The 108,586-nt window shown below is 66.0% G+C and carries 98 protein-coding genes, 1 tRNA gene and 1 pseudogene (1 of these 100 cut by a window edge); 61 read left to right on the top strand and 39 right to left on the bottom strand.

The annotated features are described in order from the left end of the window. Position 1: 1 nt before the first annotated feature. The 3 genes from HTS88_RS04855 to HTS88_RS04845 all read right to left on the bottom strand — a co-directional run bounded on the left by HTS88_RS04855 (position 2) and on the right by HTS88_RS04845 (position 989). On the bottom strand, positions 2–421 hold the full coding sequence (locus HTS88_RS04855; RefSeq protein ID WP_174176026.1) for an NUDIX hydrolase: 420 nt from the start codon (positions 419–421) through the stop codon (positions 2–4). Continuing rightward, on the bottom strand, positions 418–915 hold the full coding sequence (locus HTS88_RS04850) for a DUF6314 family protein (protein WP_174176024.1): 498 nt from the start codon (positions 913–915) through the stop codon (positions 418–420). The genes HTS88_RS04855 and HTS88_RS04850 overlap by 4 nt, the downstream gene beginning before the upstream one ends. A 1-nt stretch (position 916) precedes the next feature. After that, positions 917–989: transfer RNA gene (locus HTS88_RS04845), tRNA-Arg, on the bottom strand. Positions 990–1,071: 82 nt separating this feature from the next. On the opposite strand from HTS88_RS04845, the gene HTS88_RS04840 reads away from it, so the two are divergent. Then, a complete protein-coding gene (locus tag HTS88_RS04840) occupies positions 1,072–1,827 on the top strand; it encodes a DUF998 domain-containing protein (protein ID WP_174176022.1) in 756 nt (251 codons plus the stop codon). Here HTS88_RS04840 and HTS88_RS04835 read toward each other — a convergent pair. Then, on the bottom strand, positions 1,820–2,449 hold the full coding sequence (locus HTS88_RS04835; protein WP_174176020.1) for a hypothetical protein: 630 nt from the start codon (positions 2,447–2,449) through the stop codon (positions 1,820–1,822). The two genes, HTS88_RS04840 and HTS88_RS04835, sit on opposite strands and share 8 nt — an antisense overlap. Before the next feature lie 32 nt (positions 2,450–2,481). Here HTS88_RS04835 and HTS88_RS04830 point away from each other — a divergent pair, with 32 nt between their 5' ends. The 6 genes from HTS88_RS04830 (at position 2,482) to sucD (ending at position 10,541) form a co-directional block, all read left to right on the top strand. Next, positions 2,482–3,312 (top strand): inositol monophosphatase family protein, encoded by an 831-nt coding sequence (locus tag HTS88_RS04830; protein ID WP_174176018.1) that lies wholly within the window; start codon positions 2,482–2,484, stop codon positions 3,310–3,312. Positions 3,313–3,535: 223 nt separating this feature from the next. After that, positions 3,536–6,082, top strand: a complete 2,547-nt coding sequence (gene pcrA / locus HTS88_RS04825) for a DNA helicase PcrA (RefSeq protein ID WP_400512904.1) — start codon at positions 3,536–3,538, stop codon at positions 6,080–6,082. A 117-nt stretch (positions 6,083–6,199) separates the two neighbouring features. Continuing rightward, on the top strand, positions 6,200–7,510 hold the full coding sequence (locus HTS88_RS04820) for a glycosyltransferase (RefSeq protein WP_174176013.1): 1,311 nt from the start codon (positions 6,200–6,202) through the stop codon (positions 7,508–7,510). Positions 7,511–7,528: 18 nt separating this feature from the next. Next, positions 7,529–8,215, top strand: a complete 687-nt coding sequence (locus tag HTS88_RS04815; protein ID WP_377086661.1) for a hypothetical protein — start codon at positions 7,529–7,531, stop codon at positions 8,213–8,215. A 242-nt stretch (positions 8,216–8,457) separates the two neighbouring features. Beyond that, positions 8,458–9,627: an ADP-forming succinate--CoA ligase subunit beta gene (gene sucC, locus HTS88_RS04810; RefSeq protein WP_174176011.1), complete on the top strand. Its 1,170-nt coding sequence runs from the start codon at positions 8,458–8,460 to the stop codon at positions 9,625–9,627. Positions 9,628–9,638: 11 nt separating this feature from the next. Beyond that, the gene (gene sucD / locus HTS88_RS04805; protein WP_157239019.1) at positions 9,639–10,541 is read left to right on the top strand and encodes a succinate--CoA ligase subunit alpha; all 903 of its coding nucleotides are present in this window, start codon (positions 9,639–9,641) and stop codon (positions 10,539–10,541) included. Between the two features lie 150 nt (positions 10,542–10,691). On the opposite strand, the gene HTS88_RS04800 is transcribed toward sucD, so the two are convergent. Both HTS88_RS04800 and HTS88_RS04795 read right to left on the bottom strand, forming a co-directional pair. Then, positions 10,692–11,174: an SRPBCC family protein gene (locus HTS88_RS04800; protein WP_174176009.1), complete on the bottom strand. Its 483-nt coding sequence runs from the start codon at positions 11,172–11,174 to the stop codon at positions 10,692–10,694. Further along, the gene (locus tag HTS88_RS04795; protein WP_174176007.1) at positions 11,171–11,533 is read right to left on the bottom strand and encodes an ArsR/SmtB family transcription factor; all 363 of its coding nucleotides are present in this window, start codon (positions 11,531–11,533) and stop codon (positions 11,171–11,173) included. Before HTS88_RS04795 ends, HTS88_RS04800 begins: the two co-directional genes overlap by 4 nt. Positions 11,534–11,682: 149 nt before the next feature. Between HTS88_RS04795 and HTS88_RS04790 the strand changes: the two genes are divergently transcribed. The 9 genes from HTS88_RS04790 (at position 11,683) to HTS88_RS04750 (ending at position 22,201) form a co-directional block, all read left to right on the top strand. Continuing rightward, positions 11,683–12,087, top strand: coding sequence for a tautomerase family protein (locus HTS88_RS04790; RefSeq protein WP_174176005.1), 405 nt, complete (start codon positions 11,683–11,685; stop codon positions 12,085–12,087). A 202-nt stretch (positions 12,088–12,289) separates the two neighbouring features. Then, on the top strand, positions 12,290–13,294 hold the full coding sequence (gene iolC, locus HTS88_RS04785; RefSeq protein ID WP_174176003.1) for a 5-dehydro-2-deoxygluconokinase: 1,005 nt from the start codon (positions 12,290–12,292) through the stop codon (positions 13,292–13,294). Next, complete coding sequence (locus tag HTS88_RS04780; RefSeq protein WP_174176001.1) at positions 13,291–14,241, top strand: Cgl0159 family (beta/alpha)8-fold protein; 951 nt, start codon at positions 13,291–13,293, stop codon at positions 14,239–14,241. The genes iolC and HTS88_RS04780 overlap by 4 nt, the downstream gene beginning before the upstream one ends. Positions 14,242–14,281: 40 nt before the next feature. Then, the gene (gene iolD, locus HTS88_RS04775; RefSeq protein WP_174176057.1) at positions 14,282–16,210 is read left to right on the top strand and encodes a 3D-(3,5/4)-trihydroxycyclohexane-1,2-dione acylhydrolase (decyclizing); all 1,929 of its coding nucleotides are present in this window, start codon (positions 14,282–14,284) and stop codon (positions 16,208–16,210) included. Positions 16,211–16,254: 44 nt separating this feature from the next. Further along, positions 16,255–17,766: a CoA-acylating methylmalonate-semialdehyde dehydrogenase gene (locus HTS88_RS04770; RefSeq protein WP_174175998.1), complete on the top strand. Its 1,512-nt coding sequence runs from the start codon at positions 16,255–16,257 to the stop codon at positions 17,764–17,766. Between the two features lie 21 nt (positions 17,767–17,787). Further along, complete coding sequence (locus HTS88_RS04765; RefSeq protein WP_174175995.1) at positions 17,788–18,699, top strand: sugar phosphate isomerase/epimerase family protein; 912 nt, start codon at positions 17,788–17,790, stop codon at positions 18,697–18,699. Positions 18,700–18,745: 46 nt separating this feature from the next. Then, positions 18,746–19,759 carry a Gfo/Idh/MocA family protein gene (locus HTS88_RS04760; RefSeq protein WP_174175993.1) on the top strand — a complete coding sequence of 338 codons (1,014 nt, stop codon included), beginning with the start codon at positions 18,746–18,748 and terminating at the stop codon, positions 19,757–19,759. A 100-nt stretch (positions 19,760–19,859) separates the two neighbouring features. Next, positions 19,860–20,732, top strand: coding sequence for a sugar phosphate isomerase/epimerase family protein (locus HTS88_RS04755; RefSeq protein WP_174175991.1), 873 nt, complete (start codon positions 19,860–19,862; stop codon positions 20,730–20,732). Positions 20,733–20,743: 11 nt separating this feature from the next. Continuing rightward, on the top strand, positions 20,744–22,201 hold the full coding sequence (locus tag HTS88_RS04750; protein ID WP_174175989.1) for a sugar porter family MFS transporter: 1,458 nt from the start codon (positions 20,744–20,746) through the stop codon (positions 22,199–22,201). Positions 22,202–22,430: 229 nt separating this feature from the next. Here HTS88_RS04750 and HTS88_RS04745 read toward each other — a convergent pair whose 3' ends face one another. Then, positions 22,431–23,450, bottom strand: coding sequence for a sugar phosphate isomerase/epimerase family protein (locus HTS88_RS04745; protein WP_174175987.1), 1,020 nt, complete (start codon positions 23,448–23,450; stop codon positions 22,431–22,433). Next, positions 23,447–24,625, bottom strand: a complete 1,179-nt coding sequence (locus HTS88_RS04740; RefSeq protein WP_174175985.1) for a Gfo/Idh/MocA family protein — start codon at positions 24,623–24,625, stop codon at positions 23,447–23,449. Before HTS88_RS04740 ends, HTS88_RS04745 begins: the two co-directional genes overlap by 4 nt. Before the next feature lie 154 nt (positions 24,626–24,779). Here HTS88_RS04740 and HTS88_RS04735 point away from each other — a divergent pair, with 154 nt between their 5' ends. The 7 genes from HTS88_RS04735 to HTS88_RS04705 all read left to right on the top strand — a co-directional run bounded on the left by HTS88_RS04735 (position 24,780) and on the right by HTS88_RS04705 (position 32,145). Then, positions 24,780–25,805: a LacI family DNA-binding transcriptional regulator gene (locus tag HTS88_RS04735; RefSeq protein WP_174175983.1), complete on the top strand. Its 1,026-nt coding sequence runs from the start codon at positions 24,780–24,782 to the stop codon at positions 25,803–25,805. Positions 25,806–25,938: 133 nt separating this feature from the next. Then, positions 25,939–26,937: a substrate-binding domain-containing protein gene (locus HTS88_RS04730; RefSeq protein ID WP_174175981.1), complete on the top strand. Its 999-nt coding sequence runs from the start codon at positions 25,939–25,941 to the stop codon at positions 26,935–26,937. A 52-nt stretch (positions 26,938–26,989) separates the two neighbouring features. After that, positions 26,990–28,039 carry an ABC transporter permease gene (locus tag HTS88_RS04725; RefSeq protein ID WP_174175979.1) on the top strand — a complete coding sequence of 350 codons (1,050 nt, stop codon included), beginning with the start codon at positions 26,990–26,992 and terminating at the stop codon, positions 28,037–28,039. Between the two features lie 11 nt (positions 28,040–28,050). Beyond that, positions 28,051–28,986: an ATP-binding cassette domain-containing protein gene (locus HTS88_RS04720; RefSeq protein WP_174175977.1), complete on the top strand. Its 936-nt coding sequence runs from the start codon at positions 28,051–28,053 to the stop codon at positions 28,984–28,986. Positions 28,987–29,072: 86 nt separating this feature from the next. Then, on the top strand, positions 29,073–30,068 hold the full coding sequence (locus tag HTS88_RS04715; RefSeq protein ID WP_174175975.1) for a Gfo/Idh/MocA family oxidoreductase: 996 nt from the start codon (positions 29,073–29,075) through the stop codon (positions 30,066–30,068). Continuing rightward, positions 30,068–31,117, top strand: a complete 1,050-nt coding sequence (locus HTS88_RS04710) for a Gfo/Idh/MocA family protein (RefSeq protein WP_246255981.1) — start codon at positions 30,068–30,070, stop codon at positions 31,115–31,117. The genes HTS88_RS04715 and HTS88_RS04710 overlap by 1 nt, the downstream gene beginning before the upstream one ends. Beyond that, on the top strand, positions 31,114–32,145 hold the full coding sequence (locus tag HTS88_RS04705; RefSeq protein WP_174175973.1) for a Gfo/Idh/MocA family protein: 1,032 nt from the start codon (positions 31,114–31,116) through the stop codon (positions 32,143–32,145). Before HTS88_RS04710 ends, HTS88_RS04705 begins: the two co-directional genes overlap by 4 nt. Before the next feature lie 248 nt (positions 32,146–32,393). Here the strand turns inward: HTS88_RS04705 and iolB are convergent, their stop codons facing one another. Both iolB and HTS88_RS04695 read right to left on the bottom strand, forming a co-directional pair. After that, a complete protein-coding gene (gene iolB, locus HTS88_RS04700; RefSeq protein WP_174175971.1) occupies positions 32,394–33,287 on the bottom strand; it encodes a 5-deoxy-glucuronate isomerase in 894 nt (297 codons plus the stop codon). An 18-nt stretch (positions 33,288–33,305) separates the two neighbouring features. Further along, positions 33,306–34,046, bottom strand: coding sequence for a GntR family transcriptional regulator (locus HTS88_RS04695; RefSeq protein WP_174175969.1), 741 nt, complete (start codon positions 34,044–34,046; stop codon positions 33,306–33,308). Between the two features lie 171 nt (positions 34,047–34,217). On the opposite strand from HTS88_RS04695, the gene HTS88_RS04690 reads away from it, so the two are divergent. After that, positions 34,218–35,357 (top strand): LOG family protein, encoded by a 1,140-nt coding sequence (locus HTS88_RS04690; RefSeq protein WP_174175967.1) that lies wholly within the window; start codon positions 34,218–34,220, stop codon positions 35,355–35,357. A gap of 20 nt (positions 35,358–35,377) precedes the next feature. Here the strand turns inward: HTS88_RS04690 and HTS88_RS04685 are convergent, their stop codons facing one another. Together HTS88_RS04685 and HTS88_RS04680 are read right to left on the bottom strand one after the other, a co-directional pair. Beyond that, positions 35,378–36,310, bottom strand: a complete 933-nt coding sequence (locus tag HTS88_RS04685) for a matrixin family metalloprotease (protein ID WP_174175965.1) — start codon at positions 36,308–36,310, stop codon at positions 35,378–35,380. After that, a complete protein-coding gene (locus HTS88_RS04680; RefSeq protein ID WP_246255997.1) occupies positions 36,310–37,449 on the bottom strand; it encodes a VIT1/CCC1 transporter family protein in 1,140 nt (379 codons plus the stop codon). Before HTS88_RS04680 ends, HTS88_RS04685 begins: the two co-directional genes overlap by 1 nt. A 277-nt stretch (positions 37,450–37,726) precedes the next feature. On the opposite strand from HTS88_RS04680, the gene HTS88_RS04675 reads away from it, so the two are divergent. Next, on the top strand, positions 37,727–37,954 hold the full coding sequence (locus tag HTS88_RS04675) for a hypothetical protein (protein ID WP_174175961.1): 228 nt from the start codon (positions 37,727–37,729) through the stop codon (positions 37,952–37,954). Between the two features lie 100 nt (positions 37,955–38,054). Here the strand turns inward: HTS88_RS04675 and HTS88_RS04670 are convergent, their stop codons facing one another. Beyond that, on the bottom strand, positions 38,055–39,572 hold the full coding sequence (locus tag HTS88_RS04670) for a sodium:solute symporter family protein (RefSeq protein WP_174175959.1): 1,518 nt from the start codon (positions 39,570–39,572) through the stop codon (positions 38,055–38,057). A gap of 268 nt (positions 39,573–39,840) precedes the next feature. Here HTS88_RS04670 and HTS88_RS04665 point away from each other — a divergent pair, with 268 nt between their 5' ends. Further along, positions 39,841–40,416: a helix-turn-helix domain-containing protein gene (locus HTS88_RS04665; protein ID WP_104186205.1), complete on the top strand. Its 576-nt coding sequence runs from the start codon at positions 39,841–39,843 to the stop codon at positions 40,414–40,416. Between the two features lie 132 nt (positions 40,417–40,548). Here HTS88_RS04665 and HTS88_RS04660 read toward each other — a convergent pair whose 3' ends face one another. Next, positions 40,549–40,929, bottom strand: a complete 381-nt coding sequence (locus HTS88_RS04660; RefSeq protein ID WP_246255979.1) for an endonuclease domain-containing protein — start codon at positions 40,927–40,929, stop codon at positions 40,549–40,551. A 275-nt stretch (positions 40,930–41,204) separates the two neighbouring features. Between HTS88_RS04660 and speB the strand changes: the two genes are divergently transcribed. The 10 genes and pseudogenes from speB to HTS88_RS04610 all read left to right on the top strand — a co-directional run bounded on the left by speB (position 41,205) and on the right by HTS88_RS04610 (position 54,508). Beyond that, positions 41,205–42,269: an agmatinase gene (speB, locus tag HTS88_RS04655; RefSeq protein ID WP_174175955.1), complete on the top strand. Its 1,065-nt coding sequence runs from the start codon at positions 41,205–41,207 to the stop codon at positions 42,267–42,269. Between the two features lie 4 nt (positions 42,270–42,273). After that, positions 42,274–43,992, top strand: coding sequence for a thiamine pyrophosphate-binding protein (locus tag HTS88_RS04650; RefSeq protein ID WP_217432200.1), 1,719 nt, complete (start codon positions 42,274–42,276; stop codon positions 43,990–43,992). A gap of 151 nt (positions 43,993–44,143) precedes the next feature. Next, complete coding sequence (locus HTS88_RS04645) at positions 44,144–44,617, top strand: MarR family winged helix-turn-helix transcriptional regulator (protein WP_066280320.1); 474 nt, start codon at positions 44,144–44,146, stop codon at positions 44,615–44,617. Between the two features lie 70 nt (positions 44,618–44,687). Next, positions 44,688–46,223: pseudogene (locus tag HTS88_RS04640) on the top strand (MFS transporter); the annotation flags it as partial. A 180-nt stretch (positions 46,224–46,403) separates the two neighbouring features. Continuing rightward, entirely contained in the window at positions 46,404–48,137 is a 1,734-nt protein-coding gene (locus tag HTS88_RS04635; RefSeq protein WP_174175953.1) for an ABC transporter ATP-binding protein, read from the top strand. After that, on the top strand, positions 48,134–50,209 hold the full coding sequence (locus HTS88_RS04630; protein ID WP_281358995.1) for an ABC transporter ATP-binding protein: 2,076 nt from the start codon (positions 48,134–48,136) through the stop codon (positions 50,207–50,209). Before HTS88_RS04635 ends, HTS88_RS04630 begins: the two co-directional genes overlap by 4 nt. A 38-nt stretch (positions 50,210–50,247) precedes the next feature. Beyond that, a complete protein-coding gene (locus HTS88_RS04625) occupies positions 50,248–50,664 on the top strand; it encodes an acyl-CoA thioesterase (RefSeq protein ID WP_174176047.1) in 417 nt (138 codons plus the stop codon). Positions 50,665–50,741: 77 nt separating this feature from the next. Next, positions 50,742–50,975: a PLDc N-terminal domain-containing protein gene (locus HTS88_RS04620; protein ID WP_104186210.1), complete on the top strand. Its 234-nt coding sequence runs from the start codon at positions 50,742–50,744 to the stop codon at positions 50,973–50,975. 70 nt (positions 50,976–51,045) lie between these two features. Next, a complete protein-coding gene (locus HTS88_RS04615) occupies positions 51,046–53,277 on the top strand; it encodes an McrB family protein (protein WP_174175951.1) in 2,232 nt (743 codons plus the stop codon). Next, positions 53,264–54,508 carry an McrC family protein gene (locus HTS88_RS04610; RefSeq protein ID WP_246255977.1) on the top strand — a complete coding sequence of 415 codons (1,245 nt, stop codon included), beginning with the start codon at positions 53,264–53,266 and terminating at the stop codon, positions 54,506–54,508. The genes HTS88_RS04615 and HTS88_RS04610 overlap by 14 nt, the downstream gene beginning before the upstream one ends. Here the strand turns inward: HTS88_RS04610 and HTS88_RS04605 are convergent. Next, positions 54,505–56,163, bottom strand: coding sequence for a sensor histidine kinase (locus tag HTS88_RS04605; protein WP_174176043.1), 1,659 nt, complete (start codon positions 56,161–56,163; stop codon positions 54,505–54,507). The genes HTS88_RS04610 and HTS88_RS04605 overlap by 4 nt on opposite strands. 93 nt (positions 56,164–56,256) lie before the next feature. On the opposite strand from HTS88_RS04605, the gene HTS88_RS04600 reads away from it, so the two are divergent. Next, the gene (locus HTS88_RS04600) at positions 56,257–57,027 is read left to right on the top strand and encodes a response regulator transcription factor (RefSeq protein ID WP_174175949.1); all 771 of its coding nucleotides are present in this window, start codon (positions 56,257–56,259) and stop codon (positions 57,025–57,027) included. Here the strand turns inward: HTS88_RS04600 and HTS88_RS04595 are convergent. The 5 genes from HTS88_RS04595 to bioB form a co-directional block, all read right to left on the bottom strand. Further along, complete coding sequence (locus HTS88_RS04595; protein WP_174175947.1) at positions 57,000–57,410, bottom strand: Hpt domain-containing protein; 411 nt, start codon at positions 57,408–57,410, stop codon at positions 57,000–57,002. The genes HTS88_RS04600 and HTS88_RS04595 overlap by 28 nt on opposite strands. Positions 57,411–57,779: 369 nt before the next feature. Then, a complete protein-coding gene (locus tag HTS88_RS04590; RefSeq protein WP_174175945.1) occupies positions 57,780–58,208 on the bottom strand; it encodes a very short patch repair endonuclease in 429 nt (142 codons plus the stop codon). A 19-nt stretch (positions 58,209–58,227) separates the two neighbouring features. Beyond that, positions 58,228–58,662, bottom strand: coding sequence for a pyridoxamine 5'-phosphate oxidase family protein (locus HTS88_RS04585; RefSeq protein WP_066273926.1), 435 nt, complete (start codon positions 58,660–58,662; stop codon positions 58,228–58,230). 56 nt (positions 58,663–58,718) lie between these two features. Further along, positions 58,719–59,000 (bottom strand): biotin synthase auxiliary protein BsaP, encoded by a 282-nt coding sequence (bsaP, locus tag HTS88_RS04580; protein ID WP_174175697.1) that lies wholly within the window; start codon positions 58,998–59,000, stop codon positions 58,719–58,721. After that, complete coding sequence (gene bioB / locus HTS88_RS04575; RefSeq protein WP_174175942.1) at positions 58,997–60,016, bottom strand: biotin synthase BioB; 1,020 nt, start codon at positions 60,014–60,016, stop codon at positions 58,997–58,999. The genes bsaP and bioB overlap by 4 nt, the downstream gene beginning before the upstream one ends. Before the next feature lie 211 nt (positions 60,017–60,227). On the opposite strand from bioB, the gene HTS88_RS04570 reads away from it, so the two are divergent. Next, on the top strand, positions 60,228–61,955 hold the full coding sequence (locus tag HTS88_RS04570) for a purine-cytosine permease family protein (protein ID WP_174175940.1): 1,728 nt from the start codon (positions 60,228–60,230) through the stop codon (positions 61,953–61,955). Positions 61,956–62,153: 198 nt separating this feature from the next. On the opposite strand, the gene HTS88_RS22125 is transcribed toward HTS88_RS04570, so the two are convergent. Continuing rightward, positions 62,154–62,312, bottom strand: coding sequence for a hypothetical protein (locus HTS88_RS22125; protein ID WP_246256003.1), 159 nt, complete (start codon positions 62,310–62,312; stop codon positions 62,154–62,156). 40 nt (positions 62,313–62,352) lie between these two features. Here HTS88_RS22125 and HTS88_RS04565 point away from each other — a divergent pair, with 40 nt between their 5' ends. The 3 genes from HTS88_RS04565 to HTS88_RS04555 all read left to right on the top strand — a co-directional run bounded on the left by HTS88_RS04565 (position 62,353) and on the right by HTS88_RS04555 (position 64,947). Beyond that, on the top strand, positions 62,353–62,826 hold the full coding sequence (locus HTS88_RS04565; protein ID WP_343044880.1) for a DUF6318 family protein: 474 nt from the start codon (positions 62,353–62,355) through the stop codon (positions 62,824–62,826). Between the two features lie 413 nt (positions 62,827–63,239). Further along, positions 63,240–63,752, top strand: a complete 513-nt coding sequence (locus HTS88_RS04560) for a hypothetical protein (RefSeq protein ID WP_246255974.1) — start codon at positions 63,240–63,242, stop codon at positions 63,750–63,752. A 124-nt stretch (positions 63,753–63,876) separates the two neighbouring features. After that, positions 63,877–64,947 (top strand): alkene reductase, encoded by a 1,071-nt coding sequence (locus HTS88_RS04555; protein ID WP_174175936.1) that lies wholly within the window; start codon positions 63,877–63,879, stop codon positions 64,945–64,947. A gap of 218 nt (positions 64,948–65,165) precedes the next feature. Here the strand turns inward: HTS88_RS04555 and HTS88_RS04550 are convergent, their stop codons facing one another. Beyond that, complete coding sequence (locus tag HTS88_RS04550; protein WP_104186219.1) at positions 65,166–65,483, bottom strand: hypothetical protein; 318 nt, start codon at positions 65,481–65,483, stop codon at positions 65,166–65,168. 135 nt (positions 65,484–65,618) lie between these two features. On the opposite strand from HTS88_RS04550, the gene HTS88_RS04545 reads away from it, so the two are divergent. Further along, complete coding sequence (locus tag HTS88_RS04545) at positions 65,619–68,030, top strand: helix-hairpin-helix domain-containing protein (RefSeq protein WP_174175934.1); 2,412 nt, start codon at positions 65,619–65,621, stop codon at positions 68,028–68,030. 15 nt (positions 68,031–68,045) lie between these two features. Here HTS88_RS04545 and HTS88_RS04540 read toward each other — a convergent pair whose 3' ends face one another. Continuing rightward, complete coding sequence (locus HTS88_RS04540; RefSeq protein WP_174175932.1) at positions 68,046–68,843, bottom strand: ZIP family metal transporter; 798 nt, start codon at positions 68,841–68,843, stop codon at positions 68,046–68,048. A 122-nt stretch (positions 68,844–68,965) separates the two neighbouring features. Between HTS88_RS04540 and HTS88_RS04535 the strand changes: the two genes are divergently transcribed. Next, positions 68,966–69,286: a hypothetical protein gene (locus HTS88_RS04535; protein ID WP_174175930.1), complete on the top strand. Its 321-nt coding sequence runs from the start codon at positions 68,966–68,968 to the stop codon at positions 69,284–69,286. 28 nt (positions 69,287–69,314) lie between these two features. Here the strand turns inward: HTS88_RS04535 and HTS88_RS04530 are convergent, their stop codons facing one another. Next, positions 69,315–70,076 carry a YqjF family protein gene (locus HTS88_RS04530; RefSeq protein WP_174175928.1) on the bottom strand — a complete coding sequence of 254 codons (762 nt, stop codon included), beginning with the start codon at positions 70,074–70,076 and terminating at the stop codon, positions 69,315–69,317. A 183-nt stretch (positions 70,077–70,259) separates the two neighbouring features. On the opposite strand from HTS88_RS04530, the gene HTS88_RS04525 reads away from it, so the two are divergent. The 9 genes from HTS88_RS04525 (at position 70,260) to HTS88_RS04485 (ending at position 78,793) form a co-directional block, all read left to right on the top strand. Beyond that, the gene (locus HTS88_RS04525; RefSeq protein WP_174175926.1) at positions 70,260–71,111 is read left to right on the top strand and encodes a glycosyltransferase family 2 protein; all 852 of its coding nucleotides are present in this window, start codon (positions 70,260–70,262) and stop codon (positions 71,109–71,111) included. 2 nt (positions 71,112–71,113) lie between these two features. Then, a complete protein-coding gene (locus tag HTS88_RS04520; RefSeq protein ID WP_174176038.1) occupies positions 71,114–72,109 on the top strand; it encodes a glycosyltransferase family 2 protein in 996 nt (331 codons plus the stop codon). 116 nt (positions 72,110–72,225) lie between these two features. After that, positions 72,226–73,317, top strand: a complete 1,092-nt coding sequence (locus tag HTS88_RS04515; RefSeq protein WP_174175924.1) for a hypothetical protein — start codon at positions 72,226–72,228, stop codon at positions 73,315–73,317. Between the two features lie 12 nt (positions 73,318–73,329). After that, positions 73,330–74,142: a glycosyltransferase family 2 protein gene (locus HTS88_RS04510; protein ID WP_174175922.1), complete on the top strand. Its 813-nt coding sequence runs from the start codon at positions 73,330–73,332 to the stop codon at positions 74,140–74,142. Beyond that, on the top strand, positions 74,139–75,422 hold the full coding sequence (locus HTS88_RS04505) for a polysaccharide biosynthesis protein (RefSeq protein ID WP_174175920.1): 1,284 nt from the start codon (positions 74,139–74,141) through the stop codon (positions 75,420–75,422). The genes HTS88_RS04510 and HTS88_RS04505 overlap by 4 nt, the downstream gene beginning before the upstream one ends. Further along, on the top strand, positions 75,419–77,197 hold the full coding sequence (locus HTS88_RS04500) for a glycosyltransferase (protein ID WP_174175918.1): 1,779 nt from the start codon (positions 75,419–75,421) through the stop codon (positions 77,195–77,197). The genes HTS88_RS04505 and HTS88_RS04500 overlap by 4 nt, the downstream gene beginning before the upstream one ends. A gap of 59 nt (positions 77,198–77,256) precedes the next feature. Continuing rightward, complete coding sequence (locus tag HTS88_RS04495; RefSeq protein ID WP_251423760.1) at positions 77,257–77,532, top strand: hypothetical protein; 276 nt, start codon at positions 77,257–77,259, stop codon at positions 77,530–77,532. After that, the gene (locus tag HTS88_RS04490; protein ID WP_174175914.1) at positions 77,529–77,744 is read left to right on the top strand and encodes a hypothetical protein; all 216 of its coding nucleotides are present in this window, start codon (positions 77,529–77,531) and stop codon (positions 77,742–77,744) included. Before HTS88_RS04495 ends, HTS88_RS04490 begins: the two co-directional genes overlap by 4 nt. Continuing rightward, positions 77,741–78,793, top strand: coding sequence for a metallophosphoesterase family protein (locus HTS88_RS04485; RefSeq protein ID WP_174175912.1), 1,053 nt, complete (start codon positions 77,741–77,743; stop codon positions 78,791–78,793). The genes HTS88_RS04490 and HTS88_RS04485 overlap by 4 nt, the downstream gene beginning before the upstream one ends. Before the next feature lie 53 nt (positions 78,794–78,846). On the opposite strand, the gene HTS88_RS04480 is transcribed toward HTS88_RS04485, so the two are convergent. Beyond that, positions 78,847–79,707, bottom strand: a complete 861-nt coding sequence (locus HTS88_RS04480) for an SDR family oxidoreductase (protein ID WP_174175910.1) — start codon at positions 79,705–79,707, stop codon at positions 78,847–78,849. A 3-nt stretch (positions 79,708–79,710) separates the two neighbouring features. Then, positions 79,711–80,631 (bottom strand): MSMEG_6728 family protein, encoded by a 921-nt coding sequence (locus HTS88_RS04475; protein WP_174175908.1) that lies wholly within the window; start codon positions 80,629–80,631, stop codon positions 79,711–79,713. Between the two features lie 156 nt (positions 80,632–80,787). On the opposite strand from HTS88_RS04475, the gene HTS88_RS04470 reads away from it, so the two are divergent. After that, positions 80,788–81,375, top strand: a complete 588-nt coding sequence (locus tag HTS88_RS04470) for a hypothetical protein (protein WP_174175906.1) — start codon at positions 80,788–80,790, stop codon at positions 81,373–81,375. 150 nt (positions 81,376–81,525) lie between these two features. Here the strand turns inward: HTS88_RS04470 and HTS88_RS04465 are convergent, their stop codons facing one another. Then, positions 81,526–82,176, bottom strand: coding sequence for a LysM peptidoglycan-binding domain-containing protein (locus HTS88_RS04465; protein WP_174175904.1), 651 nt, complete (start codon positions 82,174–82,176; stop codon positions 81,526–81,528). A 217-nt stretch (positions 82,177–82,393) separates the two neighbouring features. Continuing rightward, a complete protein-coding gene (locus tag HTS88_RS04460; RefSeq protein ID WP_174175902.1) occupies positions 82,394–84,925 on the bottom strand; it encodes an excinuclease ABC subunit UvrA in 2,532 nt (843 codons plus the stop codon). 48 nt (positions 84,926–84,973) lie between these two features. Here HTS88_RS04460 and HTS88_RS04455 point away from each other — a divergent pair, with 48 nt between their 5' ends. The 3 genes from HTS88_RS04455 (at position 84,974) to HTS88_RS04445 (ending at position 87,659) form a co-directional block, all read left to right on the top strand. Further along, complete coding sequence (locus tag HTS88_RS04455; RefSeq protein ID WP_174175900.1) at positions 84,974–86,038, top strand: adenosine deaminase; 1,065 nt, start codon at positions 84,974–84,976, stop codon at positions 86,036–86,038. Positions 86,039–86,292: 254 nt separating this feature from the next. Further along, positions 86,293–87,213, top strand: coding sequence for a pullulanase X25 domain-containing protein (locus HTS88_RS04450; RefSeq protein WP_174175898.1), 921 nt, complete (start codon positions 86,293–86,295; stop codon positions 87,211–87,213). Between the two features lie 110 nt (positions 87,214–87,323). Next, positions 87,324–87,659 (top strand): acylphosphatase, encoded by a 336-nt coding sequence (locus HTS88_RS04445; protein ID WP_174175896.1) that lies wholly within the window; start codon positions 87,324–87,326, stop codon positions 87,657–87,659. 13 nt (positions 87,660–87,672) lie between these two features. Here HTS88_RS04445 and HTS88_RS04440 read toward each other — a convergent pair whose 3' ends face one another. The 3 genes from HTS88_RS04440 to HTS88_RS04430 form a co-directional block, all read right to left on the bottom strand. Further along, positions 87,673–91,290 (bottom strand): TM0106 family RecB-like putative nuclease, encoded by a 3,618-nt coding sequence (locus tag HTS88_RS04440; RefSeq protein ID WP_174175894.1) that lies wholly within the window; start codon positions 91,288–91,290, stop codon positions 87,673–87,675. 175 nt (positions 91,291–91,465) lie between these two features. Continuing rightward, positions 91,466–92,665 (bottom strand): TerC family protein, encoded by a 1,200-nt coding sequence (locus HTS88_RS04435; protein WP_174175892.1) that lies wholly within the window; start codon positions 92,663–92,665, stop codon positions 91,466–91,468. Positions 92,666–92,706: 41 nt separating this feature from the next. Then, positions 92,707–94,380, bottom strand: a complete 1,674-nt coding sequence (locus HTS88_RS04430) for a RecQ family ATP-dependent DNA helicase (RefSeq protein ID WP_174176036.1) — start codon at positions 94,378–94,380, stop codon at positions 92,707–92,709. 222 nt (positions 94,381–94,602) lie between these two features. Here HTS88_RS04430 and HTS88_RS04425 point away from each other — a divergent pair, with 222 nt between their 5' ends. Beyond that, positions 94,603–96,921 carry an FdhF/YdeP family oxidoreductase gene (locus HTS88_RS04425; RefSeq protein WP_174175890.1) on the top strand — a complete coding sequence of 773 codons (2,319 nt, stop codon included), beginning with the start codon at positions 94,603–94,605 and terminating at the stop codon, positions 96,919–96,921. Positions 96,922–96,996: 75 nt separating this feature from the next. On the opposite strand, the gene HTS88_RS04420 is transcribed toward HTS88_RS04425, so the two are convergent. Continuing rightward, entirely contained in the window at positions 96,997–97,326 is a 330-nt protein-coding gene (locus tag HTS88_RS04420; protein ID WP_174175888.1) for a DUF6457 domain-containing protein, read from the bottom strand. Between the two features lie 326 nt (positions 97,327–97,652). Between HTS88_RS04420 and fdhA the strand changes: the two genes are divergently transcribed. The 4 genes from fdhA to HTS88_RS04400 all read left to right on the top strand — a co-directional run bounded on the left by fdhA (position 97,653) and on the right by HTS88_RS04400 (position 101,730). Then, positions 97,653–98,870, top strand: a complete 1,218-nt coding sequence (gene fdhA / locus HTS88_RS04415; protein WP_174175886.1) for a formaldehyde dehydrogenase, glutathione-independent — start codon at positions 97,653–97,655, stop codon at positions 98,868–98,870. 130 nt (positions 98,871–99,000) lie between these two features. Continuing rightward, the gene (locus tag HTS88_RS04410; RefSeq protein WP_174175884.1) at positions 99,001–99,351 is read left to right on the top strand and encodes a GNAT family N-acetyltransferase; all 351 of its coding nucleotides are present in this window, start codon (positions 99,001–99,003) and stop codon (positions 99,349–99,351) included. A 51-nt stretch (positions 99,352–99,402) separates the two neighbouring features. Further along, positions 99,403–100,320 carry a serine hydrolase gene (locus HTS88_RS04405; protein WP_174175882.1) on the top strand — a complete coding sequence of 306 codons (918 nt, stop codon included), beginning with the start codon at positions 99,403–99,405 and terminating at the stop codon, positions 100,318–100,320. Between the two features lie 48 nt (positions 100,321–100,368). Beyond that, the gene (locus tag HTS88_RS04400; RefSeq protein ID WP_343044879.1) at positions 100,369–101,730 is read left to right on the top strand and encodes an MFS transporter; all 1,362 of its coding nucleotides are present in this window, start codon (positions 100,369–100,371) and stop codon (positions 101,728–101,730) included. Positions 101,731–101,747: 17 nt separating this feature from the next. Here HTS88_RS04400 and HTS88_RS04395 read toward each other — a convergent pair whose 3' ends face one another. The 7 genes from HTS88_RS04395 to HTS88_RS04365 form a co-directional block, all read right to left on the bottom strand. Then, positions 101,748–102,500: an ArsR/SmtB family transcription factor gene (locus tag HTS88_RS04395; protein ID WP_174175878.1), complete on the bottom strand. Its 753-nt coding sequence runs from the start codon at positions 102,498–102,500 to the stop codon at positions 101,748–101,750. A 64-nt stretch (positions 102,501–102,564) separates the two neighbouring features. Beyond that, complete coding sequence (locus tag HTS88_RS04390) at positions 102,565–103,818, bottom strand: MFS transporter (protein ID WP_174175876.1); 1,254 nt, start codon at positions 103,816–103,818, stop codon at positions 102,565–102,567. A gap of 152 nt (positions 103,819–103,970) precedes the next feature. Beyond that, the gene (locus HTS88_RS04385; protein ID WP_174175874.1) at positions 103,971–105,245 is read right to left on the bottom strand and encodes an AGE family epimerase/isomerase; all 1,275 of its coding nucleotides are present in this window, start codon (positions 105,243–105,245) and stop codon (positions 103,971–103,973) included. Between the two features lie 37 nt (positions 105,246–105,282). Beyond that, on the bottom strand, positions 105,283–105,468 hold the full coding sequence (locus tag HTS88_RS04380) for a hypothetical protein (protein ID WP_174175872.1): 186 nt from the start codon (positions 105,466–105,468) through the stop codon (positions 105,283–105,285). Positions 105,469–105,515: 47 nt separating this feature from the next. Further along, complete coding sequence (locus HTS88_RS04375) at positions 105,516–106,259, bottom strand: sulfite exporter TauE/SafE family protein (RefSeq protein WP_174175870.1); 744 nt, start codon at positions 106,257–106,259, stop codon at positions 105,516–105,518. Continuing rightward, the gene (locus tag HTS88_RS04370) at positions 106,260–107,699 is read right to left on the bottom strand and encodes an NAD-dependent succinate-semialdehyde dehydrogenase (RefSeq protein WP_174175867.1); all 1,440 of its coding nucleotides are present in this window, start codon (positions 107,697–107,699) and stop codon (positions 106,260–106,262) included. 79 nt (positions 107,700–107,778) lie between these two features. Further along, a protein-coding gene (locus HTS88_RS04365) for a carbohydrate ABC transporter permease (RefSeq protein WP_174175866.1) crosses the window boundary here: on the bottom strand, positions 107,779–108,586 show its 3' portion. Its footprint extends 8 nt past the window's final position; the window shows 808 of its 816 coding nt (coding positions 9–816); the start codon falls outside the window, past its right edge — the gene reads right to left on this strand; the stop codon is at positions 107,779–107,781.

Raw genomic sequence — 108,586 nt, 5'->3', positions numbered from 1 at the left:
TCTAGGCCTGCCTGTCCGCGCTGCCGGACCTTGCCAGCTCCGGCAGGATATGGTCCGTCAGCAGCGGGGCAAGGTCGCGGGTGGGCTGCGAGCCCAGGGTCAGCCACCTGATCTCGGCGATTTCCGCGGAAGGGTGGGCCTCCCACACTCCGGGGGCCATAAAAACTGTTGCCTCAATGTCCGTGGCGGCCTCGTTCGCGGCATCGGCGATCCACACCCCCATCAGCTGGAGTTCCCGGGGGTCGAGGACGATGCCCACTTCTTCCGCGAGTTCACGTACGGCCGCCTGGACTGCTGTCTCCCCGGCCTCGGGCTTGCCGCCGGGATGCATGAACATGGCCGTGCCGCGTTTCCGCACGGTCAGGAGCCTGCCTGCCTTGTCGAAGACGCAGACGGCCGAGACCACAATGCGGTCCTTCATGCTGCGGGCCCCTGCCGGCGCACCAGGTGTGACGTCAGCAGCAGGTCCTTGCGGGGGCCCTGGACGTCCCACGTGTAGCTGAACCTGTCCAAGCCCCCATAGACGTAGGCAACGCGGTAGGTATCGGGATCGCACCAGTGACGGTCAAGGTTGGACTCCGGAGTAAAGCTCATCCGGTGGAACGGGCGGCCGTCAGGGAAGAACACGTCCAGGGCATCAGGGGACCCGGCAGGCCGCAGCAGGTACTCGCGGGAGGCGGGGCCCGTGAAGGAGGGCCAGCGCATGGTGCCTTCCTCACGGAAGGCCAGGCCGCCGTCGTCCGTGGGAATAAAATGCACGACGCCGGAGAAGGTTCCGCGGGTGCCATCCGCGCGGTCCAGCAGGTCCCGCTGGACGGTCCACTGCCCGGCGCTGGCAGCGTCCGCGTCGGGGCCTGGTGAGGTGGGGCCGAGGAGGTAGGCGCGGAGCGCGAACTCCGGGGGAGGAAAGTTCAAGTGCCCTCGATTGGAATCGAACCAACGACACCGGCTTTAGGAGAGCCGTGCTCTATCCACTGAGCTACGAGGGCTTGCGTCCGGCGGATCGGCAGGCCAGTCCGGCCGGACACGGATACAAGCATACAAGGTGCTGGGCCGTACTACGCTCAAGGCATGAGTTCAGCGCCGTCCGCCGCCATGCCTGCCACGTTAATTCCGGACACCGCGTCCACCCGCCAGTACATCGGCGCCTGGTCGGTGCTGAGCGTCCTGCAGTATTTTGCCGCGGAAGCGGCAGTGATCGGTGCCTGGGCGGGCCCCAGGCCCTATGACCTGCGGACGGGGTACATCAGCGACCTTGGCGCCCTGGACTGCGGCATCTTTGACGGCCGCGAGGTGTGTTCCCCATTGAACTGGCTGATGAACGCCTCATTCGTGGTCCAGGGGCTCGGCATGCTGCTGGGTGCCCTTTTGCTGAGCTCCGGGCTGCTTTGCGTCGCTGCCCGGGCGGATCTGCGGGTGCAGCCGCGGCGCAGGCCCTGGCTGGCGGCTGTCTGGGTCCGGATCCTGACCGGGACCGCGGGGGCCGGAACTGTGATCGTGGGACTGGTGCCCGAGGACGCAGGCTCCGGCTGGCACATCGTGGGCGCTGTGATGTACTTCCTCGCCGGGGCTGCCGCCCTGCTGGTCCTGGGCATCCTCTGGCTGCGGAAAACAAACTTCGCCTGGTTCATCCTGGTGTGCGGTGCCGTGTCCCTTGCCGCCCTGGGGACGGGCGGCCTGACGGGAATGGACGTTCCGGAGCCAGGCACGCTGGAACGGCTCATGGGTTATCCGGTCACCTTGGGCATGGCCACTGCAGGACTGGTCATTGCACGCCAGGTCCACCGCCACCGCAAGGAGATGCGGGCCCGGGCAGCCTTCAGATAGCCGCTTTGGGCTTGCGGGCGCCGAGGACAACGGCGGCAGCACCCGCCAGCAGGCTGAGGACCAAAAGGACCCAACCGGCCACGGTGAGCCCGGAGGCAAGGGCCACCTGGCCGGCGTCGGCAGTGCCGGCTGCGAGCACTCCGTCGATGGCGGCGTTGCCCCAAAGCCGGACCACAACGAACAGAAGCGGCAAGGACCAGAGCGCCCAGCGCAGGGCTTTCCGGGCCACGTTGGTGCCGATCAGCAGCAGCCACGTGAATCCGAAGATCAGCGGGAACAGGGTCCCCGCTGTTTTATGAACGTAATTAAGCTGGCCGCGCGCGTCATCGTCCATGACGGCCTGGAGCTGGCTGATGTAGGCCGCATCGAAGCCGCCGATGAGCGAGTCCGGCATGGCCAGGTCCGTGGAGAGGTCACGGAGCTGCTCCAGGGTCAGCAGATGCAGGTACCAGAAGAGGAACAGGCTGGCCACCACACCGGCGATCAGGATGAGGTTGCTGTTGTTCTGGGCTTTCTCCGGCGTTCGCGCAGTGGTTGGATTCACCACCGGCGGCAGATGGTGCTGCGGTACCGCCGCCTTGGAGCCGTGCTTCTTGATCCGCTGGGCAGGTGTTTTGGCCATGGCTTCATTATCGCGCCCCTTAAACTGAAGCCATGACCACTGGCCGGCACAGCGCTGTTGAACTTGACCCCTCGTTGGACGACTACCAGCTGGCAGCAGCCTTGGTCCGGGAAGCCGGGCAGCTGGCGCTGCTCATGCGGATGGCGGGCCTGCAGTCGCAGCAGAAGACCTCTATTTCAGACGTCGTGACCGCCGCTGACCACGCTGCAGAGGCCTATGTTCTGGAGCAGCTGCAGCGCTGCCGGCCACAGGACGGCATCCTGGGAGAGGAAGGCGCATCTGTACAGGGCAGCAGCGGCCGGACCTGGGTCATCGATCCGGTGGACGGCACGTACAACTTCCTGCACGGTTCCACCTACTGGTGCTCGGCCATCGCTTTGAAGGACCAGTCCGACGTGCTGCTTGGTGCCATCTTTCAGCCGGAGGAGGACAAGCTCTGGCTCGGTGGCCGCACGCATCCGGCCAGCCTGAACGGTGAACGGCTGACGGTTTTCCACGACAACAGGGGAGAGCGCAACGCAACCCCAGCGGCCCAGCTGGGGGCGGCAACCTACATCCACCCCAGCTGGCTGATGGATCCGCTGTGCGCCATGCCCTGGCACGCGGCGGCCACGTCGGCTGCCGCCCTGCGGATGCTCGGCTCCGGTTCGTGCGACCTTGGCCGGGTGGCGGACGGCCAACTGGGGTGCTGGTTCCAGCACAGCTGCCCGGAATGGGACTGGCTGCCCGGCAAGGCAATCGTCCGGGCTGCCGGCGGCGCCGTGGACACAGTGCGGGTCAACGGACTCGAATGGTTCATGGCGGGAGGGACGACGGCGGTGCGCGAGCTGCGTGCGGCCCTCGAATCCGGGTCCGTGGCATAGCCCACGCCCCAGGCCGCGGGGGCCCAGTGCATTGCTGACTGCCGCCGTCGTCATCGCTTCCATCCACCAAGCCTTTCAACCGAAGGACCTCATTGCATGCGCCCATCAGCGCTATGTGGATAAAGCAGCAGGACAGCCCAAAAGGGCAAGGAGCGGCGGCCCGTCATCCACAGCCTGGAAGTCCGCGTCGGTCCCACCGCCTAGACTTGTAGGCACCATGGATATGTTGTTTGACCCGTACTCTGACGGACCGTTCAAGGCTGCCTCCCCGGCAGCCGCCCGCACCAGGTCGCGCGCTGAAGGCGCCACGGCGGCCGGTCCCGGCGGTGCTGCGCCGTGGGAGAACCGGCAGGGCGCCGGGCTGTCCGGCGGCACACAGGGACCGCATGCGGATGGTCAGCACGCGGAGGCCCACGGCCACCGCCGGCCGGACGCAGGCCAGCTCCTGGAAGGGCTCAACCCGCAGCAGGAGGAGGCCGTTAAGCACGCCGGTTCCGCGCTGCTGATCGTAGCCGGCGCGGGTTCGGGCAAAACCCGTGTGCTCAGCAACAGGATCGCCTACCTGATCGCCACCGGGCGGGCCCATCATGGCGAGATCCTCGCCATCACCTTCACCAACAAGGCCGCTGCGGAAATGCGGGAACGCATTGAAGCGCTGGTGGGTGGGCGGGCCAAAATCATGTGGATCTCCACCTTCCACTCATCCTGCGTGCGGATCCTGCGCCAGGAAGCCGCGAATGTGGGGCTGAAATCGAACTTCTCCATCTACGACTCAGCCGACTCCCTCCGGTTGGTCACCCAGGTGTCCAAGGCCCTGGACCTGGACCCGAAGAAGTTTGCGCCCAAGGCCATCCAGCACAAGATCTCAGCCTTGAAGAACGAACTCATCGATGCTGACTCGTACTCCTCTGCCGCGAACTACAACGATCCTTTCGAACAGGCCGTGGCGGAGGTCTACAAGGGCTATACGCAGCGGCTGCGCCAGGCCAACGCCATGGATTTCGATGACCTGATAGCCGAAACCGTGTTCATGTTCCGGGCCTTCCCTGCCCTTGCGGACTCCTACCGCCGGCGGTTCAGGCATGTCCTGGTGGATGAGTACCAGGACACCAACCATGCCCAGTACGCCCTGGTCCGGGAGATCGTGGGCGAAGGGCCCGGCGCCTCCGAGCTGACGGTCGTGGGCGATTCGGACCAGTCCATCTACGCTTTCCGGGGCGCCGACATCCGCAACATCGTGGAGTTCGAAAAGGATTACCCCGAAGCACGGACCATCAAGCTGGAGCAGAACTACCGCTCCACGCAGAACATCCTCAGCGCAGCCAACTCGGTCATCTCACGGAACCCCAACCGTCCCGAGAAGCGGCTGTGGACCGCCGAGGGCAACGGCCACAAAATTATCGGCTACGTGGGCGAGAACGAGCACGACGAAGCCCAGTTCATTGCCAAGGAGATCGACCGGCTCCAGGATGAAGACAACCTCCGTCCGGGGGACGTCGCCATCTTCTACCGCACCAATGCACAGTCACGCTCCATCGAGGACGTGCTGGTCCGGGTGGGCCTGCCGTACAAGGTGGTGGGTGGCACGCGGTTTTACGAGCGCAAGGAAATCAAGGACGCCCTGGCCTACCTCCGCGTCCTGGTGAATCCGGACGACGACGTCAACCTGCGGCGGGTGCTCAACGAACCAAAACGGGGGATCGGCGACCGCGCCGAAGGTGCGGTGGCGGCACTGGCCCAGCGTGAGCGCATCTCGTTCATGGCAGCCGCCCGTCGGGCCGAGCAGGCCCCGGCGATGGCAACCCGATCCGTCAATGCCGTCCTTGGGTTTGTGAAGTTGCTGGATGACCTCGCGGAAGTGGCTGCGGGTTCCGGTGCCGCAGCAGCCCTTGAAGCCGTCCTGGAACAGACCGGCTACCTGGCCGCGCTTCGCTCCAGTACCGACCCCCAGGACGAGTCCCGGGTGGAGAACCTGGCGGAGCTCGTGGCCGTGGTGCGGGAGTACGAGCAGGAGAACCCCGAAGGGTCGCTGGGCGCGTTCCTGGAGCAGGTCTCGCTGGTGGCCGACGCCGACCAGATTCCTGACGCCCCCGGCGGGGACGCGGAAGACACAGCCGCAGCCGTGGCGGAGGCCAAACGGCTTGGCGTGGTCACGCTGATGACACTGCACACCGCCAAGGGACTCGAGTTCCCGGTGGTCTTCCTGACCGGGATGGAGCACGGACTGTTTCCGCACCAGCGGTCAGCCACTGACCCCAAGGAACTGGCGGAAGAACGCCGGCTTGCCTACGTTGGCCTGACGCGCGCCCGGAAACGCCTGTACGTCACCCGTTCCGAGGTCCGGAGCATGTGGGGCCAGAGCCAGTACAACCCCGCCAGCCAGTTCCTGGAGGAAATTCCCGCCGAGCTCCTGGAATGGAAGCGCGAAGGAACCAACAGGCAGTCGGGCGGGTGGGGCGGCGGGTCAATCGGTTCGAACCGCTACAGCGGATCCTTCTGGGGAGCCGGAACGGCCCGGGGCGCGGCTGCTGACTCGTCAGCCGGATTCAACGCGGACGTGCCCGCGGCCATTGCGAAGAACCGTGTGCAGCCGCAGAAAGAAATCGTGGCGGTCACCGTGGGGGACAAGGTCAACCACACGAGCTTCGGCAACGGTACCGTCCTCGCGCTTGAGGGGGCAGGGGACAAGACCGTGGCCAAGGTGAAGTTCGACGTCGGTGAGAAGCGTTTGCTGCTGCGCTACGCGCCGCTGACCAAGCTCGACGCCTAGCAGTTCACGGACAGCGACGGCGGGGGTCGGCAGGTACAACTCCTTGCCGGCACCGGCGCCCGGGACTAAGGTTCAGGAACCGTCCTGCTGCAGCGCAGGACCAGTCGGAGCACGGCCATGAAAATCCTGTTCGCCAGCCAGGCCATCGATGGGCACTTCAACCCCATGACGGGGGTGGCGGTCCGCCTCAAAGAACGCGGGCACAACGTCGCCTGGTACACCGGTCCCGTCTTCCGTGACAAGCTCCGGGACCTGGACATCCCGCTCCTTCCTTTCCAGCGGGCCATTGAGCACCGCGTGGATAACCTCTTCGAGCTGTACCCTGAACGCGCCGAGCTCAAAGGACCGCGGGCTATCGGGTTCGATGGTGAAAAGATCTTTGCCAGCAACGTCAGCAACTTCTTCGAGGACATCCGGGAACTGGAACAGGACTTTGCCTTCGACGTGGCCGTGGTGGACAGTTCCATGTTCATCCACCGCCTCGTGGCGAGCCTGATGGGCAAGCCGCTGGTGAACTTCGTGGCTATTCCCAACATGGAGAGCGACCCGCAGGTACCGCCGCTGTTCTTCGGCTTCAAGCCTGCCCGCAACCCGGTAGAGAGATCCATCCAGGCGGCGGCGGGCTTCCTGTCCGACAACGTCATCCTGCGGCCCGCCGGCCTGAGCTACCGCCGCCAGCTTGCTGCCTACGGGCAGGCCGCCCCCAGGCACGGACGTCTGACGGACGAGCCCTACCGCTCCTCAGCGGCCGTCATCCAGACCGGCCCGGAAGCCCTGGACTTCCCGCGGCGGCACCGGAACCCCGCGGTGCACTATGTGGGGGCACTCCTGCCGTACAGGCCCCCGGGACCGGCCGGGGCCGTGGCTGAACGTGACACCAAAGAAGCGGAACGCTGGCCGCAATACCCACGCACGTTGCTGGTGACCCAGGGAACCGTGGACAACGTGGACCAGGACAAGCTGATAGTCCCGGCGCTCGAGGCGGTCAAGGACATGGATGCGCTGGTGATTGTGGCCACCGGTGGCCGCGGGACGGAGGCCCTCAGCGCCCGCTACCCGCAGCCCAACATCGTGATCCGCGACTTCGTGGATTTCGCCAGGGTGCTGGATTTTACGGACGTGTTCATCACCAACGGCGGCTTCGGCGGGGTGCAGCTCAGCCTGTCCAAAGGAGTGCCAATGGTGGTGTCAGGGATCAACGAGGGCAAGAGTGACGTCAACGCCAGGGTGGAATTCGCCGGCGTGGGCATCAGCCTTAAAACGGAACGGCCCAAGCCACGGCGAATTGCCCAAGCAGTGCAGGAGATCCTCTCGAATGCTGCCTGGCGGACGCGGGCACAACAGATGCGTGACCACTTTGCCGCCGGGGATCCCGCCGCTGTTGCCGCCGCCGTCGTCGAAAAGGCAGCCGGCCTGGCACCAGACTGAGCGCCGCCATGAAGCATAATGGACCGCATGCGACGGACTGTACGGGGGATGCTCGCCGCCCTTTTCCTCCTGGCTGCAACAGGCTGCACCGTGACGGTGGAGGACCCTGGATACGTGGCACCGCCTCCACTGCCGCCGATTGAACAGTTGGAACAGGCGCCGCTCGTTGACCGGCAGGAATTTTCCCGCGGTGACGATGTCCTCTCCTTCATCACCGAGGACCGGACAGTGGCGTGTTCCCTGACGGCAGCCCGCGGGCCGCACATCAACCTTCCCTATGAGCAGAACAGCTTCAGCGAGAGCGACAACAACAAACTGGCCATTGTGCCGGTAGCCCACTGCGAACTGGCCGGATACCCGAAACCCGCCCCGGGCGACGTGGCGGATGACTGCGCGGGAACGAATCTCGGATACCTGGGCGGGGTGGCCCTGCTGACGCCGGACAAAGCAACGTACGGAGAGTGCCGGTCCGGCGTCACACAAATGGAAGCAACATACGGCCCCCGCGGCAACAAGGCCGGCCCGATCGCGGAATTGGCTGTGCTGGCTGACGGACAGAACCTCGAACGCAACGGACTTCGCTGTTCCGCCTACAACGGCGGCGTAGCCTGCGGAAACGTCTCGGCCGGCGTAGGGTTCTTTGTTTCGGAGAACCGTTACGAGCTGATTTCCAGCCCGCCGGAAAGTACCCCGCCGGCACCGTGAAGCCCTCAAAATCCGCGGAAATCCGCGGTTTTTCTACGTTCCATAGAATAGTGTCCTTACTCACATAAGGGGTACTCTGGGACGGCCCGGTCCTCCCAAAGGACTAGAGTTCCCAGTGGAGCATCACGCCGCGTGGCTCGTTTCCAACAGGCCGCCGGTGCGTGCAATTCCGCAGCCCGGTCATCGTCTTCGATGGTGTCCGACTGTACAGAAACTACTTCGACGTAGAAGGACACTAAACCGTGGACCTGTTTGAATACCAGGCGCGCGATATGTTCGAGGCGCACGGTGTACCCGTGCTTGCCGGCATCGTGGCGTACACCCCAGAAGAAGCAAAGGCAGCTGCCGAGAAGATCGGCGGCGTAACTGTCGTTAAGGCCCAGGTTAAGGCCGGTGGCCGCGGTAAGGCCGGCGGCGTCAAGGTTGCCAAGACCGCCGATGAGGCACTTGAGCACTCCACCAACATCCTGGGCATGGACATCAAGGGCCACACCGTTAATAAGGTGATGATTGCCCAGGGTGCGGACATCGCCGAGGAATACTACTTCTCCGTCCTGCTGGACCGGGCCAACCGCAACTACCTGGCCATGTGCTCGGTTGAAGGCGGCATGGAAATCGAACAGCTCGCCGTCGAACGCCCTGAGGCGCTGGCGAAGATCGCCATCGATCCCGCCGTGGGCATCGACCAGGCCAAGGCTGACGAGATTGTCGCAGCAGCCGGCTTCGCCGAGGAACTGCGCGGCAAAGTCGCCGCCGTGATCCTGAAGCTCTGGGATGTCTTCAAGAAGGAAGACGCCACCCTGGTGGAGGTCAACCCGCTGGTCAAGACCGGTGCCGGTGAGATCGTGGCCCTGGACGGCAAGGTCTCCCTGGACGAGAACGCCGACTTCCGCCACGCCAAGCACGCCCTCCTTGAGGACAAGGACGCTGCTGACCCGCTGGAGGCCAAGGCCAAGGCGCAGGACCTGAACTACGTCAAGCTGGACGGTGAAGTAGGGATCATCGGCAACGGTGCCGGCCTGGTCATGTCCACCCTCGACGTCGTTGCCTACGCAGGCGAAAACCATGGCAACGTCAAGCCCGCAAACTTCCTGGACATCGGCGGTGGAGCTTCCGCCGAGGTCATGGCCGCAGGCCTGGACGTCATCCTGGGCGACGAGCAGGTCAAGTCGGTATTCGTCAACGTCTTCGGTGGCATCACCGCGTGTGACGCCGTCGCCAAGGGCATCGTTGGTGCGCTGGCCGAGCTGGGCCACTCCGCGAACAAGCCGCTGGTAGTCCGCCTCGACGGCAACAACGTTGAGGAAGGCCGCCGCATCCTGGCCGAGGCCAACCACCCGCTGGTTACCCTGGCCGCAACCATGGACGAGGGCGCCGACAAGGCCGCCGAGCTCGCCAACGCAGCTAAGTAAAGGGACGCACCATGTCTATCTATCTGAACAAGGACTCCAAGGTCATCGTCCAGGGCATCACCGGCGGCGAAGGCACCAAGCACACCGCCCTGATGCTCAAGGCCGGCACCAACATCGTTGGCGGCGTCAACGCCCGCAAGGCCGGCACCACGGTCCTGCACGGCGATAAGGAAATCACTGTCTTCGGCACCGTCAAGGAAGCCATGGCGGAAACCGGCGCGGACGTCTCCATCGTCTTCGTGCCGCCGGCATTCACCAAGAGCGCCGTTGTTGAAGCCATCGAGGCCGGCATCGGCCTGGTCGTTGTCATCACCGAAGGTGTGCCGGTCCAGGACTCGGCCGAGTTCTGGGCACTGGCCCAGTCCAAGGTGGACGCCGACGGCAACCAGGTCACCCGCATCATCGGACCGAACTGCCCCGGCATCATCACCCCCGGTGAGGCGCTGGTTGGCATTACCCCGGCCAACATCACCGGCAAGGGCCCCATCGGCCTGGTCTCCAAGTCGGGCACCCTGACCTACCAGATGATGTACGAACTGCGCGACCTGGGCTTCTCCACCGCCATCGGCATCGGCGGCGACCCCATCATCGGCACCACCCACATCGACGCCCTCGCCGCGTTCGAGGCCGACCCCGAGACCAAGGCGATCGTCATGATCGGCGAAATCGGCGGTGACGCTGAAGAGCGCGCTGCCGACTTCATCAAGGCCAACGTCACCAAGCCGGTTGTCGGCTACGTGGCAGGCTTCACCGCTCCCGAAGGCAAGACCATGGGCCACGCCGGCGCCATCGTCTCCGGTTCCGCCGGAACCGCCCAGGCCAAGAAGGAAGCTCTGGAGGCCGCAGGCGTGAAGGTCGGCAAGACGCCGTCCGAGACCGCCAAGCTGCTGCGCGAAGTCTACGCAGCGCTCTAGTTCCAGTAAGAACCAACGCGGGGTCACTCCCGGCCCGATCCATCCCCTGGATTGGGCGCAGAGTGACCCCGCGTTGCTGTTTAACGTACGACGACGGGAGGTCACCTTTCCAAGCGAAAGGTGACCTCCCGTCGTCGTACTTTTTGCCTGTCAGACCTTGGCGCCGCTGAGGAGTTCGTCCAGCCGCTCATAGCCCTCGCTCATGCCGCCTTCCATTCCGGACTGCGCCATGCCGTCGCGGGCCTCCTGCGTGGGATAGACCGAATGTCCGCGGAGGCGGCACCGGCCATTGCCCAGGTCCTCGAACGTCATGAACTCCAGGCTGACGACGTCCGGATACCCGCCGAACTCGAAAGTCTGGATGGCGAAATCGTTCTCGCGGACCGTGTGGAAGATGCCTTTGAACTCATAGGGCACTCCTTCCGGCCCGGTGTGCAGGTAGCTGTAACTGCCGCCGGTCCGGAAGTCGTAGTGGTCGATGTCCATCTTGTAACCACGCGGACCCAACCACTGGACGAGAAGGTCCGGCTCCTTGTGGGCCCGGAACAGATCAGCGACAGGAAAATCGAACTCACGCTCGTAGTCGATGAAGGGGACTCCCTCAGGAACGCTGAGCTTCAAAGAATTGCTCACGATGACTCCTTTGTATCTGGGCCGCTGCCGGGTGCAGCGTTCGAGATCAGCACGGCATCGAGGCTGCGGAACTGCCCCTCGCGGACCAACCTGTACTGGTCGATCCATGCGGTGAGTGCCTCAAGCCGCGCGGGATTCAGGTGCACGGGCCGCCGCTGTGCTTCCCTGGTGCGGGTGACCAGTTCCGCCTGCTCGAGTACCTGGATGTGCTTCGAGACAGCCTGTTTGGAGATCTCGAAGGGTTCCGCCAATTCATTCACGGTGGCCGGTCCCCGGCTGAGCCGGGCGATGATGCTCCGCCGCACGGGATCGGCCAGGGCCATAAACGCCGAGTCCAAGGCTGCGCTTTCGGAGCCCATCAGAACCTTTCGTATTCAACCACATATTTTATCAACCAACTGGTTGTCTAAGAATATTCCGTCTGCTTCTGTTGCACAAGATGCTCGAAAGTCTTGCCGCCGTTCCAATAACTTTGTTAGTATGTCAGTACAAACTTAAAGGAGAGACAATGCCACTCGTTCGTATCGATGTAAACCAGGGCCGCAACCGGGGGGACCTTCAGAAACTGAGCCGCGGGATCCATGACGCGATCCTTGCCGAGTATGGCATTCCGGAGCGCGACTACTTCCACATCCTCACCGAGCACCCGGAGGGGCAGATTTTTGCGCAGGATGCCGGTCTTGGCTTTGAGCGGACCAAGGGGGTTGTGATGATCCAGATCTTCACCCAGGGCGGCCGGTCCCAGGATGCAAAGCAGCGCCTCTTCGCTGCCGTGGCCGGGAAGCTCGCTGAGGCGGGCATTGCCGGGGAGGATGTTTTCATCGGCTACGTGGAGAACACGGCCGGCGACTGGTCATTCGGCTTTGGCCGCGCCCAGTACGTCACCGGCGAGCTGGCCGTGCCCCGGAAGTAGGGCGTCGTTCAGGCGATGAAAGGCCGCAATGCGCGGCAAAACAGGCCTTATGGCACGTTGTAAACATGTCAGTACAAACCTTTGACAGGACATTAATTCTAGGGCAAAGTAGTGGATGTGACCCCGCTCATGGAGGGGCCAGCCAGTCACTGGAGCTCTAGCTGTTGAGGACAGAGTCCACATTAGAAAGGTCCGCGATACCGTGACCCACGAACTGCTCACGATCGGGCGCATCAGCGTTGATATCTACCCGAACGACATCGGGGTGGACCTGGAGGACGTGACGTCCTTCGGCAAGTACCTCGGCGGGTCACCGTCGAACGTTGCCGTAGCAGCCGCCCGGCATGGCCGCCGGACAGGCGTGATTACCCGCACCGGTGACGACGCTTTCGGCACGTACCTCCACCGGGAACTGAAGAAGTTCAGCGTTGACGACACGTATGTCACCCCGGTCAAGGAATGGCCAACGGCGGTGACGTTTTGTGCGATCAAGCCGGCCACGGACGAGTTCCCGCTCTACTTCTATGGGCGCTTTCCTACCGCCCCGGACCTGCAGATCAGGGCCGACGAACTTGACCTGGAGGCCATCCGCGAGGCGGGCATCTTCTGGTCCACTGTTACCGGGCTGTGCCAGGAACCCAGCCGAACAGCCCACATCAAGGCACACGAGGCACGTCCCCGGACCGGGTTGAAGGAAGGCCAGTTCACCATCCTGGATCTCGACTACCGGCCCATGTTCTGGGCATCTGAAGGGGAAGCGCGGGCTGAGGTGGCCAAGATCCTGCCGCACGTCACCGTCGCCATCGGCAACGACAAGGAATGCGCCGTGGCGGTAGGGGAGGGAACCCCCGATGAGCAGGCGGACCGCCTGCTGGCCGCCGGAGTCGAGATCGCCGTCGTCAAGCTTGGGCCCGAAGGCGTCATGGCGAAAACCCGCACGGAACGCGTAGTCTCCGCCCCCGTGCCGGTGCAAACCGTCAACGGCCTGGGAGCCGGCGATTCCTTCGGCGGTGCCTTCTGCCACGGACTGCTGTCCGGCTGGCCGCTGGCCCAGGTTCTGGACTACGCCAATGCCGCCGGCGCGATCGTCGCCTCCCGCCTTTCCTGCGCGGATGCCATGCCGACGCCGGATGAGGTCACCTCGCTGCTCGCGGAACGCGGCCGCCTGTTGCCTGGCCAGTTTGCCACCGAAGGAGCAGCACTGTGACCCTTACACCACTGGCCTCGAACAATGCGCTGGACGACGACCCGCGCCGCTATGCCCACCTGAGCACCATCCGGCTCGAGGACCCGGACGCTGTTGCCCGGGCAGCGAAGGCACGGCGCCGCCACCCTGGGCTGAAGTACGGCAGGCAGAACTTCATCGTCGCCGCCGACCACCCTGCCCGCGGCGCCCTGGCCGTGGGCAGTGACCCTGTGGCGATGGCAGACCGCCGCCGATTGCTGGACCGGCTCCAGATTGCCCTGGCAAATCCGGACGTGGATGGCGTGCTTGCGTCGCCGGACATCATGGATGACCTGCTCCTGCTGGGTGCGCTGGAAGGAAAACTGGTTTTCGGCTCAATGAACCGCGGCGGACTCGCCGGCCTGGTCAATGAAATCGATGACCGCTTCACCGGCCACACGGCAGCCGCCCTGGAAGCGCTGGGTGCCGACGGCGGAAAGATGCTGACCCGCATCTGCCTGGGGGACCCGGACACGGTGGCAACCTTGGAGGCTACTGCCAAGGCCATCGACTCCCTTGCCGAGCGCAAGCTCATTGCCATGGTGGAGCCCTTCCTTTCGGTCCGGGACAACGGCCGCGTACGGAATGACCTGTCCACGGACGCCGTCATCAAGTCCATCGCCATCGCCGAGGGCCTGGGATCCACCAGCGCCTACACCTGGATGAAGCTTCCCGTCGTGGCGGACATGGAGCGGGTCATGGCGGCCACCACCATGCCCACCGTCCTGCTGGGCGGGGATCCGGACAGCAGCCAGGACGAGGTTTTCGCCAGCTGGCAGGCAGCCCTTGCGTTGCCGGGAGTGCAGGGCCTCACTGTTGGCCGGACGCTCCTGTACCCGGCCGACGGCGATGTTGCCGGTGCCGTGGCCACGGCCGCCTCACTGCTGAACCACACCACCCCAAACCGAACCGAAGAAGTATCGGAGTAGCCTCCCCATGGGAACAACATCAGGAACTGCCACCCGCAGAATGACGGTCGCCCAGGCCGTGGTGGAATACCTTTCAAAGCAGTACACGGTGGACTCCATTGGCGGGGTTGAGTACCGTGAGCGGCTGATTCCGGGAACATTCGGCATCTTTGGGCACGGGAACGTGGCCGGCGTGGGCCAGGCCCTGAAGCAGTACCAGCAGCTGGACCCGGCCATCATGCCGTACTACCAGGGCCGGAACGAGCAGGCCCAGGCGCACCAGGCCGTGGGGTATGCCAGGCATACCCGCCGCCGCCAGACCTTCGCCATCAGCACCTCGATCGGCCCGGGGTCCTCCAACCTGCTGACCGGCGCCGCTCTGGCCACGACGAACCGGCTGCCGGTGCTGCTGCTGCCCAGCGACACCTTTGCCACCCGCGCCGCGGACCCGGTGCTGCAGCAGCTCGAACAGCCCTACGCCTACGACATCACCGTTAATGACGCCTTCCGGCCACTGTCCAGGTTCTTCGACCGTGTTTCCCGCCCGGAGCAGCTGTTCTCCGCGTTCCACCACGGCCTCCGTGTCCTGACGGATCCGGCGGAGACCGGCGCCGTGACCATCTCCCTGCCCCAGGACGTCCAGGCCGAGGCGTTTGATGTGCCCGAGGAGTTCCTGGCCGAGCGGGAGTGGCGGATCCGCCGCCCGGACGCGGACGACGACGACATCGCCCGCGCTGCCGCGGCCATCCGCTCTGCGAAGCGGCCGCTGATCATCGCCGGCGGCGGCGTCCTCTACGCCTACGCCAACGAGGAACTCGCGAAGTTCGTGGAGCTGACCGGAATCCCGGCGGGCAACACCCAGGCGGGCGTCGGCGTCCTGCCGTGGGACCACAAGTACTCCCTTGGCGCCATTGGCTCCACGGGCACGACGGCGGCCAACGCCATCGCCGCCGAAGCGGACCTGATCATTGGCATCGGCACGCGCTACGAGGACTTCACCACCGCCTCCCGGACCGCGTTCCAGAACCCGGACGTGAAGTTCATCAACATCAACGTCGCTGCGATCGATGCCTACAAGCACGGCACCGCGCTGCCGATCGTGGCGGACGCCCGCAAGGCCCTGGTCAAACTGAACCAGGCACTGGGCGGCTACCGCGTCGGAGCGGACCTCGAGCAGAAGATCGCGGCGGAGAAGAAGCGCTGGGACGCCACCGTGGACGAAGCCTTCGACACCCGCTCCACGCCGTTGCCTGCCCAGAACGAGATCATCGGTGCCACGTCCCGTGCCATGGACCCGGCCGACGTCGTTATTTGCGCGGCGGGTTCGCTCCCCGGAGACCTGCACAAGATGTGGCGGGTCCGTGACCCGTTCGGCTACCACGTGGAATACGCATATTCCTGCATGGGCTACGAGATTCCGGGCGGCCTCGGAGTCAAGCGCGCGGCGCTGGCTGAAGCCACCAACGGCGGAACCCAGCGCGACGTCGTCGTCATGGTGGGGGACGGCTCCTACCTGATGATGCACACCGAACTGGTCACCGCCGTCGCCGAACGGATCAAGCTGATCGTGGTCCTGATCCAGAACCACGGCTACGCCTCCATCGGATCCCTCTCCGAATCCCTGGGCTCGCAGCGGTTCGGCACCCAGTACCGCGCGCTGAACGAGGAACAGCACAGCTTCGACGAAGGCGACACCCTGCCCGTGGACCTGGCCCTGAACGCGGAATCCCTGGGCGTGAAGGTCATCCGGGTGGAACCGGGCGAGAAGGTCATTGCCGAACTCGAGCAGGCCATCCGCGACGCCAAGGCAGCGCCCGAACGCGGCGGCCCCATCCTGATCCACGTCGAATCAGACCCGCTGCTGGACGCGCCGTCCTCCGAATCCTGGTGGGACGTCCCCGTCTCCCAGGTTTCGGAGCTCGGCTCCACCCAGCAGGCCTACCAGGCCTACACCAGCCACAAAGCCCGCCAGCGCAAGCTGCTCGGCTGATTCCCTCGTCGACACCGAACGCTTTCAACTCAAGGAAGAGCCCCATGACTGTTACAACCGAGACCTCCACCATCAACCACTTCATCAACGGCGCCGAAAGCGCCGGCGAGGGTGACCGCACCACGAACGTCTACAACCCGGCCACCGGCGCCGTGTCCGCACAGCTGCGGCTGGCCAACCGGGCAGACCTGGACGCCACCGTCGCCGCTGCCCGCAAGGCCGCCGACACCTGGGGCGACATCTCCCTGGCCAAGCGCACCGCCGTGCTGTTCAAATTCCGCGAACTCGTCGCCTCCCACGTCGAGGAACTCGCCCAGCTGGTCACCGCCGAACACGGCAAGGTCCTCTCAGATGCCAAGGGTGAAATCGGCCGCGGCCTGGAAGTCATAGAGTACGCCTGCGGCATCCCCACCCTGCTCAAGGGCGACTACTCGGACCAGGTGTCCACGGGGATCGACGTCTTCAACTTCCGCGAACCCCTCGGTGTGGTCGCCGGTATCACCCCGTTCAACTTCCCGGTGATGGTCCCGCTCTGGATGGCACCGATGGCCATCGCCACCGGCAACGCCTTCATCCTCAAGCCCTCCGAACGCGACCCCTCCGCCTCCATGCTCCTGGCCAAACTCTGGAAGCAGGCCGGCCTGCCCGACGGCGTGTTCCAGGTCCTGCACGGCGACAAGGAAACCGTGGACGGTCTCCTGACCCACCCGGACGTGGACGGCATCTCCTTCGTCGGCTCCACCCCGATCGCCCAGTACGTGCACGAGACCGCCACCAAGCACGGCAAGCGCGTCCAGGCCCTGGGTGGGGCGAAGAACCACGCCATCGTGATGCCCGACGCTGACCTGGACAACGCCGCCGACCACCTCGCGGCCGCCGCCTTCGGCTCCGCCGGGGAACGCTGCATGGCCATCTCCGTCGCCGTCGCCGTCGGGGACGCCGCGGACCTGATCGTCAAGAAAGTCGAAGAACGCGCCCTGGCCGTCAAGGTCAACAACGGCACCGCCCCCGACGCCGAAATGGGCCCGGTCATCACCCCGGCCTCCAAGGAACGCATCGTACGGATCGTCACCGAAGCCGAAGCAGCCGGCGCCGCCATGGTGGTCGACGGCCGCGACCTCGTGGTCCCCGGCCACGAAGACGGCTTCTGGGTGGGCCCCACCGTGATCGACCACGTCAAGACCGAAATGACCGCCTACACCGAGGAAATCTTCGGCCCCGTGCTTGTGGTGGTCCGCGTCGACACCCTCGAGGACGGCATCAGGCTGATCAACGCCAACCCGTACGGCAACGGAACTGCGATCTTCACCTCCTCCGGCGCCCACGCCCGGAAATTCCAGCGCTCCGTCACGGTCGGCATGATCGGGATCAACGTGCCCCTGCCCGTCCCGGTGGCCTACCACTCCTTCGGCGGCTGGAAGGCATCGCTCTTCGGCGACAAGCACATCTACGGCCCCGAAGGCGTCTCCTTCTACACCCGCGGCAAAGTCATCACCTCCCGCTGGCCCGAACCCACCCACGCCTCCGGCGCCTCCTACAACTTCCCCTCCAACTAGCCAGAGAAAGACAACGCTGTCATGACTGAGAACAAGCTGATCATCGGCACGGCGCCGGACTCCTGGGGTGTCTGGTTCGCGGATGACCCCAAGCAGACGCCCTGGGAAAGGTTCCTCGATGAGGTTGCCGAGTCCGGTTACAAGTGGATTGAGCTGGGCCCCTACGGCTACCTGCCCACCGATCCCACGCGGCTGGCGGAAGAACTGAAGCAGCGCGACCTCCAGGTCACTGCAGGCACGGTGTTCACCGCCTTCCACCGCGGACTGGACCAGTGGGAATCCGCCTGGGAACCGGCGCGCAAAGTCGCCGAACTAACGGCCGCCATGGGCGGCGAGCACATCGTGGTCATCCCGGCCATGTGGCGCGATGACGTTACCGGCGAGGCGGTGGAGAGCGGCACCCTGACCGACAAGGCGTGGAGCGACCTTTTCGCCGGCCACAACCGACTGGGGAAGACCCTGCTGGAGGATTTCGGGCTCAAGCAGCAGTTCCATTCCCACGCTGACTCCCACGTCGGGGAGCAGGAAGACATCGAAACCCTCCTGGCCGCCACGGACCCGAAGTACCTGAACCTGTGCCTGGACACGGGCCACGCCGAATACTGCGGTGCCTCCAGCCTCGAGCTGATCAAGAACTACCCGGACAGGATCGGCTACCTGCATTTGAAGCAGATCAACCCGGAGATCCTCAAAAGGGTCAACGAGGAAAACATGACCTGGGCCGCCGCCAACCTGGCCGGCGTCATGACCGAGCCGCCGAACGGGCTTCCCGACCTGCGCGCCGTCATCGAAGCGGTGGAGGCCCTCAACCGGCCCATCTTCGGCATCGTGGAGCAGGACATGTACCCGGTAGCCTTCGATGTGCCCATGCCCATTGCCAAGCGCACCCGCAACTACCTGCTGTCCTGTGGTTCCCGAACCACTGTCAACTGACAACCACACTGCAGCATCCGCTAAGACCCCTGGAGGAACGAAAACAATGACTGAAGCACTCCGCGTCGCCGTCATCGGCGCCGGGCGCATGGGCGCCGACCACATCCAGCGCCTTAACACCCGAATCCACGGAGCCGAGGTTGCCGCCGTCGTGGACGTTGACCTGGCCCGCGCACAGGCGGCAGTTGAAGGCATTCCGGGCGCCGTGGCCCTTGCCGACGCCGAGGAAGCCCTCAACAACGGCGACGTCAACGCAGTACTCATCGCCACGCCGGGCTTCCTGCACGAGGACATCCTGCTGAAGGCCATCGCCAAGGACATCCCGATCCTGTGCGAGAAGCCGCTGACCCCCGATGCCGAGTCCTCCTGGAAGATCGTGGAGGCTGAGGTTGCGCTGGGGCACAAGCGCATCCAGGTGGGCTTCATGCGCCGCTTCGACGCCGAATACGCTGCCCTGGGCCAGATCATCGGCAACCACGAGCTGGGCGAACTGCTGATGCTGCACCACCAGCACCGCAACCCCACCACGCCGCCGGGCTTCACCAACGAGATGCTGATCAACGATTCCGTGGTCCACGAGTTCGATGCCATCCGGTTCTTCACCGGAGAGGAAATCACCAGCGTCCAGGTCCGCATGGGGAAGGCCACCAAGAACGCCCCGGCCGGCCAGCACGATCCCCAGCACGTCCTGTTGGAGACGGAATCAGGCGTCCTGGCCGACGTCGAAATCTATGTCAACGCCAAGTTCGGCTACGAAGTGGCCACCCAGGCCTCCTTCGAAGAGGGCATCGTCAACATCGGCGGCGACAAGGGCCTTTACACCCGCAGCGCCGGCCGCTGGGGCGGCAACGTCACCCCCGGGTTCGAAGAGCGCTTCGGCGCGGCGTACGACGTCGAAATCCAGTCCTGGGTGGACGCTGCACTGAAGGGCGAAATCGGCGGTCCCACCGCGTGGGACGGCTACGCCACCGCGGCCTGCTGCGAGGCCGGCGTCGAAGCCCAGAAGAGCGGCGAGAAGGTGGCCGTGAAGCTCGCCGCCAAGCCGGACCTTTACCGCTGACCCGCGGAGTTTTTGTCCAGATATGCCGACTTCCGGGCCTTCCAACCCTGCGTATCCGGACAAAAACTCCTCCTGACTGATCCACAATGGAGTGTTCCTCGTGAAAATCGCGCTTGACCCCACCCCGTTCCACCACAGCCACAGTCTGCTGGAGTTTCCCCGCGTGGCTGCAGATCTGGGTTACAAGTACCTGCAGCTGACGCCGCATGCAGACATGATCCCCTTCTACAACCATCCAAAGGCGGATGACGAACTCGTCACCAAAATGAACAAGGCGTGCAAGGATGCCGGCGTGGAAATCGCTTCCGTCCTTCCCGTGTTGCGCTGGTCCGGCCCGGACGAGGATGCTCGCGAAGCAGCTGTCCGCTACTGGAAGCGCGCCATCCAGATCACCGTGGATCTTGGCGTCGGCACAATGAACACCGAGTTCAGCGGCCGCCCCGAGAAGGCTGAAGAGTCCGAGCGGGCGTTCTACCGCTCCATGGAGGAACTGCTGCCGATCATTGAACGCGAAGGACTCGATGTCCTGATTGATCCGCACCCGGACGACTTCGTTGAAGACGGCCTGGCCGCCATCCGGGTCATCCGTGGCGTCAACTCTCCCAACATCGGCATGGTCTACGTCGCCTCGCACAGCTTCCACATGGGCAACAAGGCGCTGGAAATCATGCGGACAGCAGGGGACAAGCTCCGCCTGGTCCATGTGTCCGACTCGATGGACCACCATGCCTCCCACGGCCTGCGCTACATCACGAATCCGCCGGGCAATGCCGTGCGCGTGCACCAGCATCTGAAGATCGGCGACGGCGACGTGAACTGGGACGAGTTCTTCGGCGGCCTCAAGGAAATCGGCTTCCTGGACAAGGACAACACAGTGATGGTCTCCAGCGTGTTTGCCGAGGATGAGAAGGCCGAGGACGTCTCCCGGTACCAACTGGAGACCATGCAGAACTACATCGCCGCAACCAAGTAGGGGAGGCGCCGATGGAACTCAGCAAAGCAACCCTGGCAGCGGCCGATGCGGCGGGAACGCCGGACGCCGGTAAGGCCCCCGCACCGTCCCGGCCCTCCGATCCGAAGAAGTTCATGCGGAAGGTGGCCCTGTTCTCCACGTTCGGCGGCCTGCTGTTTGGCTACGATACCGGGGTCATCAACGGGGCACTGCCGTTCATGCAGCGGGACCTTGGCCTGACACCGCTGACAGAGGGGCTGGTCACCTCAACGCTGCTATTCGGTGCCGCATTTGGCGCCATCAGCGCCGGCCGCCTGTCCGACCGGTTCGGCAGGCGCAAAACCATCATGGGGCTGGCACTGATCTTCGTTGCCGCCACCATCTTCTGCACCCTTTCGCCAAGCACTGAGCTGCTGATAGCAGCCAGGACCCTGCTGGGCCTGGCCGTGGGCGGCGCCTCAGTCATCGTCCCCGTGTACCTCGCGGAAATGTCGCCGGCGGCACAGCGTGGCCGCATCGTCACGCAGAACGAACTGATGATCGTCACCGGTCAGTTCCTGGCGTTCACGTTCAACGCGGTGCTGGGCAACGCCTTCCCGGAAGAAGCGAACATCTGGCGCTGGATGCTCGTGATCGCCACGTTGCCGGCTGTGGTGCTGTGGTTCGGGATGCTGGTCCTGCCGGAAAGCCCGCGCTGGCTGGCGTCTGCCGGCCGGTTCGGTGCCGTCCTGGAAGTGCTGCGCTCCACCCGGGCTGCCGGGGACGTCTCCACGGAGTTCGACGAGGTGCGGCAGGCGGCCCGCGAGGACTACCAGTCCAAACTCGGAACGGTGAAGGACCTTACCGTTCCTTGGATCCGCAGGATCTTCGTCGTGGGTCTTGGCATGGCAGTCATCAACCAGATCAGCGGTGTCAACGCCATCATGTACTACGGGACGTCCATCCTGTCCTCGTCAGGATTTGGCGACCGGGGAGCCCTGATCGCCAACGTGCTCAATGGCATCACGTCCGTCGTTGCAGTGGTCGTCGGGATGTACCTGATGTCGCGTGTTCCCCGTAAACCAATGCTTATTGTGGGCCTTTGCGGCACGTCCTCATCCCTGCTGGCCATCGCGGTCATCTCCCTGGCCCTGCCGGAAAGCACCCTGCGCGGCTACCTGGTTCTGTTGTTCATGGTGACGTTCCTGGCGTCCATGCAGGGCTGCATCGGCACCGTGACCTGGCTGACGATGTCCGAGATTTTCCCGATGCACGTCCGTGGTGTCGCTATGGGTATCTGTGTGTTTGTCCTGTGGATGGTCAACTTCCTCATTGGCTTCTTCTTCCCGCAGATGGTCTCGTGGATCGGCGTGTCGGCGACCTTCCTCATCTTTGTGGCCTTGCAGCTCGGCGCTATCGTCTGGGTCAAGCGCGTGGTCCCGGAAACGAAGGACAAGTCCCTGGAGGAGCTTGAGCACCTGTTCAAGGAGCGTTCCAGCATCCACGCCTAAGAACAGTGAACACCGGAGGCGGAGCGCAGGCGCCCCACGGGAAACGCCCGACGCCGGCCGGCGCCGGGCGTTTCTCCGTCCAGGTTGACGGGGGTGCGGGAGCTCAACAACAGCGTTCCGCAGAGCGCTCTCGCCTCGGGTCACGGCGCCCGCTGTGGCAGACGGAAAGACAGCAGGAGGGGCGGCGCATGTGCGCCGCCCCTCCTGCTGTCTTGGGTGTCCCGCGTTATCAGGCGGTCAGGTTCAACGAAGCCGAGAGGGCTGCATCGGCGTCCTTCAACACTTTGGCGGCAACTTCCAGTCCTTCGATCCTGCCCAACGACACGTCCTCATGCTCGATATTGACCAGCATTTCCGGATCCACCTCGTGCAGAGCGCGGAGGAACTCAGTCCAAAAAGCGGTGTCGTGCCCGCGGCCAAGGGCCACGAAGTCCCAGGCGGAGTTCTTGGGCCACTCGTTGGCCCACTCGTCGCCGCCGAGGTTGGTGCGGTTCTCGTTCGGCGAAAGCCGGCGGAAACTGTTGTCCAGCACGCCGTGCAGCGCGGCGTTTTCCCTGTTCACGCGGACATCCTTTGCCGCGGCCTGGAACACAAGTGGGCCAAGCTCGCGGACCACGGCCACCGGATCCATTTGCTGCCAGAACAGATGGGAGGCATCAAGTTCCACGCCAACGTGCGTTGCGCCCGTGAGCTCGATGAGTTTGCGGACGTCGGCGGTGTTGAAGACGATGTTCTGGGGGTGCAGTTCAAGGGCCACCTTGACGTCGTGATCAGCAGCAAGGCGGTCCGTTTCCTTCCAGAACTTCGCTGCCACGCCCCACTGGTAGTCCAGCACATCCAGCGCAGCCGAGTTCCAGGCGTTGACCACCCAGTTGACGGTGCTGGCCCCCGGTTCGCCCCCGGGCAGGCCGGACATGGTAACAACCCGGTTCTGCCCCAGGCGGTGTGCCAGTCGGATGGAACGCCGGATGTCTTCGGCATGCTTCTCACCGATGTCGCGCTTAGGGTGCAGGGGGTTGCCGTTGCAGTTCAGGCCCGCAATTGAAACACCCGTGCCTTCGAAGATTGCCAGGTAGTCGTCCCGCGCGGCGTCGCTTTCCAGGATCTGGTCCATGGTGGGGACATGAACCGCGGGCAGGAAACCGCCCGTATTAATTTCGATGCCCGTCAGGCCGAGATCGGCGATGACTTTGAGTGCCTCGGGAAGGGGCCTGTCGTGCAGGATGGCGTTGTAGACACCAAGTTTCATAGCGTGATCTTCTTTCCATCGTTCAGGGCGGACTCGGTGACAGCGCCGAGCAGCTCCATGTTGCGGACACCCTCGTCGAAGGTGGCGCACCGGGGGAGGGACTCTGCCTCGCTGAGGCCTGCCACTTCTTCGAGGAAAGCACGCGCCTGGTAGCCGAACGCGTCATTCTGGCCGAAGCCAACCTCGGGGGCGTCCATGGCGAGGCCTCCGGCGATGTAGGGGTGCCCGGGGCCGAGAATGACCTGCCGGTAGCCGTTGTCGTTGCTGGAGCCCTCATTGAGGAACAGCTGGATTTCGGCCGGCCGGCGCTGGTCGAACTTGGCGGCGCCGTTTTCGCAGAACACTTCGAACTGCAAGCTGTTGGCGTGGCCGGCGGCAACGCGCGAGACTTCGAAGCTTCCCGCGCCGGTGGCGAATTCCGCATTGAATGCTGCGTAGTCGTCGTTCTCCACAGCCTCGAAGGTGTCGCTGACAGCGGCGTGATCGTGGCCCATCACGGCGGCGAGCGGCAACGGGCGTTTGTTGATAACCGTGCTGAGCTGCCCGCCAGAGACGGACTGGATGTCGCCGCAGAGGAATTCGGAGACGTAGGCCAGGTGGGATCCGACGTCGGCAAGCGCGCCTGAACCCGGACCCCCTTTGTACCGCCAGCTCATGGGAGCGGAGGGGCTGAATCCGTAGTCGGTCCAGTAACGGCCGCTGAAGTGCAGGACGTTGCCGAGCACCCCGGTCCGGATGAGGTCCCGAATGTAGGCGATGCCCGGCGTGCGGCGGAAGGTGAAGCCGATCCGCGCGATGCTGGACGAGTTGCGTGCGGCATCGGCCATCGCGCGGGCGTCTTCCATGGAATCGCTCAGGGGCTTTTCGCACAGCACGTGCTTTCCCGCGGCGAGCAGGCCCTCCACAACTTCACGGTGGAGGGAGTTGGCGATCACCACGCTGACCACATCGATGTCATCGGCCTCGGCAATTGCCTGCCACGAGGTGTCGTTACGCTCATAACCGAAGCGGCGGGCGGCCAAAGAACCGAATTCGGCGTTGACGTCGCCGATGGAAACCAGTCGTACTGGGGGTAGCACCGGGCTGTACAGGGCGGACGCCGTCCGGTAGGCGGCGGCGTGCGCCTTTCCGGCCATGCCTGCGCCGATAACGGCTACGCCAAGGCTTTCAGCCATTGATTTCTCCTTTGAAAATCAGCCGCGGCGGGAACGCCCTACGGCATTTTGTAGCGCTACAATTTTTACGCTGACCTTGAGCGTATCCATGTCTATATGTCCTGTCAATCAATCCTCAGGATATTCTCGACGCAGCGACGAAAGGCATTTTTTGATGACGCATGACCGCTCGAAAACCCGACGACCCACCATCTATGACGTGGCGAAGCAGGCGGGTGTTTCGCCGTCGCTGGTTTCTTTGGTCCTGCAGAACCCTGTGCGCGTGAGTGAGAAGCGGCGCGAAGCTGTGCAGGCAGCAATCTCTGAGCTTGGCTATCGGCCCAGCCGGGCCGCCACGGCGCTCGCCAGCACCCGGACGAAGAGTGTAGGCCTCGTGATCGACGACTACCGGAACCTGTGGTTCGTCGATCTGCTGCGCGGCATGGAATCCGTGCTGACGAAGGATGGCTACCATGTGCTGCTGGCCGATTCCAGGCCGGGTGAAAACCGCATCAGTGAGGCTGTCGACGGACTGCTTGCCATGCATATTGACGGGCTGGTCATCGCGGCGGAACCCAGTGAGTCCATGCTGTCCGGCGCCGGTGTTCCTACCGTGGTAGCCGGTTGGCGGAGCGGCGTGCCTGCCGGGGCGGACCTGATAACCAATGACGACGACGCCGGCGGTGCCATGGCTGCCGACCATCTGTTGGGCCTCGGCCATACCAGGATTGGACACCTGTCGGGATCCGGAGGTGCCGCCGCCCACCGAAGGGACGGCTTCACTGGCCGACTGCGGGGGGAGGGCATCGACGTACTCGTGGTTGGGGAGTCCGGAGGGACGTCGGAGGAGGACGGCTATGCGTCGGCAGGCTGGCTGCTGGACCACCACCCGGAGACTACGGCTATTTTCGCCGCCAACGACACCATGGCCCTTGGCGCCCTCGGGGCCATCAGGGAACGGGGGCTGGCTGTCCCATCGCAAATTTCCGTGGTCGGGTATGACAACTCCACGTTGGCCAAGTCCAGGTACTTGGAGCTGACTTCCGTCGACAACCGAAGCGACGTTGTCGGCGCTGATGCAGCGGCGGCCTTGCTGGAGCGGATGGGGAATGGTGCCACGGCGGGTTCCCGGAAACTTATCGAGCCGGTGTTGGTGATTCGCGGCACCACTGCTCCGCCGGCGGCAAATCCGGGCCAGTAACACAGGGCTTCGTTAAAACATCCTAATGTCAGGACAAACTCTTGACATTGGTGAGCCAAGTCACCATGATCTACATAGACAGAGCTCATGGGGCTGCAGAGTGGCAGCCCGGGGCCTGGGATCAAAGGAGATTATGGTGGCTACTATTTCTTGGCGTAAGGCGGCTCTGGTTGCGGCGGTAGTGCCGATGTTGGCGTTGAGCGCCTGTTCCAGCGGCGGCGGCCGTACCCCTGAGACAGGGACCGGGGGAGGTGGCGGCCAGGTTGCCACCACCGAGCGGATGAAGATAGCGCTGATTGCGCACGCCCCCGCTGGTGACACTTTCTGGGATACCGTCCGTAAGGGCGCAGAAGAAGCTGCAGCAAAGGACAATGTCGAACTGCTCTACACGTCAGATCCTGAGGCCGGCCGGCAGGCGCAGCTGATCGAGCAGGCGGTGGACCAGAAGGTGGACGGAATCGCGGTAACGCTGGCCACTCCCGACGCGCTGAAGAGTGCCCTCAAGAAGGCCTCTGATGCGGGAATCCCGATCGTCAGCTTTAACGCTGGCGAAGCGGCTTCTGCCCAGCTCGGGGCGTTCACCCACTTCGGCTCGAATGAGAAGCTCGCGGGCGAAGCAGTGGGTTCCAAACTCGCCGAGGGCGGCTACAAGCACCCGGTTTGCGTTATCCAGGCGCAGGGGCACGTAGGGCTCGAGGCCCGGTGCGCCGGTGTGAAGGCCAAAGTGCCGGGGACCGAAATCCTGTATGTCAACGGTGCAGACATGACGTCTGTTGAGTCGACAGCGACCGCAAAGCTCCAGGCTTCCGCTGATGCTGACGTCATCATCGGCCTCGGCGCACCCATCACGCTGACGCTCATGAAGTCAGTGTCTACGGCCGGAAGCTCGGCCAAGGTTGCCAGCTTCGACCTGAACAAGGAACTCGCACAGAAGGTTGCTGATGGCAGCGTACTGTTCACCGTGGACCAGCAGCCTTGGCTGCAGGGCTACGGCGCAGTGGATGCGCTGTGGCAGAACAAGCGGGGCGGCTTCAAGCTCGGTGGCGGACAGTCCGTCCTCACCGGTCCGGCAATCGTCGACCAGTCCAATGCAGCCGAAGTCCTGAAGTTCGCCGAACAGGGAATCCGCTAACAGCCCGCTTGGCGGGCCGGCCGGTGCCGGCCCGCCAGCAAGGAGAAACATCATGACCATCACCCAGACCAAGATCGCATCACCGGCGACCGATGAGCGCGTCGCCAAGCGCAATCCCCTGCAAAAGCTCCTCGGCCGGCCTGAGGTCGGTGCCCTGGTGGGCGCAATCGTCCTTTTTGTCTTCTTCGCGTTGGTGTCCCCGACGTTCACGCAGCCCAATGCGCTGGCGACCATTCTCTACGGCAGTTCCACAATCGGCATCATGGCCGTAGGGGTGTCGCTGCTGATGATCGGCGGTGAGTTCGACCTTTCCACAGGTGTTGCCGTGATTTCATCGGCGCTGACCGCGTCAATGTTCAGCTGGTACTTCAGCACGAATGTCTGGGTTGGGGTCCTCCTGGCTTTGCTGGTGTCCCTCGGTATCGGCTTCATCAACGGCTGGATCCTGATGAAGACCAAGCTGCCAAGCTTTATCGTCACCCTCGCAACCTTCCTGATGCTGACCGGCCTGAACCTGGGCCTCACTCGTTTGATCGGTGGCTCCGTCTCATCGCCGTCAATCTCCAACATGGATGGCTTCGATACGGCCCGCGGTGTCTTCGCCTCCGCGGTGAACATCGCCGGCATCGAAGTAAAAATTACGGTCTTCATCTGGATCGCTCTCGTCGCCGTAGCCACCTGGGTGCTGATGCGGACCCGCGTCGGTAACTGGATCTTTGCCGTGGGCGGGGACGAGAACGCGGCCCGCGCCGTCGGCGTGCCGGTCAAGGCCACCAAGATCGGCCTGTTTATGGGCGTGGGATTCTGTGGCTGGGTCCTCGGGATGCACAACCTCTTCGCCTTCGATACCGTGCAGTCCGGTGAAGGGGTGGGCAACGAGTTCCTCTACATCATCGCCGCGGTGATCGGCGGGTGCCTCCTGACAGGCGGCTACGGTTCTGCGATCGGCGGCGCGATTGGAGCCTTCATCTTCGGCATGGCCAACAAGGGCATCGTCTATGCGCAGTGGAACCCTGACTGGTTCAAGTTCTTCCTGGGCCTGATGCTGCTTCTCGCCACGATCGTCAACCTCATCGTCAAGCGCCGCGCGGAACTGAAGTAAGGGGCCGGAAAATGAACGCACATAAAATCGACCAGCAAACGCTGCTCAAGAACGAACGGGACCCCCTCACTCACACCCCCGTCCACCTGCTCTCCCTTGAGGGCGTGGGCAAGCATTACGGCAATATCATCGCCCTGAGCGACGTCACCATGGCCGTGGACAACGGCCGGGTCACCTGCGTCCTTGGCGACAATGGTGCAGGCAAGTCAACCTTGATCAAGATCATCGCGGGACTGCACCAGCATGACGCAGGGGTGTTGAACATCATGGGCGAGGAGCGGAAGTTCTCTTCTCCCCGTGATGCCTTGGATGCAGGCATTGCCACCGTGTACCAGGACCTCGCGGTGGTGCCCCTGATGCCGATTTGGCGTAACTTCTTCCTCGGCTCGGAACTGACCAGCGGTTTCGGCCCGTTCAAGAGCATGGACGTCGAGAAGATGAAGGACATTACCAAGAAGGAACTCGCGGACATGGGCATCGACCTCCGCGACGTGGAACAGCCCATCGGCCAGCTCTCCGGCGGTGAGCGCCAGTGCGTGGCCATTGCACGGGCCGTGTACTTCGGCGCCAAGGTCCTGATCCTGGACGAGCCGACGGCGGCGCTCGGCGTGAAGCAATCGGGCGTCGTTTTGCGCTACATCCTCCAGGCAAGGGACCGGGGACTCGGCGTCATCTTCATCACCCACAACCCGCACCATGCCTTCCCGGTAGGGGACCGGTTCCTTCTGCTCAAGCGTGGCAAGTCCATCGGCTACTACGACAAAAAAGACATCACCCTGGACGAGCTCACCGCCCAGATGGCCGGCGGCGCTGAACTTGCCGAACTTGCGCACGAACTCGAACAGCTCGGCGGCCACAGCGATGTGGTCAAGGAAGTGCAGGCAGAAGTCGCCGACGTCACCCACGGCGCAGAGACGCCGAAGGAAAGCGGCCCCCGGCACGCCTAGTACTGACCGGAACGGGGCCCCCGGAATGCCGGACGGGCCCCGCTCCACATCGCCCACAGACAACGAACAGCAGACAGGAAGAGAACATGCCGATCCGTGTGGGCGTCATCGGCGCCGGCGTCATGGGCGCAGACCACATCAGGAACCTGACCACCGCCGTCAACGGTGCAGAAGTCACCTTCGTGGCAGACCTCGACGCCGGACGGGCAGCGGCAGCTGCACCGCCGTCGGCCCGGACCACCACCGACCCTTCCGAGCTGATCAACTCCAGCGAGGTGGACGCCGTCGTCATCGCTTCCCATGACTCGACCCATGCGGGACTGGTGCTGGAATGCTTCGAAGCTATGACGCCCGTGCTCTGCGAGAAGCCCCTGGCCCCCACCATCCTGGAAAGCCTCGACGTGGTGGAGGCTGAGGCGGACATCCTTGCGGCAACAGGGGCCAGGCTGCTGTCGATGGGCTTCATGAGGCGGTTTGATCCCGGCTACACAGCACTCCGCGAAGCCACGCGGGTCCGCAGCAACGGCGAACCGCTGCTGGTGCACTGCACCAGCCGCACCGCAACTGCGGGACCCGGTGCCGGCTCGGAATCAGCCATCACCAATTCGGCCATCCACGAGTTCGACATCATTCCCTGGCTGCTGGGGACACCCATCACCGAAGTTTCATGGCAGGCGGGGCGCAGCTCCCGGCACAGCACCGGAGACCTTCAGGACCCGGCCTTGATGCTCCTCCGGACAGCCGACGGCACCCTTGCCACCCTCGAACTGTTCCTGAACGCGCAGTATGGCTACACCACCCGCTGCGAGGTGGTGTCCGAGAGCGGTACAGCTGCCCTCCCGGAACCCGCCGCGCTGCTGGTCCACCACGAGGGCCAGCAGCGGTCCGTCATCCCCGCTGACTGGCGCCCGCGCTTCGCCGACGCGTACCGCCTGCAGCTCCAGGCCTGGATCTCTGCCCTGGAACGCGGAGACACCCCGCCGCTCGCCACGGGGGAGGACGGCCTGCGGGCATCGCAGGTGGGCCAGGCAATGATCCGTTCACTGCACAGTGACGGATCCTTTACGAAAGTGATCTATTGATGGCTGCCGCCGTCCTGCCGGCATCACGCGTCCCCGATTCGAAGGACGCACCGTCGCTGCGGTGGGGCATCATGGGGCCGGGGTGGATTGCCGAGCGGTTCACGGAGTCGGTGCAGGCGCATTCGCGCCAGGTGATTGCCGCCGTCGGTTCCCGCTCGTTGTCCCGCTCCAAGGAATTTGCCGAAAAGTTTGGCGTGCCCGCCGCGTACGGAAGCTACGAGGAACTGGCATCTGCTCCTGATGTCGACATCGTTTATGTCACCACGCCGCACAATTTCCACCACAGCGCTGCCCTGCTCGCCCTCGAAGCAGGCAAACATGTCCTGGTCGAAAAACCCATCGGACTCAACGCGGAGCAGGCGCGGGACATCGCCGCGCGTGCCAGGTCCGCTGGCGTTTTCGCCACCGAAGCGATGTGGACGTTCTTCCTGCCGAAATTCGACATCATCCGGCAGATTCTCGAGGCCGGAACGCTGGGGACCGTAACCACCGTCGTGGCGGAGTACGGCGAGCACTTCAACCGCACCCACCGGATCTTCGATCCGGCACTTGCCGGAGGTCCGCTGCTGGACCTCGGAACCTACCCCTTGGCGCTCATCACCGAACTCCTGGGCGCCCCGGAGCGGATGCATGTCCTGGGACAGCCGCACGAATCCGGGGTCCACGCCCAACTCTCGGCCATCATGGGATTCGCGGGCGGGAGCCAGGCTGTCATGAACACGCAGCTGCACAATTTCACACCAACGGCTGCCACGATTGTCGGCTCCCAGGCGACCCTGACCATCGATGGGCCCTTCACTATGCCCGGCGGTTTTGACGTGCGTTTCCCCGACGGGACACAGCTGCGCCACAACGAACCCGCGGGCGGGCACTTCGAGGGTTTGCACTACGAAGCGGCCGCAGTTGCCCGTTGCATCGCTGCCGGTCGGACGGAAAGCCTCGAGCGCCCGCTGGACGCCTCCGTCCGCACCATGGAAGCAGCAGACGAAATCCGCCGCCACCTCGGCATCACTTTCCCTGGCGACGACAGAACAAAGGAAGAACTGTGAAGGACATAACTCTTGGATTGGTGGGCGTGGGCCGTATCGGCGCCATGCACGCGGACAACATCTCCATGCTCAACGGCGCATTCAAGGCTGAGGACATCAACGTCCGGCTCCGGCTGACGGACGTCGCCGAAGAACACGCCAGGGCCGTGGCTGCCAGGGTGGGCGCCGAGTTCCTGCCGTCCGTGGAAGCACTGCTCGCGTCGGGCCTGGACGGGCTGGTGATCGCCACCGGCACGGGCACCCATCCCGGCCTGATCAAGGCCGGCGTGGACGCCGGAATCCCGGTCTTCTGTGAAAAGCCGGTAGCCATGAACGTTGCGGAGGCCCTCCCGGTGCTTGACTACATCCGGGAGAGGAACGGCATGGTCCAGATCGGACACCAGCGCCGTTTCGACGCCGGCTACCTTGAAGCCAGGCGGGCTTACCGGGCCGGCGGACTGGGCTGGATCCACTCCCTGCGCGCAGTCACCTGCGACATGGCACCGCCGCCTGTCGAGTTCCTCGCGACCTCCGGCGGGCTTTTCCGGGACTGCTCGGTCCACGACTTCGACATTTTGCGCTGGCTGACCGGCCGCGAAATCGTCGAGGTCTATGCCAAGGGCTCGAACAACGGCGACCCGGCGATCGCCGACGTCGGTGACGTGGATACCGCGCTGGCGCTAGTCACTTTCGACGACGGGACGGTAGGCACAGTCTCGGCGACGCGGTACAACGGGGCTGGCCATGATGTGCGGCTGGAAATCCAGGGGTCCAGCCGGTCGCTTATGGTGGGGCTGGACGAGAAGACCGCCATGGCATCGGCCGAACCCGGAGTGGGCTTCCCCTCGGGCGGGCCGCACAGGACGTTTGCGGAGCGCTTCGACCAGGCCTATCGATCCGAGATGGCCGCCTTCGTTGAGTTTGTCCTCGGCCGGAGGGACAACCCTTGTACGCCTGAGGACGCTGTGGCCGCTTCCCGCGTGGCCGATGCTGCCCAGGAGTCCCTGGCCACCGGCCTTCCGGTGAAGGTGGCGCTGGCCCCGGCCTAAACGGCGGAGGGGTCGGAGGAGCGCCGGACCATCAGGGCAGGTGGGCAAAATGGCCGTAGGCAGGGTGGCTCCGGAAGCCAGGAATGCCTCCATGACAGCCCGCCCGCCGCGCTCCGTCACGTCGCTGTGCATCAGCATCGGCTCAAGGCCGAACTGCCTCATCGCGTGCAGGTGGCCTTCCCGGCGGGCCGTGTAGGGCAGCGGTCGAGGAAGAGGCTCCACTATGCCACCGCCCGTCCATGCCGGGGTCAGGCGCCGAACGGGAGCCGCGGATCGACGTCCTGGCCGTCCCAGGTCCGGCGCACCCAGCCATGGTGGGGGTCGTCGCTGATGAGCCATTCGCGCACGGGCCCGGGCCCGGCCATGACGTTCAGGTAGTAGAGGTCGTACCCTGGTGCGGCCATGGCAGGACCGTGCCAGCCATAGGGAACCAGGACAACGTCCCCGGTGCGGACCTCCGCAGAGACGTCGATGGGGCGCTCGTCCGAGGCGTAGACGCGCTGGTAGCCGATGGCGTCCGCGTCGTCGGGAGCGGCCGAGCCCTCCGCCACCCGCGTCTCGAAGTAGTAGATCTCCTCGAGGTGGGTCTCGCCGTCCTTCTCCTCGTCGTGCTTGTGCGGGGGATAGGAGGACCAGTTGCCGGCGGGGGTGAGGACCTCGCAGACGATGAACCGGTCAGCCTCCAGTGCGGCCGGTGTGCCAAAGTTGTGGACCTGGCGGGAGCAGTTGCCCGCGCCACGCAGCTCAACCGGGGTTTCGGCGGCGGTCACCAGGCGGGTGGGGTACGCGTCCTTCGCCGGCGCCGTGGCTACCGCTACCCTCCCGCCATCGGCCGAGCGGATGCTGACGGCGCGTCCTGTGCCGGAGTACAGAACGTCGCTGGGGCCGTGGAAGACGGAGGCGCGGCCGTCCAGTTGGTAGGCGGTGCCGTCGACCGTGACGGTGAAGGATCCATTAAGGGGCACCACGATGCGTTCCTCGTCTGCGGCGGGAAGGACGACGTCGGCCCCTGCGGCGAGCGTGGCAACTTTCAGCCCGGTGTGTGCCCAGCCGTCCACGGACAGTGCCGAGTCGGAGGTACCGATCGAGACGTCCCACGTGCCGTCGGTGGCGGTGCCCAGTGGGTAGACCCAGTTGGTCATGGAGGGTGGCTCCTTGCGTTAGCGCTGTACGAGTGTCATTTCAAAGCTGTAGGAATCCCCGCGGTAGACGTGGTGCCCGGTTTCCACGCGGCGGCCGGTGTCATCGGTGGCAGTACGCTCCATGGTCACCAGCGCGGATCCGGGCGCGGTCTCGAGGAGGGAGGCCTGGTAGTCGTTGGCCACCACGGCGCCGATGCGCTGGTTGGCGAGCCGGAAGTTGACGCCGCCGCGGCGCAGGATGGCATAGAGGCCTTCCGCGGACAGTGTGGCTTCATCCATTTCGGCGATGTCGTCACGGACCCAGTTCTCCATAAGCGCCAGGGGTTTGCCTGCCACTTTCCGCAGCCGGGTGAAGTGGTAGACCTTGGAGCCGGCCGGAAGCTGGAGGGTGGCCAGGGTGGCGTCGTCCGCCTCCACGTGGGCGAAGCTCAGGACGTCGGTGGTGGGCTTCTTGCCGTTGTTGGTGAGGTCGTCGTAGAGGCTGGAGAGCTCAAGCGGGCGGCGCACCTGGCTTGATACCACCTGGGTTCCGACGCCGCGTTTGCGCACCAGCAGCCCGGACCGGACCAGTTCATCCATGGCTTTGCGCATCGTGGGGCGGGAAAGGTTCAGCTGGGCGGCCAGGTCAATTTCGTTATCAAGCCGACTGCCGGGCTCCAGCACTCCGCTGAAGATTGCGGCCTCTATTCCCTGCACCACCTGGTGGTAGAGCGGGACGGGGGAGGAGCGGTCGATGCTGAGACCCAGGTTGTGCGCCACGGTACTTCCCTCATGTTCCTTGTCGCGGACGTTGTCGCCCGGGTGGGGCGCGAACGGCCGCTTTGCCGCTATATGTTCGCTTGATAGGACATACTTTTCTTCTTCTCCGATCCTAGCAGTCCGGCCATCCGGGTCAAGGGGAGCGGGGCCGCGTTGCTTTAGGTTTAGAGAGTGAACCTCTCCGGAAACGTGGGCCCCCACCCGCACAACCTTGAAGTGCAGGACCTGGACAGCTTCGACCGCCTGGTCAGCGCCGGTGCGGTGGACATGCGCGGCTGGCACGCGCAGTCCCTGGACCTGAGGGGGAGGACCGGCGCACTGCAGCGCCTGCACGTGGAGGGTGCCATCTTCCTGGGCTGCACCTTCGACGACGGGGTGGAGGACGTGCTGCGGCGGCGGGGAGCACTGATCTTCCCGCGGCTGGAGACGGTGCCCTTCAACCCCTACCGGGCCGATTTGTACTCACCCCAGGAGCTGTACGCCGGGCTGCCCGACGCCCCCTACGAAGCCCTTCCGGACGCCCGGATCTACCAGTGGAGCATCCAGCCAGGCATGCGGCACCGGCTGGACGCCACCCTGGCCTCAGCGCTGCACGACCACGCCATCGGCGACGCCCTGGACGATGTGACCCGGACAGGCCCGTTCCACGGCCGGGCCATGGTGGGTGTAATGGGCGGGCATGCCGCACAGCGCGGCAGCACCGAATTTGCCCAGGCCGCCCTGCTGGGCAGGCTCCTGGCGCAGGATGGGCACGTGGTGGCCACCGGCGGGGGACCGGGGGCCATGGAGGCGGCGAACCTCGGCGCGTACCTCAATGAAGTGGACGACGACGGCGTGCAGGCGGCGCTGGACATCCTCGCCTCCGTCCCCGGCTTCCGTCCCTCGGTGTCCGCGTGGGCGCGGGCGGCGGCAGCCGTCGTCGAACGCTTTCCCGGCGGTACGCCGTCGCTTGGGATCCCCACCTGGTTCTACGGGCACGAGCCGCCCAACTACTTCGCCACGCACATCGCAAAATACTTTGCCAATGCCATCCGGGAGGCGATCCTGCTGGAACTGTGCACGGGAGGGATCGTGTTCCTGCCCGGAGCTGCCGGCACCGTCCAGGAGATCTTCCAGGATGCGTGCGAAAACTACTACGGGGCGCGGGAGAAGGTGACGCCCATGGTGCTGGTGGGCCGGCACCACTGGGAACGCCAGTACCCGGCCTGGCCCATGCTGCAAAGCCTTGCGGCCGGCCGGCCGATGGAGGACCGGATTTTCCTGGTGGACACTGTCCAGGAGGCGGTGGAGGTGCTGCGGCTGTCCGCCTGAGCGGTGGGGCAGCCGGCCGGTCAGAGATCCTTCCGGCACTGCGCCTTGCTGAGCTCATAGAGCCCGTTGAGGTCCCCGGCGGACAGTCCCTCGGGGGTACCGATCTCGGGATACATCAGTTGGGTGGGGTCGTCCACATGGTCGAGGCCCATCACGTGGCTGAGCTCATGCAGGATCACGGCCCGTGCATACAGGTGGCCGTCCGGGTTCAGCAGTTCATCGGCGATTTGTGGCGCGTCCAGGTCCAGCCCGCCCGTGACGAAGGCCTTGGGGCCGTCGTCGTAACTGAAGTGGGTGCTGCCCCCGGTCCCGATCACCTTGCCCTTGAGCTGCGGAGCCACCTCCGGTGTTGTCCAGGCGATGAGCAGCGGCGCCCAGCGCTCGCCGTAGGCCCCGGGCTGGTACGGCGGGCGTTGGGGGGAGGGCTGCTCTGCGGTGGTGCCGTCGTAGATGAACCGGATGCCGGTGGCGGCGGAGATGGTGGCGATGGATTCCGTGACCAGCTGCTGCGAGCCGGCCGGTGCGAGCTCGTCATTGATGACGTAGTGCAGCGGCCGGCAGGGGGAATACCCCACCGGGCTGCCGTCCCCGTTGACGGCGAGGAAGCGGTAGGAATCGCTGCCCAGCGGCGGAGGGTCTGCGGCGGCCAGGGGAGCGTCCGACTCCTCCAGTCCCGGGGGAGGCGCGCCCAACCGGCCCTCGGCCTGGGGTACCTGGCCTGCTTCCCCCGCGCTGCCGGGGTCCTGCTGCCCGGCGGACTGCCCGTTTCCCGGGCCGATGCGGACGTTCAGCAACTCCTTGAAGCGCGGGTCATTGAGTGCCAGTGCTGCTCCGAACACAGCACCCGCGGTCAGCGCCGCGGTGAGCAGCAGCTCCACGACCCGGCGCACGCCCAGGCGGGCCTTGCTCCCCGCATGGCGCGACGGCGCGCGGCGCGGCGGCCTGTTCTCCACTAGCCCACAACTGTGCCGAAGGCCAGCCCCAGCAGGTAGGTGACGGCTGCCGCGCCTAGGCCAATGGCCAGCTGGCGGAGTCCACGCGTCAATGGCGACGTGCCGGAAAGAAGGCCCACCGTGGCGCCGGTGACCAGGAGGGCGAGGCCCACCAGAATGCCCGCCGTCACCAGGGCGGCGACGCCGGTCAGGCCAAACAGGAACGGCAGGATTGGAACGATCGCGCCGGAGGCAAAGAAGCAGAAGCTGGACAGGGCAGCGCCCCACGCGGTCCCCACGGCTTCATGCTGGTCCTCGACGTCGGGCAGTTCCGGCTGCAGCGACAGGCTGGGATCGCAGTCGCAGGGCAGCAGGCCCATACGTTCGGCCACCCGGTGCTCGGCTGCTTCCTGGGTCATGCCCCGGGCCAGGTACACCAGCAGCAGTTCGTTGTGTTCCAGGTCCAGTTTGGGGGCCGCCAGCAGGGTGACCTGGGTGGGGCGCGTTGCGGCCAGCAGTTCGCGCTGCGACCGGACTGAGATGAACTCCCCGGCGCCCATGGACATGGCTCCGGCCAGCAGCCCCGCGATTCCGCTGAGCAGCACCACACTGCTGGCGACACCGGACGCGGCCATGCCCATCACCAGCGACAGGTTGCTGACCAGGCCGTCATTCGCGCCGAACACGGCGGCCCGGAACGTGCCCGCCAGTCTGTTGCGTCCCCGGGTTGCCAGTCCGCGGACCACTTCCTCATGGATCTGCTCGTCCGCCGCCATCGCATCCGTGGCGTTGGGGTCCTTGGCGTAGGGGGAGCGGCCCTCTGCGCGCTGGGCCAGGGCCAGCACAAACACCGACCCGAAGTGGCGGGCCAGGAACCCCAGCATCCGGCTGCGCAGCGAGGCACGCCGGGGCTTGCCCGCACGCTCCCCCAGCAGTCCCAGCCAGTGTGCTTCATGGCGGCCCTCGGCTTCGGCCAGGGCCAGGAGGATGTCGCGCTCTTCGCCCTGGCGGTTCTGTGCCAGGTCCCGGTAGACGGCAGCTTCCGCCCGTTCGTCCGCGAGGTATTGCCGCCACCGCTTGACGTCCGACGGCGAGGGCTGGGCCTGCTGGCGTGCGCCGGCTTGGTCCTGGGGCGATGAGGATTGCGACGCTTGCGGCATGGCGTGGCGGTTGAACCTGGCGTGCTGAGACACGGAAACTCCTGGGCTGGATGGGGCATGGTGCGGCCCCATTGCAGTGCAAGCTTACTGCGAAAATCCGCGGATTTTTGGCCGGTTAGCCTCCTCCGGATATTTCGGTGTGCCTTAAACAAGGCGGGATCCCTGGGTCCCGCGGCACGCTATTGACCCCTCTGCAGTGCGGTGCTGTGATGAAGGTGTGGCGCGTCCAGCGCCCTCACTGAAAGAGCACGTCAGGCGAACAAACGGAGGTTCAATCATGAGCACCACCGGACAGCACCCGGACATGCCGCACCTGGATGCCGTAGAGGCGGATCCCGCCTATGACTACGCCGAGGATGCACCGGTAGTTGAGGACGACTGGGATACCGAGGACGAACTCCTGGACGAGGAAGAGCCGGTGGTCCAGGTGCCTCCCGTCGTGGTCGACGCCGAGGACCGCGTGGTCCCGCTGGATGACCCTGACGAGGTCCGCGAAACCGACTAGGAAACCGGGACACAACGACGGCGGCACCTCCCCTTCACCGGAAAGCGAAGGGGAGGTGCCGCCGTCGTGCGTTGCTCCTGTTGTCCTATCCTGCCGGGGCCTAGCGGGCAGCGGTGGGAAGGGGCGCTTCTTCTGCGGCCTGTCCTGCCACCCGGCGCTGCCAGTTGCGCATTACCTGCGGGTCGGTCGGTTTGCTCAGCAGGGAAACCGCAACGTAGACCAGGGCGGACGCCAGCAGGCCGTAGTAGATGGGCTCGTTCGCGTAGATGCCGTCCAGCGGCGCCTCGGCGTTGATTTCCAGGATAATCATGGTGCCCAGCGTCACCACGGAACCCACGGCCATGGATGCAGCCGCAGCGATGCCCGTACCGCGCTTCCAGACCAGGCCGCCGAGGATCGCCACGAGGAGGCCGCCCACCAGGATGTCGTAGGCAATGGTCAGGGCTGCCACCACGTCCTTGGTGATGATGGCGATGACGATGGCGATGATTCCCAGCGCGAGGACCCAGATGCGGTTGGCCTTGACGTCGTGCTCGGGGTTGTCCGAGTCGTCCGTGTTGATGTCCTTGCCGAACCAGCTGGCAACGAACGGCAGGACGTCGGCACGGGCCACGGTTGCGGCGGCGATGAGGGCGCCTGACGCGGTGGACATCATCGCTGCCACGGCTGCTGCCAGGACCAGCCCGCCGATGCCGACGGGAAGCAGCGTCTGGGCCACCTCCGCGTAGACGTCGTCCTTGACTGCGATGTCGACGCCGGCAAGGGCTACGCTCGCGGCCATGCCGATCAGGGCGCCGGCAACTCCGTAGAGGATGCAGTAGATGCCTGCGGTGGCGCCGCCCCAGCGTGCCACAGTGGGGGTCTTCGCCGTGAAGACGCGCTGCCAGATGTCCTGGCCGATCAGCAGGCCCAGGGTGTAGACAACGAAGTACGTGATGATCGTCTGGACGCCGATGCCGTCGATCTGGAAGAAACTCTCGTCCACCCGGCTGCGGATCCCCTCAAAGCCACCCGCCGCGTTGAGCGTGAAGGGCAGCATCAGGAAGAAGATGCCCACGGTCTTGATGATGAACTGCACCTGGTCGGCCAGGGTGATGGACCACATGCCGCCCACCGTCGAGTAGACCAGCACGATGGCTCCGCCGACGGCTATCGCAATCGGGCGCTCCCAGTCGAAGAGCACCACGAAGATGGTGGCGTAGGCGCCGGTGGATGTGGCACACAGCATGAGGGTGTAGGCGAGCATCACAATCCCGGAGGCCTCCGTGGCCCTGCTGCCGTAGCGCAGGGTAAGCATCTGGGAGACCGTATAGATCTTCAGCTTTTGGATGGTTCCGGCAAAGAGGAGGCTCAGCAGCAGGACGCCGGCGCCGATGGCCACCACCAGCCACATGCCGGAGATGCCGAATTTATAGCCGAGGCCCACACCGCCCACGGTGGAGGCGCCGCCCAGGACGACGGCGGCCATGGTCCCGGTATAGAGGAAGGGCCCAAGGCGGCGGCCGGCCACCAGGAAGTCGCTGTTGTTCTTGGTGCGGGACTTGCCCCACCAGCCGAAGGCCAGCATCGCGAGCAGGTACACCACCACGATGGCGATGTTGATGAAACTTGCATCCATGTTGGGCTCCTTGGAGCGTGTTGGCAGCGTGGCGCACGCCGGAGTGACGGTGGACCGGGCGCCGCTGCGGGATTTTGGGGAGTGAGAGGGGATTCTCGGCTATTGCTCTATAGGCAACAAGTGTTTCCAAAGCGTAGGCTGTGACGGTGATAACAGTCAAGACCGCGTTGGGCCACGGGCCACGCGTGCAATGAGGCGTCACAGAAGGGGCCGGCCACTAGTATTGCTCCAAAGTGGGGCCGGGCTGCCGGCCATGAAAGGTTCGTAGATGAAGGCACTGCCAGTTGAGCCGAGCAACGTTCCAGTGGCTATCGGCTCGAGGATCCGGGCCGCCCGGCAGTCGCAGCGGCTGACCATTGAGCAGGTTGCTGACGCGACGGGGCTGACCAAGGGATTCCTCAGCAGGGTGGAGCGCGACCTTACATCCCCGTCCGTGGCCTCCCTGGTCACGCTGTGCCAGGTCCTCTCGGTCTCGGTGGGAGACCTCTTTGCGGCGCCCGAGACGCACCTGACCAAGCGCAATGACGGGCCGCGGATCTCGCTGGGCGGCCAGGGCATCGTGGAGCGGCTCCTCACCGCCCGCTCGGAACGGCGCGTCCAGATCATCCAGGCCTGCATCGAACCGCACGGCCGCGGCGAATCCGAGCTCTACGCTGTGGACTGCGACGTTGACGTCCTGCATGTGATCAAGGGCAGTATCCGGTTGATCCTCACCAACGAGGAATACGACCTCAGTGCAGGGGACACCGTCACCTTTCCCGGCCGCGAGCCGCACACCTGGATCAACCCCACCGACAAGCCCGTCGAGGTTCTCTGGGTCCTGGTGCCGGCCGCCAGCCGCTGAGTTTCTGCCTGGTGGTCCCGGCCGCCCTGTGCGCTCCCGCCCGGTTGCCGGGCCGCGCTCCGCGGATTTGCGCTGCACCGCGCCCGGCCGGCCCTCGGCCACCGCAGGAAACTGGGCGGGAGCGTCCGCCGGTCAGCCTCGGGATGCCAGGGCAGCCCTGATCTCGGAGACAACCTGCTCTGGGTTGAACCAGATGTGCTCGGGCATGTATCGGAGAACGGCATAGCCGTTAACCGTGGAGGAATTGTTCCTGTCCCGGTCCCTGAGCATGTCGGCACGCTTGGAGTGGAACGCGTAGCCGTCGATCTCCACGATAAGGAAGCCGTTGAGGAGGAAGTCCACCCGTCCGATTCCGGGTAAGTGGACCTGCGCGTCAAAGTCGATGCCGTTCAACCGGAAAAGATGCTGGGCGTCCACTTCAACGATGGATTCGGCGCGGAGATCCAGGTCCCGGAGGGCCCGCAGTACCGGCGCGGACCGGTCCGCGCGGAGTTCCTGTTTCAGAAGCTCCAACGGCAGGCTGTAGAGACGGATGGCCGATGTCGCCAGGGCGGTTGACGCCGGCCGCGGAAGGCATCCCAGTGCGTGCAGCACGGCAGAGCGCCCCCGCCCGCGGGTTTGCGTAGTGCGGAAGGGGAGGGGCCCGGGGCAACTGGGGAGGAACGCTCATGGTCGGAGGGGCGAGGATAGTTCCCGGATCGGTCAGTAAACAAGTGATGCACATAGGGAAACCACCTGTATGATTGCAGTCACACCAGTCCCTCAACTCCTCGAAGGAGAGGCCTCCATTGGAAGAGCTGCGCATCGAAGCCAACGGCAACCTTGGCCCCATCGATTCATCCAGGATTCCCCGTTACGCGGGAGCCGCCACCTATGCCCGCCTTCCCCGCCTGGACCAGGTGGCCAAGGCCGACGTCACGGTGGTGGGTGTGCCTTTCGATTCCGGCGTCTCGTACCGCCCGGGGGCCCGCTTCGGTGCAAACCACGTCCGTGAAGCAAGCCGGCTCCTGCGCCCGTACAACCCGGCATGGGACGTCAGCCCCTTCGAGAACATCCAGGTAGCCGACGCCGGGGACATGGCCGTCAACCCCTTCAACATCAACGAGGCCATCGAAACCATCCAGCAGAACGCCCTGGACCTCACGGCAGGCGGCGGCAAGCTGGTGACCCTGGGCGGCGACCACACCATCGCCCTGCCGCTCCTCCGCGCCGCTGCCGAGCGTGCCGGCGGGCCCATCGCCATGCTGCACTTTGATGCGCACCTGGATACCTGGGACACCTACTTTGGAGCCGAGTACACGCACGGCACCCCGTTCCGCCGCGCCGTCGAGGAAGGCATCCTGGACACGGAAGCCATCAGCCACATCGGCACACGCGGCCCCCTCTACGGTAAAAAGGACCTCGACGACGACCATCGCTTTGGGTTCGGCATCGTCACCTCTGCCGATGTCTACTACCAGGGCGTCCTGGAAACGGTGGCGAAGGTCCGTGACCGGATCGGCAACCGCCCGCTGTACATCTCCGTTGACATCGACGTCCTGGACCCCGCCCACGCCCCGGGCACCGGCACTCCCGAGGCCGGCGGCATCACCAGCCGCGAGCTTCTGGAAATCATCCGCGGCTTCCGAGGCATGAACCTCGTGGGAGCGGACATCGTGGAGGTGGCCCCCGCCTACGACTATGCCGAGATCACCGGCGTGGCCGCCAGCCATGTCGCCTACGAACTGGTCACGCTGATGGCCGACAACGCCGTGGCAGGGGACCGCTTTGGAGCGGCCAACGGGTACGCCGCCCAGGCCCTGGGCCAGGAATCCCGCCGTCCGGCGGGGTTCGCACCGGCAGGCAAGGAGTAGCCGGATGGGCGACGTCACTGCGGATGGGGCGGCAGCACAGGCTGAAAAGAATCCGGGCGAGGGTGTGCGCAACGGCGGGGACCTCGTCGTCGAAACCCTTGAGGCGCTGGGCGCCAAGACCGTCTTTGGCATCCCCGGCCAGCATGCCCTGGGCCTCTTCGACGCCATGGGCCGCGGCAACCTGCAGTTCGTCTCTTCACGGGTGGAAAACAACAGTGCATTCGCCGCGGACGGGTATTCCCGCGCAACGGGCGAGGTGGGTGTCCTGTTCCTGTCCACCGGTCCCGGCGCGCTGACGTCCCTGGCCGGGCTGCAGGAAGCCTACGCCACGGGGGTTCCCATGGTTGTGGTGGCCAGCCAGATCCCGCTCGAGGGCCTGGGGGCCAGGCGCAAGGGCATGCTGCACCAGCTCGATGACCAGAAGGCGTCCGCGGCCAACGTCACCAAGAGCCAGCGGCTGATCCAGCACGCCTCCGGCATCCCCTCTGCCATCCAGGACGCCTGGACCGAGGCGATCTCCTCGCCCCAGGGTCCGGTCTGGCTGGAGATTCCGCAGAACGTCCTGCTCGATCCCATCATGGTGCCCCCGGTGGAGGATGCGCTCGCCGAGGCGGCGGACAATCCACCCCGGGTGGAGCTGGTCCGGGAAGCCGTGAAGTGGCTGCAGTCCGCGGAACGTCCGGCCATCATCGCCGGCGGCGGCACGCGGCGGGGCCGGGCCGAAAAGTCCCTGCTCTCGATTGCCGAGAAGCTTCGTGCTCCCGTGATCTGCACTCCGGGCGGGAACGGTGCCTTTCCCTGGAGCCATGAGCTCTCGCTGCAGTCCTGGATCGAGGACCGCTACATGACCGACCTGCTGGAGGACGCGGATGTCCTGGTGGTGATCGGATCATCCCTGGGCGAGGTTACCTCCAACTACTTCACGTTTGAGCCCCGCGGCCGGATTATCCAGATCGACGCCGAACCGAGGGTCCTGGAGTCCAACCGTCCCGGGCTGGGCATCCGGGCAGACGCAGGCCAGGCGCTCGCCGCCCTTGATGAAGCCCTGGACGCCGGGGCGGGCCGGACAATGCCGATCTGGCACGGAAAACCGCCCGAGGAGCTGGTCAGGGAATCCCTGGCGAAGGTCCGCGCACGCCTGGAGTCGCAGGACCTGTCCAAGGAACTGAAGTTCATGGCGGACATCCGCGAGGCGGTGCCGGCGGACATGCAGACCTTCTGGGACATGACCATCGCGGCCTACTGGGGCTGGAGCTGCTGGGACGCCCGCGAGGGCCAGTTCCATTCAGCCCAGGGCGCCGGCGGGCTGGGCTTCGGGTTCCCGGCAGCCATCGGCGCGGCCGTGGGACTCGAAACTGTTGGCAGGCCCTCCGGCTCTGCCCGGGTACTCGCAGTGTCCGGTGACGGATCCTCGATGTACTCCATCTCCGAACTTGCCACCGCGAGGCAGCACAACGTTCCTGTCACCTGGCTGATTGTGGACGACGGCGGCTACGGCATCCTCCGCGAATACATGGTGGGCGCATTCGGCAAAGCCACGGCCACCGAATTGGCCCGCCCGGACTTCGTCAAACTTGCCGAGGCGTTCGGTGTGCCTGCCGTCAAGGTGGCGCCGGAGGGCGTGGGGGACGCGCTGAGGGCAGGATTCGCCGCTGACGGGCCGAACGTCGTCGTGGTGGAAACCCTGCTGAAGATGTTTGCGCCCACGCACCTGGCGGAATGACCGCCTGCTCCTCCACACCCGGACGCCCCAAAGGCCCCAGCTCGCATTGAGCTGGGGCCTTTTGCGTGCCCCGCCGTGAGCGTTTAGTTTCCCAAAGCAACGAGTTTAAGATATGGTTGCTTCAGGCAAACAACTGAGGAGCCCTTCAACCATGGCAGTAGCGCCGGATACGGCAGCGGATCTTGTGTACCAAATCTTTGATCTCCAGCGGGCGGTGCGGTGCATCGCCACGGCCAGCGTGCGCGGGCAGGACACAGGTGTGGCGCTCCAGGGCGTGCTGCGCTTCGTGGGGGAGGGGGAGGCCAGGGCCACGCGCCTCGCTGAGCGGCTGGGAGTCAGCGCGCCGGTGCTCAGCCGGCACATCGCGGACCTGGAGGAGCATGGGCTGGTGGTCCGCAGGCAGGACCCGGACGACGGCCGTGCCCAGCTGGTTGCCCTGACGCCCCTGGGGGCGGAGAAACTCCGCCACATCGAGGACCAGCGGACGGCGGTCCTGCAGGACTACCTGCGCGACTGGAGCGAGGAAGACGCCGGTAACACGGCCAGGATCCTGCACAAGCTCACCGAATCACTCAAACAATCAGCCCGGGCAACGGCGGCCGGCACCATCACAACCACCGCTTAGGAGCAGACCTATGGCAAGAACTGCCGCCCCCGCCACATCAGCCGGCGCCCCAGCAGGCACTCCGCCCGAGATGTCCCACCGCCAGATCATGGAAGCCCTCACCGGTCTCCTTGCCGCCTTCTTCACGGCGATCCTCAGCAGCACCATCGTGGCCAACGCGCTGCCCACCATCATGTCCGACCTGCACGGCACGCAGACCGACTTCGCCTGGGTCATCACCGCCGCGCTGCTGGCCAACGCCGCCACCACCCCCATCTGGGGCAAACTCGCCGACCTCTACAACAAGAAGGTCCTGGTCCAGCTCAGCATCATCATCTTCGTGGCCGGCTCCGTTATGGCCGGCCTGTCCCAAACCATCCCGCTGCTGCTGGGTGCCCGCGTGATCCAGGGCGTGGCCATGGGCGGACTCACTGCCCTGTCCCAGGCCATCATCGGCACCATGATCCCGCCGCGGAACCGCGGGAAATACTCCGGCTACATGGGAGCGGTCATGGCAGTCGGCACCGCCGGCGGACCGCTGCTGGGCGGCTTCATCGTAGACAGCCCGCTCGGCTGGCGCTGGACCTTCTTCGTCTGCGTGCCGCTCGCCGTCGTCGCCCTCATCCTGCTGCAGGTCACCCTCAAGATCAGCCACGTGCGCCGACCCGCCAAGATTGACTGGCTGGGCTCCATCCTGCTGACCTCCGGCGTGAGCCTCCTGCTGATCTGGGTCTCGTTCGCCGGCAATCCCGCCTACTACGACTGGATTTCGTGGCAGACCGCCGTCATGGTGGGCGGCGGAATCCTCCTGCTGGCCCTGCTGGTGCTGGTGGAATCCAAGGTGGAGCAGCCCATCATCCCGCTCAAGATCATCTCCGAACGCACCACGGCGCTGGCCATCCTCGCCTCCGTGGCCGTGGGCGTGGCAATGTTCGGGTCCTCCACCTTCCTGGGGCAGTACTTCCAGGTGGCGCGCGGTGCCAGCCCCACGGAAGCCGGGCTCCTGACCCTTCCGATGATCGCCGGAAACCTGGTCGGTTCAGTGGTCTCCGGACAGCTGATCAGCCGGACGGGCAAGTGGAAGGGCTACCTGATCGCCGGCTCCATCCTGCTGATCGGCGGGCTGGGACTGTCCGGAACCCTGGACCACACCACCGAACTCTGGCACGCAGGGGCCTTCACCGCAGTGCTGGGCCTCGGCCTGGGCATGCTGATGCAGAACCTTGTCCTGGCCGTGCAGAACACTGTCCGGGCGTCAGACATCGGCACGGCAAGTGCCTCGGTTGCCTTCTTCCGGTCCGTGGGCGGCGCCATCGGTGTCTCCGTCCTGGGCGCCATCCTGGCCAACCGGGTGAGCGAGCTGGCCACGCAGGGCTTGGCAACCGCAGGCATCCCCGTTGAGGGAGGCGCGGCCGGTGCCAGCATGGACCTGGCGCACATGCCGGAACCTGTCCGCGACATCATGCGGGCTGCCTATGGTGACGCCACGGCGGAGGTGTTCCTGATCTCGGCTGCCGTGGCCGTCGTGGCGCTGGTGTCCGTGCTGTTTATCAAGGAGAAGCCCCTCCGGCGCACGGTGGACATCCAGCCGGGTGCCGGGGATAAGGGCACGACGGCGGAGCTCGCCACGGCAGGCAGGTGACCCTGAGGGGTACTCCCCGCGGATGATCTTTCCCGGGGCCTGTTTCACCACGGGAAGGAGTTTCGTAGAGTGGGAAGGCTGAGGATGTCGGCCCCGGCTGCTACTACTTAAGCCTCCTACTCTTTGCGAACCCATCATCAAACTCATCACTAAGGACACGTGGGCATGCTCCTCACCCTCATACGGCGGTTTTCCAGGCCGTATAGGCCGTTTATCGCGGCCGTCATTGTGTTCCAGCTGGCGTCCACCATCGCGGCGCTATACCTGCCCAGCCTGAACGCCCAGATCATCGACCAGGGGGTCTCCCGCGGGGACACCGACTTCATCTGGCGGACGGGTGCGGTGATGCTGGCGGTGGCGTTCATCCAGGTGGGCACCGCCATTGCGGGTGTCTACTTCGGCTCGAAGACCGCCATGGCCATGGGCCGCGACCTGCGCCGCGGGGTGTTCCGCAAGGTCACCAGCTTCTCTGCCATGGACGTCAATGCCTTTGGTGCCCCGACGCTCATCACCCGCGGCACCAACGACGTCCAGCAGGTCCAGATGCTTGTGCTGATGGGGCTGAACTTCATGGTGGCAACGCCCATCATGTGCATCGGCGGCATCATCATGGCGCTGCGCGAGGACCTCAACCTGTCCTGGCTGGTGTGGGTGTCGGTGCCCCTCCTCACCGTGGTGGTTGGATACCTGGTGGTCCGGCTCATGCCGCTGTTCCGGTCCATGCAGAAAAAGATCGACCGCATCAACGCCGTCCTGCGCGAGCAGATCATCGGCATCCGGGTGGTCCGCGCCTTCGTCCGGGAACCGTATGAAACGCAGCGGTTTGGCGGAGCGAACAAGGAACTGACGGATGTCTCGCTGAAGATCGGCGCCCTGTTTGTCCTGATGTTCCCTGCCATCGGCATGATCCTCCACCTGTCCACCGCGGCCGTGCTGTGGTTTGGCGGGCAGCGCGTGGACTCAGGCGAGATGCAGGTGGGCGCCCTGACCGCCTTCCTGCAGTACCTGCTCCAAATCCTGATGGCCGTCATGATGGGCACCTTCATGGCCATGATGATCCCGCGCGCGTCAGTCTGCGCGGACCGTATAGGCGAGCTGCTCGACGTCGAGCCCTCCATCCACGATCCGGAACACCCGGAGGTGCCGGGCACGCTGGCCGGCGTGGTGGAGTACCGGAACGTCACCTTCGCCTACCCTGGCGCTGAGTCGCCGGTACTGAGCAACATCAGCTTCACGGCGCAGCCCGGCCAGACCATCGCGATCATCGGTTCCACAGGCTCGGGGAAAACCTCCCTCCTGTCCCTCCTGCCGCGGCTTTACGACCCCGCCGAGGGGGAGGTGCTGCTGGACGGGGTCCCGGTCAGCAGGATGGACCGGGCCGACATCACCCGGCGGGTGGCCCTGGTGCCCCAGCGGCCCTACCTCTTCTCCGGCACCATCGAGCACAACATGAGGTTCGGAAAAACCGATGCCACGGACCAGGAACTGTGGGAAGCGCTGCAGGTGGCGCAGGGCGACGAGTTCGTCCGTGCCAAGAAAAACGGCCTCGGATCCCGCATCTCCCAGGGCGGGACCAACGTCTCCGGCGGCCAGCGCCAGCGCCTCTGCATCGCCCGGGCACTCGTGAGCAGGCCCCGCGTGTACCTCTTCGACGATTCGTTCTCCGCACTGGACGTGGCCACCGATGCCCGGCTCCGGGCCGCGCTGAAAGGCATCACCGCAGACGCCACCGTGATCATCGTGGCGCAGCGGATCTCCACCATCACCGAGGCGGACCAGATCCTGGTGCTGGACAACGGACGCATCGTGGACCGCGGTACGCACCAGGAACTCCTGGAAACCTCGCCCACCTACCAGGAAATCGTTGAATCCCAGCTGAGCGTGGAGGAGATGGCATGAGCGCCCGCAGGAAGGACTCCACCGAGATCAGCGAAACATCAGCTGCCCAGGACGCCCCCGACGCGGAGCTGGTGGAGGGATCCGTCGAGGACGACGACTTCGTGGAGGAGGAATTCAAGCCCTCCGAGGCCGACGGAGACATGTTCGGCGGGATGCCCGCCAAGAAGGCCCAGCACTTCTGGCCCTCCGCCAAGCGGCTCATGGGGCTGCTGAAGCCTGAGGCCCTGGGCATTTACGTGGTGGTGGGCATGGTGGTGATCGCCGTGGTCCTGAACGTCATCGCCCCCAAGATCCTGGGCCAGGCCATGGACGTCATCTTTGCCGGAGTGGTGGGAAAGCAGCTTCCGGCCGGCGGCAGCAAGGAACAGTTCGTGGACGGTCTGCGCCAGCAGGGCCAGGACAACTTTGCAGACATGGTTTCCCGGATGGAACTGGTGCCGGGCACCGGCATCAACTTCGACAAGCTCAGCATGCTCATTGCAGTGGTCCTGCTGATGTACTTCGTGGCCAATATCTTCCTCTGGCTGCAGGGCTACGTGCTGAACCGCATCGTGATGAAGGTGATCCGGCGGCTCCGCGATGACACCGAACGGAAGCTGAACCGCCTCCCGCTCAACTACTTCGACACCCGCCAGCGCGGCGACGTGCTGTCCCGGGTAACGAACGACGTCGACAACATCCAGCAGGCGCTCCAGCAGGCCTTCGCCCAGCTCATCAACTCGTTGCTGACCGTCGTCGGCATCGTGGTGATGATGTTCATCGTGTCCTGGCAGCTGGCCCTGATAGCGCTGGTTGCCCTTCCCCTCTCGGGGGTGGCAGCGGGCATGATCGGCGTGCGCAGCCAGAAGCTCTTTGCCGCCCAGTGGAAGAACACGGGCGCGCTGAACGGGCAGATCGAGGAATCCTTCTCGGGGCATGACCTGGTGCGGGTGTTCGGCCGCGACGCGGACATGCTGGAACGGTTCGAGGAACGCAACGAGGAACTGTACAAGGCCAGCTTCGGGGCGCAGTTCGTCTCCGGCATCATTTTCCCGGTCATGCAGTTCGTCTCCTACCTCAGCTACGTGGGCATCGCCGTGGTGGGCGGCTTGCGGGTGGCTTCCGGGTCCATGTCCCTGGGCGACGCCACCGCATTCATCCAGTACTCCCGCGAGTTCACGCAGCCGCTGGGCCAGATGGCCGGCATGGCAAACATGCTGCAGTCCGGCGTGGCCTCCGCTGAACGGGTCTTCGAGTTCCTCGACGCCGATGAGCAGGATGAGGAAACCGCCACCGAGCACCTCCCGGCCAGGACTGACGGGCACGTTGACTTCAACAGCGTCACCTTCAGCTACACGGAGGACAAGAAGCTGATCGAGGACCTGTCCTTCACCGCCGAACCGGGAAACACCGTGGCCATCGTGGGGCCGACCGGCGCCGGAAAGACCACCCTGGTCAACCTGGTCATGAGGTTCTATGAGCTCAATGCCGGCTCCATCATGCTGGACGGCGTGGACATCACCCACCTCAGCCGCTCCGAGCTCCGCTCCAAGGTGGGCATGGTGCTGCAGGATGCCTGGCTGTTCGGCGGGTCCATCTACGACAACATCCGCTACGGCAACCTTGAAGCCACGGAGGATCAGGTGATGGCGGCCGCCAAGGCCACTTTCGTGGACCGCTTCGTGAGGGCCCTGCCGGAGGGCTACAACACGGTCATCGACGAGGAAGGCAACAACGTCAGCGCCGGCGAAAAACAGCTGATCACCATCGCCCGGGCCTTCGTGGCGAATCCCTCGCTGCTGATCCTCGACGAGGCCACCAGTTCCGTTGACACGCGCACCGAGCTGCTGGTGCAGAAGGCCATGGCCGCGCTCCGCACGGACCGCACCAGCTTTGTGATTGCCCACAGGCTCTCAACGATCCGCGACGCCGACACCATCCTGGTGATGGAGAACGGCAGGATCGTGGAGCAGGGGAACCACAAGGTCCTCCTCGCTGCACGGGGCGCGTACTACCGCCTGTACATGTCCCAGTTCGCCGGGGCGGATGCAGGGGACGTCCCGGTGGACGATTCGACGGCGGTGCACAGTTGAGCACCAACGGAAGCCAGCGGATCGAGGTCCTTGTCCCCATGCGCTGGGGAGACATGGACGCTTACGGGCACATCAACAACGTCCAGATTGTCCGGATGCTTGAGGAGGCCCGCATCGCGGCCTTCGGCCCGCCCCGCGGTGCCGGCGCGCCCGGAATTGATCCGCATGTCTCGCTGTTCAATGACGTCCCGGAAGGCACCATGGCTTTGGTGGTGGACCACAAGATCCGGTACGTCAGGACCCTCGAGTACCGGAACGTGCCGGCCGTGGTGCAGGTGTGGATTGGCGCCGTCAAAGGGGCCAGCTTCGATATCCACTACCTCATCCAGGACCCCGTCACCCTGGAGGACTGCGTCAGGGCGAGCAGCCACCTGGCATTCGTGGACGAGGCCACGGGCCGCGTGCAGCGGCTGACGCCTGAACAGAAGGAACGCCTGGCGCCTTTCACGGCGTGACGCGGATGCGCCGGCACACGCCCCGTTGCGCGGGAGCAGCAAGCATCGGAAACTGAGAACCTATACAAGGAGCAAACATGGCCCAGAAAAAGACCTGGAAAGAAATGTCCCCGTCAGCAAAGGCCGGCACCATCCTGGTGGCCATCGCGCAGGTGTCCCTGCTGGTGGCGGCGCAGCGGGACATTTCGAAGCGGCCCGCGGCGCTCATCAATGGCCCCAAGGCCGCATGGCGGGCAGCATCCTTCATCAACTTCATCGGCCCCGTGGGCTACTTCACCTTCGGCCGGAAGCGTCCCGGCGCAGGCAAGTAGCGGCACCGGAGCTGCCGGGGGCGTACGACCTTTAAGGGCCCGTCCAGCTTGACCCTGTAAATTTGGAGGCATGACCCCCGCCTCCCCTGCTGCCATGACCCGCGCCCTCGGCATCTCACGGGAGATCGAGGACGCGGCCTGGTTTGTGCTGGGCCCGGGGCTGCTGGGGAAGCCGTCGGCCCTGGATGGCCGGACCCTGACGTGGACGTCGGAGGCTGCGGCCGAGCTCCTGGAGCGGCTGGAGCGGGGCACGCCGGACCCCAAGGCCCCCATGATGACCAACCTCCGGCGGAACCTTGAGGGTGCGTCCCGGGAAGCGAAGCAGCTGGCCGTCGAACTGCTGTTCCTGCAGTCGCTGCCCCTGGCGCACGAGGTGAAGTCGCTGAAGGTCAAGCGTGCCCGCGTCGCAGAGGCCGCGTCCTGGCTGGAGCCTCCGCTGGAGCTGCCGGGTGAGCTCTACCAGGGAATGACGGACCACGGCGTGATCAGGGACCGGACGGCGGAGTTCAACTGGACCATCTGGGACCACCTGAAGTGGCTGTGCCGGTTCGTGCAGCACGTGGACCGGCAGCCGCCGGCGGTTATCACCGGTGCGCTGCAGGATCCGCTAAACTTCCATCGGCTGGCGGCGGGAACGCCGGACGACCAGCCGGCCATCCGCCGGAGCATCGAATTCCTGTCCTGGCCGAGCTACTTCGAGCCCGTGGTGGCCGATGTGGAGCGGCAGGAAATCCGGGACGCCTTTGCCTCCCTGGTGGGCGGCGCCATGGGGGACGCCGAAGAGGACATCACGGCCGATATCCACCGCATCCGCCTGCACCTCGACGAGCAGGCCGGGCAGCGCATCGACTGGTACTCGCGCCAGCTGGTCAGCCAGTGGCGCAAGGTGGGCGACCCCGGGCACCGGGCGTGGCTGCTGCGGACCCACGGCGACAACACCGAACTGCTCACCGCCTGGCAGGACGAGGAGAAGGTGACGCTCGACGTCGAGCACCTCCGGCTGCTGGACCCGGGGGTCACCGCCGGGCTGGTCCAGCATGCGGTGGACGAGGACTACAAGCACCTTGGCTATGTGGAACGCGAGGATACCAAGACGGCGGTCTTTGCCTTCCTGACCGTCATGAAACCAGGTGACCTGGTCCTGTACCAGCATGCCGGCGCCGTGCGGCTGGGCGGGGTGCTGGGCGAACCCGACTGCAACGACGACAACCGGCGGCTGCGCCGGAAGGTCCGCTGGTTTGACGAGGGGCATGCCGCGGCGAGCCTGCCCCGGCACGTCCAGCGCCAGCTTGCCACCGCGGGCATCGTGGTGGACGTGACGCGCGTGATGCCGGCACTGCAGGCTCTCCTGCCGGCCGAGGCAGAAACCGAGCCCGACGGCGATGCTGAAGCGGCCGCCGTCGTCCACGCTGGCCAGGAGGGATTCCGTCCCCTCACGCGCGCGTTCGCAGACTCGCTGCACATGGAACTGGAGCCGCTCCAGGAGATCGCCGAACTGCTGGAGGAGAACCGGCAGCTGGTCCTGTACGGCCCGCCGGGCACCGGCAAAACCTACCTGGCGAAGCACCTCGCGGCCGAGCTGGCGGATGACACCACCGACGAGCGGGTCAAACTGGTCCAGTTCCACCCGTCCTACGCCTACGAGGACTTCTTCGAGGGCTACCGGCCGGACAAGACGGATGAAGGCCAGGTGTCCTTCAAACTCGTCGCCGGACCGCTCCGCCGGCTCGCGGAGGAAGCCGCCAAACCGGGTAACGAGAACAAGCCGTACTTCCTGATCATTGACGAGATGAACCGCGCCAACCTGGCCAAGGTATTTGGCGAACTGTACTTCCTGCTGGAATACCGGGACGACAGGATCTACCTGCAGTACAGCCCCAACGAGCCGTTCACCCTGCCGGACAACCTGTACATCATCGGCACCATGAACACCGCGGACCGCTCCATCGCGATGATGGACGCGGCGATCCGGCGCCGTTTCTCCTTCATCGAGCTGCACCCCCAGACCGAGCCGGTGAAGGGCTCGCTGTGGCGGTTCCTGCAGGCACAGCAGCTTGACACCACGCCGGCGCTGCTGCTCGACGCCCTCAACAGTGCCATCGACGAGTGGGACCGTGACCTGATGATCGGTCCGTCCTACTTCATGAAGCTGGCCGCGCAGAGCCCCGCGGGACTGCGCCGGATCTGGAAGTACGAGCTGATGCCGTTGCTGGAGGAGCACTACCACGGCCAGCTCACCAGGGCCCAGCTCCAAGAGCGCTTCGGGCTGGACCAGCTGCTGGAACGCCTTGCCCGGCGCTGACCCCGGCGTTGACCCCCGCGCCCCGATCCGGCACCTGGTGCTGGATGAGCTGTCCCGCGGCATCGTTGAGCGGCTCGATCCGGCCAGCGCCTCCTTCCTGAACTCCACCGGGCTGGCGAAAGCTTCCCCGATGGGACTTGGGCTGTACCGGATCGAGCCTGTGGGCAAAGTGGGTTCGGTACGGACTCCCACCGTCCAGCTGGACGTCCGGCCCAAGGACCGGCTGGGCCTGGGCCGGCTGCTGTTCCTGCTCAGCTACGCCAGGGACCAGGGGTTCCGCCCGGATGCGGTGTCCGCGGTGGAGGACCGGGACCTGTGGAGCGCCCTGGCCGAATCGCTGGCGCAGCTGGCCGAACAAGCCTTGGGCCGCGGGGTCCTGCAGGGCTACCTCACCGTGGACGAGTCGCTCCGGACGGTCAAGGGCCGCATCCGGATATCCGACCAGATTTCCCGGCGTCCCGGCATGCTGGTGCCCCTGGAAGTGTCCTACGACGAGTTCACCGAGGACATCGCAGAGAACCGCATCCTGCGTGCGGCTCTGGAGCGGATGGGGCAGGTGCCGCGGGTGCAGCCGGAGGTGCTGAGCCGGCTGCGCCAGCTCAAGGGAAAGCTCGACGCCGTCACGCGCCTTCCAGCCGGGGCGCCGCTGCCGCGGTGGAAAGCAAACCGCATGAACCTCCGCTACCACGCGGTACTGCGCCTGGCTGAGCTGATCCTGCGCAATGCCTCCGCCGAGGCCGGGAAGGGAACCCAGCAGACCGCCTCCTTTGTGGTGGACATGGCCCAGGTGTTTGGGGATTTTGTGGGCACCGCGCTGCGTGAGGCGATGGCTGCCTACCCCGGGGAACTCCGGCTCCAGTTCAGCACCCTCCTGAGCGAGGCAGTGAACGACGCGGACAGGCTCTCGGTGCGGCCGGACGCTGTCCACCTGCTGGGCGGACGGCCCGTGGCGGTGTACAACGCCAAATACAGGGCGGCCACTGATCCCGGCGCTTCCCTGACCGCAGACCATTACCAGATGCTGGGGCACTGCACGGCACTGGCTGTGCCCACAGCCTGGCTTGTGTACGCCGGCGCCGGCGAGGTAAAGCTCCGCCGCATCCTCAACACGGACATCGACATTGTGGAATTTCCGCTGGACTTGTCCCGGCCGCCGTCGGACATCCTTGCCTCAGTGCGGGAGCTCGCACGGCAATCATGGGGAGAAGTAGTCCCCGCCCGCCCCGACTAGACCGGAACCCGGAACGTGAAGGTTGTCCCTTCGCCCAGGGCGCTGTCCACCTCGATGGTCCCGCCGTGGGCCTCAACGATCGCCTTGCTGATCGGCAGGCCCAGCCCCACCCCGGGGATGGCTGTCCGGCGGACACTGCTGGCCCGGAAGAACTTGGCGAAAACCTCAGACGCATCTTCCGGGCTCAGGCCCATGCCGGTATCGGTGACCCGGCAGGCCACGTGCCCGTCCTCCTGCGCGAGCGAGACCATCACACTGCCGCCGTCGGGGGAGTACTTGATGGCGTTGGACACCAGGTTGTCCAGCACCTGCGCGATTCTGGGCCCGTCCACGTGGGCCTCCAGCCGGTCCGGGGTGTCAGCCTCAAGCGCCACTCCCGAAGCCGCCGCGCGTGGGATGGCGGAGGAAACGCTGGAGCGCACCAGTTCTGCCACGTCCACGGCCTGGGGCGTCACGATCAGCTGGCCGTTCCGGCTGGACAGCAGGTCCGACACCAGCGTGAGGAGCCGTTCGGAGTTCCGGCGGATGATGTCCAGCATGTCGCGCTGGCTGTCCTCCGGCTCTTCGGCGAGCAGGATTTCAACGTAGCCCAGGATCGAGGTCAGCGGCGTCCGGAATTCGTGCGAGACGCTGGAGACGAAATCATCCTTGGCCGTCAGGGCGTTCACGAGGTCCGTCACATCGCTGAAGACAATCACGGAACCGGCAAACGCGCCGTCGTTGTCCTTCATGGCCCGCGCGGTGGTCACGAAGGCGCGCTGGTCGCGGCCGGAGCCCAGCCACACAAGGTAATCGGTGAAGGTTTCCCCGAGGACGGCGCGGCGGACCGGCCGCTCCTCAACGGGAACCAGCGTCACGCGGTCCGGCCCGAAGACCAGCAGCTGGGACTCGTTCGGATCCGCAATGTCCTTGGGCCGGGCGAGCTCGTGGTTGACCCGCTGCCTTCTGTTCATCAGGACGTCGTGCCCGTCCGCATCGACTGCAAGGACTCCCAGATGGACGGTGTCCAGGATGGTGTTCAGGAGCGCCCCCTGGCGCTGGCTGGTGCGCAGGTTGTCCTGCAGCTGGGCGTCCTTCTCCTCAAGAGCGCGCTGCTGCCGCGTCATGCTGAGCGTCAACACGCTGACGGACACACCGATGCCGAGCATCATGACCGGAAGGAGCAGGGACCGCGCCAGGTCCTGGGGCGTCGGGTTCCCCTTCAGCAGCAGTGGGACCCAGATGATGGCAAGCGGGGCCAGGAAGGACAGCCACAGGGACGTCCGGGGGTAGTACCCGGACGCGCACAGCCAGATCACCGGGAACACGGCCAGCAGGCTGATTCCGGTGAGGCTTTCCTGGCCGCCTCCCTCCCGGCCCACGGCTATGGAGACAAAATCCAGCAGCGGAATGATCAGGAAACTCGTGTACGGCAGCCGGTCCCACGGGACCAGGTAGCAGAGGGCCATGATCACCAGCTGGGACACCAGGAAGGCCACGAACAGCGGGTTGTCCATAGTGACGGGGAAGAACGCCCACACCAGGAATGCCGTGAGGAGAGTTGTCACGAACAGCGGCATCTGGCTCAACGCCACCCGGTCCGTCAGCCGGTACTCGTGGAAGGGCCGCCGGAAAAACCTCAGCTTGCCCGAGGACCAGGCCACGGGGTGGTCCATGGCACGGAACTTGCGGGGCGGAGTGTGTGAGGCCATGCCAGCAGGATATCGGCAGCCAGCTATACTTCAGACGTTGGCTGCTGAGGGGGCGCTATGAGTGATGCACGAGTGGGACTGGTCATCGAGGATGACCACGACATCCGGGAACTGGTACGCACCGTGCTGTCCCAGGCCGGGTTCGACGTAAGCGTGGCCAGCAGCGGGGCAGAAGGTGTCCTCGTGGCCAAGACCCTCAACCCTGACGTCATCACCCTGGACCTCGGCCTGCCGGACATCGACGGTTTTGAGGTGTCCCGCCAGATCCGCGAATTTTCGGACGCGTACATTGTGATGCTCACGGCCCGCACCGAGGAGCTGGACACCCTGATCGGGCTGGAGTCCGGAGCTGACGACTACCTCACCAAACCGTTCCGCCCCAGGGAGCTCCGCGCCCGCATCGCCGCGATGATGCGCCGCCCCCGTTCTGTCGCCGATCCTTCTGAAGCCATGCCAGGAGATGCCGCAGCCGACAGCGGAGCCGTCCACCCTGAGCGGGGGAACTTCAGCCACAACGGGCTGGAGCTGAGCTACGCGTCCAGGACCGTGGTTGTTGACGGCAAGGAAATGAACCTGACCCGCACGGAGTTCGAACTCCTGCATGCCCTCCTGGAAGCGGGCCGGACGGTCCGGACCAAGTCCGACCTGGTGCGCCGGCTGCGGGACGAGGATTACGACGTCGGCAGCTACATTAGCGAGGCGGACGAACGGTCCGTCGAGGTCCACATGGGCAACCTCCGCAAGAAGCTGGGCGACTCACCGCAGAAGCCGCGCTGGCTCCAGACTGTCCGCGGCGTTGGTTACCGCCTGGCTCCGGGCGAGCACTGAGACTGCAGGCGGTGCATGGTCTGCCGGCTGCACAGGTTGATGGGCCGGAGGAATGCGGCGGCCAGCTGCGGCAGGACGACTGCCACATCCGAGTGGCGGGCCTCGTTGCGGAGCTCGCCCTCCAGGTCCATGGCCAGGCCGGCCAGCCGCTCGGCGCCCACCATCTGGCTGGAGGTTTTCAGGCTGAGGACTGCGTCCACTGAACCCTCCAGGTCTCCCGTGGTCAGCGCCAGCCGGAGGCGTCCAATCCGGTGCGGCAGGTACTCGATGAAGTTCCCCACGAAGACCCTGCAGTACCCCTCTTCTTCTTCCAGTTCCTCCCTCAACCGGTCGAGAACCGACTGGTCCACCAAGGGCCGGGGGGCATCATCTGCGGCGCTCATGACGGTCCTTTCGGCGGGAACAGTCCCTTCCTGGAAGGGGGCGGTTATGTGGGGCATTTGTTTCACTTCAGGTTAGGGGCGTTGCTTTCGCGCGACGGGTTTTGGAAACAGAATTGTGGGTTTCTTGATGAGACTGCGGGTTTACCCCTAATCCGTGGGCCCATAGTTTTCTCCCTTGATTTTCCGCACCGTTCCAACAGTGGGAGCGGTTGCAGCGGGGCCAGGAATTTCTGTTGTGATTGCCGTGATTTGAACCCATCCATCTTTCCGGCCGGCACTCAAGAACCGCGGCGGGAATGCCGAAAGATTCGCTCAAGATGCCTTAAAAGCGGCGAATCCTCATTGGGGCAGGCACGCAGGAGCGGCGATTCAGCGGCCGGTCTCCAGGAACCGCACCAGCTCTGATTCCAGCGCGGAGCTGTCCTTGAGTTCGCATTCCCACACGGTGAGCACCTGCCAGCCGGCGTCCTCCAGCAGGCGGCGTTGGCGGGCGTCCCGTTCGCGGGTCCGGCTGCGCTTGGCAGCCCAGAATTCGGCGTTGGCCTGGGGCGCGTGCAGGCCCACGCGGCAGTCATGGAAGTGCCAGAAGCAGCCGTTGACGAAGATTACTTTGCGGCGGCCGGCGAACACCAGGTCCGGGTTGCCGGGCAGGCGGGTGGCGCCGGCTTTTCCGTGCAGCCGGTAGCGGTATCCCTTGGCATGGAGGAGCCTGCGCACCAGCAGTTCCGGCTTGGTGTTCTTGCCCCGGATCCGGGACATGTTCCAGCTGCGCCGCTCGGGAGTGAGCTTGTCCGCCATGCCTTCAGTCTAGGAGCTCCTAGATTTCGCGTTCCGGCTGTTCTCCGAATTCGAAGTGGCGGCCGCTGACGGAGGTGGGCTCAATTTCCACGTAGAAGTCCTTCAGGGTGGGCACCCAGGTCTTCAGTCCGAGCTCCTCCACTGCTGCCAGTTCCGCGGAGTTGCTGAGGACGCGGGCTTTTCCCCGCAGCACCACGGACCAGGCTTCCTCCGAGAGGATGCCGTCCGTTTCGAACAGAACAGTGGAGTTGATGGTCAACTGGGCCAGCTTGTTGCCCGGAGCCGTCCGGAGATAGATTTTCCGGTTGGCCGTGACGTAGTTCACCGGGAAGATGTCCGGCTCTCCCGCGACGGACACCACCAGCCTTCCGTGCTTGGTGCCCTCCAGCAGACGCCAGGACTGCTCGTCGTCGAGTTCCAGTACGGGTTGTCCATCCACATGTTCAAACATCATGAAGCCATTCTTCTACGTTATGTAGAAACGCGCCAGAGGGTTTGGTGAACTTTGGGTCAGGAGGCGGTGGTTCCATGGCGTGAGCAGGTGGCCGTCCAGGCGTGGGGTGACACCTGGACCTTGAGGCGGCGTCCGCACTGGCCGCAATAGCGCGGCGGTTCCAGCTGAAGCCGCGCAGCGCACTCCTGGTGAGGGGCGGCCGCCACCTGCCCATCGCCCGTCTGGAGGACGTTCGACGGCGGTGCGCTCCCGCCGTCGAACGTTTCCTTCGGATACAACTCGCCGCAGTGGCCGCAGAAGCTCCCGATGATTGAGCTGGTTGAGCGGGTGGGGATCATAGGGTCTTCTGGAGTTCCTTGATGGGCATGTTGAGGTCCACCAGCAGGTTGAGGTCGGCGGCGGCGGGACGGCCCAGGGTGGTGAGGTAGTTGCCGACGATGACCGCGTTGATCCCGCCCAGCAGCCCCTCGCGGGTACCGAGATCGCCGAGGGTGAGCTCCCGGCCGCCGGCGTACCGGAGGACGGTGCGGGGCATGGCCAGCCGGAACGCGGCGATGGCGCGGAGGGCGTCCTTGCCGTCCATCAGTTCCTGGTTTTCCAGCGGCGTGCCGGGCCTCGGGTTGAGGAAGTTCAGCGGCACTTCGTGCGGTTCCAGGGCAGCCAGCTGCGCGGCCAGCTCTGCACGCTGTTCGAGTGATTCGCCCATGCCGATCAGCGCCCCGCAGCACAGTTCCATGCCGGCGTCCTTGACCATGGCGCAGGTCTCCAGCCGCTCCTCGTAGCTGTGGGTGGTGACAACCTGGGGGAAGTAGCTCCGCGCCGTCTCGAGGTTGTGGTTGTAGCGGTGCACTCCCCACGAGGCGAGCTGGTCAACCTGGCGGCGGGTGAGCATGCCCAGGGAACAGGCGATGTTGATGTCCACTTCCTCATTGATGCGGTCGATGGCGAACTTGATCTGGTTCATGAGTTTGATGTCGGGTCCGCGGACGGCGGCGACGATGCAGAATTCGGTGGCTCCGGTGACGGCCGTTTCCTTGGCGGCCTTGACCAGTTCCGGGATGTCCAGCCAGACGCCGCGGACGGGGGAGTCAAAGAGGCCTGACTGGCTGCAGAAGTGGCAGTCCTCGGGGCAGCCGCCGGTTTTGATGGAGATGATCCCTTCAACCTCCACGTCCTCCCCGCAGTGCTTGAGGCGGACCTGGTGGGCAAGCTCCAGCGCGGCGGGGACTGCGGGGTCGGGGAGGCGCAGAACCTCCAGCAGTTGCGCTTCCGCGAGGCCGATTCCACCCTCCAGGACCTGCTGCCGGGCCGTCTCCAGGATTGGGTATTCCGTGGTGCGGGAAATGGTTGTCATCGCCGTCCTTGCTTTCGGTTGTGATCTCCTTTCCGACAGTAATTCCGGCAGATGCGGCCGGTTTTGTGGAAGGCCAACAATGGGCGGTAACTGCTTTTGTTTACAGCAGCAGTCAAGGCTTAACGCCGCCGAAACAAGCCCGTGACCGGGCTGTCGTTCGTGCCGGATAGCGTCGCATCAGATCCCTTAGACACGAAAGCGACGCAATTCCATGAGCAATGACAAAGAGACAACGCAGCTGCTGGACCCGCCGGCACAGCCTGGTGCCGCCGTCGTCGGAAGCGCTCAAGCGGCCCCGGCGGCGGGCAACGCCGCAGCGCTGAACGCCACCAAGGAAAGCCTGGAGGACTATACGCTCCGCTTCGCACCACGCTCCTACCGCAAGTGGAGCGCGGGGGTGGTGGCAACCAGTGCGCTGGGCGGCATCGCCTATCTGGCGGACTTCTCCATCGGCGCGAACATCGGGATCGCCTATGGGACGGTCAACGCCATCTTCGGCATCCTGGTTGCCGCCGTCATCATCTTCGCCACCGGCTTTCCGCTGGCGTATTACGCGGCGCGGTACAACATCGATCTTGACCTCATCACCCGCGGCTCCGGCTTCGGCTACTACGGGTCGGTGGTCACCAACGTCATCTTCGCGACGTTCACCTTCATCTTCTTCGCCCTGGAAGGCTCCATCATGGCGCAGGGCCTGGAAGTGGGCCTGGGCATTCCGCAGTGGCTGGGGTACGCAGCCTCCACGGTGATCATCATTCCGCTGGTGATCTACGGGATGAACACCCTGGCCAAGCTGCAGGTGTGGACCACCCCACTGTGGCTGCTGCTGATGGTGGTGCCGGTGGGATACCTGCTGGTCTCGCACCCGGAAAGCATCAACACCTTTTTTGCGTACACGGGCGAATCGGGCGACGGCGGCCCCAACCTTGCGTCGGTGATGCTGGCAGCGGGTGTCTGCCTGTCCCTGATGGCGCAGATTGCCGAACAGATCGACTACCTCCGGTTCATGCCGCCGCGCACCGAAGCCAACAAGGGGGCGTGGTGGCGGGCGGTCATCCTGGCCGGACCCGGCTGGGTGATCTTCGGCGCGATCAAGCAGATCGTGGGCCTGTTCATCGCCATCTACCTCATCGCAACCCTGGACCCGGCGGCGTCTGCCACGGCGAATGAGCCGGTGCACCAGTTCCTGGGCGTCTACCGGGAGATGATGCCGGCCTGGCTGGCGATGACGCTGGCCGTGGTGCTGGTGGTCATCTCGCAGATCAAGATCAACGTCACCAACGCGTATTCGGGTTCGCTGGCCTGGACCAACAGCTTCACCCGCATCACCAAGACCTATCCGGGACGCATGGTGTTCGTGGTGGTCAACCTGGCCATTGCCCTGGTCCTGATGGAAGCCAACATGTTCGACTTCCTCAACACGATCCTGGGCTTCTATGCCAACTGCGCCATGGCCTGGGTTGTCACGGTGGCGTCCGATATCGCCATCAACAAATACCTGCTGAAGATTTCCCCCAAGGTTCCCGAATTCCGGCGGGGCATGCTGTATGCCGTGAACCCGGTGGGCTTTGTGTCGATGCTCGCCTCCGCTGGAATTTCGATTGCCGTGTTCTTTGGTGCCTTTGGCTCCGCGATCCAGCCGTTCTCGCCGATCTTCGCGGTGGGCCTTGCCCTGGTCCTTCCGCCGGTGCTGGCGCTGGCCACCCGCGGACGGTACTACCTCCGCCGCACCGACGACGGCATCGACCTGCCGATGTTCGACGCCGACGGGAACCCCAGCGACGCCAAGCTCCTCTGCCACGTCACGGGGATTGAATTTGAGCGTCCGGACATGGTGCGGTCGGCGAAGGACGCGCCCAACGGCGGCCCGCAGTATGTCTCGTCGCTCGCCTTGTCCACGGACAAGACAGGGGAGTTGGTGTTGCCTCCGCAAAAGTAGCTTCGCCTGGTCACGGGAAAGGGCTTTGAGGGAAGGGAGCCGGCGCATTCATGCGCCGGCTCCCTTTATGACGTCTTTCAGGGCTTCTGTGGTGATAAACCATTGGCGGTAGCTGTGGATAAGTTTGATGGGTGAAATGTGACCTGGGCTACCCTTAAGTCATTGTCCGGAGTTAGCCGTCTTGAAACTACTGGGGGATTAGCGGCCCATGACATCAATCAACGTCTCCACGCCTTGGGGAATCCGGTCAGCTGCTGCCGGTGCTGCTGTTGCTGCGGCACTCATGCTGGCCGGCTGCGCGGGTGGAGCCCCCGCAGATCCCGGTGCCGTGTCCTCCACGCCGACGGGTTCGGCCACGTCCAGCCCTCCGTCCAGCCCGACCCCGACACCCACCGCCGTGTACAAGCCGGCCGACGCGTCCGGTCCCGCCCAAAACGTCCCCGTCCCGGTGCTGCCCGAGGTCGCGAAGACGGAGACGAAGGAGGGGGCAGAAGCCTTCGCGAAGTACTGGTTCAGTGTGCTGAGTTATTCGTACGAAACTGGGGACGTCGCTACCTTCGAGAGCATCGAGCCACCGGCCTGTGCGGCGTGCCAAAAAGTTAAAGAAGTGATCGTCAACTGGAACTCAGAAGGACGATGGCTTGTAGGCGGAAAACTCACCACACCTGTTGCGGACACAACATTTGAGAAGGACGAAGCGGGAAACTACAAGGTCGCTGTTCAAGTTCGTCAGGAGCCCTTGTCTTACATGCGTGCTGACGGAACCATAGCTCGGACTGACCCGCCGATGCCTGATCAAGGTAATCTCCTTGTCCTCGCTTACAAGAACGGCGCTTGGTCAGTGACTGAGCTCGGAAGCATAGTCGGCTAGCAGTGGGTGGTTATCGTCCGCTCAGTACCTTCCTCGTTGCGGCGGTCTTAATTGCCCTTTTTGCCTACCCGTCGAGTGCAGAAGACGCGAGCGATCCTGAGTTCGGTGGGGAATGGAACCCCGGCCTGCAATTCAATGGATATGCGTGGGACGCTGGGATCAAGGATTTCGTACGAGCTGATCCATCCCTCCCATATACCGACCCGAATGAGTACAAGTACGAACTCCAGTGCCACCTCGGTGGGGGAGACTTTGATACTCCTTGCCTTGCCCGCCAGTTGGAGTGCAAGGATGGGCCCGACGGTGAAGAGGGCATTCCCGTCACCTGGCTTTCCCGGCCCCGAGGTGTGCCCGGCGCTGTTTGGGCTCATCACTCCGGCCCCACGTGCCTTTTCGACGCCAGGCCCGAGGACTTGCTGCCCAGGATCGCAGCTGACATCCAGCGGGAGTTCCAGAGCCTGCCGGTCAATGCTGGAACAGTGGTGGCACAACCCAGCCCGCACACGTTGCGGGGTGCTGAGACCAACTTCTACGCGGAGGCAGCCGAGCAGCAGTTCGACGTCACCATGTTCGGGCAGCAGGTGCACATCGTGGCCACCCCATTCCAGTACACGTGGAACTACGGCGACGGGACCGTGTTCGGACCCCAGCCTTCCATGGGCGGGCCGCTACCCCAGGACCGGTGGGGCGAAAAGACCCGGACAAGCCACGCCTACGGGGCTACCGGTGACTTCCAGGTGGAGGTGACCACCACCTTCCAGGGAACCTACTCGGTCAATGCCGGGCCGCCCCTGCCGATTCCCGGCCAGGGCCAGTTCAGCGCTCCTCCGCAAACCATCAGTGCGTGGCGCTCGCTGACGCGCAACTACGCTGACGACTGCAACGCCAACCCCCAGGGCCAGGGCTGCCCCGGGGCTGCAAGGTAGGCGGCGGCCGAAGGCCCCGGAGCCCGCCGTCCACCTGCTGTGATTCCCATCGCAACAGGAATAGTTGCTGCAGAATCCCGGTTGGCCAAGGCAGTACGTCTTCAGCCTTCGAAAGGAACCGCGCATGCTGTTTTCCCCCCTCAGCCTCGGCGAACTTGAGCTTCCCAACCGCCTGGTCATGGCACCCTTGACGAGGCTCCGCGCAGGTGAGGCAGGGGTCCCCGGTCCGCTTGTCGTAGAGCATTACCGCCAGCGCGCGTCCCTGGGCCTCATCGTCAGCGAAGGAACGTTCCCGACCCCGGTTGGCCGCTCCTACGCCGGCCAGCCCGGCATCGTCACCGAGGAACAGGTTGCCGGCTGGAAGAAGGTCACCGACGCCGTCCACGCCGAAGGCGGCCGCATGTTCGCCCAGATCATGCACGGCGGACGGGTATCGCATCCTGACATCACCGGCGGACTCGAGCTGGTGGCCCCCAGCGCCGTCGCCATTGACGGCATCGTCCGCACCCCGCAGGGGAAGCAGCCCTACCCGGTGCCGCATGCCCTGACCACGGACGAACTCCCCATGGTGATCCAGGAATTCGTCAACGCGTCACTCAATGCCATCGAGGCCGGATTCGACGGCGTGGAGCTGCACTCGGCCAACGGGTACCTGCTGCACGAATTCCTGGCCCCGAACTCCAACGTGCGGGACGACAGCTACGGCGGCTCACCCGAGAACCGTGCCCGGTTCGTCATCGAAACGGTCAACGCGGTGGTGGCAGCCGTGGGCGCCAACCGCGTCGGCATCCGCATCTCCCCGGAGCACAACGTGCAGGGCATCGCCGAGACCGACGCCGCTGACGTCCGCGCCACCTACGAGGTGCTGGTGGACAGCATCGCCCCGCTCAACCTCGCCTACCTGAGCATCCTGCACCACGAGCCCGCGGGTGACCTGGTCCAGGACCTCCGGGTCCGTTTCGGCGGGACCTTCCTGGTCAACACCGGCTTTGGCGTGATCACCACCCGAGACGAGGCAGCAGCCCTGGTGGACGACGGACATGCCGACGCCGTAGTGGTGGGCCGCCCCGCCATCGCCAACCCGGACCTCGCCCGCCGCTGGAAGGAAAGCCTTCCCCTCAACGAGCCGGACCCCTCCACGTTCTACGCGGACGGCGCGGAGGGCTACACGGACTACCCCGCCTACCAGAACTAGGACGGAAATTAACGACGGCGGCGGCACCCGGCCTGGGTGCCGCCGTCGTTGGCTGCGCGGTGTGCTGTCCCGGCAGCGGGCGCCGCAGGCCATCCGACGGCCTTTGGCTCAAACTCTGGAGATTTGGCCCGCCGGGTCCTCCAGGATGCCGGCGGTGATCAGATCGTACTCCAGCGAATGGACTTTTACTAGGGCCATACTTGGGCTGCTTTAACCCGCTACAGCAGCGCCTCCCTGCCGGTTCCCTCTTTCATCACAAGCCTGCCGTCCTCGATCGAAACCAGCACGCTCTTCGGCCTGCCGCTCACCTTGGTGATGGCCTTCAGGCCGCGGTTCGTCACCTCCACACCCACCTGCGCGCCTTTTGCCGGCAGCTCAACGGACACCTCGTTGGCGATGCCAAGGATCGGATTGGTGGAGACCCCAATATCCCGCCGCGCCTGCTTCCCGTTAACCGTCACGGTGATGTTTGCCTCGTCGAACCCCTCCTGAAAAATGATAAGCAGTTCCCTCATGGTGGCCTCTTCCTCGAGCATTGGGTGCCTGTGACGGCACCTCAACTACAGCACTTTGCCGGCGGCAGCGGAATACCCTTGCCCGGAACAACCTGGGTGGAGCGGACTCGCGCCCCAGCAGTGGAGCCGCGCAATCCGGTAAGGCAAGATGTTCTGGTGACTCAACTGCCGCAGGCCCCTTCCGCCCCGTCCGCCTCCCCGATAACGGACGATGCCATCCATACCCAGATCGCCACCGAGCTGGGCGTCAAAGCATGGCAGGTGAAGGCAGCCGTTGAACTGCTCGACGGCGGATCCACCGTGCCGTTCGTCGCCCGCTACCGCAAGGAAGCCACCGGGACGCTGGACGACACCCAGCTCCGTGAGCTCGACGAACGGCTCCGCTACCTCCGCGAACTTGCCGACCGCCGTCGTGCCGTCCTGGAAGCGATTGACGCACAGGGCCAGCTGACGCCGGAGCTGAAGAAGGCCATCCTCGCGGCGGACACCAAGTCCCGGCTGGAGGACATCTACCTACCCTTCAAGTCCAAGCGGCGGACCAAGGCGCAGATCGCGCGGGAAGCCGGCCTTGAACCCCTGGCAGACTCCCTGCTTAAGCGGCCGGACCTGGACCCGGAACGCGAAGCCGGCAAGTACCTCAACCCCGAACACGCCGTCACCGACGCCGCAGCGGCTCTCGCCGGGGCACGCTCCATCCTGGTGGAGCGGGTGGCCCAGGATCCGGACCTGGCCGCTGACCTGCGGGAGCGCCTGTGGGCGCAGGGCCGCATGGTCTCACGCGTGAAGAAGGGGAAGGAAAGCGACGGCCAGAAGTTCGCTGACTACTTCGAGTTCGCCCAGGCGCCTGCGGGCATGCCGTCCCACCGGGTCCTCGCGCTGCTGCGCGGGGAAAAGGACGGCGTCCTCGAGCTGGACCTTGCCGAGGCAGATCCACAGGACGACGCCGCCCTTGCCGCCGCACGCACGCGCTACGAGTCAGCGGTGGCCAGGTGCCTCGGGGTCGCCGACAGGGGACGTCCCGCCGACTCCTGGTTGATCCAGACCGCGCAGGTGGCGTGGCGTTCCCGCCTGCTGTCCCGGCTGACGGCCGACCTTCGCGGCAGGATGTTCGCCGCCGCGGAGGACGAAGCCGTCCGCGTTTTCGCGGCGAACCTCCGGGACGTCCTCCTGGCCGCCCCCGCAGGGAACCGGGCAACCCTCGGCCTGGATCCGGGGCTCCGGACCGGCGTCAAAGTGGCCGTGGTGGACGGCACCGGCAAGGTCGTGGCCACCGACACCGTGTACCCGCACGCCCCGTTGCGGAAGTGGGACGAAGCACTGGCCACGCTGGTCCGGCTGGCGCGGCAGCACGCCGTCGAACTTGTGGCCATCGGTAACGGCACGGCGTCCCGGGAAACCGACAAGCTCGCCGCCGAACTGATCAAGCGGCTGCCGGAGGTGGACCGCAAACCCCAGAAGCTGGTGGTCTCGGAAGCGGGCGCCTCCGTGTATTCCGCCTCGGCACTGGCTGCGGCGGAGCTGCCGGGCATGGACGTGTCGCTGCGCGGTGCAGTGTCCATTGCACGCCGCCTCCAGGACCCCCTCGCCGAGTTGGTGAAGATCGATCCGAAATCCATTGGCGTGGGCCAGTACCAGCACGACGTGACAGCCTCGAAGCTGGACCGCAGCCTGGACGCGGTGGTGGAGGACTGCGTGAACGCCGTGGGCGTGGACGTCAACACCGCCTCGCCCGCGCTGCTCAGCCGCGTGGCCGGCGTCGGACCCTTGCTGAGCGAAAACATCGTGGCCTACCGGAACGAACACGGGCCCTTCGCCAGGCGCACTGACCTGAAGAAGGTGCCGCGGCTGGGTGCGAAGGCGTTCGAGCAGTGCGCGGGCTTCCTCCGGATCACCGGGGGAGCGGAGCCGCTGGACGCCTCCAGCGTCCATCCCGAGTCCTATGCGGTAGCCCGGAAGATCCGGGCGGCAGCGGGGTCGGCTCCGGCCTCCTCCCTGGACCCCCGTGACTTCGTGGACGAGACGTTCGGCCTGCCCACGGTGCAGGACATCCTCTCCGAGCTGGACAAACCGGGACGGGACCCGCGTCCCGCGTTTGCGGCCGCAACCTTCTCAGACGGGATTGAGAAGATTTCCGACCTCAAACCAGGGATGGTGCTGGAAGGAACCGTGACGAACGTTGCGGCGTTCGGCGCGTTCGTGGATGTGGGCGTCCACCAGGACGGACTGGTGCACGTGTCCGCCATGGCGAACCGCTTCGTCTCCGATCCGCGGGAAGTGGTGAAGTCCGGCCAGGTGGTCCGCGTCAAAGTGCTGGAGGCCGACCCGGACCGGAAGCGGATCTCCCTGACACTGCGGCTCGACGACGAACCCGCTGCCGGACGCGCGGGCACAGGGCGCGCCGGCGGCAACCCGCAGAACCCGGGCCGCGGCAGGGAGCAGGGTGGCGGCCCGGCCCGAAAGGCGCCCTCGCCCGGGCGTTCCCCTGCGGCTCCCGCGCCTGCGAAGAAGGAAGCTCCCCTCAACACAGCCATGGCAGAGGCGCTGCGGAAGGCCGGCCTGGGCAAGTAGCTGTTTTGTGGGGGCTCAGGCGAGCGACAGGACGAACGCGAGGACAAAGCCCGCCGCAGTGCTGAGGGCCACCGCGGGGCCGCCGTGTTCGTAGGCTTCCGGCATCAGGGTGTCCGCCAGGGAAGCGATCACAGCCCCGGCGGCAAAGGCCAGCGGTATAGATATTGCTTCCGGATCAGTCCCGGACAGGGGCCCGGCGCCGAGCACGACGGCGATGACCAGCAGGGCGGCACAGGCCACCCACAGCCCGATAATGCTGCCGGCCGACCGGCCCTGGCTCCGCATGGAGGCTGAACCCACGAGCGCTTCAGGAAAGTTGGAGACAAAGATTGCGGCCAGCAGCGCCAGACCGCCTGTTCCTTCGCCCAGGGAGATGCCAAGGGCCAGGTTTTCCGGGACGCCGTCCAGGGTGACGGCGGCCAGCAGGGCCAGGCCGGCCGCTCCGCTTGTGGACGCTGAGGTGGGGCGCTTGTCGCTTGCCGCTGTGTCAGTGTCGAGCTTGGCGCTGCCCTGGACCTCGTCAGCCGCCTTGGCGCGCTGCAGGTCTCCGGCCTGCGCCCACCGGTCCAGCAAAGCGCTCAGGACCGTGAATACCACTGCGCCCAGCATCAGGCCAAGGGCGGCGCGGATAATGCCGCCGTGTTCGTAGGCGTCCTCGAACAGTTCGAAAGCGAGGGCGGTGATGAGGGCGCCGGCGGCGAAGGCCAGGAGCATGGCCAGCAGCCGCTTGGGAAGTTCGAACCGGACGCCGATGAAGGCACCCAGAACCAGGGCACTGGATGCTATGACGCCAAACCACAGCGACATCATCATCCGGCAAGTATAGGAGCGCCCGCTTGACGTGGGAAGACGCCGCGTTGGCTCCTGTTGGCCCCTGCGAACCCCTCTGTGCGGGTGGGCTTTCGGCGCCGGGGGGATTCTGCAAAGGTGGTTTCATGACGTATTTCCTGGAGTACACGATTCCTGCGGCAGCCGAAGACACCGGGTTCGATTTTCCCCACGACGAGATCAACCCCGGCACCACCATCCCGTTGTCCGAGACCGGTGCTGAGACCGTGCACACCACGGAGCTGCCGGCCAGGACCGGCATCCTCGGAGCCACCGTTCCGGAGGCGAAACTTGAAGCTGAGCAGCTGATCCTCCACAGCCGCGCCTCTGAAGGGTCCCTCTTCTTTGACCCGTCCAACTCCCTCCAGGCCGGGGTTGGAACGCTCGTTGCCACATTCAGCGAAGGCCGGGGCTGGCAGGACGCCTGACTTCCCGGCCCTGGCTTTGCTCCCCGCCTTAGCCGTGAGCGCCGGTCACAACCCTCGGCCAGCCGAACTGGGTCCGCACCCCGGGGGAGTAGAGGACCGATTCCGGCGGGCCGCCCACCTCGATGCCGGCGGAGCTGATGAGGCCATCGTGAAGCTCGTGGACATCGGCCTTGTGTAGCGCCCAGGGTTCATGGGTGTTGGGGATGTGGATGGTCCGCCCGTGGAACCTGCTGTGCAGTCCGAACCGTGCTGTGACGTGGATGGACAGGGGGTCGCCAGCAACCGAGCGCGGGTCCGGAATGACGCTGAAGCGGCTGGATGCGCCTCTCCGGAAGCGGCTGACGGAGTAGCCGCTGGGGCCGCCGCCCTCGTCTCCAGGCGGTGTTCCCCAGGACCGGATGCGGGACCACACATAAGGTATCCCCGCTTGCCGGGCAGCCAGGACAACGGGAAGCCGGTTCGCATCAAGGCTCAGGAACACCACGCCCCTGGTTCCGTCCGGCTCCCGCGAGTAGAGCCGGACGTTGACCTCGTTGAAGCTGCCCAGGTACGGAATTCCGGGGCCGCGCCCTATCCCGGCGTCCTTCATGCGGAAGCCGATGAGGCCCACCCAGGAAGAGCCGTCGAAAACGTCCGGCTCCACCCCCGGCGGCATGAACCGGGCCGCGGATGATTCCGGAATCCGCCAATGCAGGAAAACTGCGTCAAGCCAGCGCTGGTCCATGATGGTCGGCAGGGGCAGGTCAGGCGGATCGGGCCAAAGGGCAGCGGCGCCCAAGCGTTGTTCCATGGCCAAAATTCCCTACGTAGGACGCGATATTAATGTGAGTACACATTACTGGTGTCTACCTTGCGGGCCGACCCTATGCTCAACCTACCCGGGGCCTGGGAAGGAACCAAGGCCCGGTGATCGCTCCTGCAGTGGGGCGTCCAGAGGTCGGAGTTCTCCGAGTGCAGTGAAGTGGTGAGGCGTTTGTCCATTTCCACCCAGCCCCCAAATTCTTTCTCCAAGCCTTCGGCAGCGCCGGAGGGAGCATCCATCAGCGTCGTCATCCCCACCCTGAACGAGGCCCAAAACATCCCCTGGGTCCTTCGGCGCATGCCGTTGTACGTGGACGAGGTGGTGATTGTTGACGGCCGTTCCACGGACAACACCGTTGGGGTGGCCCAAGCGCTGCGCAAGGACATCGTGGTGGTGAACGAGCTGCGCAAAGGCAAAGGCGTAGCGCTGCGGTCAGGGTTTGCCGCAGCCACAGGCGACATCATCGTCATGCTGGACGCTGACGGAAGCATGGATCCCAGGGAAATCGGCTGGTTCGTTTCTCCACTCCAGCACGACTACGACTTCGTCAAAGGCTCCCGGTACGTCACGGGAGGGGGGTCTGAGGACCTGACGTGGCTGCGGCGCACAGGAAACCGTGCGCTGACCGGGCTGGCCAATGCGGTCCTGCACAGCAACTACTCTGATCTTTGCTACGGCTACATCGCCTTCCGGCGTGAGTGCCTGGAAGTCCTGCAGCTCGAATCCGACGGGTTCGAGATCGAGACCGAGCTGATCGTCAGGGCCGCCAAGGCCGGCCTCCGGATAGCAGAGGTCCCCAGCCTGGAGTTGAACCGCATCTCCGGGGCGTCAAACCTCCAGACGTTCCGGGACGGGTGGCGGGTACTGGGGACGATGGCCCACGAGTGCCTCCTCTGGGAGGCCCCCACTGCCGGTGCGCGCCCCGAGGCGCTGCGCCGCGTGAAGTACGCCTACGCCAACGTGAGCTTCCCGCGGACGCCCACCGATCCGATGAGTGTCCTCCCTGCCATAAGCGTGGCGTGACCATGTCGCATGTTGTGTTCCCCACGGTCACCGTGATCATCTGCGCGTACACGGCCGAACGCTGGGTGTGGCTGCTGGACGTCATCGATTCGCTCCGGTTGCAGACCTGGGCACCCAACGAAGTCTTCGTGGTTGTTGACCACAACGAGGAACTCTTCGAACAACTATCCAGGACCGTCGATGACGTCACCGTCGTCAGGAACACCGGCCCCCGTGGACTTTCCGGGGCACGCAACACGGGCGTGGGCCTGGCGGATTCAGACGTCGTCGCCTTCCTCGATGATGATGCAGAGGCTGCGCCCGACTGGCTGGAACGCCTGATCACCTTGTACGACGATCCCGAGGTTCTCGCAGTAGGCGGCCGGGTGGAACCTGTCTGGGAGGCGGGCCGGCCCGGCTACTTTGCTGAGGAGCTGGACTGGATCGTTGGCTGCAGCCACCGGGGCTTGCCGCGGGTCGCAACCGAGGTCAGGAACGTCATTGGTGCCAACATGTCGTTCCGGCTTGATGTCATCAGGACGGTGGGCGGTTTCAACCTCACCCTGGGCCGGCGCGGCTCCATCCCGTTGGGCTGTGAGGAAACCGAGATCTGCATTCGGTCGAAGATGGGGGCCCCCGGGTGCCGCATTGTTTATGAGCCGGCAGCGCTGGTGCGCCACCATGTACCCGCCAGCAGGGGAACGGTCCGTTACATGCTTTCGAGGTCCTGGTCGGAAGGTATCTCCAAGGCCCAGGTCAGCCACATCGTAGGGCACAAACGCGCGTTGGGCCCCGAGCGCAGGTACGTCCGCAGAATCCTGCCCCGGGCCATCTTTGCGGGGATGAGGGACTGGAGCCGTGGCGATCCGGCCGGCCTTGGCCGCGCGGCCGCTGTGGTGGCGGTCGTGGCCTTTACTTCCGCAGGCTACTTCCGGGGACGCCATCTTGCGCACTTTCCCGGACGCCCCCTGGACCCGCCGGTCCTTGCCGGGGTCAGCCAGTGGCGGGAGGTGCAGTGAACGTCGCCACCGGCCCACCCGGGGCCACCTGCTTCCGCTACGCCACCGCGGACACCGTGGACACGGCCGGCGCCGTCCACATCATCTGACCGACACCACCCAGACAGGGGACGACAATGCGCACATCGCAGACCAACGCACTGCACTTCGATATCCACGGCCGCGTCACGATCCGCGTTGACGCCAAGGCGCCGGCAGCCCACCAGCTCCGGAGCATGCTGGCCTGTTTCGCCACAGACGCCGAGCGGCCGGCCGACATTGTCGTCGATGACCAGCCGGAGCCGATGCCTGATGCCGGCCTGCTCGAGCACGAGCTTGCTTACACGGAAGACAGCGTCCGCTTCAATGCCGACAGGGTCCAGGTGGTGAGGGACGGAGAACAGTGGCGCATCCACGGCGCGGGCGAGCTGCTGACCTCCGTGGTACCCGTCCTGGACGCCGCCATGATCGGCCGGGGAGCCGCCATGATCCACGCGGCAACGATGGCTTACCGGGGCCAGGCCATCGCGCTTCCTGCCGCCGGGGGAACCGGCAAAACGAGCACCGCCGCCAAGTTGATGCGCCGCGACGGGTGGTCCTTTATGGGCGACGACTGGGCCTTCCTCGCCGAGGACGCCACGCTGCTTGGCTACGCAAAGCCGATGTTCATCAAACCCCATCACCGGGCCATCTACCCGCACCTGTTCGAAGGTGTCCGGAAGCCCCTCGTGCCGTCGCAGCTCTCGCAGGGCGTCGGCCGGCTCACCACGATCGTGCACCCGTATGTCATCCGTTATCCGCGCCTTGCCGACTTCTCCCGCCGGTGGTCGCCGGAGCACCGCATGGTGACGGCGGAGACCGCGTTCCCAGGACGGAAAGTCACCACCTCGGCCCCCCTTGCGGCCGCCGTGTACGTCGAGCGCTTCGAGGGCTCACGGACCCGGATTGTCGAACGGACGGCCGACTGGATGGTCGACCGCATGATCGGCAACTTCCATATCGAGATGGCGGGTTTCTCGCAACAGGTTGTGACCGGCCTGGCGGCCACGTCCGTTGTCCCGTGGCGGGAGCACTTCGCGGCCAAAGGGGTCGTGCTGAGCAAGGCACTCGACGGACGGCCGTGCCACCTGCTGCAGGTACCCTCGGCGTACACGGCAGACGAGGCATCGGACGACATTGTCCGGCATCTGGAACAGCTCCTGCCGTCGGTCCTCGACGAGCAGGACTAGGGGGCGGACACCGTGGATCACAGTCCTGCCGAGGTCACCGCGGTTGTCCCTGCCCGGAACGCGGAGCACATGCTGCCCCGGTGCCTGGAGGCCCTGCGCCAGTCGGGGGTCGCCGAGATCATCGTCGTGGACGGACGCTCCACGGACGCCACCGTCGCCATCGCCCGCGCGGCCGGCGCCCGGGTGGTCAGTGACGAGGGCCGCGGCCTGCCGTGGGCTCGAACTCTTGGTGTGCGGAACAGCGGCACCCGTTGGGTCCTGCTGGTCGACTCCGACGTGGTGTTCGGGCCCACGGGGGTCGCCGACCTGCTCAAGGAGCTGCTGGAGGGCGGCTATGACGCGCTCCAGGCCGGGTTGGAGAGTGTGGGCGGACCGGGATATTGGGGACAGGCGCTCGCACACCACCATCGGACCGGGCGCAGCCGCAACTGGTTCGGGCTCGTCGCCACGCTCGTTGACCGGGAACTGATGCTGGGTGTGGGTTTCGACGACTCGTTCAAGTCGGGTGAGGACATCGAGCTGCGCTGGCGGATGCGGGACTCTGGCCTGCGGACGGCTGTGTCGCAGCGTGTGATGGTGGAACACCGCTTCGCCGCAGACGACTTCGACTTCGCGCTGGACCAGTTCCTCATGGACGGAACCGGCCTGGGAAAGATGATCCGCAAGCACGGCTGGCGCGGTGCGAGGCTTGCGCTGCTGCCCGCCGCAGCGGCAGTCCGGGGCAGCGCCTTGAGCCTTGCCGCGGGCCAGCCGCGGTGGCTGCGCTACTACGTTGCCTTCTGCTGGTACAACTATGCAGGCCTGGCGCGGGGTCTCGCGTCGTGAGGGCCGGGCGGGGGACAGCTGAGACGAACGCCTCAACCGTCCGGCACTCCGCCCTGCGCAGCTCGCTCGGCCTCGTCATCGCAAAAGCCGCCCAGACAGGCGCAGGTTTCGCTTTTTGGGTCGTGGCCGCCCGTGCCACGTCCGACCGTGAAGTCGGGCTCACCATGGCCGCGGTCTCGGCGGTGATGCTCTGCACGCAGCTCGCGGTGCTGGGTGCAGGGTCCGCCGTGATCGTCTCGGTGGGGCGCGGAGAGCCGCCCGCGCGGGTGCTGGACGCCGCATTCGCCATCGTGGGGGTGGCCGGCACGGGGCTGGCCCTTGGCTACCTTGTGCTGCAGGCGGCCGTGACGCCGGACACGGCGTCCCTGTCGGTTCTCTTCTGGCTCACGTTCCTCGTTGCTGCCGTCACCGGCACCTTGGTCATCGTGCTGGACCAGGCGCTCGTGGCGCTGGGACGCGGTGCCAGCGCGGCCCCAAGGTACGCGTTGGGCGGCGGGGTGGCACTCGGGGCCGCAGGGCTCGTGGCCTGGCGGGCGCACGGCGCCTCCGCCGACGTGCTGATGGCCTGCTGGACGCTCGGAACCACCGTGGCGTGCGTTGTGGGAGCCGTCCAGCTGCGAAGACTGGTCGGCTACCGGCCGAGGCCCACCTTGCGGGCGGCGCGAGGCCGTTCACTGCTGGCACTGGGCCTGCCGAACCAGATCCTGACGCTCACCGAACGTGCCCCCGGGCTGTTGCTGCCGCTCCTGCTCGCGCACCTGGTGTCGCCGGAGGCCGCTGCCTACTGGTATCCCGCCTGGATGATGGCCTGGGCCGCCTACACCGCTCCCATGCTGATGGGCATCGTCCAGTTTTCCGAAGGTGTCCGCGAGCCGGACCGCCTGGTAGCCACCACCTGGGCGAGCCTCCGGTGGTCGCTCGCCGTAGGGGGCCTGGCCGCCGTCGTCCTGGTGGTCTTTGCCCGCCCGCTGCTCGGCCTGATGGGCGAGCGCTACGCCGACTCGTCCGCGGATGCCCTGCGGCTGTTGGCTGCCGGACTGCTGGCCTACGCCGTGCTGCAGGCCTACAACGCCGTGTGCAGGGCCCGCGGCCGGTACGCCGAGGCGATCATTGTCGGCATGACCCTTGGAACCGCGCTCTGCGCCGCGGCCCTGCTGGCCGCCGGGAGTGGAGCCAGCGCCATGGCGCTGGCGTGGCTGGTGGTGCTGTCCACCGGTGCAGCGGCGGCCGGCATCCGGCTGGTCGCCGTCCTCCGGCGAGTCAAACAGGACGCAGGATGACCAGGACGCTTGATGCCCCCAGCCGCACCGGGCGTCGCTGGAAGCCCCGCGACGTGGGATGCGCTGTGGCGGGCGCCGCATCGCTGGCTCTCGCCGCGGGAGCCGCGTCCACCGTGGCGGTGCCCGTTGACAGCGACCTTGGGCTCCTCGCCGTGCTGCCCTACCCGTTCTGGGTGGGGGTCGTGCTCCTCAACGTCGCCTTCGCCGTCGCGCTGCGGGGTGACGACGCGGGCCCGGCACGGCGCCCGGTCATGCTCTGGCTCATCGCGGTGCTTGTGCTCATGCTCTTCGGGACCGCAGCCTTCGTAACGGACATCCCGCGGGGGGAGGTCGCTTTCCGACACCTCGGCATCGCCGACGCCCTTTCCACGACGCAGGGGATCAACCCTGACATTGACGCCTACTTCAACTGGCCGGGCTTCTTCGCCCTCCTGGCGACCATCCTGGGGGCGACCGGCCTCGACCCGGTCGCCGTTGCCCTGTGGGCACCGGTTTTCAACATGAGTCTGTGGCTCGCTGCCATGGGCGTGCTGACACGTTATCTGACGCGCGATCCGCGGCGTCGGTGGCTGGCGCTTTGGCTCTTCTGCCTCGGCAACTGGCAGGACCAGGACTACCTGTCGCCCCAGGCCTTCGGCTTCTTCCTGTACCTTGTCGTCATCGCACTGCTCGTCGGGCCCCTGGCCGCACGGACCCCGGTCTTCGCAGGCTTCAAACGTACGGCCCTGGAATGGTGGTGGAGGGAGCGATCGCCCGCTGAGCCGCGGCAGGCCCACCGGGTAAGCGCCATCGCGGTGGTCATCCTGCTCGTCGCTGTCATCTGCGCGAGCCACCAACTGACGCCGTTCATGCTGCTCATCGCCATGATCGCACTCACCCTGAGCGGACGTGTCTGGCCGAGCCGACTGCCCCTGATCACCGCTGTCCTGTTGTCACTCTGGCTCGTCTACCCCGCCAGTGCATACCTCGTGGGGCACCCGCCCCTCGAGGACGCTGGCCTGCTGGCCGCGGCCGAGGCGAACGTCGTCGACCGCGTGAGCGGAACCGCCGGACACCTGGTCGTGGTCCAGGTCCGGATGGCCCTCACCGTTGTACTGTGGCTGCTCGCCGCAGCGGGAGCCCTGCGCGACTGGCGCAGGGGGCGTCTGGACATCCGTGTGGTCCTCCTGGCGGTCAGCCCACTGGTGCTCTTCCCCGCGCAGGCCTACGGCGGGGAGATGCTCATCCGGGTCTCGTTGTTCGCGCTGCCCTTTGTCGCGGTCCAGGCCTGCTCGGTCCTGCTTCCCAGGCATCGCGGCTGGCGGCCCTCCGCCGGCGCCGCGGCCGGGCTTGCCCTGACCTGCTCCATGCTGGCCCTGCTGACCGTGACGGGGCGCTTCGGGAACGCCCAGTATGACGTCTTCACCGACGGCGAGATGGCCGCCGTCGCCGCCGCGCAGCGCCTGGCGCCCCCAGGCTCCGCAATCATCTCGGCCGCCCACCCGACGCCGTGGCGCAGCGATTCCTACCTTGAGCACAAATACCGGACGATCGACGAACTGTGCCAAACGGACTTGTCAGCGGAGGTGTGCGGCCCCCTCGTCTACAACTACGCCCGGCACAACCCTGCCGGTGCGGTCCTGCTGCTCACGCGCTCGTCAGAGGCTAGCCTTGTGCTCCAGGGCGCCACCAGCGAGCGCGGCTTCGCCGAACTGGAGGACTGGCTGGGAGCACAGAACGGCGTGGAATTCGTCTTCGGCAACGACGACGCACGCGCGTACCGGGTGGCGCCATGAGCGGCAGCGTCAGCCGGTTCACGCTGGCGCTCGGTCTTGCGGCGGTGGTTCTGTCGCTGGTGACACTTGTCGGGCTGCCGACACCGCTGCAGGCCGTGACGGCGACGGCCGTCCTGGTCCTGTTGCCGGGGCAGGCCCTGGCGCGGCTTACGCCGGTGACCGACGCCGCGCTCGGCGCCCTGCTCGTCCTGGCGCTCGGACTCGCCACGCTCACGGCGGTATCCACGGCGATGTTCTACCTTGCTGTGTGGTCGTGGCAGGCGTGCGTCGTCACCATGGGCGCCATCACCGTCCTCGCCTGCCTGGCCCGCGCGCGGACGGAGGCGTCATCATGATCGATGTGGTGATCGACCTGGCGGGCCTGCTCGGGGCCGCAGCATTGCTTTTCACCCTTGTCGCGCTTGAGGTCGGGCGCACCCAGCCGGGCACCGGGCAGCCCGCCCGTCCCAGGATCTTCGGCCGGACAGTGGGCCCCAGGGTGGTCGCCGCCATGTGGGTGGTGTACGTGATCCTGTTCCTTCCACGCGTGCTGGGACTGCTTGTATGAGCGGCGCAGCGCGGTGGCGGCTCCTCAGCGACCTCCACCTGGATGTGACGGACCAGGACCCCCGGTATCCCGGCAGGGTGCTGGCCGGGTTCCTGCGGCGCGAGGTGCCCGCGGCTCCCGGTCCGCAGCAGAACGTCGCGTTCGTCGGCGACACGTTCGAGCTGACCGGCTGCAGCGGTGACGGAAGCGTGGCCCGGCTTGAGGCCATCCGCGCCCGCCATCCCGGCACGTTCGAGGCGCTGCAGGAGTGTGCCGCACGCGGCGTGCAGCTGCATTTCGTGTGCGGCAACCACGACGTTGAGCTGGCCCGCCCCTCGGTGGCCGCACGCCTGGCGGCCCTGCTGTCACCGGCCGAGCCCGCGCGTGTCCAGGTGCACCCGTGGTTCCTGCATGTCCCCGGCGTGCTGGTGGCCGAGCATGGACACCAGCACCACGCACTGCACCGGATACCCGACATTCTCCGCACTGCGGTCAATGGCACCGACGGGCTGGATCTTCCCCCGCTCGCCGCCTGGAACGCCGATCAGTCGAGGTCACGCCTGGGACGTGCCGGGGCGGTGGCCCAGGCCTGCCTGGCGTCCGAGCGTGCGGAACGCCGCGTGCGGGAGCCCGCCTACGCAGAGCTGTTGCAGGCCGAGTCGTTCCGGCTGGGGCTCGACGGGGTTGCCGTCCGGGACCTGGCGCGCCTGTCCCGTTTCCGGACCGTGTCGGCGCTTCCGAGGGCCGCGACCCGCATGGCGCTCGCGGCTGCCGGGCGGAGTGCCGCCGTCGGGAAGCCTCCTGCCTCGGCGGTCCGGGTGGCACGTACCCTTGAGGCGCACGGTTCCGGGGTGGCCTGGTACATCTCGGGCCACACCCACCGGGCCCTGGAGTCGGCGCTCGGGTCCCGCCCTACCCGGTACGTCAACACCGGCACGTGGTGTTCTGACGTCCGCGGCCGCGGGCCCGACCAGTCCGACCGCCGGGTGTTCCCGTTTGCCGTGGTGGACGTCGCCCCTGGCGGCGGCACCAGCGGCGGCCTGCGGTACTGGCGTCCCGACGCCGGCTGAGCAGCGCCAGCGCCGGCTGCAGCAATGCGCCGGCGCCCGCTGCCGGGCGGAAGCTAGGGGTGGCGAACCCCGGTGCCGGCGAGGACGGCCCGGTAGCCCTCACGGAATGAAGGATAGGTGAACGCGAATCCGGTGCTGCGCAGGAGCCTGTTGCGGCAGCGCTTGTTGCCGCCCCGCGCCGGCCCGGCATCACCCGCCGGGGGTTCGGGGAGGCCCATCTCCGTGGCGAGGAAGCGCAGTACCGTACCGAGATCGGCGGGATCGTTGTCCACGCCAAGATAGGTCGGTGCCAGGCCTGCGGCCATCGTGGCGAGGTGGACGATGGCAGCAGCGGCGTCGTCCCGGTGGATGCGGTTGGTGTACCGGATATCCCCGGGAACAACGGCGGAACCGCTGCGGACCTGGTCGATTAACCTGGTCCGTCCCGGTCCATAGATGCCGCCCAGCCGGAGGGACGTTGCCGTGGTGTCCGTGCCCCTGAACCGGTCCCGGATGAGCTGCTCGGCTTCCAGCAGGACCCGTCCGGAGTACCCGCCCGGCGCAGTCGGGGTGTCTTCGTCCACCCAGCCGCCCCCGGCATCGCCGTAGACGGCCGTGGAGGAAACAAAGAGCACCCGGCCCGGCTGCACACCGTCGCGTTCCAGGGCGTCGAGGACGTGGGCGGATCCATCCACATAGGCTGCGCGGTAGGCGTCCTCGGAGGGCGAATCGGCAGCGACGGCTATGACGACGGCGGTGGTGTCGGCGGGAACCGGCGGCAGTCCGGGTGCGCCCAGGTCAGCCGCGACACCTTCGATGGCGGCCGGCAGTTTCGAGGGGGAGCGGCGCCAGCCAACCACGCGGTGGCCCAGGGTGTGGAACCGCAGCCCGGCTTCGGTACCGAGGTCGCCACAGCCGGCGAGGAGGATGGTCATGGGTTACGGTGCCTCCACCGGGAAGAACACGCGCGGGTCCTGGAGGAGCGCCGGGTAGGTGAACGCAGAACGGTCGATGACTTCGGTGACCGTGAAGTTCCTGCCGAACCTGCCGTCCTCCAGCGTGATGGGCCGGCCGACGACCTGCCCCACCGCGAACTTCGCACCGTGCTCGAACGGGACGGCAACGGGCGTCTTTCCGGGAAGCGTGGAGAAGGCCTCCTCCTGCGCCAGCCGCTTGCGGGTGGGCTTCTTCACCAGCTGCTTGGGCGGTGCCTTGCGTGACTGGCGGGACGGGCGCCGGGACCCGTCTTCGACGAACACGGGGGAGTAGTCCCCGTCCGCGCCCGGCGCATCAGCGGCGGCAGCGGGGCTCCCGTTCACCGGTGGAAGGGCCACGGTATCCAGCGTCTGGGGATCGACGTCGTCGTGCGGGGACCTCAGGATCCACAGGATCTCACCCTCGGGCTCCTGTGGCAGGAACTCGTGCCGCGGCTCGGGCCAGACGTAATCCATCTCCGGTATCGCATCCGCGAAGACCGGGGTGTAGAACCTGGGTTCCTTGCGGACCAGCTTGGAGCGGTGGCTCAGGTGGAAATCCGGGTCGCCAAGCCACGGCGGCATGGGGATCTTCGCCGCATAGTCCGGGTGGGCTGCCTGCGGCGCGAACTCCGCAATGTTGGCGCGGGTGTTGTCCGGGTGCCCGCGCCTGGTCCACTCGTCAACCATTGCCAGCCCGTACATGGTGAGGGCAGGCACGTACCCCATCCACATCCGGATGGCCGGGTGGGTCTGCCATCCGTAGCCGGGAATCACCAAGGCACGCAGGGTCTGCAGCGCCTCGACCCGCTGCTTGCCCAGCCTGGCGGTGTCCAGGGCAGCGGCGCTCTGCCGGAAATCAGGGTACGGGAGGAAGGTTTGCATCCCTTCAGTCTGACGGCACCTGGCGGATGTGCCAATTGCAGTGCCACGGACCACATGTACACGGCCAGGATGTTCACATAGTGGACCTATGCATACGACGGTGCTCTCCACCCACTAAGATCACCCCAACCACCCCAGCGTTTTGGAAGCTCCCTCATGACATCAACACCTGAAAAAACCACCGCAACCACCCCCGCCCTGCCCCGCTACGGGCAGATGCTGGGCCCGGAAGCAAAGGGCATCCTCGTCCTTGACGAGTTCACCATTGATCCCGCCGCCGCCCGCAAGGAACAGCACCGCTTCCGCGACGGCATGGCCGCGGTCGCCCTCACAATGCGCCGCATCGCCGCGCTCCGCATTGTGATCGCCATCGTGGCCATTGGAAACCTGCCGCTGTTCCTGCTCTCGAGCGGGTGGTGGATCTACGGCGTTTCGCTCACCCTTGTGGTTGCCGTCCACGCCGCCGTCACCTGGCTGAACCGGCACGAGCCGCGGCTGAAGCAGCGCTCTGCACTGGAGCTGCACAAGCACCGCGAAAGCAGCGCGAATTACCGCAAGGTCCGCGACGCCGTGAAGTACATGATCGATACCCCCGCAAGGATGAACGAGCACCTCTACCTTGAGCTGCTCGCTGCCAAGCGCGTCGCCCTCAACCTCGCCCACGGCACAGTCGCCCTGCTGGACACCAGCGACGATTCAGCCTGGAAGGTGCGGATCGTCCGGGAACTCCCCGCCGCCGCATAGCGCCCCGTCCGGGCTGCGGCTCTACAAGCGTTAAAGAACGACGCCGGCACATCCCCTCGTGGGGGTGTGCCGGCGTCGTATTTGGTCAACGGAATTTGTCTATCGCCGACCTGATCTTGGTGCCCCGAAGGGCAGCTGCCTCAACAGCCACTAGGCCGGAAGCTGGATGACCTGTCCCTCGAACACAACGTTGGGGTCCGCAATGGTGTCAAGGTTGGCGTCGGCAAGATGCTGCCAGCCGCCCTCGATCCCCAGCTTCTCCGCCACGATGCTCAACGTGTCGCCGGCCTGCAGCGTGTAGGTCTCTCCGCTCAGGGCCACGGCCGTCACGTGCTTTGCAACCGGGGCTGCCTGCTCGGCGGGCACGCTCTGCTGCACCGGTGCGGCCTGCGCCGGAGCCGCCTGCACTGGTGCGCTCTGGACCGGAACGGACTGCGGCGCTACGCCGGTGCCGCTGCCGCTCAGGCCCAGCTGGGCGGAGCAGGAGGGCCAGGCGCCCCAGCCCTGCGAGGCCTGGACCTGCTCGGCTACGGCGATCTGCTGCTCGCGGCTGGCGTCAGCGGCGGAACCCGTGCCGCCGTAGGCAGCCCAGGTGGTGGGGCTGAACTGCAGGCCGCCGGAGTAGCCGTTGCCGGTGTTGATGGACCAGTTGCCGCCGCTCTCGCACTGTGCCAGCGCATCCCACGTGGAGGTGCTGGTGGTGGCGTTTGCCGCCGTGGCTGAGAGGGCCAGTCCTGCCGCGGAGATGGCGGCTACGGTGGCTCCGCGGCGTGCGGCAGTGCGGAATTTGGTGTTTTTCATGATGGGTGATGCTCCTGAAGGCCACCTGCGCTGCTTCCGTCCCCGGAGATCATCGCGCCACTGCCCGCCCCTGACGAATAGAGGTCATTTCGGTAGCTGCCTGCTGGGCAGTTGTGGTGAAGGCAGCACCGGGCATTCATGGGGCCCGCCAGCAGCGGGCATGCTTTTCACGCTAGGACATTGCACCGGCGTTATCAAATCGAGATGTTTCTGGGCGTTAGCTGGTGGTTCCCTGACCGAGGGCGGTTGCGAGGTACGCGGCGGTGCGGCTTTCGGTGGAACGGGCGACCGCGGCAGGCGTCCCGGTTGCCATGATCAGGCCGCCTTTGTCCCCTCCTGACGGGCCGAGGTCAATGACCCAGTCGGCGCCGGCAACCACGGCCATGTCGTGTTCAACAACCACCACCGAGTTGCCGGCGTCCACCAAGCCATGGAGCTGGGCCATCAGGAGCTGCACATCGGCGGGGTGCAGGCCGGTAGTGGGCTCATCCAGGAGGTAGAGGCTGTGCCCGCGCTGTGCCCTTTGCAGCTCCGTGGCCAGCTTGATGCGCTGCGCTTCCCCGCCCGAGAGCTCTGTGGCCGGCTGTCCCAGCCGCAGGTAGCCCAGGCCGACATCCCGCAGGCTCTTGAGGCTCCTGGCCGCGGCGGGCACGGCGGCCAGGAACCCGGATGCGGCGTCCACGGTCATGGCCAGGACCTCGGCGATGTTCTGGCCGTGGTACTGCACCTCTAGGGTCTCAGGGTTGTAGCGGGACCCGGCGCACTCCGGGCACGGGCCGTAGCTGCCGGGCAGGAAAAGCAGTTCGACGGCGACAAACCCCTCGCCCTGGCAGGTTTCGCAGCGCCCGCCCGCCACGTTGAAGGAAAACCGACCGGCGCCGAAGCCGCGGGCCCTGGCCTGCTCCGTGGCGGCAAATTCCTTCCGGACGGCGTCGAACAGCCCGGTATAGGTGGCCAGGTTTGACCGCGGGGTCCGGCCGATGGGCTTCTGGTCCACCGTCACCAGGCGGTCAATGCGGTGGCCGCCCAGGACGCTTCCCAGCTCCAGGGGCTCCGCGGAGCCGTCCTGTTCCACGGGGGTCCTGAGCCCGGAGCCGACAGCCTCGCCCAGGACCTTGCTCACCAGCGTGGACTTGCCGGAGCCTGACACCCCCGTGACAGCCGTCAGCACGCCCAGGGGGAACTCGGCATCCAGCCCGCGCAGGTTGTGCCGGGTGATGTCCTTCAGCTCCAGCCATTCCTCCGGTTCCCTGGCCCCGCCGTCACGGTAACCGCCGCCCGGGACGGATGCGCCGTCGTCGAACAGGAACGGCCTGGTGACGGATTCCTCAACCGCGGCGAGGCCGTCAACCGGCCCGCTGTAGAGCACCTCGCCGCCGCCTTCGCCGGCGCGGGGGCCCACGTCGACCAGCCAGTCCGCCCTGCGGACCACATCCATGTTGTGCTCCACCACGAACACCGAGTTGCCGGAGGACTTCAGCTGCTCCAGCACCTCCAGCAGCGGCTCGGCGTCCGCCGGATGAAGCCCGGCGGACGGCTCATCCAGCACGTAGATCACCCCGAACAGGCCGGAGCGCAGCTGGGTGGCAATCCTGAGCCGCTGCATCTCGCCCGGCGACAGGGTGGGGGTGGCCCGGCCGAGCGCCAGGTAGCCTAGCCCGAGGTCCAGCAGGACCGTGATGCGCTGCAGCAGGTCCCGGGTGATGGCCACCGCCACCTCATTGGACTCTCCGGAAAGCTGCGTGCGGGAGGCCGTGCCGGCGTCGTCCAATACCGCGGTGGGCCGGACAACCTCGGCGAGTTCCACCATGGGGAGCCCGTTGAGTTCCGCGATGGTCCTGCCCGCAAACGTGACGGCCAGGGCCTCGGGCACCAGCCCCGTCCCGGAGCAGCGGGGGCACGGCCCGGACTCCATGTAGGCCAGTACGCGGTCACGCATGGAGGCGCTTTGCGAATCGGCCAGCGTATGGAGGACATAGCTCCTGGCGCTCCAGAACCGCCCCTTGTAGGGCTTGGCCACGCGGTCGCGCTGCGGTGTTACTTCCACCACGGGCTGTTCCTCGGTGAAGAGGATCCAGTCACGGTGTTTTTTGGGCAGCTTGCGCCACGGCACGTCGACGTCGTAGCCCAGGTGGGTGAGGATGTCCCGCAGGTTCTTCCCCTGCCAGGCGCCCGGCCAGGCAGCGATGGCGCCGTCCCGGATGCTCAGGGACGGATCCGGGACCAGCGAGGACTCTGTCACGGTGTGCGCGACGCCCAGGCCGTGGCATTCCCGGCAGGCGCCGGCAGCGGTGTTGGGGGAGAAGGCATCCGAGTCCAGCTGCGTGCTGCCGGCAGGGTACGTGCCCGCCCGCGAGAACAGCATGCGCAGGGAGTTGGAGAGCGTGGTGACGGTTCCCACGGTGGACCGGCTGCTGGGAGCGCCGCGGCGCTGTTGAAGGGCGACGGCGGGCGGAAGCCCGCTGATCATCTCCACCTTGGGGTTGTGCCCCTGCTGGATCAGGCGGCGGGCGTACGGGGCGACTGATTCGAAGTAGCGCCGCTGGGCCTCGGCATAGATGGTACCGAACGCCAAGGAGGACTTGCCGGACCCGGAGACGCCCGTGAACGCCACGATCGCATCGCGGGGGACGTCCACATCCACGTTGCGAAGATTGTTTTCGCGGGCTCCCCGAACCCGGACAAAGCCGTCGGTGGCGGGGGCCGGAACCGGGTACTGCAGGTCATCAGCGTGCTTAGCGTTCTGCATTGGTCCGACTCTAGTGGTGATTCCGGCGCGGGGCATTATCCTGACCCGATGGATAACCTTGCCGGCGGCACTGCCGTGCCCGAAACAGAATTGGACGCAGCAGAGCTGGAAGTCCCCGCCAGGATCCTTCCGGTGGCCGAGCTGCACCTGCACATTGAGGGAACCCTCCAGCCGGAGCTGATCTTCGCGCTCGCGGAGCGGAACGGCATCGCGCTCCCGTATGCAGGCCTCGACGAGCTCCGGGAAAGGTACGAGTTCACGGACCTGCAGTCATTCCTCGACCTGTACTACGCCAACATGGCCGTGCTGCAGACGGAGCAGGACTTCGCCGACATGACCCGCGCCTACCTTGAGCGGGCCGCTGCCGGAGGGGTGCGGCATGCCGAGATCATGATGGACCCGCAGGCGCACCTCTCGCGGGGCATCCCGCTGGAAACGTGCGTCAACGGAGTTGCGTCCGTCCTGGCCACCTCGCAGGAGGAGTTCGGGATCTCCACGTTGCTGATCGCGGCCTTCCTGCGGGACCTCTCCGAGGAATCCGCGCTGGAGGTCCTGGACGGCCTGCTGGCCATGAACGCTCCGATTGCTGCCATCGGTTTGGATTCTGCCGAGGTGGGGAACCCGCCGTCCAAGTTCGAGCGGCTCTATGCAAAAGCCCGCGAGGCAGGGCTGCGGCTGACCGCCCACGCGGGGGAGGAGGGGCCGGCGTCGTACATAATCGAGGCCCTGGACATCCTGGGCGTGGAGCGGATCGACCACGGCATCCGCTGCATGGACGATCCGGATTTGGTGGAGCGCCTTGTGGATGCGCGCATCCCGCTGACGGTGTGCCCGCTCTCCAACGTCCGGCTCCGGGCCGTTGACACCCTGGCAGACCATCCCCTTCCCGCCATGCTTGCGGCCGGCCTGAACGTGTCCGTGAACTCCGATGATCCGGCCTACTTTGGCGGTTATGTGGATGACAATTTTGCCCAGCTTGGGGCGGTCTTCGAGCTCTCCGACTTCGACAAGGCCAGGCTCGCCGCGAACTCCATCCACTCGTCGTTTGCCTCCGAGGAGCGGAAGGCCGAGCTGCTCGACGAACTGAATGGCGGGGACGTGGCGCACGCGTAACGTGTCCGAGGCAACAGCAGTGCCGTCATACCGCTAAACTGGGTGCCGCAGGCGTGTCTGGGAAGTGCAGTGCGGCACCCATGTCAGCGCTCAAGGGTTGTGCAGCCAGCCCGTTTCCCGAGACCTCAGCCTCACTTGTTGGGACGTCCGCTTAATAGTCGGTCACGACACGCAGTGTTAACCATTTCAAGTCGCGCGATTTAACGGGCAGTTGGCAAGATGCCTAAGACCGATCGCTTTTATAAAGGGGAATCATGGCCAAGTCCACCGCAGAAAACACCTTCCTTCGACTCAAGACCGTGCTGGATGTCCTGACCGAAGGTGTGTGGTCCGGCGATGCACTGAACGCGGGCCAGGTCCTCGCCGAGGCAACGGCCCGGGTGCCGTTCAACGAGCATGAGGCCGAGCTGCTCAGCGGCGGCATTCCCCGCGGCCACAAGACGCTCACCTCGGCCACCGCAAAGCTGGTCAAGGCCGGCTGGCTGGTCAAGGGCCGCTCCGGCTGGACCATCACTGACGAAGGCATGCGCGCCACGGTTGCCTTCCCGGACGCTGTCTCCTTCGCCAGCGCCCTCGACGCCGGCACGCCCATCCCCGCGGATGTCCAGGTTCCCACCGCTCCCGAGGGCTTCGTCCGAAAGACCACCGCGGTTCCCGAAACGGCAGTTGCCGCCACGGACACCAAGAAGACGCCTGCCAAGAAGACGCCTGCCAAGAAGGCTGCCGCCGCCGTTGGCAAGGCAGCCAAGGTACTCGAGGACGCCGTCGAACCCGTGGTGAAGGCTGTCCGCAAGGGCAAGGCCCCGGCCAAAACTGAGGAAGCTGCCGCACCCGCACTCGCAGAGTCCTTTGAGGGCCCGGACGTGGAGACGCACCCCCAGCCTGAGGCCGTGGCTGTAGCCGGCGACTTCAACACCATCCTGGGTGCTCCCGAGAACTGGGCGCCGCAGTACGACGAAGCCCAGATGGAGTTCGACTTCCTGGACCAGATCTGGAAGAAGAGCGCCGAACTGCCTGCCGGTTTCTACACCTTCAAGATCGCCCTCAACCGCTCCTGGGATGAGAACTATGGCGCTTTCGGCGCGTTCGACGGCCCTAACCACGAACTGCACCACGCCGGCGGTACCGTCACCATCCGCTACAACCACAGCACCCGCGACATCACCATCAACTAACGGGTTGTCCTTCCGCCCAACCAGGTAGCAGCTGATGTCGTTTTGGCGGCCCAGAACGACACCTGCTGCTACCTAGTTGGGCAGGGGGGCGCTGATTTAGGGGAGGCACCATGGCGAGGCACGCAGGGCCGCCATCCGGGGCGCCTGATGCCCCGGACAATGACGCTGTGGCGGGCACGGTCCGGCTGGAGGCGCGCGTTTCCGGCATGGTGCAGGGAGTGGGCTTCCGCTTCCGGACCATGGGCAAGGCGGAGGAACTGGGCCTGGCCGGCGAAGTAAGGAATCTCAGTGACGGTTCGGTCGCCGTGGTTGCCGAAGGCTCCGAGCCGCAGGTCCGGGCGCTTCTCGACTGGCTGAAGTCCCGGAACACCCCCGGCCGGGTGGAGCGGGTTGAGGACTCGTTCTCAGCAGCGCAGGGCAACTTCCGCGGGTTCAGGGCCCACTGACCGGCATTTCCCGTCAGGGGCGCGGGCTAAGGCCCAGGAACGCGCCCAGCTCCTCCAAGGCCGCGGGCCGGTGCGGCATGTAGCTGGTGAGCTCAGGGGAGCGGATGATCACTGCCCGCCACTGCCCCCGTGAGACGGCAACATTGACCCGGTTCCTGTTCAGCAGGAACTCTGCTCCCCGCGGTGCTTCAGCCACGGCCGAGCACGCCATGGACACCAGTACCACGGGTGCTTCCTGCCCCTGGAACTTGTCCACCGTGCCCACCCTGACCTGCGGCAGGCCGGCTTCCTCCAGTGCCTTGCGGACCAGGTGGACCTGGGCGTTGTAGGCGGCCACCACCAAAATGTCCTGCTGACCGAGGGGCCGGAACTCATTCTCGGCACCAGGCTTCCACTTCAGTCCCAGGTGCCGCTTCGCCTGACGAACCACCTCAGCGGCCTCCTCCACGGATGCCGTGGTATTGCCGGAGTGCTCCACGAACACGGTCTCGACGCCGGGCGGCAGCTCCTCGAGGCTGCGCAGCGAAGCCGCCGGTGCGGACTGCAGCTTTCCTTCGTAGCTGAGCCGTGACACCGCACGGCACAGGTCCGGATGCATCCGCCAGCTGTCTGCCAGGAAGTAGCCAAGGCTCGCGGGCAGGGTGGCGTGCCCCGCGGCAAGCCAGCCCAGCGCCGATTCATCCACCGGCTCCGGGTGGGCGCCCTGGGTGACTTGGGGGAGCTGCTGCGGATCACCGAGCAGGAGGAGCCGCTTGGCCGCCCGCGCAACGGCAAGGGTGTTGGCCAGCGAAAACTGTCCGGCCTCGTCAACCACCAGGAGGTCCAGCGAGCCGGCCGGGACCTCCTTGCCCGTCATGGTCCACGCGGTTCCGCCCACAAGGCAGCCGCCGGCGGATGCGAGCAGCTGGGCGACGTCGCCGTCTCCCGTCCGGGTCCACGGGACGTCGTGTGGTGCAGCGAGCTTCTTGGCCACGGACGAGGGGGAGACCCCGCCCGTGTCGATGGCACGGCAGAGCAGGTTTTCCACCACGTTGTGCGACTGGCCCACCACGCCAATTTTCCAGCCCTCAGCCACCAGGCTGCCGATAACGTGGGCGCCCACGTACGTCTTTCCGGTTCCGGGAGGACCCTGCACTGCCAGGTAGGAATACTCAAGATCCCGGAGGGACGCCGTGATGGAGGCGGCGTAATCCGGCGGGCCCATGGTGCCATGGCGCACCTCCACCGGCCCGGAAAGCGTGCGGAACCGCGGGGCCTTTTTCCGCAGGATGTCCAGGCCGGGGTGGGCCGGCAGTGACGGCACGTAGGAACCAACCGTGCGGGCAAGCTCGGCGATGGCAGCCTCAATGCTGGTGGTGGCCAGCGGCTGGTCCTCGGTCAGGGCGACGGGAAGATGCGGGTAGGCGGCCACCTTTCCGGTCTCCCGCTCGGCAACGGTGATGATGGTGTGCTCCGGGTTGTCAGGCGCAGGGGCGACGTCGCTGATCCTCGTGCCGAACGAAAAGGCCCGTGCGCCGGGCGCAGCATCCGGGGCAGCCATGCCTTCCGGTGGCGGCGCGTCGTAGAGCCGGCACCAGGTGGAGTCCGCGCGGAAATCCGAGCCTTCGGTCATGGTGCCGCGCAGCCGGAGGGTGCGGGTCCGCATCCGTTCCCGGGGTTTGGCCAGCGCCCAATCCGAGGCAACCTCCGCCGACGACACCAGGAACACGTTCCGCTGGTCCGCCCAGTTCTCGACCGGTGCCTCGACCCGGTCGAAGTGCTGCCACCAGAACTGCTTGCGTTCCCGGCGGTGGTAGCCGGTGGCGGCGGCCACCATGGCGATGGCGCGTTCGTCGTCAGTCCAGGCCCGGTCCTCCGGCAGGCCTGCCAGGTATTCACGCAGCGTGGCTTCCTCAGCAGTTTCCTGAGGCGCATCGGTTTCCTGAGCCGCTTCCCCTGCCGCCGCTGGCCGGCGGGCCCCGGCCTCGCTGGCTTCCGCTCCGCCGGCCTGCCCGGCGACGTCCAGCAGCCAGTCCCGGAGGCGGAGCGTGGACAGGCAGTCGTACTGGTTGTAGTCGGAGATGGACGCCAGGACCTTGCCTGCTTCGGTGTGATCCCCCGCTTCCCTGGCCGCGCAGTAGGCAGCGTAGGCCACCACGGACGCACCGGCGTCTTTGACGTCACCCGAGCGAAGGTTGCTGCCCATGTACAGCGGTTCCAGTTTCTTGATGGAGTAGGACGCTTCAGAGATGCGCAGCGACTGCCGGACCGTGGCGTAGAGATCCACCAGCAGCCCTTCCCGCAGCCAGGAGTCCACGGTGTCCTCCCCGGCCTGGTGCGCCAGCGAGAGGTTGCGGAGGGCCGTCTTTTCATAGGCGGCGTAGTGGTAGACGTGCATGTCCGGGAAGCGGGCGCGGCGTTCTTCCACGTACCCGAGGAAGTCCAGGAAGGCGCGGCGCTCTTCGGACCGGGAATGCGCCCAAAACGGGCGGAACACAGGATCGCCGGGGTGGTCCGCGTCCGGCGCCTCAACCACGCCGAACAGGTACTCGATGCCCCAGGCTCCGGTGGCGGGATCCTGCCAGAGGGGATCGCCCTCGAAGTCGAAGAAGATGTCCCCGGGGCTGGGCGGTGGGAGCAACCCTATGGTGTTGTCGGGCAGGACGGTGAACGAGACGGTGTGGGGCCCGCCGTCCTTGGTGAAGGTCCGGGACCCCGCCACGGCGTCCAGCCCCAGTTGCATCCGCGCCTGGGCCCGCAGCCGGACCACGGAATTCCGGGCGTCCGAGGCAGGCATCGCCGCCAGTTCATCAATGGTGGTGATGCCTGCCGCGTGCAGCTTCTTCCGCTGCACCACGGACATTCCCGCCACCATCAGCAGGTCCCGGTGCGCCTGGACCTGCCCGGCGCAGTAGTCGCACCGGCCGCAGTGGACGATCCCCGGTTGCTGCCACTGCACAGTGGCCTCACCTGCCCTGTGCTCCGCGGTCAGCTCGCGGAAGCGCCGGCGCCGTTCACGGAACACCGGCAACAGGTCCGGGAGGGAATGGCTGCTGCGGAGCCAGTCCCCGCCCACGCGGGTCCCCAGGACCAGGGTGACCACCGGCGAGGGGTCCAGCCCCATCCCGAGCAGCTGGTCGCCGTAGGCCGCAAGCTGCAGGAGGGCGCCCACCTTGGCGTGCCGTGCAAGTTTGGTGTCCCAGACCTCGTACCGGCCCGGGCTGCCTGTGCCCGCGGCCTCGTTGACCAGGAAATCCGCGTAACCCAGGAACTCCCCGTCAAAGAAGGTGGCCTGGAAGACCACGTCCGCCCCGGACCGCAGGGCGAGTTCGGTCTCCGCGTGCCTGGCCTGCAGGTCCCCGCGCAGGTTCGGGCCGCGTTCGAGCGAATAGACGCCGGCGCCGCGGCTGGCATCCCACTCTCCGTACCGTGCAACCAGGCTGGCCAGGACGGTCTGCTCGTGCCGGTCGCCCAGCTCGCCGGCGCGGACCTGCATCTCGTCCGCGGGGAACTCCGCCTTGGGGGCGCGGCCCAGCTTCTCGTCAAGGATCCGGAGCGTGCGGTACTCACACTCGCTGGCGGCCACGAGGTCGCTGGCGGAAAACACCAGGTCCGGCGGCGCGCCGGCCGCTGCGGCTTCGAGCAAGAACACGGGGCCTCCCCATAGACAGCCGGGCTGTCATTGCCAGGCCGGAGGCGGATCCCCTGGCCCTGGTCCAAACGTAGCAAGGGGCACTGACAAACAGACAAGCTTCAAAGTGGGTGGCAGTAAGTGTCGTTCCGAGCCCTCACAACGACACTTACTGCTACCTGGTTGGGTGGGACGGTCAGTTCTCCGCGGCCGCCCGCACCTGGGCTTTGTCGTGTTCGTCGTGGGCTTTTCGCAGCAGGTCCAGGAATTCGGTCTCGTTGCGGATGAGCCGCTTGTACTTCTCCGGCAGCTTCCGGATCTCGTTCTCCTCGCGGCACATCGCGGCGAAGATCTTGTCCCGCTCGTTCATGTCCGTCTCGTAGTTGAGGTCCAGGTACTCGACGGCGTGCCGGCGGGCGCCGGAGACGGCATTCTTGGCCTTGCCCTTGGGGCTGAAGATGGACGCCAGCACCGTGATCACCAGGACGCCGAGGATGACGCTCAGGGAAACGCCCGTGCTGACTTCCACCACGCTGACGTGCTCGCCGTCGTTGATGAACGGCAGGGTGTTCTCATGCAGGGCGTGCAGGATGAGTTTGACGCCGATGAAACCCAGGATGACGGCGAGGCCGTAGGACAGGAAGATCAGCCGGTCCAGCAGTCCGTCGATCAGGAAGTAGAGCTGGCGCAGGCCCATCAGGGAGAACGCCGTGGCCGTGAAGACAATAAAGACGTTCTGGGTCAGGCCGAAGATGGCCGGGATGGAGTCCAGCGCAAACAGGATGTCCGTGCCGCCGATTGCCACCATTACCAGGAGCATCGGGGTCAGGACGCGCTTGCCGTTCTCAACGGTGAACAGCTTGTCGCCGTCGTAGTGTTCCGACGCCGGCAGGAACTTCTTGGCGAGCCGGACCACCAGGCCTTCGGAGTCGTCGTCGTGGCTGCCCGGCTTGAGCAGGTTTCCGGCGGTGATCAGCAGGATCAGGCCGAAGATGTAGAACACCCACGCGAAGCTGTTGATCAGTGCAGCGCCCAGGAGGATGAAGCCCGTGCGCGCGATCAGGGAGAAGACGATGCCGAACAGCAGCACTTTTTGCTGGTCCGCGCGGGGCACCCGGAAGCTGGCCATGATGATAAGGAAGACGAAGAGATTGTCCACGGACAGTGCCTTCTCCGTGATGTACCCGGCGAAGTATTCGGTGCCCATGGTGGGTCCCCCGAACAGCAGCACGCCCAGTCCAAAGAGCACAGCGATGCCCACATAGATCGAGGACCAGAGGGCAGCTTCCTTGAGCGAGGGCGTGTGGGCCTTGCGCACATGGAAGAAGAAGTCGAAGGCCAGCAGGCCCACGATCCCGGCAATGGTCAGGGTCCAAACATAAGCAGGTACTTCCACGCTGCGGGCCTTTCGTCGGAGTCTCCTTAAAGCCTACCCACCTATGCCGGCTTCAGGAGTCCGTGTTCCACAACGGCGGCGCGCGAGAGGGTCTTGTAGCCCTCGTGTTCGAACAGGACGGTGATGACGTCGTCCTCATGCCGCATCACCAGGCCCGGCCCCCACTCCTTGTGGACCACGGCGGACTGGAGCGGGAACGGCTCCGCCGCCCGCCCACCCGGGGCTCTGCCGCCGTCGTCCGCCCCGTCACGGGAGGGGTGCCTGGCGGCGTCAGCGCAGGCATCGCAGTTGCCGCAGGCCTCCGCCAGGTCCTCGCCGAAATAGCCCAGCAGGAACTGGCGGCGGCAGCCGTCCGTCTCCGCATAGGCGCGCATCATGGTGAGCCGGGACTGGTCAACGCGCTGGCGGGCCTCGGCGAGTTCGACGGCGCCGCGCACCAGGGCGGGCAGCCTGGCTGTGGAGGCCAGCCGGACGCCGCGCTTGCCCAGGGCAACGGCGCCGGTTTCCTCCAGCTGGTTCAGCAGCCCGGTGATGCGCCGGGCGGGAAGCCCCGTGAAATCAGGCAGCGATGACTTGGGCGTGGGCCCGTCCGCTGCCTTCAGAACTTTCAGCAGAGCCAGCAGCGAGTCGGGATCGGGGGTGTGGGTGGCAAAGAACTTCCGCAGGCCCAGGTCCTCTGACCGGTACTGGAGCACAGCGGACGCGGGTTCCCCGTCACGTCCGGCCCTGCCGATTTCCTGGTAGTAGGAGTCCAAGGATTCCGGAATGTCCGCATGGACCACGAAGCGCACATTGGGTTTATCGATGCCCATGCCGAAAGCGGTGGTGGCCACCACCACGTCGAGGCCGTCCGCCAGGAACTGTTCGTGGATGCGTTCGCGATCCGCGGCCGAACGGCCTGCGTGGTAGGCCTCCGCGCGCAGCCCCACCTTGCACAGCTTGGCGGCGTACTTTTCGGTGTCCTTGCGGGTGGCGGCGTAGAGGAGCCCCTGACCGTCACGGGCCAGGGCGGCCACCTGCTTCAGCACGGCCTTGCGTTTGTCCTTGTCCTCGTGGTGGCGTACGACGTCCAGCGTGATGTTGGGCCGGTCGAACCCGCGGACCAGGACCAGCGGGTCCTTCATGCGCAGCCGCTCCACGATTTCGTCCCTGACCGGGGGAGATGCGGTGGCGGTAAGGGCGGCCACGGGAGGATTGCCGAGCTGTTCGCGGATGTGGCCCAGGCCGAGGTAGTCGGGGCGGAAATCGTGGCCCCAGGAGGAGACGCAGTGGGCCTCGTCCACCACAAACAGGGAAATGCCCAGCGCTGCGATGCGGTCAACGGTCTTGTGCTTGGCCAGCTGCTCCGGGGCCAGGAACAGGAACGTGGCTGTGCCGCTTTCCACCGCCTGCCAGGCCGCCTCCACCTCGGAATCGCTGCGGGAGGAGTTGACGGCCACTGCCGCACCCGGACCCAGGTCCCCGTCCAGCCCCTCAAGCTGGTCCTCCTGCAGGGCAATGAGCGGGGAAACCACGACGGCGGGACGTCCCGTGGTGTTGTGCAGGTGCTGCGCCGCGACCTGGTAGATCGCGGATTTGCCATAGCCGGTGGGCATGACGGCCAGGACGTCACGGCCCGCGGCGAGGGCTGCCATGCCGGCCAGCTGGCCGTCCCGCAGGTGGGGCAGGGAGAAGGAGGAGGCCGCGAGGGCGGCAAGGACGAGATCGTCGGACATGGTGGCGCTCCGCGCAGAGTGGTTCCTGCGGCCGCTTGCTTCAGCCAAGGTAACCAGCCTAACGCCAGCTGCGTGCCGCCGTCGTCCGTTGCCCATGCTGCCTGCGCGGCGGGGAGCTGCCCTCCTTGACTTCCCCGCCACCCTGAACAAGTGTGGGGAAGGAACCGGCCCGCCGAAACATCGGAAGACGGCCGCGCCTGCAGAACGCAAGGAGAACCAGCCGTGACGCGCAAGAATCCCGAAGTTGAAGAGGCCGACGAATCCGACATCGAAGTCAGCGGCCACCCGAAGACATGGGCAGCGGGAGTGCCGGGCGTCTACCATTCCATGCAGCCGGCTCTGAAGCACATGGGCCTGGAACGGTCCAGGAAGACCCTGCTGGCGCTGAACCAGAAGGACGGGTTCGACTGCATGAGCTGCGCGTGGCCGGACCCGGGCCACCGCAAGACGTTCGAATTCTGCGAAAACGGCGCCAAGGCCGTGACGTGGGAGGCCACCCCGGTGGTGATTGGCTCCGACTTCTGGCAGGAGCACCCCGTCAGCGAACTGCTGCAGCGGTCCGAGTACTGGTTGGGCATGCAGGGACGCCTGACCGAGCCGGTGTACAAACCAGCAGGGGAGGACCGCTACCGGCCCGTCAGCTGGGACGAGGCGTTCGGGATCATCGCGGACAAGCTGAACTCCCTGCCCAGCCCGGACCAGGCGGCCTTCTACACCAGCGGCCGCACGTCGAACGAGGCCGCCTTCCTCTACCAGCTGTTCATCCGCGGGTACGGCACCAACAACCTGCCGGACTGCTCCAACATGTGCCACGAGTCCTCCGGCTGGGGCATGGGCCAGACCATCGGCGTGGGCAAGGCCACGGTTTCCTATGACGACTTCGCCAAGGCGGACCTGATCATCATCATGGGCCAGAACCCGGGCACCAACCATCCGCGGATGCTCACGGCCCTGGAAGAGGCGAAGGAAGCCGGTGCAAGCATCGTGGCGGTCAACCCGCTGCCCGAGGCGGGGCTGATGCGCTACAAGAACCCGCAGAAGGTCAAGGGCATCATCGGCCGCGGCACCGATCTGGCCGACCAGTTCCTCCAGGTCCGGATTGGCGGGGACATGGCGCTGCTGCAGGCGGTGTCCCGGCGGGTCCTCGACGCCGAGGCGGCCAACCCGGGAACCGTGCTGGACCACCAGTTCCTCGAGGAACACTGCCAGGGACTTGAGGAGCTCCGGGCGCACCTTGCCGAACTGGACGAGGCAGCCGTCCTGGAAGCCACCGGCCTGCGGGCCGAGGAAATCGACGAACTGGCCGACCGCTACCTCCGCGCGGAGAAGGTCATCATCACGTGGGCCATGGGCATCACCCAGCACAAAAAGGGTGTGGCCACCATCAAGGAGATCATCAACCTGCTGCTGCTGCGCGGCAATATCGGCAAGCCGGGCGCGGGCGCCTCACCCATCCGCGGGCACAGCAATGTCCAGGGGGACCGCACCATGGGCATCTGGGAGCAGATGCCGCCGGCGTTCCTGGACGCCCTGGGCAAGGAGTTCAGCTTCGAACCGCCGCGGGAGCACGGCGCGGACGCGGTGGAAACCATCAGGCAGATGCGCGACGGCGGGATCAAGGTTTTCATCGCGATGGGCGGCAACTTCGTGGGCGCCATGTCGGACACCCGGGCTGCCGAATCGGCAATGGCCGGCACGGACCTCTCCGTCCAGATCTCAACCAAACTCAACCGCTCCCACGCCGTGACCGGCGCCGAGGCATTGATCCTGCCCACGCTGGGCCGCACCGAGATCGACCTGCAGGAATCCGGCCCGCAGTTCGTCTCGGTGGAGGACACGGTCTGTGCCGTGCACGCCTCCCACGGCACCGTTGCACCGGTGGCCCCGCACCTGCTCTCCGAGGTGGCGATCGTCTGCCAGCTGGCGCAGCGTGTGCTGGGAGACAGGATTTCCGCAGACTGGGCCGGGTTCCAGAAGGACTACGACCTGATCCGCGAGCATATCTCCCACGTGGTGGTGGGCTGCGAGGACTACAACCGGAAGATCCGGCAGGAAGGCGGCTTTGTCCTGCCCAACGGCCCCCGCGATTCCCGCACGTTCAACACCCCCACCGGCAAGGCCATGCTCACCGTCAACGAACTGGAACATGTGGAGCGTCCGGCCGGCACCCTGATACTGCAGAGCATGCGCTCGCACGACCAGTTCAACACCACCATCTACGGCCACAATGACCGGTACCGGGGGATCAAGAAGGGCCGCGAGGTGGTGTTCGTGAATCCGGAGGACCTGGCCGAGCTGGGGCTTGAAGACGGGCAGCACGTGGACGTGCGCGGGGTGTATCCGGACAACGTGGAGCGGGTCCTGCGGAACTACCGCCTGGTGTCCTATCCGTCAGCGCGGGGATGCGCGGCCGCCTACTATCCGGAAGCGAATGTCCTGGTGCCGCTGGAGAGTGTGGCGGAAGGCAGCCAGACGCCGGTCTCCAAAGCCGTGATCGTAAAGCTGGAGCCTGTTACTGAACCTTCGCCCGCCACGGCCTAGGGTGCCTGGCTAACACGAGCGGCCCGCGCCCGCATAAGCGGCGCGGGCCATCACAGCGTTTGCGGGCCAGGGCCGCTATTGGGCTGTGTCCGCCCAGCCCTTGCTGGCCGGGCCGCCGTCGTGCCCGTCCTCGCACAGCTGGAAGGCCACGTCTGCCGCTTTCGCCACGGAGGCCGTTGATGCGTCCTTGGTGCCGGCGCTGCCCGTTCCGGCTTCCAGGCCGGCGGCGTAGCCCACCATGAAGGTGGTGATCGGGGCCGCGGCATGGGTCACGGAGTCGGCAGACTTGCGGGCCAGGTCCAGGAGCAGATCGTGGTCCACCTTCAGGTCCAGGATCTGCAGCGCCTGGGCCAGCCGGTTGCTCCATTGGTCCAGGATCTGCATTTCGTCCTCGTTGGCTGGCATGTCCGCTCCTTGGTTTTCCGTCAGTGTCGGGACATTGGATCGTCCTCCGTGCCGAGACTACAAGGCTTCGCAGCGGAAGTCATCGGTTCCGGCGGATGCCCGCGTAACCCCCAATTCATAAACGGGTAGTCAGCCGGGCTTACTACCTCTAGCTATGGCGGCTGTCCGTGCTTAGACTGGGCGCACCCCACTCGAGGATGCTCTCCGGCAACTGATTCCCCAGCCATCAGCAGATGCTGGACGGTGCCGGTCCGGCGGGGTGTGCATCACCACTCATGAATCACGGCCGCCCTACCGGGTGAACCGTGGGATAACAGGAGAAAAAGATGACAGGGAACAAAGCCGTTGCCTACAAGGGCCCCGGGAAAGTCGAACTGATCGACATCGACTACCCCACGTTCGAACTGAAGGACGGGCCGGGGGTCAACCCGGCAAACGTCGGACGCGCCGTCAACCATGGCGTGATCCTGAAGACTGTGGCCACCAACATCTGTGGCTCGGACCAGCACATGGTGCGCGGCCGCACCACCGCACCGCCGGACCTGGTGCTGGGGCACGAGATCACCGGCGAAGTGGTGGAAGTTGGCCGCGACGTTGAATTCATCAAGGTGGGGGACCTTTGTTCAGTCCCGTTCAACATTGCCTGCGGCCGCTGCCGGAACTGCAAGGAGCGCAAGACGGGCATCTGCCTGAACGTGAACCCGGACCGTCCGGGCAGCGCCTACGGATACGTGGACATGGGCGGCTGGGTGGGCGGCCAGGCCAATTACGTGCTGGTGCCGTACGCCGACTGGAACCTGCTGAAGTTCCCGGACAAGGACCGGGCCATGGAGAAAATCCTTGACTTGGCCATGCTCTCGGACATCTTCCCCACGGGATTCCACGGTGCCGTGACTGCCGGCGTGGGGGTTGGGTCCACGGTGTACATTGCGGGGGCCGGTCCCGTAGGCCTGGCAGCGGCTACCAGCGCTCACCTGCTGGGCGCCGCCGTCGTGATTGTGGGCGACCTGAACGAGGACAGGCTGGCGCGGGCGCGCAGCTTCGGCTGCGAAACGGTGGACCTCACCAAGGGGGGACCGGCGGAGCAGATCGAGCAGATCCTGGGTGTGCCGGAAGTGGACTGCGGCGTGGATGCGGTGGGCTTCGAGGCGCGCGGCCACGGACACGGCAAGGACGCCGAGGAGGCTCCGGCCACGGTGTTGAACTCGCTGATGGACATCACCGCTGCCGGCGGTGCGCTGGGCATCCCGGGGCTGTATGTGACGGGCGATCCGGGCGGCGTCGACGAGGCAGCCAAGAAGGGTGCCCTGAGCCTGAGCCTGGGTACCGGTTGGGCGAAGTCGCTGAGCTTCACCACGGGCCAGTGCCCCGTGATGAAGTACAACCGGCAGCTGATGATGGCCATCCTGAACGACAAGGTGCACATCGCCAAGAACGTGAACGCCAAGGCCATCACGCTTGAAGAGGCGCCCCAGGGCTACGCGGAGTTCGACGCGGGTGCTGCCACCAAGTACGTCCTCAACCCGAACGGCTACCTGAGCTAGGCCGGAACGGGCCAGGCGGCGCCGCAGGCGGGGCGGCGGGACGGTGATGTCCGGTAAGGGACGGGTGCGGAAATAGATGCCCTTCGGCTGAGGTTAGGCTGAAGGACACACCGCATCGAAGGAGATCCCCTTGAGTGACATCACCGTCCGCCATAACCCCGACCGCGACCGCTTCGAGATCCTCGACGCCGGCAATGTGATTGGCAAGGCGGCGTACAAGGAGTACGACGGCGGCGCCTCGCCGGAGCGGATTTTCTACCACACGGTGATCAATGAGGAATACGGCGGGCAGGGCCTGGCGGGCCAGCTCGCCACCGTTGCCCTGGACGAGACGGTCAGGGCGGGCGTGGGCATTGTTCCTGTCTGCCCCTTCATTAAGAAATTCCTCGCCAAGCATCCCGAATACGCCGGCGATGCTGTGACCGTGAAGCCCGCGCACCTGGAGTTCCTCGATGGGGCCCTGGCGAGCCGCACCCGCTGACGTGCAGGGCATCCGTCCGATTGTGTGATCGTCGAGGTGGCAGGAGCTCACATGGCGGCGGACCCGCGGCTGCGCCCGGCCGGGCGCCATTTCCGCCAGCCCCGCCGGGTGCGGAAGAGGCTGGTGGCGCTGTTCTCCGCCGTGGCACAGGTCATTGCGGCAATCGTTGGTGTGGCCGCAGTCCGTTCCGTGCCCTTCTCCGGCACGGCAGTCCCGGTCCCAGCAGCCATCCAGGAGACCCCGGTGGCTGTTGCCCCGGCGTCACTCCAGGACCGCATCGACGCCGTCCTGGCGGAGGACACCGGCTACAGGATCGGGCTGGCTCTGGCTGACGTATCGGGTGACGCGGCGCTGGCCTTCGGTGACATGGACGAATTCGCGGCCGCCAGCACGGCGAAGATCATCACGGCCGCGGCCTACTACCATCTGGTTGAAACCGGAAAAGCTGACCTAAACGGGCCGCTGGGGGACTACGACGCGGCGTTCCAGCTTGAAGCCATGGTGAACCAAAGCAACAACGATTCCTGGCTTTTGCTGATGGACGCCGTGGGATACCCGGAGCTGACAGGCTACGCAGCCTCAATCGGCGTCACCTATGACCCGGAGGAGAACCGCCTGGCGCCCGCGGATATGGCCCTGGTCCTGAAGAAGCTGTACGCCGGGGACCTCCTGGATGAGGACCACACGGCCCAGTTGCTCGGCTACATGCAGGAGACCAACAACGAGGACCTGATCCCGGCAGGGTCACAGGCCGGCGTTGACGTGTTCCACAAGTATGGGGAGTTGGGCGGCGCCCTTCACGACGCCGCCGTGCTGAGCTACCGCGGCTCGGCCTTTGTGCTGGTGATCTACACCGAGAATCCCGAGGGTATGGAATTGCCTGGCCAGTCCGAGGTGATCCGCAGGCTCACCGGCATTGTTGAAGAAAGCCTGTTCCCGCCCGTCCAGCCAGGCGCCCTGGCACGGTAGGTTTCCTCAAAGTCGCGCCGGCCCGGCGGTATGCAGCAGACTGTTTCCGTGAGCAACAAAACCCGGACTGCACTGGCCGTCGCCGGCCTCAGCCTGGGCACGGCACTGAACCCCCTCAACTCCTCCATGATCGCCGTCGCCCTGGTGGTGCTCCGCGCTGATTTTGGGCTCGACGTCGCCGCGGTCACCTGGGTGGTCACCTCGTTTTACCTTGCCTCAGCGGCGGGCCAGCCGGTGATGGGCAGGCTTGCGGACAGGTTTGGGCCGAGGCGGATGTTCATGCTGGGCATGGCGCTGGTGGCGCTGACCTGCGCGATGGCGCCGTTCGCCCCGAACTTTGCGCTGCTCTGCGTGGCCCGGGCCGTGATGGCGCTGGGCACGGCCACCGCCTATCCCAGCGCCGTGGTGATGGTGGGCGCCATTGCGCACCGGGCCAACGTGGAACCGGCACGTCCGCTGGGCACCCTGCAGATGGCCAACACATCGGCGGCAGCGGTGGGGCCTGTGATCGGAGGGCTGCTGGTGGGCTTCGTGGGCTGGGAGGCGTTGTTCCTGGTCAACGTCCCGCTTGCGCTCGCAGCGCTGCTGATCGTGCGGCGGGCGGCGCCGGCGGACAAAGCCCGGGAACGCGGCAGCGTGGCCGAGTTGCTGCGGGACTCGGACATTCCCGGCATCCTGGGCTTTGTCACCGCGCTGCTGCTGGTGATGATGGCCGCCCTAAATGTCGTGGCGGGCTACCGCTGGTGGATGCTGGGCGCGGGAACGGCAGTGGCGGCACTGTTCGCCTGGCGGGAGCTCCGCTTTGCCCGCCCGTTCCTGGACCTGAGGCTCCTGGGCCGCAACAGGTCCCTCATGCTCATCTATCTCGGCTTCGCGGTTTTCAGCAGCGTCTATTACTTCGTCTTCTTCGGCCTTCCCCAGCTCCTGCAGGAGGCCGGCGGCTACGGGCCCGGCGCGGTGGGCCTGCTGATGCTGCCCCTGGCGGGCATGTCCGTCCTGGCCACCCCCTGGGCGGTGAAAGCGATGGGAAGGTTCGGCGTGCGGCGGGTGCTGGTTGCCGGCGTCGTGCTCCTGACCGTGGCCGCCGCCCTGATGTGGCTGCTCACCGGCACCCTGGCGATCCCGCTCGTGGTGGTGCTGACAGCACTGATGGGTATTCCGTACGGGACCGTGGGCATCGCCACCAACCAGGGCATGTTCGTGTCCATCCGGCCCCAGGAACGGGGCGTCGCGGCGGGCATCTACCAGACGTGCCGGTACGTCGGCGCGATCACGGCCACGGTGATGATCGGCGTGTTCGCGGGCGGCGGCGTGGACCAGGAAAGCTGGGCCCGGATGGTCCTGGCAATGCTGGTCCTGTGCGTGGTGACGTTCGCCGTGAGCCTGCTGTGGAGGCAGCGGACGGAGTAGGACCGCTGGAGGCGCGCCTAGGTGTACATCAGCGAGCCCGGGGTCGTCAGCGTCTCACCGGTCTCCAGCCAGGTCTTCAGCCCGGAGAGGATCATCGGCCAGCCGCCGTAGAGCTGTTCGTTGGCGCCTTCGCGGAGGTCGCTGTGGGTGACGGTCAGGCGGCAGGAATCGCCCACCGGCTCGATCTCCCACGTGACCTTCGAGGTCCCCTCGGCCTTGACGTCCTCGCCCCAGAGGGCCCGCATGGTCTGGACCAGCCGCCGGGGCGGGTCCACCTCCAGGTTCTCGCCCTCGCCCAGCGGAGCACCCGCCTTGACGTTGTTCATGGTGAAGCTGCTGCCCGGCGTCCAGTCCGTTTCTATGGTGTTCCCGAACTGGTACTTGCTGCGGATGTCACTGTCCGTGATGGCTTCCCAGAGCCGTTCCGGCGTGGTCTTGATGTAGATTTCGAAGATCTTTTCCATGGGACTTTCCAATCTGGATTTGAGGTCGCTGAGGCCAGCGGCCCATGGTTCTGAATATTTGCTCACCCAGCGGTCGTGGATAAGCCTGATGGGCGCGGGATTCAGGAAATGCAGCTTTTCACGCCCCCGACGGCGGGTCACCACCAGGCCCGCATCTTCCAGGAGCTTGAGGTGCTTGGCAATGCCGAAGCGGGTCATGTCGAAGCGTGCCTCGAGCGCGCTCAGGGACTGTCCGTCCTCGCGGAACAGTTCATCGAGGAGGTCCCTGCGTGTGGGGTCGGAGAGTGCCTTGAACACTGCGTCCATAAAGAAAATGATAGGTGACCATATGGTCACCTATCAAGGGATTTCTCTGGTTTGTGGGAGGAGCCTAGGAGCGCCCGCCCACCTTCTCCGGTGCCGGTGTGGCGATGGGCCGCGGCTCCAGCCACACCCGCTCCCGCGGGCCCTGCGGGTAGGCGTGCTTCTTGTTGGCCATGGTGATGATCCAGGCTGCCACGACCGGCAGCGCCGCCGCCACGGGAACCAGCAGCGGACCACCCACCACCAGCGCCGCGGAGCCATACAGCGCGCCCACGGTGATGCCGAGCTGGATGGTCAGCACGGTGAGGCCGTTCGCGGCCTCCTGGTACTCGCCGCCCGCCCGAAGGATGGCGGACTGGTTGTAGATGCCGATCGCACCAAGCCCTGCACCCCAGACGGTCATGAGCACCAACGCCACGGCGAAGTTGCCCACCGCGAGGGGCAGGAAGAACATGGACAGGGCGATTGCCGCCGTCGTCACCAGCAGGGATCGTCGTGGCCGGGAGTCCACGGTGAGGCCCGCGATCCAGATGCCCAGCAGCCCGGAGCCGCCCAGCACCGTGAGCGAGAGGCTGGTGGCGTAGTCGGGGAAGCCGGCGTCGCGGATGAACGGGGCGATGTAGGTGAACAGCGCGAAGTGCGCCAGGACCAGCAGCGGCCAGGCAATGGCCACCGGCTTCACCCCGGGCTGGGCGATGGCCTTGCGGAGCGAGGGGCGGAGGGCGTCGGAAATCCGCTGGACGCGCGGCAGGAGAAAGAACGCCAGCACGGTGAGGACCAGGCCGAACCCGGCAAGCACCATGAACGCGGCCCGCCAGCCCAGGAACCCGCCCAGCGCGGTGCCCACGGGAGCACCGATGGCCAGGCCCAGGCTGTTGCCGCTGAAGACGATGGCCAGGGCCTTGCCCACCTTGTCCGCCGGGACCACCCTGGTGACGAACGGGGCCATGGTGGTCCAGAGCAGGCCATGGGCCAGGCCGCCCACCAAACGGGCAATCATCGCGGACGTGAAGTCAGGCGCCAGTCCCACCATCGCGTTGCTGGCGGCGAATGTCAGGACCAGCCCCACCAGCAGCGCGTGCCGCGGAATCTTCCCCAGCAGCCGGGCCGCCGGCACCACCGTGACCACAATGACCGCGGCATAGGCGGCAGCCAGGTAGCCGGCCACCGGCTCGGACACGTCCAGGCCGGCGCTGATCTGCGGCAGGAGCCCGGACGGGAGGAGCTCGGTGGTGATGGCGGTGAAGGCGATGGTGGCCAGGACCACCATCGCGGCGTACGGAAAACGGGCAGGTGCCGGCGCGGAAATCGCGGAAGACATGGGGGAGGGATCCATTCAAGGGGGAGGGGTGGAACGCGGCTCGCTGGCCGGACAATTCCTCCCTTAAATTTACAGGATCCCGCCCCCTGCTCCGTGCCGTTCCCGGCGCGTCCCCGTGCCGTCTACGGCGCGTCGGGAACGCACCGTGGGAATCAGCGGGCGGCCGGTTCCCTGACCTGCGCGGCGGCGGTCAGCCGTGAGTCCAGCAGTCCGGCCGCGACGGCGGGAGCAAGACCCGGCGCCAATGGAAGGCGCGGCACTACCAGGCAGTGCCAGAGGTGGTAGATGTCCGCCTTGCCCGACCACACGGTGGAGGTGACATTGCCGTGCTCATCGAGCTCCTGCTTCCAGGATCCGTGCTCGTAGTCGATGAACCAGTCGCGGGCGTGGTCCCAGATCCGCTCGTACCAGTCCGCATACTTCTTCTCGCCGGTGGCAATGTAGAGTGCTGCCGCCCCGCCGATCGCCTCCGCGGGAACCCAGCGTATGCGGGTGGTGACCACCGGCTTGCCCTCCCAGTCGACCGTGTACACGAATCCGGGATTGCCGTCCGGCTGCCAGGCGTCGCGGATGGCGGCGTCGAACAGGCCGCGCGCGTCGTCGAGCAGCCAGTCCGGGACGTCCAGGCCGCGGGCCTCGAGACCGGCACGGAGGTGCAGCAGCAGCCGTGCCCACTCAACCCAGTGGCCGGGCGTCCCGCCATAGGCCCGGAACTGGCTGGCACGGTCATCGGTGTTGTATTCCGGCATAGGCGTCCACTCGGGGTCGAAATGCTCGAACACCCGGTAGTTGTTGTTGCGCGCAAATTTGTGGATGAGCACCTCGGCAATGTGCAGGGCCCGTTCGAGCCAGCGGTCCTCGCCGGTCACGTCAGCGACGATCAGGTAGGCCTCCACCGAGTGCATGCTCGCGTTGCCGCCGCGGTAGGCCTCGGTTTCCGTGAACTCCCGGTTCCAGGAGTCGAAGCACATGTTGGCTTCATGGTCCCAGAACTTTGTGTCGGCTATCCGCAGGGCCTCGTCGAGCAGTTCCCGTGCACCGGGGCGGTCCGCCGCAACGGCGCTGGCGGCGGCGAGGAGCACGAAGGAGTGCTGGTAGCCGGATTTGGTGTCGTTCACCGGCCCGTTCGCGTCAATCTCGGCGTACCAGCCGCCGAACTCATCATCGTGGAAGGCCCCGTTGAGCGCCGCGATGCCGTGGTCCACGAGCGTCCCCGCGCCCGGCCGTCCCATAAGCGCGGCGACAGCGAAACTGTGGACCATCCGGGCGGTGATCCAGAGATGGGTCGGCTTGTCGGCAAATACCTTGCCGTTGTTGTCGAGCCAGCCGAAACCCGTGGGCACCTTTGACCCTGCGGCGAAATTGACCAGCCGGTCGGTTTCTGCCTCGAGCCATCGTGCGTGGGCGGCACTGTTCAGCCACGTCATGTCATGTCCTCTTTCTGATGCGGGTGCACGTCCGAAACTAGCGCGTGCCAAAGTCGGTATCTGTGTATGCGCCGGCGCGCCGGGCAGCGCCGCCGCAGGTGCAGTCGTTTCCAACGTCAAGCTGGATGTTCACCGGAGCGCCGGTGCCAACCGTCAGCGAGATGGTCTCGCCGTTGCTGGTGGACACGCGCAAGGGGCTTTTGTGCGGGGAGATGGCAGGCATGGCCGCCCTTTCGTTGGTGGTTGGTTTGGTTGGAGGGGTGTGGCTGGCTACCCGACGGCGTCGAGCAGGCCGCGGACAATGGTGGCCGCCGCGCCCAGGTAGGCCAGGACAATCAGCAGGATCTGGGCCGCGCGGGCGGGGACAAAACGGGCAGCGACGTCGCCGAGGACCAGCCCGACGAGGCAGGCTCCGGCGACCGCCGCCCACATGGCAACGGGAAGAGAGGGGAACGTGGCGGGCGCCGTGAGGGCTTTCGAGGCCAGGGACAGCGCGCCGATGGTGAAGAAGTACGGCTGCATGGTGGCGGCAAAGGACTTGTGCTGCCACCGGGTGGCGATGGAGTACATGCTCACCGCCGGTCCGCCGACGCCGGCCGCAGTGTTCATGAACCCGCTGAGGCCGCCCGCGGTGAGGAGGTAGCGGCGCCGGGGCGGCAGCGTGGCGGACTTCAGGGCCAGCAGGACGGTCAGCCCGACCGCCAGGATCACCCCGATGGAAATCTCCAGGACCGCCGGCGGGATGAGCCGGATCAGGAAGGCCGCCGGCACGATCCCCAGCACCGCCGACGCCGTGAGGGCCGCGTACCGTTTCCAGTCGATGTCCCGGGCCACCCGGAAGATGATGGCACCGGCAGTCACGGCGCCGCACACGTTCACCAGCACCACCCCCTCCACCGGGCCCAGGAGCAGCACCAGGAAGGGGGCGGCCACCAGGGCGAAGCCCATGCCGGTGATGCGCTGCATTCCTGCACCCATGACGACGGCGCCCAGCACCAGCCCGGTGGTCAGCATTTAGGGCCGCCAGGCCACGTATTGGACCTCCTCGAACTCCTCCAGGCCCAGGCTTGCGCCTTCCCGGCCCAGGCCTGACTGCTTGGCGCCGCCCATGGGTGCGAAGGCCACGGACGGCAGGGGGTCGTTGACGCCCACGATGCCGGCTTCGAGCTGCTCCGGAATGTCCCAGCCCCGCTTTGGGCTGCTGCTCCAGACGTAGGCGGCCAGGCCCATCTCTGTGGCGTTGGCCTTCCGGATGGCGTCCTCCTCCGAGGAAAAGGTCACGACGCCGGCTGCCGGACCAAAGACCTCTTCGGTCACCAGGGGTGCGTCGTCCGGGACGTCCGCCAGGAGCGTGGGCGCCAGGAAAGAGCCCTGGGTGGGCACGTCGGTCCGCTGCGTGACGCGGCGGGCGCCGCGCTCCAGGGCGTCGTCCACCAGCGCCTGCACGGCGGAGACCCGCTCCGCGTCGATCACCGGGCCAAGGTCCGGGACCGGCGTGCCGTCGTCGGGAACGCCGTGGCCGATGCTCATCGCGTCGAAGCGCGCGGCAAGCCTGGCGGCGAACTCCCCGGCGATGCTGTCCTGGACCAGGAAGCGGTTGGCGGCCACGCAGGACTGGCCCGTGTTGCGGAGCCGGCCCAGCACAGCCCCCTCCACGGCTGCGTCCAGGTCTGCGTCCTCGAAGACGATGAAGGGCGCATTGCCGCCCAGTTCAAGAAGCGGCCGGACCACGCGGTCCGAGGCGGATGCCATGATTTGCTTGCCAACGCCGGTGGAGCCGGTGAAGCTGACTGCCCGTACGGCAGGGTGCTTGAGCAGCGCCGCGGTGATCTCCCGGGACGGGCCGTGGACCAGGTTGACCACGCCCGCCGGGAATCCGGCGTCGTGCAGGACCTCGAAGAGGCCGGTGGCGGCCAGCGGCGCTTTTTCGGAGACCCTGCCCACCACGGTGCAGCCTGCGGCGAGCATCGCGGCGAGTTTGCGGGCCTGGATGGAGACCGGGAAGTTCCACGGGGTGAGGCTGAGGGCCACGCCGATGGGCTTCCGGAGGCTCAGGTGGCGGCGGCCCTGCAGCTCGGGCGGACTGACGGTGCCGGTGGTGCGCCGGACTTCCTCGGCAAACCAGCGGAAGTATTCCACGGAGAAGTCCACCTCGCCCTGGGCTTCGGGGAGCCGCTTGCCGGCCTCGAGGGCCAGGGTTTGGGCGAGTTCATCGCGGCGTTCGGCGAGGAGGTCGGCTGCGTTGCGGAGCAGGTCGGCACGGTTCCGCACCGTGGTGCGGGACCAGGACCCAAAGGCCTCGGCAGCCGCGTCGGCTGCCTGGGTGGCGTCCCCGGCGGTGCCCCAGGCAACCTCACCGACGGTGCTGCCGTTTCCGGGGTCCGTCACGTGCTTGGAGGTGCCGGTGGCGTGCCAGGTGCCGTTGACGAGGTGCTGGGCTGATTTGAGGTTCACGGATGATGCCTTTCGTGGGGCGGGGAGAGGTCCGGGACGGCGGGGCGGGCGTGGAAGCCCGCCGCCGTCGTCGTGGTTCTCATCCCTTGCTGGCGCCGGCGGTGATGCCGGCAACGAAGTACCGCTGCAGGAAGACGTAGGCCACCACCACGGGCAGGGAGGCCAGGATGACGCCGGCGAACAGCAGCGGGTAGTTGGTCTGGAACTCGCCCTGGAAGCTCAGCAGCGCCAGCGGCAGCGTGCGGTTGCCGGGGGACTGGATGAACAGCAGCGGGTACAGCAGTTCGTTCCAGTGGATGACGAACAGGAAGATGGCAGCCGCGGCGATGGACGGGGCGGACAGCGGCAGGGCGATGGAGATATACGTCCGCCACGGGCCGGTGCCGTCAATCGAGGATGCTTCGTAGAGTTCCTTGGGCAGGGTCCGCATGAACCCGCCCAGGATGAAGACGGCGATGGGCAGGGTTGATACCAGGTTCGCCAGCACCAGGCCGGCCAGGCTGTCCAGCAGCCCCAGGCGGCCAAAGAGGACATACAGCGGAACCATGTTGGCCTGTGCCGGGATGGCCATGCCCAGGACCAGGAAGCCGAAGATGGCCCAGGACATGAACCCCTTGAGCCGGGCGACGGCGTAGCCGGCCAGGCTGGCCAGGAACAGGGTGAGCGGGACGGAGATGGCGGTGACAATCACGCTGTTCATGAAGGACGAGCCCAGGTCCTGGCCGCCGATCACCTCCGCGTAGTTGCCCGGTGAGAGGGACTGCGGCAGGCTGAACGGCCCGGCAAACAGTTCCTGCGTGGACTTGAAGCTGCCGAACCCCACCACGGTCAGCGGAACGATGATGATGACCGCGTAGATCGCGAGAATTCCGCGGCGGGTTATTGAC

The sequence above is a fragment of the Pseudarthrobacter oxydans genome (assembly GCF_013314975.1).
Classification (GTDB): Bacteria; Actinomycetota; Actinomycetes; order Actinomycetales; family Micrococcaceae; genus Arthrobacter; species Arthrobacter oxydans.
The sequence above is the reverse complement of the archived record's forward strand: the minus strand, read 5'-3'. Positions and strand labels throughout refer to the sequence as shown.

Excerpts from the sequence above, each read along its gene's own strand:
- HTS88_RS04585 (WP_066273926.1), bottom strand. The coding sequence starts at position 58,662 with ATGATGTTTGAACATGTGGATGGACAACCCGTACTGGAACTCGACGAC.
- HTS88_RS04395 (WP_174175878.1), bottom strand. The coding sequence starts at position 102,500 with ATGGACGCAGTGTTCAAGGCACTCTCCGACCCCACACGCAGGGACCTC.
- HTS88_RS04595 (WP_174175947.1), bottom strand. The coding sequence starts at position 57,410 with ATGAGCGCCGCAGATGATGCCCCCCGGCCCTTGGTGGACCAGTCGGTT.
- HTS88_RS04820 (WP_174176013.1), top strand. The coding sequence starts at position 6,200 with ATGAAAATCCTGTTCGCCAGCCAGGCCATCGATGGGCACTTCAACCCC.
- HTS88_RS04475 (WP_174175908.1), bottom strand. The coding sequence starts at position 80,631 with ATGCAAACCTTCCTCCCGTACCCTGATTTCCGGCAGAGCGCCGCTGCC.
- sucD (WP_157239019.1), top strand. The coding sequence starts at position 9,639 with ATGTCTATCTATCTGAACAAGGACTCCAAGGTCATCGTCCAGGGCATC.
- HTS88_RS04600 (WP_174175949.1), top strand. The coding sequence starts at position 56,257 with ATGAGTGATGCACGAGTGGGACTGGTCATCGAGGATGACCACGACATC.
- HTS88_RS04605 (WP_174176043.1), bottom strand. The coding sequence starts at position 56,163 with ATGGACCACCCCGTGGCCTGGTCCTCGGGCAAGCTGAGGTTTTTCCGG.
- HTS88_RS04590 (WP_174175945.1), bottom strand. The coding sequence starts at position 58,208 with ATGGCGGACAAGCTCACTCCCGAGCGGCGCAGCTGGAACATGTCCCGG.
- HTS88_RS04375 (WP_174175870.1), bottom strand. The coding sequence starts at position 106,259 with ATGCTGACCACCGGGCTGGTGCTGGGCGCCGTCGTCATGGGTGCAGGA.
- HTS88_RS04790 (WP_174176005.1), top strand. The coding sequence starts at position 11,683 with ATGCCACTCGTTCGTATCGATGTAAACCAGGGCCGCAACCGGGGGGAC.
- HTS88_RS04550 (WP_104186219.1), bottom strand. The coding sequence starts at position 65,483 with ATGCTCGAGGAAGAGGCCACCATGAGGGAACTGCTTATCATTTTTCAG.
- HTS88_RS04840 (WP_174176022.1), top strand. The coding sequence starts at position 1,072 with ATGAGTTCAGCGCCGTCCGCCGCCATGCCTGCCACGTTAATTCCGGAC.
- HTS88_RS04490 (WP_174175914.1), top strand. The coding sequence starts at position 77,529 with ATGATCGATGTGGTGATCGACCTGGCGGGCCTGCTCGGGGCCGCAGCA.
- HTS88_RS04630 (WP_281358995.1), top strand. The coding sequence starts at position 48,134 with ATGAGCGCCCGCAGGAAGGACTCCACCGAGATCAGCGAAACATCAGCT.
- HTS88_RS04815 (WP_377086661.1), top strand. The coding sequence starts at position 7,529 with ATGGACCGCATGCGACGGACTGTACGGGGGATGCTCGCCGCCCTTTTC.
- HTS88_RS04730 (WP_174175981.1), top strand. The coding sequence starts at position 25,939 with ATGGTGGCTACTATTTCTTGGCGTAAGGCGGCTCTGGTTGCGGCGGTA.
- HTS88_RS04620 (WP_104186210.1), top strand. The coding sequence starts at position 50,742 with ATGGCCCAGAAAAAGACCTGGAAAGAAATGTCCCCGTCAGCAAAGGCC.
- HTS88_RS04500 (WP_174175918.1), top strand. The coding sequence starts at position 75,419 with ATGACCAGGACGCTTGATGCCCCCAGCCGCACCGGGCGTCGCTGGAAG.
- HTS88_RS04455 (WP_174175900.1), top strand. The coding sequence starts at position 84,974 with ATGGATAACCTTGCCGGCGGCACTGCCGTGCCCGAAACAGAATTGGAC.
- HTS88_RS04650 (WP_217432200.1), top strand. The coding sequence starts at position 42,274 with ATGGGCGACGTCACTGCGGATGGGGCGGCAGCACAGGCTGAAAAGAAT.
- HTS88_RS04430 (WP_174176036.1), bottom strand. The coding sequence starts at position 94,380 with ATGTCCGACGATCTCGTCCTTGCCGCCCTCGCGGCCTCCTCCTTCTCC.
- HTS88_RS04520 (WP_174176038.1), top strand. The coding sequence starts at position 71,114 with ATGTCGCATGTTGTGTTCCCCACGGTCACCGTGATCATCTGCGCGTAC.
- HTS88_RS04765 (WP_174175995.1), top strand. The coding sequence starts at position 17,788 with ATGACTGAGAACAAGCTGATCATCGGCACGGCGCCGGACTCCTGGGGT.
- HTS88_RS04760 (WP_174175993.1), top strand. The coding sequence starts at position 18,746 with ATGACTGAAGCACTCCGCGTCGCCGTCATCGGCGCCGGGCGCATGGGC.
- HTS88_RS04745 (WP_174175987.1), bottom strand. The coding sequence starts at position 23,450 with ATGAAACTTGGTGTCTACAACGCCATCCTGCACGACAGGCCCCTTCCC.
- HTS88_RS04450 (WP_174175898.1), top strand. The coding sequence starts at position 86,293 with ATGGCCAAGTCCACCGCAGAAAACACCTTCCTTCGACTCAAGACCGTG.
- iolD (WP_174176057.1), top strand. The coding sequence starts at position 14,282 with ATGACGGTCGCCCAGGCCGTGGTGGAATACCTTTCAAAGCAGTACACG.
- HTS88_RS04445 (WP_174175896.1), top strand. The coding sequence starts at position 87,324 with ATGGCGAGGCACGCAGGGCCGCCATCCGGGGCGCCTGATGCCCCGGAC.
- HTS88_RS04735 (WP_174175983.1), top strand. The coding sequence starts at position 24,780 with ATGACGCATGACCGCTCGAAAACCCGACGACCCACCATCTATGACGTG.
- HTS88_RS04635 (WP_174175953.1), top strand. The coding sequence starts at position 46,404 with ATGCTCCTCACCCTCATACGGCGGTTTTCCAGGCCGTATAGGCCGTTT.
- HTS88_RS04720 (WP_174175977.1), top strand. The coding sequence starts at position 28,051 with ATGAACGCACATAAAATCGACCAGCAAACGCTGCTCAAGAACGAACGG.
- HTS88_RS04750 (WP_174175989.1), top strand. The coding sequence starts at position 20,744 with ATGGAACTCAGCAAAGCAACCCTGGCAGCGGCCGATGCGGCGGGAACG.
- HTS88_RS04540 (WP_174175932.1), bottom strand. The coding sequence starts at position 68,843 with ATGATGATGTCGCTGTGGTTTGGCGTCATAGCATCCAGTGCCCTGGTT.
- HTS88_RS04555 (WP_174175936.1), top strand. The coding sequence starts at position 63,877 with ATGCTGTTTTCCCCCCTCAGCCTCGGCGAACTTGAGCTTCCCAACCGC.
- HTS88_RS04615 (WP_174175951.1), top strand. The coding sequence starts at position 51,046 with ATGACCCCCGCCTCCCCTGCTGCCATGACCCGCGCCCTCGGCATCTCA.
- HTS88_RS04515 (WP_174175924.1), top strand. The coding sequence starts at position 72,226 with ATGCGCACATCGCAGACCAACGCACTGCACTTCGATATCCACGGCCGC.
- HTS88_RS04405 (WP_174175882.1), top strand. The coding sequence starts at position 99,403 with ATGGCGGCGGACCCGCGGCTGCGCCCGGCCGGGCGCCATTTCCGCCAG.
- HTS88_RS04470 (WP_174175906.1), top strand. The coding sequence starts at position 80,788 with ATGACATCAACACCTGAAAAAACCACCGCAACCACCCCCGCCCTGCCC.
- HTS88_RS04835 (WP_174176020.1), bottom strand. The coding sequence starts at position 2,449 with ATGGCCAAAACACCTGCCCAGCGGATCAAGAAGCACGGCTCCAAGGCG.
- HTS88_RS04530 (WP_174175928.1), bottom strand. The coding sequence starts at position 70,076 with ATGGAACAACGCTTGGGCGCCGCTGCCCTTTGGCCCGATCCGCCTGAC.
- HTS88_RS04420 (WP_174175888.1), bottom strand. The coding sequence starts at position 97,326 with ATGCCAGCCAACGAGGACGAAATGCAGATCCTGGACCAATGGAGCAAC.
- HTS88_RS04390 (WP_174175876.1), bottom strand. The coding sequence starts at position 103,818 with ATGTCTTCCGCGATTTCCGCGCCGGCACCTGCCCGTTTTCCGTACGCC.
- HTS88_RS04485 (WP_174175912.1), top strand. The coding sequence starts at position 77,741 with ATGAGCGGCGCAGCGCGGTGGCGGCTCCTCAGCGACCTCCACCTGGAT.
- HTS88_RS04570 (WP_174175940.1), top strand. The coding sequence starts at position 60,228 with ATGAGCAATGACAAAGAGACAACGCAGCTGCTGGACCCGCCGGCACAG.
- HTS88_RS04770 (WP_174175998.1), top strand. The coding sequence starts at position 16,255 with ATGACTGTTACAACCGAGACCTCCACCATCAACCACTTCATCAACGGC.
- fdhA (WP_174175886.1), top strand. The coding sequence starts at position 97,653 with ATGACAGGGAACAAAGCCGTTGCCTACAAGGGCCCCGGGAAAGTCGAA.
- HTS88_RS04855 (WP_174176026.1), bottom strand. The coding sequence starts at position 421 with ATGAAGGACCGCATTGTGGTCTCGGCCGTCTGCGTCTTCGACAAGGCA.
- HTS88_RS04740 (WP_174175985.1), bottom strand. The coding sequence starts at position 24,625 with ATGGCTGAAAGCCTTGGCGTAGCCGTTATCGGCGCAGGCATGGCCGGA.
- pcrA (WP_400512904.1), top strand. The coding sequence starts at position 3,536 with ATGTTGTTTGACCCGTACTCTGACGGACCGTTCAAGGCTGCCTCCCCG.
- HTS88_RS04535 (WP_174175930.1), top strand. The coding sequence starts at position 68,966 with ATGACGTATTTCCTGGAGTACACGATTCCTGCGGCAGCCGAAGACACC.
- HTS88_RS04465 (WP_174175904.1), bottom strand. The coding sequence starts at position 82,176 with ATGAAAAACACCAAATTCCGCACTGCCGCACGCCGCGGAGCCACCGTA.
- HTS88_RS04725 (WP_174175979.1), top strand. The coding sequence starts at position 26,990 with ATGACCATCACCCAGACCAAGATCGCATCACCGGCGACCGATGAGCGC.
- HTS88_RS04795 (WP_174176007.1), bottom strand. The coding sequence starts at position 11,533 with ATGGGCTCCGAAAGCGCAGCCTTGGACTCGGCGTTTATGGCCCTGGCC.
- HTS88_RS04385 (WP_174175874.1), bottom strand. The coding sequence starts at position 105,245 with ATGACGTGGCTGAACAGTGCCGCCCACGCACGATGGCTCGAGGCAGAA.
- HTS88_RS04460 (WP_174175902.1), bottom strand. The coding sequence starts at position 84,925 with ATGCAGAACGCTAAGCACGCTGATGACCTGCAGTACCCGGTTCCGGCC.
- HTS88_RS04665 (WP_104186205.1), top strand. The coding sequence starts at position 39,841 with ATGAAGGCACTGCCAGTTGAGCCGAGCAACGTTCCAGTGGCTATCGGC.
- HTS88_RS04380 (WP_174175872.1), bottom strand. The coding sequence starts at position 105,468 with ATGCCTGCCATCTCCCCGCACAAAAGCCCCTTGCGCGTGTCCACCAGC.
- iolB (WP_174175971.1), bottom strand. The coding sequence starts at position 33,287 with ATGACCAACTGGGTCTACCCACTGGGCACCGCCACCGACGGCACGTGG.
- HTS88_RS04625 (WP_174176047.1), top strand. The coding sequence starts at position 50,248 with ATGCGCTGGGGAGACATGGACGCTTACGGGCACATCAACAACGTCCAG.
- HTS88_RS04710 (WP_246255981.1), top strand. The coding sequence starts at position 30,068 with ATGGCTGCCGCCGTCCTGCCGGCATCACGCGTCCCCGATTCGAAGGAC.
- HTS88_RS04645 (WP_066280320.1), top strand. The coding sequence starts at position 44,144 with ATGGCAGTAGCGCCGGATACGGCAGCGGATCTTGTGTACCAAATCTTT.
- HTS88_RS04480 (WP_174175910.1), bottom strand. The coding sequence starts at position 79,707 with ATGACCATCCTCCTCGCCGGCTGTGGCGACCTCGGTACCGAAGCCGGG.
- HTS88_RS04715 (WP_174175975.1), top strand. The coding sequence starts at position 29,073 with ATGCCGATCCGTGTGGGCGTCATCGGCGCCGGCGTCATGGGCGCAGAC.
- HTS88_RS04675 (WP_174175961.1), top strand. The coding sequence starts at position 37,727 with ATGAGCACCACCGGACAGCACCCGGACATGCCGCACCTGGATGCCGTA.
- HTS88_RS04670 (WP_174175959.1), bottom strand. The coding sequence starts at position 39,572 with ATGGATGCAAGTTTCATCAACATCGCCATCGTGGTGGTGTACCTGCTC.
- bsaP (WP_174175697.1), bottom strand. The coding sequence starts at position 59,000 with ATGATCCCCACCCGCTCAACCAGCTCAATCATCGGGAGCTTCTGCGGC.
- HTS88_RS04680 (WP_246255997.1), bottom strand. The coding sequence starts at position 37,449 with ATGCCGCAAGCGTCGCAATCCTCATCGCCCCAGGACCAAGCCGGCGCA.
- bioB (WP_174175942.1), bottom strand. The coding sequence starts at position 60,016 with ATGACAACCATTTCCCGCACCACGGAATACCCAATCCTGGAGACGGCC.
- HTS88_RS04830 (WP_174176018.1), top strand. The coding sequence starts at position 2,482 with ATGACCACTGGCCGGCACAGCGCTGTTGAACTTGACCCCTCGTTGGAC.